Origin of the sequence: Pseudomonas fluorescens, from assembly GCF_902497775.2 — a bacterium.
Lineage (GTDB): Bacteria > Pseudomonadota > Gammaproteobacteria > Pseudomonadales > Pseudomonadaceae > Aquipseudomonas > Aquipseudomonas putida_F.
Genome location: NZ_OZ024668.1, coordinates 3,171,368 through 3,285,623, shown reverse-complemented (window position 1 = coordinate 3,285,623; position 114,256 = coordinate 3,171,368). Strand labels below are relative to the sequence as shown.

Genomic DNA, 114,256 nt, shown 5'->3' with positions numbered 1-114,256 from the left:
CCAGGCCCTGAGCAAACACGTGGCCGAGCGCGTGCAGCAGCCAGCGCCGGTGATCATGCCGGCCCCGGCCAAGGCGCCGGAACCGAGCAAGCGCGTGCAGAAAGAGAAGCAGGCGCCGTTGTTCGTCGACAGCGCCATCGAAGGCACCTTGCCGCCGATCTCGATCCTCGACCCGGCAGAAAAGAAAAAGGTCAATTACTCGCCAGAATCCCTGGCCGGCGTTGGCCACCTGCTGGAAATCAAGCTCAAGGAATTCGGCGTCGAAGTTTCGGTGGACTCGATCCACCCGGGCCCGGTGATTACTCGTTACGAAATCCAGCCGGCCGCTGGCGTCAAGGTCAGCCGCATCGCCAACCTGGCCAAGGACCTGGCCCGTTCCCTGGCGGTGACCAGCGTGCGTGTGGTCGAGGTGATCCCCGGCAAGACCACCGTCGGTATCGAGATCCCCAACGAAGACCGGCAGATCGTGCGCTTCTCCGAAGTGCTGTCGTCGCCGCAATACGACGAAGCCAAGTCGCCGGTCACCATGGCCCTGGGCCACGACATCGGCGGCAAGCCGGTGATCACCGACCTTGCGAAGATGCCGCACCTGCTGGTGGCCGGTACTACCGGTTCCGGTAAGTCGGTGGGGGTCAACGCGATGATCCTGTCGATCCTGTTCAAGTCGGGCCCGGAAGACGCCAAGCTGATCATGATCGACCCGAAAATGCTCGAGCTGTCGATCTACGAAGGCATTCCGCACCTGCTCTGCCCGGTGGTCACCGACATGAAGGACGCTGCCAACGCCTTGCGCTGGAGCGTCGCCGAGATGGAACGTCGCTACAAACTGATGGCGGCCATGGGCGTGCGTAACCTGGCCGGCTTCAACCGCAAGGTCAAGGACGCCGAAGAAGCGGGCGAGCCGATCTACGACCCGATGTTCAAGCGCGAAAGCATGGACGACGTGCCGCCGCTGCTGAAAACCCTGCCGACCATCGTCGTGGTGGTCGATGAATTCGCCGACATGATGATGATCGTCGGCAAGAAGGTCGAAGAGCTGATCGCGCGTATCGCCCAGAAGGCCCGTGCCGCCGGTATCCACTTGATTCTCGCAACCCAGCGGCCGTCGGTGGACGTGATTACCGGCCTGATCAAGGCCAACATCCCGACGCGGATGGCGTTCCAGGTATCGAGCAAGATCGACTCGCGGACCATCATCGACCAGGGCGGCGCCGAGCAGTTGCTTGGCCACGGTGACATGCTCTACATGCCGCCGGGCACCAGCCTGCCGATTCGTGTGCATGGCGCCTTCGTTTCCGATGACGAGGTCCATCGCGTGGTCGAGGCCTGGAAACAGCGTGGCGCCCCGGACTACAACGATGACATCCTCAACGGCGTCGAAGAGGCCGGCAGCGGCTTTGACGGCGGCGGTGGCGGCGGTGACGGCGACGATGCCGAAACCGATGCGCTGTACGATGAAGCCGTGCAGTTCGTGCTGGAAAGCCGCCGTGCGTCCATCTCCGCCGTACAGCGCAAGCTGAAGATCGGCTACAACCGCGCCGCGCGAATGATCGAGGCGATGGAAATGGCCGGTGTGGTCACCGCCATGAACACCAACGGTTCGCGCGAAGTGATTGCCCCCGGGCCGTCCCGCGACTGATGATCCAACCTGCCGCCGGCCAGTGACGGCCGCCGGCCCCTTCATACTGCAACGAGGATTTCCATGCGCCTGATTCGCATGCTGTTGGTTTCCGCTATGGCCCTGTCCAGCGCTTCGGCAATTGCCGCCGAGGCTGATGCGGCGCGCCTGACCCAGTTGCTGGACAAGTCTAAAACCATCACCGCCAGATTTTCTCAACTGACCCTCGATGGCACCGGCACCCAGTTGCAGGAAACCACCGGGCAGATGGCCGTGCAGCGCCCGGGCCTGTTCTACTGGCACACCGATGCACCGGCCGAGCAGGTGGTGGTGTCGGACGGCAAGAACGTCACCCTGTGGGACCCGGACCTGGAACAGGCTACCATCAAGAAACTTGACCAGCGTTTGACCGAAACCCCGGCACTGCTGCTGTCCGGTGACGTCTCGAAGATCAGCCAGAGCTTCGACATCACCTCCAAGGAGCAGGGCGAGGTCATGGATTTCGTGCTCAAGCCGAAAACCAAGGACACCCTGTTCGACTCGCTGCGCCTGTCGTTCCGTCGTGGCCTGGTCAATGACATGCAACTGATCGACAGCGTCGGCCAGCGCACCAACATCCTGTTCACCGGGGTGAAGGCCAACGAGAATATCCCGGCGAGCACGTTCAAATTCGACGTCCCCAAGGGTGCGGATGTCATTTCCGAGTAAGAGGTAGTAGCGCCGTCCATGGATCTGTTTCGTAGCGACCCCGTAGCCCAGCCCCTGGCCGCGCGCCTGCGCCCGGCCAGCCTGGACGAGTACGTCGGCCAGGAGCACCTGCTGGCCCGCGGCAAGCCGCTGCGCGAGGCACTGGAGGCGGGCGCGCTGCACTCGATGATCTTCTGGGGCCCGCCAGGGGTTGGCAAGACCACCCTGGCGCGGCTGCTGGCGCAATTCTGCGACGCCCACTTCGAGACCGTCTCGGCGGTGCTGGCCGGGGTCAAGGAAATCCGCCACGCGGTGGACATCGCCAAGCAGCAGGCCGGCCAGTACGGGCGACGGACGATTCTGTTCGTCGACGAAGTGCACCGCTTCAACAAGTCTCAGCAGGACGCCTTTTTGCCGTATGTGGAAGACGGCACGCTGATCTTCATTGGCGCCACCACCGAGAACCCTTCGTTCGAATTGAACAACGCGCTGCTGTCGCGGGCGCGGGTCTATGTGCTGAAAAGCCTCGACGAAGCTGCGCTGCGCAAGCTGGTCAACCGCGCCCTGAGTGAGGAGCGCGGCCTGGGCAAGCGCCAGTTGCAGGTCGGCGACGAAGCCTTCCAGATGCTCATGGCCGCCGCCGATGGCGACGGCCGGCGCATGCTCAACTTCCTCGAGAACGCCTCGGACCTGGCCGAAGACGGCGGCGAGATCGGCGTCGAGCTGCTGCAGAGCCTGCTCGGTGACAGCCGCCGGCGTTTCGACAAGGGCGGCGAAGCCTTCTACGACCAGATCTCGGCGCTGCACAAGTCGGTACGTGGCTCCAACCCTGACGGCGCCTTGTACTGGTTCGCACGCATGCTCGATGGCGGCTGCGACCCGCTGTACATCGCCCGCCGGGTGGTGCGCATGGCCAGCGAAGACATCGGCAACGCCGACCCGCGCGCCCTGAGCCTGTGCCTGGCGGCCTGGGATGTGCAGGAGCGCCTGGGCAGCCCCGAAGGCGAGCTGGCGGTGGCCCAGGCCATTACCTACCTGGCCTGCGCACCGAAAAGCAACGCCGTGTACATGGGCTTCAAGACCGCCCTGCGCGAAGCCGGCGAGCACGGCTCGCTGGAAGTGCCGCTGCACCTGCGCAACGCCCCGACCAAGCTGATGAAGCAACTGGGCTATGGCGACGAGTACCGCTACGCCCATGACGAGCCGGATGCCTACGCCGCCGGCGAAGACTACTTCCCCGACAACCTCGCGCCGCGCCACTACTACCAACCGGTGCCGCGCGGCCTGGAACTGAAGATCGGCGAGAAGCTCAAGCACCTGGCAGAACTCGACCGCAACAGCCCGCGGCAGCGGAGAAAACCATGATTGCGGTGATTGCCGCGGTCAGTGCCGGGGGGATCGCCGGCACCTTGCTGCGCTTTGCCACCGCCAATTGGGTCAACGCGCACTGGCCACGCCACTTCTATCTCGGTACGCTGGCGGTCAATCTGATTGGCTGCCTGCTGATCGGCTTGCTCTACGGGCTGTTTCTGCATCGCCCGCTGGTGCCGGTCGAGCTGCGCGCGGGCCTGATCGTCGGTTTTCTCGGCGGTCTGACAACCTTTTCATCCTTTTCACTGGATACCGTGCGCCTGCTCGAAAGCGGGCAGGCGCCGCTGGCCTTCGGATATGCCGGAGCCAGCGTATTGGGCGGGCTGCTCGCAACCTGGGCTGGCCTGTCTTTGACCAAATTCTGAACCAACGAGAGAACGATATGCTCGATTCCAAACTGTTACGCGGCCAACTTCAGGAAGTGGCGGATCGCCTGGCCTCCCGTGGCTTCAGCCTGGATGTCGCGCGCATCGAGGCACTGGAAGAACGCCGTAAGGTGGTGCAGACCCGTACCGAACAACTGCAGGCCGAGCGTAACGCCCGTTCCAAATCCATCGGCCAGGCCAAGGCCAAGGGCGAAGACATCGCTCCGCTGATGGCGGACGTCGAGCGCATGGCTGGCGAGCTTGCCAGCGGCAAGGTCGAGCTGGACGGCATCCAGGCTGAACTGGATGGCATCCTGCTGGGTATTCCCAACCTGCCGGACGAAAGCGTGCCGGTTGGCGCCGATGAGGACCACAACGTCGAAGTCCGTCGTTGGGGCACCCCGCGCGCCTTCGACTTCGAGATCAAGGACCACGTGGCACTGGGCGAGCTGACCGGCGGCCTGGACTTCGAAACCGCGGCCAAGCTGTCGGGCGCCCGTTTCGCCCTGCTGCGCGGCCCGATCGCCCGTCTGCACCGCGCGCTGGCGCAGTTCATGATCAACCTGCACACCAGCGAGCACGGCTACGAAGAAGCCTACACCCCGTACCTGGTCCAGGCGCCGGCGCTGCAAGGCACCGGCCAGTTGCCCAAGTTCGAGGAAGACCTGTTCAAGATCAGTCGCGACGGCGAAGCCGACTTCTACCTGATCCCGACCGCCGAAGTGTCGCTGACCAACATCGTTGCCGGCGAGATCCTCGACGCCAAGCAACTGCCGATCAAGTTCGTCGCCCACACCCCGTGCTTCCGTAGCGAAGCCGGTGCATCGGGCCGCGACACCCGCGGCATGATCCGTCAGCACCAGTTCGACAAGGTCGAGATGGTACAGATCGTCGAGCCAGGCAAATCCATGGAAGCCCTCGAAGGCCTGACCGCCAACGCTGAACGCGTCCTGCAAGCCCTGGAGCTGCCGTACCGGGTGCTGGCGCTGTGCACTGGCGACATGGGCTTCAGCGCAGTGAAAACCTACGACCTGGAAGTCTGGGTGCCGAGCCAGGACAAGTACCGCGAAATCTCCTCGTGCTCCAACTGTGGCGACTTCCAGGCCCGCCGCATGCAGGCGCGCTGGCGCAACCCGGAAACCGGCAAACCGGAACTGGTGCACACCCTCAACGGTTCGGGCCTGGCGGTTGGCCGTACCCTGGTGGCGGTGCTGGAGAACTACCAGCAGGCCGACGGTTCGATCCGCGTGCCGCAAGTGCTCAAGCCGTACATGGGTGGCCTGGAGGTCATCGGTTAAATGGAATTCCTGCCGCTGTTCCACAAACTGCGCGGCAGCCGTGTGCTGATCGTCGGCGGAGGCGAGATTGCCCTGCGCAAATCACGTCTGCTGGCCGATGCCGGGGCTGTGCTGCGGGTCGTGGCGCCCGAGATCGAAGCGCAACTGGCCGAGCTTGCCCGGCACAGTGGTGGTGAAATCCTCAGCCGTGGTTACCAGGCTGGCGACCTCGACGGTTGCCAGCTGATCATTGCCGCCACCGACGACCAGGCGCTCAACGCCCAGGTCTCGGCGGATGCCCACCAGCGCTGCGTACCGGTCAACGTGGTCGATGCGCCGGCGCTGTGTTCGGTGATCTTCCCGGCGATTGTCGACCGCTCGCCTTTGGTGGTTGCGGTGTCCAGCGGCGGCGATGCGCCGGTGCTGGCGCGGTTGATCCGGGCCAAGCTTGAAACCTGGATCCCTGCTGCTTATGGCGAACTGGCCGGCCTTGGCGCGCGCTTTCGGCACAAGGTCAAGGCGCTGTACCCGGACGTCAATCAGCGTCGCGGTTTCTGGGAAGATGTTTTCCAGGGCCCGATCGCCGAGCGGCAACTGGCCGGGCAGGGCGCTGAAGCCGAGCGTCTGCTGCAAGCCAAGATCGACGGTGCCACCTACCAGGCGCCGGGTGAGGTGTATCTGGTCGGTGCCGGCCCCGGTGACCCGGACCTGCTGACCTTCCGCGCCTTGCGCCTGATGCAGCAAGCCGATGTGGTGCTTTACGATCGCCTGGTCGCTCCGGCGATCATCGAACTGTGCCGTCGTGATGCCGAGCGCATCTACGTCGGCAAGCGCCGCGCCGATCACGCCGTGCCGCAAGCGCAGATCAACCAGCAACTGGTCGACCTGGCGCGTCAGGGCAAGCGTGTGTTGCGTCTGAAGGGCGGCGATCCGTTCATATTCGGCCGTGGCGGCGAAGAGATCGAAGAACTGGCGGCCCAGGGCATTCCGTTTCAGGTGGTGCCGGGGATTACCGCAGCCAGTGGTTGCTCGGCCTATGCCGGCATCCCGCTGACCCACCGCGACTATGCCCAGTCGGTGCGTTTCGTCACCGGTCACCTCAAGGATGGTACCAGCGACCTGCCCTGGAATGACCTGGTGGCGCCAGCGCAGACCCTGGTGTTCTACATGGGCCTGGTTGGCTTGCCGACCATCTGTGCCGAGCTGATTCGTCACGGGCGGGCGGCCGATACCCCGGCAGCCTTGGTTCAGCAGGGCACCACGCCGAATCAGCGGGTGTTCACTGGCACCTTGGCCGACTTGCCCAAGCTTGTGGCCGAGCATGAAGTGCATGCGCCGACCCTGGTGATCGTCGGTGAAGTGGTGCAGCTTCGCGAGAAGCTGGCCTGGTTCGAAGGCGCCCAGCCGTAACCGCATCGCGGGTCAAGTCGGATCGCCGCACCGCCGCTCCCACAGGTTTTGTGGGAGCGGCGGTGCGACGCCTCGACTTGACCCGCGATGAATCCACCCCTATTCCCCGGCCTTGCGCCAAATTCCCCGCCCCACCAGCCGCTCCCGGTCATGCCCCAGCTCAAAATCCTGCAACGGCCCCTTGGGCACAATCCCGTTCGGGTTGATGGTCTTGTGGCTCATGTAGTAATGCTTCTGGATGTGCTCGAAGTTCACCGTCTCGGCGATCCCCGGCCACTGATACAGCTCCCGTAGCCAGTTCGACAGGTTCGGATAATCGGCAATGCGCCGCAGGTTGCACTTGAAGTGCCCGTGGTACACCGCGTCAAAGCGAATCAGCGTGGTAAACAGCCGCCAGTCGGCCTCGGTCAGGTATTCCCCGGCGAGATAGCGCTGGGTACCGAGCAACCGCTCCAGATGATCCAGTTCGGCAAACACCTCATCAAACGCTTGGTCGTAGGCCGCCTGCGAAGTGGCAAAGCCAGCCTGGTACACGCCATTGTTGATCGCCGGATAAATTCGCTCGTTAAGCGCTTCGATCTGCGCGCGCAGTGGTTCCGGATAGAGGTCCAGGCGATTGCCGGTCAGCCCGTCAAACGCTGAGTTGAAGATACGAATGATCTGCGCCGACTCGTTGTTGACGATGCGCTGCTCGTGCTTGTCCCACAGCACCGGCACCGTGACCCGTCCGCTGTAGTGCGGGTCGTCGCGGGTGTAGCGCTGGTGCAGGCAGTCCAGGTGCTCGAGCTTGTCGCCGGTCGAGCCCTTGCTCTGGTCGAAGGTCCAGCCATGCTCGCCCATCAGCCAGCTGACCACCGACACATCGATCAGGCTCTCAAGGCCTTTGAGCTTGCGAAAGATCAGGGTGCGGTGGGCCCAGGGGCAGGCCAGCGATACGTACAGGTGGTAGCGCCCGGCTTGCGCGGCGGGCAGGGCGTTGCGCCGCTGCGCGCTTTCGCGCTGGAAAGCGCCGTCTTTGCTGCTTTCATACCACTGGTCATGCCAGCGTCCGTCGATCAACAGGCCCATGCGGAGCTCCTTGGCGATTCGTTCTGATATAGAGCCCAGTGTACGGAGCTGGGTTCGAACGAATAGCGCAAAGTCCGGGCCTGTTTGATCGGCTCAGTCGATCAGTTGCGCTGATCCCAGTAGCGTTGAGCCTGGGCGAAGGCTTCTTCGCGGCTTTGGCCGAGACCGCGCAGGGCCAGGGCCATGGTTGCCACCACGGCCAGCTCGCCATAGCTGTTCTGTTCATCACCGCGCCATACGGCCAGCAACTGCTCGGGCTCAAGGCTCGCCGGTTTGACGTGACGCTGGGCGGCCAGGGCCGGCCACTCTTCATCCCAATCAACGCCATTGGCGGTGCCATACAGATGGCTGCTGGTGTCCGGGTTGATCTCGATCTCGCCGCCATCGCCCTTGACCACGATCGCCGTGTCGCTCAGCAAACGGCTGGCTTCACGGTGCACGGCCTGGTAGCCAGGGTGGAAGATGCTCTGCAAGCCGCAGCGGGCATTGAGCGGGTTGAGTACCCGGGCCAGGGAATGAATCGGCGAGCGCAGGCCCAAGGTGTTGCGCAGGTCGATCATCCGTTGCAGGCGCGGGGCCCAGTCCTGCAACGGAATAAAGGCCAGCTTGTGGCCGTCCAGCGCTTCAGACACCGTGTTCCAGTCCCGGCACAGCGGAATCTGCAGCAGTTCCAGCAATTGCTCGGTGTACAGTCGCCCGGCCGTGTGCGCGCCACCGCCGTGCAGCAAGATTCGCACGCCATTGGCCGCCAGGCACTTGGCGGCCAGCAGGTACCAGGGCAGGTGACGCTTCTTGCCGGCGTAGCTCGGCCAGTCCAGGTCGACCTGAATCGGCGGCGCCTGCAAACGCTGGCGCAGGGCCTCGGTGAAGCCGGCCAGCTCTTCGGGGCTCTCTTCCTTGTGGCGCAGCAGCATCAGGAAGGCGCCGAGCTGGGTTTCCTCGACCTTGCCGTCGAGCAGCATGCCCATGGCTTCACGGGCTTCTTCGCGGTTCAGGCCGCGGGCACCGCGCTTGCCCTTGCCAAGGATGCGCACGAACTGGGCAAACGGATGTTCGGCCGGGGTTTCGGTGATCAGCGGGCTATGGTCGGTCATATGCAATTGGTCGGCTTCGGCAGGCCCGCAAGTTTCGCGGCGAGTTTGGCGGGGGTGCCCTTGAACAGGCGGTTCAGGTGCAGGCTGTTGCCTTTGTCCGCGCCCAGCTTGAGCGCGGTGTACTTGATCAGCGGGCGGGTGGCTGGCGACAGCTCGAACTCCTGGTAGAAGCTACGCAACAGGTTCAGTACTTCCCAGTGCTCCGCGGTCAGCTCCAGGTCTTCATGGGCGGCGAGGGCGCTAGCGACCTCCTCGGACCAATCACCCAGCTCCACCAGGTAGCCGTCTTTATCCAGGGCGATGCTGCGCTCGCCGACAGTCAGGGTGCTCATAGCCAGCTGTTGACCTTGTCATAGTGCAGCGACAGCTCGACGAAGGCCGGGTAGTCGATGGCCTTGCCCAGGTCGCTGAGGGCGATAGCGCGGGCTTGCAGGTCTTCGTCCAGGGCGAACAGACGTCCGTCCAGCCGGCTTGCCTGCAGGCTGCGCAGCGGCTCGCTGCCGGGCTGCAGGGCATACACCGCGTCACCGCACAGCAGCAGGCCGTCGGCGCTGCCAAGCAGGCGCAGGCAGCTGCTCAGGCGGCTGTCGCCAAACGGCGAGTGGGAAATCACATGCAAGGTGCTCATCAGAGGGTCACCACCTGGTCGAAACGGTCGATCAACGCCGCCAGCGCAGCGTCATCCAGCACCTGTACCGGCAGGCTCAAAGAGTCGGCAGCAAGGCCGCGCGCCTTCAGGCTGCTGCTGGCGGCGAACAGCTTCTCGACACCGAACATCGGCAGAGCCTGCAGGTTGGCCGCCAGGTTCTTCTGCTGCAGTTGGGCCGGTTGCTGGCCGGGGGCGAGCTGGAACACGCCGTCATCGAGAAACAGCATGCCCAGCGGCAGGTCGAAAGCACCGCCGGCCAGGGCGATATCCAGTGCTTCGCGGGCGGACGGCCCGGCCCACGGCGCCTGGCGGCTGATAATCAGCAAAGACTTGGCCATTTCAATCGCCTCCAAAGCACATCAGCCGATCGGCGCCTTGCGCCGCTTCATGCAACTGGCCAAGCCCGGACAGCTCCCACGGCGCCGGCAGGTTGACTGCCGGGCGCTGATAGCGCTGGGCTTCTTCGGCGTTGAGCACGCCACGGCGCAGGGCGGCGGCGATGCACACCACGGCATCGAGCTGCTGCGCGCTGACGAATGCGCGCCACTCGGCGGGCAGGTCGAGTTCGTCCTGGGGCGTCACGATATTGCCCGAGGCGCTGTGCACACCGTCCTGATAGAAAAACAGCCGGACAATCTCATGCCCGCCGGCAAGCGCCGCCTGGGCAAAACGCAGGGCGCGGCGCGAGGAGGGCGCATGGGCCGGAGAAAAAACCGCAATGGCGAACTTCATGGAAGGCTCTTTCAGCAAATCTGCGGGAATGATAAAGCAAAAAGCCCGCAGCAACATGCCGCGGGCTTTCAGGGCTTACCTAACTCCCTGTGGGAGGTGGCTTGCCAGCGATAGCGTCACCGCCATCTCAGGCCTTGTCTTTAGGCTCCGGCAAGAACCAGTTCAGCACCAGGGCACAAATCCCCCCGGTGGCCACCCCCGACTCCAGCACATTACGCAGCGCCGACGGCATATGCGCGAGGAACTCCGGCACCTGCGCCACGCCCAGGCCCAGCGCCAGCGACACCGCAATAATGAGCAGCGCGCGACGATCCAGGCTGATGCTGGCGAGGATATTGATCCCCGAAGCCGCCACCGCGCCGAACATCACCATCGCCGCGCCACCGAGCACCGGCTCCGGCACCGCCTGGATCACCCCGGCCACGCTCGGGAACAGGCCAAGGATCACCAGCATCGCCGCAATCCACACACCGATATGACGGCTGGCAATGCCGGTCAGCTGAATCACGCCATTATTCTGGGCAAAGATCGAGCTCGGGAAGGTATTGAACACCCCGGCCAGCAGCGAGTTGGCACCGTTGACCAGCACACCGCCCTTGATCCGCTGCATCCACAGCGGGCCTTCCACCGGCTGGCGCGAGACTTTGCTGGTCGCGGTCACATCACCAATGGCCTCCAGCGAAGTCACCAGGTAGATCACCAGCATCGGAATAAACAGCGCCCAGGAGAAGCCCAGACCGAAATGCAGCGGCACCGGTACCTGGAACAGCGCCGCTTCGTGCATGCCGGTGAAGTTCAGGCGGCCCAGGTAGCCGGCCAGGGCGTAGCCCACGGCCAGGGCGATGACGATGGCGCAGCTGCGCATCCACACCACCGGAATACGGTTGAGAATGACGATGATCGCCAGCACCACGCCCGACAGCAGCAGGTTCTCGCCGTTGGCGAAGGTGCCGTTGCTCATCGCCGCAAAGCCGCCGCCCATGCTGATCAGGCCGACCTTGATCAGGGTCAGGCCGATCATCAGTACGACGATACCGGTTACCAGCGGGGTGATCAGGCGTTTGACGAACGGCAGAATGCGCGAAATACCCATCTCCACGAACGAACCGGCAATCACCACACCGAAAATCGCCGCCATCACGCCCTCAACCGGCGTGCCTTGCTTGACCATCAACGCGCCACCGGCGATCAACGGCCCGACAAAGTTGAAGCTGGTGCCCTGCACAATCAACAGCCCGGCGCCAAACGGCCCGAAGCGACGGCACTGCACGAAGGTGGCGATCCCGGAGATCACCAGCGACATCGATACGATCAGGTTGGTATCACGGGCAGAAACGCCCAGTGCCTGGCAGATCAGCAGGCCAGGGGTGACGATCGGCACAATGATCGCCAGCAGATGCTGCAGCGCCGCCAGCATCGCAATCAACGGCCGCGGCCGGTCTTCAAGGCCGAGGACCAGTTCATTGGCCTGTGCGGGTGCGCCAGGTCCTTGCTCGATTGAACTCATGGGAGTGCTGCCCCGGAAGAAAAAAGGAGCGCATTCTACGGGCCCGCACCCGATTTCGGTAGTGCTGTTACCCAGCAACGCCTGTAGAAGCGGGCTTGCCCCGCAATTGCCCACAAAAAAGCCCGCCGAAGCGGGCCTTCTCTCAACTCATTACACCAGCAAGCAATCAGTCATCGCGACCCATCAGGCCGAACAACTGCAGCAGGCTGACGAACAGGTTGTAGATCGATACATACAGGCTGATGGTCGCCATGATGTAGTTACGCTCGCCACCGTGGATGATCGCGCTGGTCTGGAACAGGATGCACACCGACGAGAACAGCACGAAACCGGCGCTGATCGCCAGTTGCAGGCCGCTGATCTGGAAGAAGAAGCTGGCAACCACAGCACCCAGCAGCACGAAGAAGCCTGCGGTGATGAAGCCACTGAGGAAGCTCATGTCCTTGCGGGAGATCAGCACATAGGCCGACAGACCGCCGAACACCAGGGCCGTCATGGCAAATGCCGAGCTGACCACCTCAGCGCCACCGGCCATCCCCAGGTAACGGTTGAGGATAGGGCCGAGCAAGAAGCCCATGAAGCCGGTGAGGGCGAAGGTGGACACCAGGCCCCAGACCGAATCACGCAGCTTGTTGGTGAGGAAGAACAGGCCGTAGAAGCCGATCAGCACCACGAAAATGTTCGGGTAGCCAACGCGCATCTGCTGCGCCACGTAAGCCATGATGCCACTGAAGGCGAGGGTGATAGCCAGCAACCCGTATGTGTTACGCAGGACGCGGCTGACCTCCTGCTGCTCGACCTGCTGGCCGTGATTGACGGCGTAATCCTGTTCGCGCATGGCGACACTCCTGTGGGTTTGAAACGTTCAGATGCAAAGATCATAACAGAGCCGCGCCAAGCGGCCACATAGAGAGTTTGACAGCTTGTTTCATTTCGGTATTATGGCGCCCGCAATACGAGGAAGCGTGGCCGAGTGGTTTAAGGCAACGGTCTTGAAAACCGTCGATGGGCAACTATCCTAGAGTTCTTATCTTAGGTAATCCTCAGATGCATACTTCAAGGCGTCCTAGGTGATGCATCGGGGAATTGGCAGAGTGGTTGAATGCACCGGTCTTGAAAACCGGCGAACGTTAATAGCGTTCCCAGGGTTCGAATCCCTGGTTCCCCGCCAGAATCAGTAAAAACAAGGGCTTAGAGAAAATCTAAGCCCTTTTTTTTGTGCGTGTGAAATTTGAATTTGCAAGGATGGTGGGGGCAATTTGCGCGCTATGCGAAAGCATGCATTTCACTAGATGCCTTCTGCTGCAAACTACTGCACGCTTCTCGGAGAAAGAAAGCCAACTGCATGCTTGATGAGCGTCACTGAGCAGTGCGCCTTCGGCCTCCAGAAGACCTCCCAAGAACGGAAACTTGGGAGGCCTAGGGAGCATCCATTTGCCCTAGAATTTCTTGTTAATGCCTAGGTACTCCAGTCGTGCCGGATCCACGACTCTCACAAGCGAGTCACCTTCGAGGTCTGAAGGCGGGCAGGCGTAAAGGTCATTTTTTTGAAATCTCACGCCTCTTGCCAGTAACGCTGAACCGTAGATTTAGGCAGGCCTAGTGCACGTGCAGTTTCTGCTTGCGTCTTGCCTTGACGCTTGAGGTCAATCACTGCACTGACCCTTTGGGCATTCGCTCGTATGCCTCTCTCGCGCTTCTTCAGAACGCCATCTTGGGTCTGAGCCTCCATGAGTTCCAGGCCGCCTGACTCCATGAAACTCTGGAGCTCAGCTTGCGCATCTAGCAATTCGCGCTCGGGTGTCTTGTGGTCACGGATAGCCAAGCACAATGCCATGATGGTCAAAAGGCTGACATCGAGCGTGTCGGCTATTTTGAGAAGGGTCGGCAACGTCGCCTGGATTTTCCCTTGTTCAAGCAAGCTTAAGTTGCTCTGGCTAAGAGTCTCGGCGAGGGATTCGTAACCCTTTCCTTTCATTTGCCGAATGGCGCGCAGAGTGATAGCTAGCTCTTCCTTCACGGTCAGCTTTCCAAAAGGAAGGATAGAGCCACAGTCCTTGCAGCCCAATAAATATCATGTATTGTTATTAGTGAGTCGTTTTGCTTATGATGTCTCCTCAGAGATCGGCGTGCTGACTCATCAATTTTGCATGTGCCTAGGCTGTGTGACCTCCTGACTGCCAGAGACATGTGCAGCGTTGATCGTTTGCGCTTGGCCGATATAGAGCCGATCTAGGGCTGGGCTAGAGATGGAGTAGGGTTTACCACAGTGTTTGTGACCTATAGCAGCAATTTGCAGGGCCAGTTTAGGGCTCCAGAGAGTGTCCGGATGCTCTGGAATTCAGCTGACATCAGTCAGTGTGAATATTCTTTTCTGGTCGAGGGAGTGGGGTTAGAGGATGGGGCCATAGGCCCGGTTGCGCATGTTGTAAGTGACGTTGCCACTCTTCAGATGATGCGCGCTGGAGAGCAAGGTAATTTCCTGATCGTGAGCAATGTTCACATCATCCTATCTCCAGCCAAAAGCAAAAAAGGCTCTTACGCAATGGAGCTCCTCTCTGAGATTCGCATTCAGGGTGGAACCGAGAGCAGCCCGGTCTACGAGTTCATCACTAAAGCTGGTGAGGTCTACACGAGCACACCAAGTTAACACCGCAAGGTTGAGGGCAAATGGCCGCTGCTTTAGGAACGATCATGCCTCTCTACAATTTGGGCGTTCTGAGAGGGGATCATCTCCGTTCGACTCATGGTCGGTTGCGCGATCAATTTCATACAGAAGGGCAATGAACTCGAGAGCGGGGAGGCGATTGATGCAGCCACGTTTTCTCAGTGCTCCAGCAAAGTCTCCAAGTAATGTTCGATAGCCAGGCTTCCGCTCCTGTGGCGGCTTTGGCCAACGGAGGTTGAGGTATACATGGAAATTAACGAGATCGAGCGCGAACGCCGTCGTGAAGCTGTGGCAGCAGAAATCGCTTGTCTAGCGCTCGACGGAGGGCGGCTTGCAGCTGAGCGCCTGGCACAGTTGCAGCGCTACGTGGATGGTGAAGTTAGCCTCGAAGAGCTTCGAGCAGAGCTAATTGAACGTCTGCGATTAGATAATGAGGGAATCGTAGATGAAGATGAAATGTGTCGAGCCTGGGGTGACGTTGAGTGATTCGAATCTCTCGACCGTAGCCGGCTAAAGCCGAATGAGCGAAGTCTCGGTCTCTTTTTGATTTGCTGCCCCATTTGGACGCATCGGAGACACGATCAGCGTTCAACAGGAACCAACTGATCCGATGAAAATTTTGATCTACTCAGATCTGCACCTGGAGTTCGCGGACTTCCAGCCTCCTGCGACGGAATGCGATTTGGTCGTGCTGGCCGGCGACATCTCGGTAAAGAGTCGCGGGGTGGGGTGGGCCAATGAGACCTTCAGCTGTCCGGTGATCTATGCCTGCGGCAACCATGAGTTCTACAAAGGCCACATCGACCGCACGCTGACCAAGATGCGCGATGCGGCTGCAGAACATGTACACATCCTGGACAACCAGTCCCTGATCATTGGCGACACCAGGTTTTTGGTAGCAACGGCGTGGACAGATTTCACTGCGAGCGGGGACTACAGGGTAGCGATGAGGGTGTGCGCGGAATGGATGAACGACTTCAAGCGCATCCGCATCGGCGAGGGGTATAGCAAGCTTCGTCCTGTCGATCTAATCGCACGAAACATCACTACTCGTGAATTCTTAGCGACTGAGCTAGCTAAGCAATTCGACGGCAAGACGGTGGTGGTTACTCATCACTGCCCAATTCAAGAGGTCGCCGGTGATGGTCACGAAGGTCACCTGGGTGCTGCCTACTTCAATGATTGGCATGATTTGGTTGCCCAGACTGATGTTTGGATTTTCGGCCACACCCATCATGCCGTCGACACAGTCGTCTCGGGCTGCCGAGTCCTTTCGAATCCGAGAGGATATCCAGGTGAGCGTACTGGGTTCGTGCCGAATCTAGTGGTTGAAGTCTGATGAGATGAGTCCAAGCGTCCAGACTTCTGCGCACGCAACTTTCGGTCGATGGCGTCGACGTACTCGACTGCGAAAATGAATACGAGCTAGGCGAATACAAGAGGTTTCAAATGGTCAAACGCAGCGTACCGCTCTCCACACACAAACCCGTCGTTACACCTCCGTCTGCTATTCCCACGAGCGTTACCAAAGCGATGCAGGCCGAGGTAGGTCTCGAGATTACTGGTTACTTATCTTCCGTCGAGTATGGGCCAGGAGAGCGCTTTTTGAGAGGTGTAGTTTTTGGTGATCGAGAGAAACGCTTCGATGATGGTGAGCCGATTCGAACCTCCGTCATCATGACCTCCCAAAAGATTCAAGGATATCTGGTGGTGCAGACACTGAATAGCCTTTACGTGGTTTGTGACTGGGCAGGTGATGGCGCTCGTGGGTGCTCAAAGGCACTGCACTGATACAAAAAATAGTTTTCTAATCGTTGTGGAGTCTCGGCCAGATGCCAGAAGTAATTACTGTTGAGTTTCACGGTAAGGAGGTGAGCGACTTTCAACTGAGTCGTTTAGTGCAAGCAAGCTTTCTCAAATACACGGTGCCCGTCACGGCGTTCATCAGTGATGCACTGATCGCCGAAGACACATGTTTGGGGATTTCTTTCGACCACTCTGAGCGTGACGATGGGTACCACAAAGCGGATGGTTCGATCCTCCGCACAGGTAAAATCCAGGTAGCGAGGAAGGAAGGCCGGTTCTGGCTGCTCGAAACCCAAGACGGCAATTACGTCATAGCTAGCTTCAAGCGAGAACTCGGCAGAGCTAGCTTTCTCAAGCTTCTCAAGTCCGCTGATCGTTTGCAATTGACGGTATGAAAGCTCCACCAGCCTTCAAAAAACAATTGCGATAGCGTTCTTAGGGCCTCATTCGACGTTTTAAAGCGGTGAGGAGCATTACCGCTGCCTATCTCCTTTGATCTGCAGCTAATGGATGTGTTCAAAAGCCACAATTCGTGCAGTAGCCGTAATCGTTCAGCAATTTCTGCAGAAACTCACGCCGCCTTTGAACAATACTTAAAATGAGAAAATCCCGGTCGGTGTCTCTCGTCGATAGGTGTCCAGCATCTACTAAGCCATGGATGTAGCCTTCAGCTTTGCCCCTTGCTTCGACCAATGCTTCGATGGATGTGCTTTTATAGATGTCCTTAGCGAGCTGCCACCGCTTCAATTGACGACGACCTGTCGGCTCCTCCGAAAATTTTGGTGCGTTGATCAATGCGTGTAAATCGTTGGGTAAGCTGTTTGTGCTCAAGATGGATTCTCAGAACAGTGATGTCTGTGCCGAGGCTAGCATGAGCGTACTTAATGGCTTGTTGCTGGTTGGCTTGCTGTTTACCCACTGCTCTGACAGAACGGATACACGATGACAGGCTAGCCGCTTACCTCTAAGGTCACACACTTCGGTTTGCTGATAGCCTGGTGAGTTTGCTGCCGCCACGGAAGCCGCAGCGCTCAGCCGAATCGGTACCCGCTGCTTAGCAAAATAATCGCTAGGACATAATTATTGCTGAGCCATAATTTCAAATAATTCCCCACGTCCATGATCAGTCCCCTGCTATTTGAGTGGTGACCTGATTCTAAAAGGGTTCGCAGGCAATCAACGGAGGAGTGCGGTAGGCGGCGTCCCGCCGAACTTTCGAAGGGATGTTTGTAGACCTCGGGGCCACCTGTCTGTGCCAAAAAGGGAATTGATCTTCGGATTCAAACAGCATTGAGTTGAACTTCCAGTTGCTTGTGGTCAATGCTGTTCAAAAGCTCCACAGCTGCGGCTACCTCATCAGGTGAAAGCCGTTTTATTACCAGGTAGGCCTCACGAGTTATTAGCGTAATCGCTTCTGAGCTGTCGCTCGTTTGGCCGATGAAAGCACCGATTGCTACAAGCGGCTCTGTAAAGTCGGCTAAAACCTAAAACTTGAGATCAGCAGAGGGCGGCTACCCTCCGCTGACTATTTTGCGTGTCACTTGCGAGGTTTGCCCGCATCGCTCCGCTTTTCACGAATTTGACCATCCTGATTGCGAGAGCGAGGCTGTTCACCACCGCCTGGCTTTGGCACGTTGACGTCTTTATTGATTGGGCGTCGATCTGTCATACGGAGTCTCCTTCGTGTAGTTGGGTATGTAACGAAAGGTGCATCAGTAGTCCGCTCCGCATCAGAATGCTAAACCACATTATGTGGTGTGTTCCGAGTCGGTAAAGCACAACATAGTGTCATTTGCTTGCATTCGCAAGACTGTTGGATCCGTTTTTTCACTGTTACATGATCAGGCGCGTCGTAATCCGTCGCGACAAACTCATAAGTAGTTGGGGGCGGTATTACACGCCTCCATCGCAAGCTGTGGACACCTGACTCGTTTAAGCAGCTAGTGACGACCAAAGGCTCATTACGACTGGCGCAGGAAACGCTATCATCCCGCCATCAGCTCAAGAGGGGCCCTCTGGCCGGCTAATTCCGGCACTCCCTTGGGCATCACGACAAGGAAGGTTGCGCATGGACGACATCGTTCAGCCCCTCACGCCACAAGAAGAAGCCCTGCCCAAAGAAGTGAAGATCCTGGCCACCCTGGTAGCGAAGCTCAACCTTGCGGACTTCCAGAACGCCATTCCTGTGATTCGAGAGCTTCGTATCTCAAACGAGACCGATGCCCGCTTCGTCAACGCGACACTGACGTTGAGCTCTGAGCCTGAGGTGTTCAAGTCCAAGGTCTGGCGGATCGATGAGATCGCGGCAGACAGCTTCCGGGTCATTCCAGGGCTTGACCTGGTTTTGGACGGCCCATTGCTGAGTCGCCTAACCGAGGCTGAGCTGTCGACTTTCACTTTTGTCCTCGAGGTTGATGACAGGGAGGCGGAAAGCGGTCGGAAAACGCTTGCTCTTCTGGAACAGGTTGTAGACCTTCTACCGCGAAATCAGTGGGGCGGGTTGCGACATATCCCAGATATGACAGCTGCATTCGTTCAGCCCAATGATCCGGCAGTCGAACGTTTGTTGAAGCAGGCTGCTGAGCTGCTTCGTCTTAGTGATAAGTCCTCATCGCTTGACGGGTACGAAGGTGGTTCTAAGCGGGCCTGGCAGCTTGCTTCGGCAGTCTGGGCGGGCGTGGCGCGAATGAAGCTTGATTACGCGTTGCCGCCGGCAAGCTTCGAACAGTCAGGGCAAAAGGTGCGCAGCCCGAGCCAGATTGCCGATACTGGCTTGGCTACATGTATGGATCTCACCCTGCTGTTCTGTGCCGCCCTGGAGCAGATCGGACTCAACCCGGTGATTGTGTTCACTAGGGGTCATGCCTTCGCGGGGCTCTGGCTGAAGCCGGAAGAGTTCACTACTGCGCTGGTGGACGATGTGACCGCAGTGCGGAAGCGGGTAAAGCTGCAGGAGCTGGTACTTTTCGAAACCACGCTTATTACTCATAACCCGATTCCATCCTTCTCTTACGCTGTCGAGAGAGGGGCGAAGCAGGTTGCCGAAGACGCTGAGAGCGACTTTGAAATGCTGCTGGACATTCGCCGGGCTCGGCTGCAACGAATCAAGCCGCTCGCAAGTGCTGAGGCTCAGATCGCACGAATTGCTGATGAGGTTTCGGAGGGTTCTCCAGCGCTCCTAGTCGAGGACGGGGCTGGAATCCCAGATGAAATCCACGAGGTGGTGGTCGAAGACCTTTCAAAACTCGACCCTGCTGACCGACTGGGCCGTTGGCAGCGCAAGCTTCTCGACCTTTCGCTTCGCAACAATCTACTCAACTTCAAAATGGGCAAGCGCGCGCTGAAGCTCGAATCGCCAGATCCGGGTGCGCTCGAGGATATTCTGGCCAGTGGTCAGTCGTTGAAGCTGCTGACCCGGCCTGACCTCATGGATGGAGCTGATCCCCGGGAGCGCGCTCTGTATGAGCAGCGTGAACGTGAGGATGTTCGCCGTCGCCATGCTGAAGATGCTCTCAAGCGCAGAGAGATCTTCGCTGCATTGACGTCTAACGAGATGGATGTCCGGCTCACCGAACTGTATCGGGGCGCTCGTACAGCGTTACAGGAAGGTGGCTCTAACACGCTGTTCCTGGCTATTGGTTTCCTTAGCTGGACGCGTGAGGACAGGGCAGGACAGAAATACAAAGCACCACTGGTATTGGTTCCGGTCACGTTGGAGCGTAAAAGTGCTCGCTCCGGATTCACCATGGTGTTGCACGATGATGAGCCGCGCTTTAATCCGACGCTGATCGAGATGCTGCGGCAAGACTTCGAACTCAGCCTCGGATCGCTGGAGCAAGAGCTGCCTCGAGACGACTCTGGCCTGGATATTGCGGGCATTTGGAACAAGGTCGGTCACGCCATTAAGGACATCCCTGGCTGGGAGTTGAACGAAGACGTCGTGCTGTCGATGTTTTCGTTTGCCAAGTACCTCATGTGGAAAGATCTGGCCGAAAACGCCGAGCATCTACGGCAGAGTCCAGTAGTTCAGCACCTTCTGGACACTCCACGTGACTCGTTCGTATCGGATACGCCGTTCCCAGAGGCGGGGTCGCTGGATCGTGACTACGGCCCGACAGAGGTCTTCTGCCCATTGCCCTCTGACTCCTCTCAGCTAGCAGCAGTGATGGCGGCAGCCAAAGGCAAAGACTTTGTGCTCATCGGCCCGCCCGGTACCGGTAAGAGCCAGACGATCTCCAACATGATCGCCCAGTCGATTGCCCAAGGGCGTCGAGTGCTGTTCGTGTCGGAGAAGATCGCTGCGCTGGATGTAGTGTATCGACGTCTACGTGAGATTGGCCTAGGCGAATTCTGTCTTGAACTTCACTCGAGCAAGGCCCGAAAAACTGATGTTCTCGCTCAGCTTCAGTCTGCCTGGGAGGCGAAAGGGCAGGTGGATACTGCAGCATGGGAGGTTGAGGCACAGCGCCTTGCCACGCTGCGCGACAGTCTTAACATCTACGTTGAGCGTCTTCACCGCCGGCACCGAAATGGTTACACCATTTACGATGCTATCGGCACAGTCACCTCTGGGGGAGATGAAGCTGTTGCTCCTGTTGCATGGGGATCTCCTGACACGCACGACCAGAAAGCCATGCTTGAGCTTCGTGAGTTGGGCGATCGCCTTGAAGTGAATGCTCAGGCCGTTGGATACATCCAGCTTGCCGGCAATGCGCTGTCCTCTGTTGGTCAGGCCGAATGGTCGCCCCATTGGCAACAACAGTTCGTACAGGCAGCTCGTGATGTGCTGCCGGCAGTGATGGATGTGCAACGTGCGGCTGATCGTTTCGTTGAGCTGTCGGGGCTTCCGGTAACAGAGTACACCCCAACGGCCCTTGAAGGCCTATCAATCCTTTCCCTGGCGCTTCCTGCGGCTGCCGGACAAGATTGGCGATTCGCGCTGCGCCCTGATGCTCGTTCGATTGCCCAGCGGCTGAATGATGGCTGTACATGGGTTGAACAGCACCGCGATCTCAACGCCAAGCTATCTGCCGTATGGTCTTCTCGAGTAGTGACTGATGCCAAGCAAGGTATCGAGCTACTGCAGAAACGTCGCGCCACGTGGGCTGAGCTTGGCCCAGCCTGGCCGGAAAGTGTCACGGTTGTCCTTGCTCAAGCAGTGGAGCTGCTGGGGCAAATTGCTGATCTCAAGCAGCGGCTCAGTACGACCTACAGTGATGCGATCGAGTCGCTCGACATTGATCTCTTGCTGAGTGAGTGGAAGGAGGCAGAAGAGTCGTTCTGGCCCAAGTCCTGGTTCGGTAAGCGCCGTATCTCAGCTCTGTTGGCCTCTGCTCAGATCACAGTGGGCGAAGTCGATCACGGTAAAGATCTGGCCACCTGGGCTGAGATTCGCTCTTTACGTCGCGCTATTGATGAGCTGGAGCCAGGGCACGAGTGCGTTGCGGTTTGGCAAGGCTCGAAATCTGAAGCCGAGCAGCTCTCGACGGCTATCAAGCTTCAAGAGGCTATTCGGCTTCAAAAAGCTGACTCGAACTGGGTCGATGAAGGATTGCATTTGGTCGAGCAGGGCCAGCTCGGAGAAGCGTTAAAGGAAGAGCTGCAGCGGCTTCGCACGTTGACCCGTCTTGATGCCGACATGGCCCTACTGTCCGACCTCAGCTCGAACACTGACCAGCTCTGGAGTGGCCTGCGCACTGACATCGAGCACCTGACTGCGGCGCTGCGTTTCCAGGCTGAGCGTCGGGACATCGAAGAGCGCGGTCGACTTGTGGACGAGCACTCTGAGGTGGAAGAAGGCCGTTGCGGAGCGTCCCTGAAGAGTGATTTTGAGCTGCTCAAGCAACGGACAGTGGTTGAGCGTGATCTGGCCGACCTGGCTGATTTGCGAGAGCTGGTACCTGTTTGGAGCGACCTGAAAACCAAGCTTGAGGTGGCTCGCCAGGCAGTTGCATTCCAAGGTCAGGTAGCGATGGCTGTGGCGAAACTAGCACTGAGCCCGGAGCAGATCGCCGCTTATAAAGCGCCCCTCCAAACGCTTTTGGGGGATGGCAACGCACTACTTGAGTCGGAAGGCGCAATAGCGCTTGCAGGCGTTGCTCTACGTGAAAAGCTTGGGCTGCTTCATGAGCGTTCGTCGCAACTGACTTCGATTGGCCATTTTACCGAAATGGGTATTGATGAAACTGCTCATTTGTCGCTGAATAACCTCAAGAAGAACTGTGAGACAGTGGTTTCTTTTGAATCGCGCCTCAAAGCTTGGTGTGCGTGGCGCAAGGTTCGTGATGAAGCGTTCGCAGTGGGCCTCGCCCCGATTGTCCAGGCTATGGAGACCGGAGCGATCACCTCTGGAAAAGTACGTCGCGTCCTTGAGGTGAATTACGCTCGCTGGTGGCTGAACACCACTGTCGACAGCGAGGAAGTGATCCGGACATTCGTCAGTGTGGAGCACGAACAGCGTATTCGCGACTTCCGTGCGTTGGATGACAAATTCACCGAGCTGACGAAGGACTGGCTCCGTGCTCGGCTGTGCGCCGACTTGCCGAGTCAGGACAGCGTGAGTCGTTCATCTGAGTGGGGCCTACTGCGCCATGAAATGGGCAAGAAGACTAAGCACATTCCGTTGCGGGAACTGATGACGCGAGCACCGGAGGCACTCACAAAGCTGACGCCTTGCTTGCTGATGAGTCCGCTTTCCATCGCTCAATATCTGCCGCCAGCCTCGACCCCGTTCGACCTGGTGATCTTCGATGAGGCCTCTCAAATTCCCGTATGGGATGCAATTGGTGCAATGGCGCGAGGAAAGCAGGTGGTAATGGTGGGAGACCCGAAACAGCTTCCGCCAACCTCGTTCTTCGACCGTGCTGAATCCACTGCCGATGATGAGGATGTTGAAGCTGACCTCGAAAGCATTCTGGATGAGTGCATCAGCGCGAACTTGCCGATGCGTAATCTGAACTGGCACTACCGTAGCCGTCACGAGAGCCTGATCGCATTCTCGAATCAGCGTTACTACCAATCAAAGCTGGTGACCTTCCCATCCCCGTTCACTGCCGACAAGGCTGTGCGTTTGTGCCCGGTAGCGGGCGTCTACGATAAAGGCGGTTCTCGCACCAACCTGATCGAAGCGAGGGCTTTGGTCGCTGATCTCGTAACCCGTCTCCAGTCGCCGGCTTTCCGCGAGAGCAGACGCACTGTCGGTGTTGTCACCTTCAACGGTGAGCAGCAGAAGCTCATCATGGACATGCTGGATGAGGCATGTCGGAAAGATCCGTCGCTCGACTCCTATTTCGCGGAGTCTGAGCTTGAACCTGTGTTCGTAAAGAACTTGGAAAGTGTGCAAGGCGATGAACGAGACATCATCTATTTCTCGACTACCTATGGGAAAGATGCTGCTGGAGTGATGTCCATGAACTTCGGCCCGATGAACCGCCTTGGTGGTGAACGCCGTCTCAACGTGGCGATTACACGAGCGCGTCAGGAGCTGATTCTGTTCTCGACCTTGCGTCCAGAGCACATTGATCTGGCCAGAACGCAAGCCGTCGGGGTGCGTGATCTGAAGCATTTCCTGGAGTTTGCGGAGCGTGGGCCGAGGGCCTTGGCAGAAGCTAATTTTGGTAGCGTAGGTGGATTCGATAGCCCGTTCGAAGAAGCAGTAGCTGCTGCGTTGGCCAAGAAGGGCTGGCAGATCCATACGCAGATTGGCGTGTCTTCCTTCCGGGTTGACCTGGGGGTTGTTCACCCTGACGCTCCTGGGCGATTCCTTGCCGGCGTGGAATGTGATGGTGCTACCTATCACCGCAGTGCGACTGCGCGAGATCGTGACAAGCTTCGGGAGTTTGTACTGCGTGGGCTTGGCTGGGAGATTGTTAGAATCTGGTCAACTGATTGGTGGGTGGATGCGGTGGGAACTGCAGAGAAGGTACATCAGCGCCTGAATGAGATTCTCGTTGAATCTCGGGCCAAGCAGGCCATTCTCGATGCATCCCAAGAAGCAGAGCGACTTAAAATCGATGCCGCTATGGCCGAGTTCGTAGAGGTGGTGGATCAGGTAGCTGTGGTTTCCGCCGCGTCTGATTCCACCGAGGCTAATGACCCTGAAAGAGCGTTGCCAGAGTTGAAGTACGCCAGGGCGGCATCTGCTGCTCAAGTCGACGATGTCGTGGCCTTCGTTACCCAGGTGGATCATGTGGTTTACAAGGAGGCTGATCCTAGCCAGGCGGTAGAGACTGTCAACCCAGATCAGTTCTTTGAGCCGAGCTACACCGCAACCTTGGAGCAAATGATTGCGCATGTGGTGGCAGAGGAGGGGCCGGTACTAGACACCGCGCTCGCAAGGCGTATTGCCAGGGCGCATGGCTGGGTGCGAACTGGCTCAAGGATACGTGATCGTGTTGATCAAATTGCCCGTGCGCGATTTCGGTCGCATGAGGAAGAGCAGACTGGGGCCTTCTTCTGGCCATCTCACATCGAGACGGACAGCACGGTCGTTTTCCGTCGACCTGGTGATGACTCTGTCAGGGGACTTGCTGAGATCTGCCTGCCTGAGCTTCGTGCTCTCGTTGGAGAGATGATTCAGCGTGGTCACGAGGGGGAGAGTCTGATCTACGCAGTTGCTAAGGAAGCTGGTGTTAACAAGCTTGCACATGCAGGACGCCAGCGAATCGAACAAGCGATACGTCGAACAGCTGAGTAGTTTACGAGGGGGTACCATTTTGGGTACCCCTCTTTATTGCCCGCGACGAGTTTATTTTCGGGTTTCCTATCGCTTGAGCTCACGAGGAGGGATCAATAAATCTGGCGATCTGTCATCTACGGTGTCACCGCAGGGAATGCTCGAACCAGTTCCGTATGCCTTGGAGTCGCTTCGCAGTGATGCCTTCCTGAGTGACTACATCCCGAGCGGCCGTACCTTTCACCTACTGTATTGGCTTAAAAGCAATGCAAATCAACCATGTTTGCTTTGTAGAGAACGGTTTCCCTGCACTACGCGGCTTGGAGTGCAAGTGTTCTCTTTTCGTGCTTCCTAGCAATTGGATTCCAGATGCAGAGGTAATTCAGGCCGAGCTCACGGTTATGCTAATGTGCCACCACGTGAACGGTAGGGAGAATCGTGATGGGTTGGAAAGGGACTGTACGTTCGTTGCAAGCATCGGCGCGCCGAGCTGAGCGCAATGCTAATCGCCGGCAGCGTGAGCTCGAAAAGCGACAGAAAGAGTACTCAAAGATGGAAGCGCTGGAGCAAGCAGCGTACGAAGTCGAGGTTTACGAAAACCACATCGAAGTCCTTCTTTCGATGCACAAGGAGTGTGCCGAGCCTGTGAAATGGAAGCGCCTCCTTTCAAATCCGGAACCAAGGCAGCCTCAGAAAAGCGGAGCGCTTGAGCAGGCTGCGGTGCATACATCTGAAATGTATCGCCCGAGTTTCTGGGCTCGGCTGTTCAAGCTAGAAGCTCGTCAACGCGAAGCCCTAATTGTGAACATCTCCGCTGCTCAGGCAGAGGACGAAAGGGACTACCAGGCTCGACTTGATGATTGGAGGACTGCCCATTCTGAGTGGTCAGATGAGCGCGAAATTGCGATCCGCATCCTAGATGGCGATCGCCAGGCCAAGCTCGACGCAATCGAAGCTTTTGAGTCGTTCGCGGAAATCTCGCACCTTGGCTCAGCCATCCAGATGATCGTTCATGAAGGTGGCATCCTGGAAGCCAAGCTCGTTATTCATGGCTCCGATGTAATTCCCACCGAAATCAAATCGCTACTCAAAAGCGGCAAGCTGTCGACCAAGGCCATGCCTACTGGGCGGTTTAATGAGCTTCATCAAGACTATGTGTGCAGTTGCGCTTTGCGAGTAGGCCGAGAACTGTTGGCTATCCTGCCTGATGACCTGGTCATCGTCACCGCTCTGGACAATGTGCTCAACAGTTCGACAGGACATGTTGAAGAGCAGCCTATCTTCAGTGTCGCGCTCTCCAGATCAACTGTCGATGGACTTAACCTCGAGGCGATCGACCCATCTGACGCGATGAAGAATTTCGTCCATAACATGAACTTCAAGAAAGGAGTTGGATTTTCGGCTGTCGCAGCCCTGGATCCTCAGCGCTTCGCCGTAGTCGTTTAAGGCAGCAGTCATGATGAGGACTATGACTTTCACTCTAGTGTCCTGCTTGACCATGGTGTTGGTCGCTGGCGCTCACGCTGAGTGCTATGGGGAAGGTGAGTACATGGTCTGCTCAGACGTCGATACCGACTCTGATGGAGACATTCACGCGAAATCCTGGGACACTCAGGGGAAAAGCTATCAATTGGATACTGAGACCCGCCCATACCGCAACGGTCAACTCGTCGAGTCCACGGACAGTGAAGGTAACAGCTATTCGATCAAATCCTGGACGGACAGCAATGGTTTTCATACCGAGGATAGTGAGGGCAACGTTTGCACCATCACTCCAACCGGCCAGATGATTGGCTGCGGGCAGTAGCGCGACTTGGACTACTTACACACACACACACACATCAGTGAATTTCGACCAAGTCTGAGTGCTAAGTCGGTGGACAGTAGGCTTTATTAGGCCGTCGCAGGCAACCCTTGTAGGCCTTCCGTACGGTAGGTGCATTCATTTCCTGGCGCTCATCTTTACAGCCGGGGGAGGGCATTCTCCCCGGGCTATTCAAACCACTCACCTTCGGTAGCGTGCTGTGTTGCTCTGAAGTCGAAAGGATAGATGGCACCTTCGATTGCGGCGTTAGCTTTGGCGCTATTTGCAGTTTCCAGCCTTTCGATAACCTGCTGACTGAGCCTCCGATTCCGAGGCGAAGGAGACCTGATTTTTTGCAGAAACCTGTGCATAGCCAGGACAGCCGCTCGGAAGATGATAGACGTGGCTTTTCTGGTTCCCGATGATCACACCGACGGCAGTGGATGCGCTTGCCAGGGTGGGCTTTGGAGCTGGTTGTGGGGCTTGCGCAGCGACAGCGCTCACGACGCCATCCCCCACTGGCTTATACCCGCTCTTCCAGCTGCGTTGGCCGGTAACGAATGGGTTGGAGTGGCCCATGATTGCGGAGATGCGGCGATCGCGTTCTTTCTCCCAGGCGGTCACTGGATGCTGCTTGTCCCATGCCATGAGCAGCTTTTGCTGCTGTCGGGACATGTTGAGTTTGTACCGATCAAACATGTAAAACGTAGTCCGGGCAACGAGACCTTTGACCTCATCGCGTGGCTCAGCAGCGCGTTGGTTGAAGTCGACTTTGGTTTTGCACTGTCCGTACTGCGGGGCGACGCCGGATGCCATTCCGTAGTTGAAGTTACTTCGGTCGCCGTTCACTTCACCTACTGCAGGGTAGAGGTTAAAAAGGTTTGCTTCCATGGCCTTGAAGACAGGGTCGTCGTCAGCGCAATGCTCGCGTCCACCGCTCTGCCAGCACTGTCGCTGGTGTAGTGGTCTAATGAATCCGGACACCCATTTAGGCGAGAATGCTCGCCACAGAGAGGTGTCTGATGACCAAGCAACGCCGTACCTTTACGCCCGAGTTCAAGCGCGAAGCCGCCAGCCTGGTGCTCGATCAGGGCTACAGCCATATCGAAGCAGCTCGATCACTAGGGTTGGTTGAGTCTGCCCTGCGCCGCTGGGTCAACCAGCTCCAGCAAGAACGAGGCGGTGTCACTCCGACCAGTAAGGCGCTCACGCCCGAGCAGCAAAAAATCCAGGAGCTGGAAGCTCGGATCAATCGGCTGGAACGGGAAAAATCTATATTAAAAAAGGCCACCGCGCTCTTGATGGCCGAGGAACACGAGCGTTCGCGTTAATCGATCAACTCCGTTCTGAGGAGCCTGTTGATCTGTTGTGCTCGGTATTTGAAGTCACCCGATCTTGCTACTACGCACACTGCCGAAAACGTCGAACTCCCGACGTTGAGCGGCTGGTTTTACGCAGCCGTGTGAACGAATTGTTCACCCAAAGCCGCAGTGCCGCAGGCAGTCGAAGCATCATGTTCATGATGCGCGAGGACGGCATAGAAATCGGGCGTTTCAAGGTGCGCAAGCTGATGAGCGAAATGAAGTTGATCAGCAAGCAACCCGGCTCACATGCCTACAAAAAGGCGACGGTCGAGCGGCCGGATATTCCGAACGTGCTGGATCGAGAGTTCAGCGTATCGGCACCCAATGAGGTCTGGTGTGGTGACATCACGTATGTCTGGGCTCAAGGTCGCTGGCACTATTTGGCGGCTGTGATTGATCTGTTCGCCCGCCGCGTGGTGGGCTGGGCGTTTTCATCGAAGCCCGATGCCGACCTGGTGATCAAGGCCTTGGACATGGCCTATGAGCAGCGTGGTCGACCTCAGAATGTGCTGTTTCACAGCGACCAAGGAAGCCAATACGGCAGCCGAAGCTTCCGTCAGCGACTGTGGCGCTATCGTTTTAAGCAGAGCATGAGCCGGCGTGGAAACTGCCACGACAACGCGCCGATGGAACGGTTGTTTCGCAGTTTGAAAACGGAATGGGTACCGAGCGTGGGCTACATGAGCGCTACGCTGGCACAGCAGGATATCGGCCGGTTTTTGATGCAGCGCTACAACTGGCAACGGCCACATCAATTTAACAGCGGGCTGGCGCCCGCTGTGGCCGAGGAGAAACTTAACGCAGTGTCCGGGATTAGTTGACCACTACACTGGTGACCTAATGTCCACGCGGGCACAATGTGCTCCCACTCGGTGCGTTCCGCTCGACTCTGCTGTTTGCGGGTTTCATAGCCACATGATTCTGGGTCAATGCGGCCTCCTGATTTACCTACCCATGTCCACTTACAGCCACAGTAGAGCTCACCCATGGAGCTGTTGGCTTGGTCGAGGTAGATCTTCTGTTTGGCAATGACCTTCGCTTCAGTAAAGGTCATGGGAGGGCTCGAGAAGGCAGGAGAGACAATAGCTAGGGATAGCGCTACGACGTACAGCAGCTTCTTCATGTGAAAGCATCATCGGTATTTTCAGGGAGTAGGATTATACGCCGCTGAAAAAAGTGGGCTTGGCCGCGGATGCCCAAGTTAGGCCAAAGCGTTCTTAAAAGGCTCTCTTTCACCCTTTCCGAACTCCAAGCGATCCCCCGTTGCTGGACGCCCGTATCCCAGAATTCAAGCGTGAGGCTGCCAGCTTGGTGCTCGATCAAGGCTACAGCCACATCAACGTAGCACATTCGCTAGGACTGGTTTTTATGCAGCACGGCAACTGGCAACTACCGCCCGCTGTGGCCAAGGAAAATCTTAACGCAGTGCCCGGGATTAGTTGATCACTACAATCAGCGTTGATGCTCATGAAGGGGCGAGAGCCAGAACCTGTATCACATGCGGATGACAGGGGGGCTAGGAAGCTCGCAAAGAGCTAAAGTTCTGAGACGTCGCCCTATTTGCCGAATCCTCCGATCAGCTTGGATTTTGGGATGGTGTTTCGCCAGACTCCCGATCGTCCAAGCCTTTGATGCCATCATTCAGGTCAGGCACGCAGAATATGCATTCGTTTGGATCAATCTGCGTTCCTTCAACGTAGCGCATCCTCCTGTTAGCCGACGATCGGTTGATACCGAATCGAAAAGTTGCTCGATTGGGTAGGTTATCGTTTTTGTCCACGTGAATACTCCTCTTGAGCGCTAGAAAATGGATTTTTTTGGGAGGGGATTTAAAAGGCTACTCAGTGGTAGGTTGTTTGTCAATTGGGGTTGTGATGCAGGTGAATTAACGTGACCGGGGCGAGTGGTAAGCTTTTGCGGTGGTGGGGTAAAGGCACTTATGGATTAAGAGTTAAGTTAAAAGCGCAACCTTGCGTTCAGGTTGCGCTTAAGATGTTTTGTGGACTTTACGACCTAAGCGAATTAAATTTGGCAAAACCTGACTCTAAGTCTTCAATGAGATCAGATGGGTTTTCAAGACCAATATGAAGTCGAACAAGGTGTCCTTCAATTTCCCAGGCGGTTGCGCTTCTTACAGGACTGGGGTTCGCTATCATCGCCAAGCTTTCATAGCCACCCCAAGAGTAGCCGATGCAAAACAACGAAAGATTATCTAAAAGCGCATCTGCCGCCGCTTGAGTAGAAGGTTTAAGTATGAATGAAAGCAAGCCTGAGGCGCCTTTGAAGTCCCTTTTCCACAGATGGTGTTGAGGGTGGGACTCTAAGGCTGGGTAATAGACTGCTTCGACGTCGGGGTGACTATCGAGCCACTTAGCCACGACAGTTGCGTTTTTGAAGTGACGTTCAAGCCGGACATCTAATGTTCGCAGTCCTCTGAGCGCAAGGGCCACGTCATCGGGGCTGGCAAATAGTCCCATGTTGAAGTGATAGCGCTTCAGTCTATCCCAAGCTCGCTTGGAAGCCGATACCGTTCCGATGACAGCGTCGGAATGGCCCACAATATACTTCGTCGCCGCCATGATGGACAAGTCAACGCCGAGATCTATTGATGGGAAGTAAAGTGGTGTCCCCCAAGTGTTGTCAGCAATTACGAGTATGTCATGTGCATGAGCGACCTTGGCAATCGCGGGAATGTCTTGGATTTCCAAGGTTAAAGAACCGGGAGACTCTGTATAGATGGCTTTAGTATTTGGTCTCAAGAAATCAATGATGCCTGACCCTACTGTGGGGTCATAAAATGAGACTTCGATTCCCAGGCGCCGACCTTCGGTTTCGCAGAATGTCCTTATAGGGGCATATACATTGTCGGCTACGAGCAAATGATCGCCAGCATCGACCACCGAAAGAATGGCCGTGGTACAGGCCGAGAGACCCGACGGGCATATTACTGTTCCTTCCGCTCCTTCAAGCTGCTGCAGTGCCTGGCTTAAGGCCTCCGTAGTGGGGTTGTTCCAGCGACCGTAGATGTATTTCTGACGTCCCTCGCGCATCGACTCGCAGGTTGGGAATGCCACCGTAGAGCCCCGATAAACCGGCGTGTTGACAAACCCATGGTGTTGCTCAGGTTGGACGGAGGCCTGAGCAAGTAACGTTTGTACGTTTTTGTATTTGTTCATATTACCTTCCAGAAGGTTGGTTTGAGGGGTGAGAGATTCGCAGGGAAGGTTGAAGGTAATTCATCTGAAGCATAAATGTCTACCATGTGGTTGGCATGGCATATTTTTTCTATGAAAAACAATAACTTAAAGTTAGTCATAATTTTTTGTTGAAAGCCAACCATTCGGATGGTAGGTTTTTGTTGTCTCGGTATGGTCGCTGCGGGCGTGGGGCAGAGGTTCATCCATCGCTCCGGTGTCGTGACATTAGAAAAATAATAACGCTCTATTACTGTGTTGGATGCTGCCGCAAGTTTAGGTTTGCAAGAAATAATACAAAAACTGCAAATTCATCGCTTAGGTGACACATGAGAAACCAATTAGAAACATCGCAGTCCGCGCATCAATCCAAAAGTGGCGATCTAAAAAGTCAATCTGAATGGCTAGAATCCCACGAAAGCGGATATTCAAAGCATTTAAAGAAACGGCACGTTCAGATGATGGCCCTGGGAGGGGCAATTGGTACTGGCTTGTTTTTGGGGGCGGGTGCCAGGTTGCAGATCGCAGGGCCCGCACTCGCTGTCGTGTACTTGGTGTGTGGGGTGTTCGCTTTCTTCATACTTAGGGCGCTTGGTGAGTTGGTAATGCACAGGCCGAGTAGTGGGAGCTTTGTTTCTTACACCCGTGAGTTTATGGGCGAGCGTGCTTCGTTCGTCGCAGGTTGGATGTATTTTCTGGTCTGGGCGCTGACAGGTGTTGTAGATATAACTGCGATTGCGATTTACATGAAGTACTGGGGTGTGTTTGCAGATGTTCCTCAGTGGGTATCTGCATTAAGCGCATTGGGTGTCGTCACATTAATGAATATGGTTGGTGTGAAGTGGTTCGGGGAAATGGAATTTTGGTTCGCCGTGATAAAGGTTGCCGCAATTAGCATCTTCTTGATTGTGGGATCGTACTTTTTTGCTACGGGGAATGAGGTGGCTGGAACTATCCCAGGATTGCACCTGATTACGGACAACGGTGGTATATTCCCGCATGGTTTACTGCCTGCAGTCATAATTGTGCAGGGTGTGATATTTGCATATGCTAGTATAGAACTGGTTGGAACTGCGGCTGGGGAGACGGCTGATCCAAGGAGCGTTATTCCCAAAGCGATCAACGGCGTAATTTGGCGGATAAGCTTATTCTACGTGGGCTCTGTATTTTTGTTGGTTACTGTTCTTCCGTGGACTGCTTATAGTGCGAATGTTAGCCCTTTCGTCACTTTTTTTGAAGCGCTCGGAGTTCCAGGTATCGGCTCCATCATGAATATTGTTGTGATGACAGCCGCCCTGTCCAGCTTAAATTCAGGGCTGTATGCAACGGGGCGGGTGTTGAGATCACTCGCAATGGGTGGGTCTGCCCCGAAACTTTTCAAGCGTATGAACTCACAGGGAGTACCTTACATGGGAATCCTAGTGACCATGGGGATTAACGTTTTTGGTGTATTTTTGAATTATTTGATTCCTTCGCAACTGTTTGAGTTGCTGTTGAATATGGTTTCCTTGGGCATTCTTTCTACATGGGCCTTCATTGTGTTATCGCAGTTACGATATCGTCGCGCGGTAAAAAGAGGAGAGGTTGCAATGGTAAACTTCAAAATGCCAGGCGCGCCATTTACCTCCTGGTTGACCCTTGGTTTCCTGCTTGCTGTGCTTGTTCTCTTAGGCTTTGATTACCCTAACGGTACGTACACTGTCCTTTCAATACCTGTGATAGCAGTTGTCCTACTCATTGGTTGGTCAAGGGTCGTTCGAGCAAAAACAGGGTCTGTTGAAGAGGTAAAAGCCGTACAGGCCACATAAAAACATGGTTTTGGGCGATCAGGGGCGTGTTATGGCGTCCTCTCATCGCCCTATGAGTTGAATCACTGCCCTGATACAGTTAATATGGCTTCATCAGAAAATCAAGGTAAAGTCATGAGTACGCGTTCCGATCTCCTCATTACTGCTGAACTACTATTGCGTACCAAGGGTTACGCAGCATTTAGCTATGCAGATTTAGCGGATGAAATTGGTATTAAGAAAGCAAGTATTCATCACCACTTTCCGACGAAAGAAGGGCTCGGGATCGCGGTGATAGAGAGCTATCTATTTAGGTTTGAGAAAAATTTAGCGCTAATTAATGAGCAAAGTCCTGACGCACTTGTTCGTTTGAATGCTTTTGCCTCATTGTTCGTTGATAGCTCGGAAAATGGAATGTTGCCTCTCTGTGGCGCGCTTGCAGCAGAGTTGTCCGCTTTACCAGAAAGTCTAAAAGAACTGACTCGCAAGTTTTTCCAAATTCACCTCTTGTGGTTAGAAAGTAATTTAGCCAAGGGACAAGCTGAAAATCTGATACGCGGCGATCTAAATCCAAAAGAAATCTCAAGAGCGATATTGAATATTCTAGAGGGTGACAGTTTTGTCTCCTGGGCGATGAGCGACAGAGTAGGCTCGCAGTCCGGATTTAGCTTGATTCTGAAAAGCATCGTTGTGTCATAAACGCGATCTACATCCTTCAATGCATCGTAAATCACACCTGACTGCCCACCTGCCAGGGTGGGCGTCACCTATTTAGGTCTTCCTGCGTAAACGCTTCTCCTTCCGCCTTCTTCTCCTTCCCAGCCTGACGGCCGCTTGTTCCGACTGTTCCTTATCACCTGCTGTCCTTTCGGACGAGCGGTGCATAGCCGCGCGCGTCTGTAATCAATGCTCAGAGCCGGGAAGCCATCGTTGAACGGGGTGGATCAGGTGATTTAACAATACCTATTGCATGTCTACCTACTAGTTGGTAGAGTTGTGTCGTCTCACACCCATCCATGCGTAGAAGAGGACTTACCAAATGACTAACAATCTGAACGGCATTGACGTAGGCGCCCTGCAGCAGTTTGCTCAAGGTGTTGCTGAGGATGCGGGCAAGCGCCACGCCAGCTTTAACGTCAAGACCGAGTGGAAAGGCCAGACGCGCTCTGTGGCGAAAGTCAGTCGCTACAGCCTCGCTGGTGAGACCTATTCGCGTGATTTTGAAATCGTCGCCGATGAGCCAAATGAGTTGCTGGGCCAAAACTCGGCACCGAACCCTCAAGAACTGCTAATGGCCGCTCTCAACGCTTGCATGTCGGTGGGCTATGCGGCCAACGCCGCCATGATGGGTATCAAGATCCACAGTCTGGAAATTGAGACGGACGGTACCCTCGACCTGCGTGGTTTCTTGGGCCTCGACGAAAGCGTCAACCCAGGCTACGACGAAGTGAGCTTCGTCGTTCGCCTGCATACCGATGCGCCTCGCGAACGTGTTGAGGAGCTGCATAAAAATGTTCTGAAAACGTCGGTCAACTACGCCAACTTCTCGAAAGCTATTCGCATGGTGCCGACCCTTGAGGTTCGTGAGGGCTGATTTCGCAAGGTTCGAATCTTCCCCTGGAGCGCCAGAACGACCTTTGGCGCTTCACCTTCGGAAATTCAGTTACTGGAGTATGAAATGAGCGATTTTTTCAAAGGTAAGAAGCTGCTTGTAGTCGGTGGTACCAGTGGCATGGGGCTGGAAACTGCTCGCATGGTGCTGAATGCTGGCGGCAGTGTGGTTTTGACCGGCAGTAAGCAAGACAAAGCCGACGCCGTTCGAAGTGAGCTGAGCGCACTGGGCCCTGTTTCGGTGATTGTTGCAAATCTGATGACTGAAGAGGGCATGAATTCAGTTCGGAATGAAATCAATGCCAATCACCGCGATATTAGCTTGATGGTGAACTCTGCAGGTATCTTCATTCCGAAGGCTTTTACCGAGCATGATGAAGCTGAGTACGACATGTATCTATCGCTCAATCGCGCGACTTTTTTCATCACCCAGGCAGTGGTCAAGAATATGCTCGCCGCCAAGCGTGAAGGGGCGATTGTGAATGTGGGCTCCATTGGGGCCCAGGCGGCACTGGCGGGATCTCCTGCTTCGGCTTACTCGATGGCCAAGGCAGGTTTGCATGCATTAACGCGCAACCTGGCAATTGAACTGGCTCACTCTGGGATTCGCGTCAACGCTGTTTCGCCTGGGATCGTCCATACCTCAATCTATGAAGGGTTTATGGATAAAGAGGCAATCCCCGAAGCAATGAAAGCGCTGAACGCCTTTCACCCATTGGGACGAGTAGGCGTTCCGGAGGATGTTGCCAATACAATCCTTTTCCTCTTGTCTGATAAGGCATCGTGGGTGACTGGGGCGATTTGGGACGTTGATGCCGGCATTATGGCTGTGCGCGCCTGATCAGTACGCGATCTGATGAAAGTCGCTGCAGGGCGGCTTTCATACCGTTATCAGGAGATCGGGCGTGTGTTGGTTCAAGTTTCATTCAAAAGCCAGTCGTATGGCGATCGGCGACAGCCTGCCAGTTTCTGGTACAGGGAGGCCGAGAGCTAGTCGCAGGAGTCGTAAATGTCGATCTCGACAAGAGCAGCACTGTTAAAAATCGCAGAAAACCAGATGAGATCAAAAGGATACTCTGCGTTTAGTTACGCTGATCTGGCAGCAAAAATTGGTATTCGAAAGGCCAGCATTCATCACCATTTTCCGACTAAGGAGTGCTTGGGTGAAGAGCTGATCAAGGACTATATTAATCGCTTCGATGAAACCTTGTACTCTATTGAAGAGCTTGACCAAGATCCGATTTTGCGCCTACGAGCGTTCTCGCGTCTATTTTCCTCAAGCGCCAATGAAGGGCTTCTTCCATTGTGTGGCGCCTTAGCGGCAGAAATGGCAGCACTGCCACCATCACTCCAGGGGCTAACAAAACAGTTTTTTGAGGCACAGCTTGAGTGGCTAAAAAAAGCTGTCAGTGAGGCCGCTGTGAAAAATAACTGGTTGCTCGTAAAGCCAGCCGAGTCCTATGCTTTCATGCTGCTGAGTGCACTGGAAGGTGCTAGTCTTATTGACTGGACGATAGGTAGGTCTGCCGACCCCCTTGAGGGATTCAACTATTTACTCGAAGCGTTAGAACAATCAGCTGTAGAGGTTCGAGATTACTGATTAGCCTCAGATTTTAGCTTCGAAAAGCGCTGCTTTATAAGTGCTCTTCGTATAGCTTAGGGTTGGGGGAATCTATCGCAGTGCTGACCATTCGAAACGGTGTAATAGTTAGAGAGATCTCCATGTCTGGATTTTTATTTCAAAATCAAGCGAATTGACTCCGTAGAATTAGAGCACGTCCTACAGTAGCTGTTTCGCTGTCCCTGGCTTGAAATGGTATAGAGAAACTTAGATGAGCTATATAATTGAGTTACAAGCTGGCCAGTTTGCTAGATTCGTGGCGAAAGGCAACAGTGTTGTTCTGTTCGCCGCCTCTTGGTGTAAGCCCTGTCAAGAGATGAAGCCAGTATTTAACGCCCTGGCGGATAAACTTCATGCTCGTGTTAAATTTGGAAAGATTGATATAGCGGCTTCTCCGAAAATCTCCCAAAGATACGGTATTCGATCGGTGCCATCTTTGGCTGTTTTTCACGAAGGCCACTTGTGTTCGATATTGACCGGCTCTCGCTCGGTCGGTGCATTAAAAAAAGCAATCCTTTCTCAGCTTAAGCACAGTTTTTAGAAAATCACTAATTCAATGACGAGGCAAAGCCCGCAGACACGCTTTCGGTTTTTGTCGAAAAACTCTCCAGCACCATTCAATTTACCACTCTTCTGAGTAACAGCCTCCGCGCCTCGGAACAGCCCCTTCAACGGCAATGTCGTAAAGGCTTTCCTGCAACCTCAAGACTTCGTCCTCAGAATCCTACTCAAGCTGGAAGCTCTAGCAGACTTCAGCCGAGGTCGCAAATTACACATTCATACATTCGAATGTGTTAATGTGTCTTGGCATTCATCATCTTAGAGGCACCATGACTGATCTCAGCCTGTTTCAACCCCTTTCCCTTGGAGGCCTTGAGCTTAAGAATCGTATCTCGCTTCCTCCTCTGACTCGTTCCAGAAGCTCCCAACCAGGTGATATTCCCAACGATCTGATGGTTACCTATTACCGGCAACGGGCCACGGCAGGCTTCATGGTTACTGAAGGGGCCCAGATCGAACCGCGTGGTCAGGGCTACGCCTGGACTCCTGGAATATACAGCGATGATCAGGTAGAAGGCTGGCGAAAAGTAACCGATGCAGTCCATGCGGAAGGATCTGTCATTTTTTGCCAGCTTTGGCATGTAGGACGCGTGTCACACACCAGTCTCCAACCTGGTGGAAATCCGCCGATCGCGCCATCTGCTGTTCGTGCCACGGCCGTCAAAGTCTTTATCGAAACCGGCCCACAAACCGGTGCACTTGCTGAACCCAGCGAGCCTGTCGAGTTGACGACTGATCAGGTTAAGGAACTTGTCCAGCTATATCGTAAGGCAGCATTGAACGCCAAAAAAGCTGGCTTCGACGGAGTTGAGCTTCACTGCGCCAATGGCTACCTAGTGAACCAGTTCATCTCCGAGCATACCAACCGCCGGACTGATGAGTACGGTGGATCGTTGGTTAATCGGCTGAGATTCCTTCGTGAAATCTGCGAAGCGGTGATCAGTGTTTTCGGTGGTGGGCGGGTGGGTGTGCGGTTTGCGCCATTGTTCGAGACCACGCAGGAAGAGCGTGTCTACTTAGGCCTTGTGGAGCCCGATCCTCATCATACCTATATCGAAGCCGTTAAAATCCTTGAGGAGTTGGGAGTAGGATATCTTTCGATTGCAGAGGCTGACTGGGAATCTGCTCCAGATCTGCCGGATTCTTTTCGTAGAGCGTTACGCGAGGCGTTTTCAGCGCCAATCATGTATTCCGGACGATACACAGAGGAGAAAGCGAAGGAAATTCTAGCAAAAGGGTATGGAGACCTGTTTGGCTTTGGCCGTACCTTCATTGCTAACCCAGATCTTCCGCTACGCATCAGGAACGGGCTGAGATTAAATCCAGTCAACGCTGCGACGCTGTATGGCGGAGGAGGGGAGGGTTACATCGACTATCCTTTCTACAACGCTTAAGATGATCGGTTTGCGATAGGAGCTCTCCGCTTGCGGAGGAAGCAACCCAGATGATGGATTTGAATGAGACGCTCAAAGTACTCTCCAGCCCTGTGCGCAGAAAGGTGTTGATGTGGCTGAAAGACCCTTTCACGTCATTCCATGACCAGACGCAGATTTATTCCTTTGACGTGTATGGCGTCTGCGCCAGTCTCATTCAGGAAAAGGCCGGGCTTTCGCAGCCGGCTACCTCCCTATGCTTGAAAGCTCTCGCTGATCAAGGCCTGGTTGTTGCGACCAAGGTAGGTAAGTGGACTTACTACAAGCGTCACGAGCAGCAACTGGTCGTAACGTTGAATGAGCTCTTTGCAGATTTAGGGGTGTAGTACCGACGCTATGGTCGCTCAGGACATGCGATGCAGAGAGGGTGGCGGCGTCGACCCTGCAGGGCTAATGAAAGCACGGAACTGTTGGTGTCTGCCACTGTACGCTTCGGCCAAGTCAGTAGCTTCCTGATTCTCGGCCTTGAACTGTACGCAAGTGCTCTTCAATCCTATCAAGATAAAGCGACCTAAGTTCAGCAACCATCGGAGCCAAAACAGGATTGCCCCCGAAGTCTGCAAGGATAGTGTCGATTAATTGACGAACTCGCTTCCTTGCCTCCTGGACACTCTCAGGGATAAGAGGGTCGTATTCGATCTTTTCCATTTCGATATCGAGTTTTTTCAAGGACTCCTCAGCGGCAATCATTTGGGCTCGAAGGTCGTCGAGTGGTGGCATCGCTAACGTCCTAGTATTTCGATGAATGGATTTATTCGGCCCCGACCGCCCATCTTGCACGAAAGACTACGTGCCATGTGGCGCTTTAGGCATCGCCCGCACGGCTGCCAGTGCCTGTACAGCGGCTTTAGGCAAGCCAAGTGTTCGGGTCTTATCCAAGTGCTTAATCCTCAGCTCGATCTTGTTCTGGCCAGTTATTGATTGGGTGAGCTCGATCTTCATTGAAGATCTCCGTCAGCAAAGCGTTAGCTCGCTTATACGTATCATGCCTGAAACTTGCATCATCCATTGGTTGTGTAGACATTTCTTCAAGCATCTGCAGATTCAGGCGTCTGAATCGATCCGCTCTTTCACGTGCCTCATAGCGCCCCACGCCTATGAACTCAAGGGCGGTTCTGCCCAAGGAAAGGGCACTCTCGAAGGTTTCTCGTTCAACCGCTTCGACCCCCAGTTGTCGAAGGGCAATAATGTGCTCCATGTCCCGGGCGCGTACGACGAGCTTCACGTGTGGAAAGTGCTCTTGGGCCAGTCTTGTCAGCTTCAGGTTATCTGCTCGGTCGTCTATCGCGTTGATCAGTACAACCGCCTTCGCTGCACCCGCAGCTTCTAGCAGGTCTAGCCGCGTGGCGTCGCCGTAAAACACCTTCACTCCAAATTTTCGCAGCGTTTCAATATGGTCGGGATCATGATCGAGCACCACGACCTCTACTCCACAGGAAATGAGCAGGCGACCTGCTATTTGGCCGAAGCGTCCGAATCCGGCGATGATCACCAGTGGGTTTTGTTGGTCAATGGTGTCCGGTTCCAGGCCGGATTTTTTAGAGGCAGACTCCAAGCGGTTGAGAAGCAAAATAAGCACGGGTGTTACGCACATCGACAGAGCTACTGCCAGAGTCAAGCTTTTTCCCCACTGGTCTGTAAGCAAACCTGCAATCGTCGCAGCGCCGAACACTACAAAAGCGAATTCGCTACCTTGGCCTAGCAGCACCGCCTGCCACCAGCGTTGACCGGAAGGCACATTCAAGAGTCGGCCTGAGGCTTTGATCACCACCAGTTTGATGGCGATGAACCCGATTGTCAGAGCGATGACTTTGAATGGCGTATTGAATAGCGTACCAAAGTCAATCGACATCCCGACGCCGATAAAGAACAAACCTAGCAGCAGTCCTTTGAAGGGCTCAATATCGCTTTCCAGGGCATGGCGGTATTCTGAGCTTGCCAGCAAAACGCCTGCCAGGAATGCCCCCATCGCCATCGACAAGCCAGCCTCTTCAAGAAGGAGGCCGAATCCGAAAACCAGAAAGAGTGCTACAGCACTGAAAATTTCGCGCAGCCCGGAGCGAGCTACGAAGCGCAGTAAGGGGCGGGAGACATATTGGCCCAGTAACACTACAGTAGCGATTGCACCAACAATTTTAGCGATCGATAGTGCCAGGTCTGCGCCGGAAGGTGTGCCGCCCGTTGCTGCCAAGAGCGGAATCATAGCAACTAGTGGGATAGCGGCTATGTCCTGAAACAGCAACACTGCGAAGGTGCTTCGGCCAACCGAAGTGGGGGTTAGGTTGCGCTCGTTCATGGCTTGCATGGCTATTGCCGTAGAAGAGAGGCTGAGTGTGAGCCCCACGAGCAGTGCCGCAGCCCAATTCAAGCCAAGCACAGCGCAGAATAATGCGATGGCCACACCACACGCGACCATCTGAAGCGTACCTCCACCGAACACCATCCTGCGCATTGCCCAAAGCCGTTTGGGATCAAGCTCAAGGCCGATGATGAATAACATCAGCACTACGCCAATTTCGGCAAATTCTAGAATCGCCTGGACATCCGTGACCAGCTTCAGCCCCCAAGGCCCGATAAGGCACCCGGCGAGCAGATAGCCCAGCACCGGGCCAAGGCCCATTCTCACGGCAATAGGTACGATCAAGGCCGCTGAACCCAAATAAATGAGCATTTCAATCAGGCTGTGAGCTTCCACATCAATCTTCCTTCCAGGAGGCCAAGCGCGCGTAATAGTGCTCGATTTGTGAGTGTAGGGAGTCGGGTGCAGCTGCATACGCGCCGTGTACCACGACCGGGTTCAGCCAGCGCATGTTGCAATAGATTGCCGTTGCGTGGAGGGGTTGAGCCAGCACCGAGAAACCTGGGTGGTCACCTATTTGGAAATGATCGTGCTCGCCACCCGTCGTGACGGCCCACAGCAGACTCTTATCTTTGAGGGCGACAGAGCCTTTGCCGTATGCCCAACCGTGAGTGAATACTTTATCGATCCATAATTTCAAAAGGGGCGGGGAGCTGTACCAATACATCGGATGTTGCAATACGAGCAGCTGTGCTTGATCGACCGCTCTCTGTTCAGCCTCAACGTCGATATTGAAGTCCGGATAAAGGTCGTACAGGGAGCGTATGACTATGTCCGGATTGCTGGATACGCGTTCGAGCATTGCTTGATTAACAAGTGATTTTTCGGGGTAGGGATGAGCGTAAATGATAAGAATCAAGATGACCTCCAGAATGTCCGTTAGGTCGATGAGCGATAGAGCCCACCCCACGTAGAGGATGGTTTTCATTCAAGCACTTTGATGCCAATCTATGTCTTTTGAATGAAAAAGCCCCTCCTAGAAAAGATGCCAAGTCCCAAGGAACGAGATGCACCAAATCCAGAAAAGGCTTGATTATCAGGGCAGCGCTTTATTCGCCAGCTTGTAGCTTAAGCACCTTTTCTGCGGTGATTGCCTCTCCTGCAATACCCCAACTGCCGCTTTTGACTTCCTCGAAAAGAACCCAAGTGAGAGCGCGCATGTTTTCACCCTCGACTGAGACCATGGCCTCGGTAACTTTGTGAATCGCCTCGGCTTTTTGTTCTTCCGTGAAAACGCCTTCGATACCTTTAATAATGACTAACGGCATAGTGTGCTCCATTTCAGTAAGGGCTATAGGTCAGTACCGAAGACGCCCATATCTTCGTGACTTTGGGGCGCGGGTTCTATCCGGTCTTTACAGCAGACATGACTGGTAGCTCCGCATTACGACAGGACTGCCCACGCATAACTCAACGTAGGCTGTGCCTTAAAGCAATTACGCTTCAGCCGAAACCCGCTGAGCAGCGTTAGCGTAAGTCGGATAGTCGGTGTAACCCTTGTCAATCGAATCGCTGACGCCGTAGTAGGTTGCGCGATCGCCTTCCGCCAATGGCCAGCCGTTCTGCATACGCTCTACCAGATCAGGGTTGGCAATGTAGGCGGTGCCGAAAGCGATCAGGTCGAGTTCACCTTTGGCCAGTTCAGACTCTGCGATCTCTTTGGTGAAGCCGCCAGCAGCCATCAAGGTGCCTTTGTAGGCTTCGCGGAAGGCGGCGCCGAAACCCGGAGGTGTTTGCGCGGCGAGGATGGTTGGTTGGTAATTCAGGTGAACGAACGCTAGTTCCCGTTCATTGAGGGCTGCCGCCATGCTCATCCAGGTTTCTTCTTCACCGTCGTACACGCCGAAGTCGTACAGGCGACCAAACGGCGAGAAACGGACACCAATCTGGGAACCACCGATTTCAGCAGCAATTGCGTCAATGGTCTCCAGCAGGAAGCGCTGACGGTTGGCAATGGAGCCACCGTACTGGTCGGTTCGAGTGTTCAGGGCGCTGCTCAGGAACTGATCGAACAGAAAGCCGTTCGCCGCCATGATTTCGATACCATCAAAGCCTGCGTCCATTGCCATTCGCGCAGATTTCACAAAGTCCGCGATAACGCGCTTTACTTCCTCAGTTTCCAGAGCACGTGGTGCGCTGGGTTGAACCGGGCCTGATTTACCAGGCTCGATCCACGCATACACCGTGGTATCAACCGCAGGCACCGTACCCGAGGAGACCGGTACCATGCCATGCACCGAGACATGAGACATACGGCCAACGTGCCAGAGTTGCGCAAAAATCTTCCCACCCTTGGCATGCACGGCTTCAGTGACTTTGCGCCATCCTGGCAAGTGCTCATCTTCGTAAATGCCAGGGGTGTACAGATAGCCGCGAGCCTCGTCGGAGATAGGCAGGCCTTCGGTGATCAGCAAGCCGGCAGAAGCACGTTGCGCGTAATACAGTGCGTTGGATTCATTTGGAATGTTGTTCAGGGTACGGGTGCGGGTCATCGGCGCCATGACAACACGGTTTTTCAGCGCATTGCCTGACAAATCGTAAGGGGTGAATAGCTTATTCATGATTAATCTCGACGTCGTTAAAGAGTTGAAGGGCGGAGAAAGATTTATGACTTGTCGAAGGCGTCGAGCACGTGAGTGCTGTAGACCAGCGCAGCCCCTGCGTTCATGTTGATTGCTACACCCAAAGCCTCTGCCACCTCTTCAGTAGTTACGCCGAGCTTTTTGGCCTCTGCGGCGTGAAAAGCGATGCAGCCATCACAGCGGGTAGTCACCGCTACGGCTAACGAAATCAGTTCGCGTGTTTTGGCGTCCAGCTGGTTTGTTTTCGCGCCAGCACCTCCTAGCGAAGCCATACCTTTCATGGTTTCTGGGGACAGGCCGTTCAGCTCTACCAGGCGGGCGTTGATGTCTTTACGAGTTTGCTTCCAATCTTGCATGGGATACTCACCTGGGCGTGGCGCCCTGTAGGGTTGCTGTAGATTAATTTGAATCTGAGACGAATCTACCATCTAGTTGGTAGGTTGGCAATAGTGAGTGATAGGCGGCTCGATCATATGACTTGATGAGAAATGGAATTCGGAGATGCCTCTGCGGCATTTGCCTGCACACCCTTTGCTCTGGAGTTAGCAGTCATGCTCAGGGGCCGATTGGCATTCAGAGCGAGGGCCTAACCTTCAGAGCTGAAAGCAACCTGCGGTATTAGCGTCATGCCCATGCGGGGGGGGGGGGGGATAGGTGCAACGGCTGCTGATACCTAAGCGCTCAACATGTTGATTGATTTTTCGTGAGCATCGTTGGCCTGGAAACCAGCGGGCTAGTGGTCATGATGAAAGTGCGTGCCTAGCTCCTGTCGTTGCAACAGAGCCAGACGCAACCGCAGCACCTGAAGGGTTAGTCCGCGACCGGTGTACGCATGGTGACGAACTCTTCAGCGGACGTCGGATGCACGGCGATGGTTTCGTCGAAATCGCGCTTGGTTGCACCCGACTTCAGCGCAATCGCCACACCCTGCACGATCTCGCCGGCCTCCGGGCCGACCATATGGCAGCCCAAGACCTTGTCGGTCTTGGTGTCCACCACCAGCTTCATCAAAGTGCGCTCCTGGCATTCGGTCAGCGAAAATTTCATCGGCCGGAAGCGGCTTTCAAAGATCACTACTTCGTGCCCGGCCTCTCGCGCCTCTTCTTCGGTCAACCCGACAGTGCCGATGTTAGGCTGACTGAACACTGCCGTCGGGATCATCTTGTAATCCACCGGACGATACTGCTCAGGCTTGAACAGTCGCCGCGCCACGGCCATGCCTTCGGCCAGTGCGACCGGCGTCAGTTGCACCCGACCAATCACATCGCCCAGGGCCAGGATCGACGGTTCAGCGGTTTGATACAGTTCATCGACCTCGACAAAACCTTTCTTGTCGAGTTTGACTGCAGTGTTTTCCAAGCCCAGGTTGTCGAGCATCGGTCGTCGACCAGTGGCGTAAAACACACAATCTGCCTCCAGTACTCGACCATCCGTGAGGGTTGCTCTCAGGCTGCCATCGGCTTGTTTGTCGATACGCTCGATGTCGGCATTGAATTGCAGATCCATGCCACGCCTGGTCAACTCTTCCTGCAAATGTTTGCGTACCGCACCGTCGAAGCCGCGCAGGAACAGACCACCGCGATACAGCAGCGTGGTCTTGGCACCTAGGCCGTGGAAGATCCCGGCAAACTCCACGGCAATGTAACCACCACCGACCACGAGAACGCGCTTGGGCAGCTCCTTAAGGAAGAATGCCTGATTGGAACTGATCGCGTGCTCATGCCCAGGAATCTGCGGGGACTGCGGCCAACCACCGGTAGTGATCAGGATGTTGTTAGCGGTGTAGCGCTCGCCATTGACCTCGACGGTATGCGGATCGACGATTTTTGCGTGGCCCTCATGCAGTGTTGCACCGCTGTTGACCAGCAGATTGCGATAGATGCCGTTCAGGCGATGGATCTCGCGATCCTTGTTGGCAATCAGCGTCGCCCAGTCGAACTTTGCCTCGCCCGGAGTCCAGCCAAAACCTTGCGACTGCTCGAAGTCTTCGGCGAAGTGTGCTCCGTAGACCAGCAGTTTTTTCGGAACGCAGCCAACGTTCACGCACGTGCCACCCAAGTAGCGACTTTCGGCTACAGCCACTTTCGCGCCAAAACCGGCGGAAAAACGCGCTGCCCGCACGCCTCCGGAACCAGCGCCAATCACATAAAGGTCAAAATCGTAGGCCATTTTCAATCTCCTTGACAGGCAACCAGCATGACGGCGGGGTTGGTTAATAGTGGGCCGGACAGTCGTTGGGAGTCAGCGGATCATCGGGCGCATACCCGTGGGGCTGCCTGGGGATTTCTGGTAGTTGACTTAACGCTACCATTCAGTTGGTAGGTGTGCAATTGCGCGCGCCGAGTGGCTTCATCGTCTGAGGAGTGGAGGGGAAAGTGGTGGGCTGCGAATCTTTTGCGTTTAACTACGGTGTTATTGACTCGTGTGGGAGTGTAAAGGGCTAAGCTGAAACTGAATCATTACCCATGATAAGTACCACTTTCCTGTGCTTTTATTTCTATTTATCAGGTGCCACTGAGCAATGGAGAACACGAAAAAGCCCGGCTTGTCGGGCCGGGCTTATGTGGACAATGCGGAATCTATTCATTTATGCATTGCGGCTTTCGATTAAGCGATCCGAGCCGCCTTCGGCAACGCGACGCTCAAGCAGGCGATCCGAGCCACCTTCGGCAACACGACGCTCAAGCAGGCGATCCGAGCCACCTTCGGCAACACGACGCTCAAGCAGTCGATCCGAGCCGCCTTCGGCAACGCGCCGCTCAAGCAGGCGATCCGAGCCACCTTCGGCAACACGACGCTCAAGCAGGCGATCCGAGCCACCTTCGGCAACACGACGCTCAAGCAGTCGATCCGAGCCGCCTTCGGCAACGCGCCGCTCAAGCAGACGATCCGAGCCACCTTCGGCCACGCGACGCTCAAGCAGGCGATCCGAGCCACCTTCCCGACGCTAACAGACGATCGGCCACCCGGCCACGCGACGCTCAAGCAGGCGATCCGAGCCACCTTCGGCCACGCGACGCTCAAGCAGGCGATCCGAGCCACCTTCGGCAACACGACGCTCAAGCAGACGATCCGAGCCACCTTCGGCCACGCGACGCTCAAGCAGGCGATCCGAGCCACCTTCGGCCACGCGACGCTCAAGCAGGCGATCCGAGCCGCCTTCGGCAACACGACGCTCAAGCAGACGATCCGAGCCACCTTCGGCCACGCGACGCTCAAGCAGGCGATCCGAGCCACCTTCGGCGACAAGTGGTTGGGTAGAGGTCGCGGCGAAAGCGTTAACTGTAAGGGCAGAGAATACGATGCTGAGGATGGTTTGGCGTTTCATGATTCTGTGCTCCAGGGGAGTTGTATGACATGGAGCTGATGTTACGCCGTCGATTTTTTTTGAGAACTTCATTGAGTTGATGGTGACTATCGATGTCAACAATGGATGTGAAAGAGCTTGAAGAGAGCATGGAGGCTTCGCCGACGTCTCTGACGCAGGTGACTTGACCATTCCAGGTTGCTGCGTGGTACCCAGCTTGAGTGATTGGTTGCTGTGCTTGTCTACGGAGCAGGCCACCTGCGTGTTAGCAAATTTAGACAGATCCAGTAAACACGGCTGAGTGGGCGTGATCCGGCTGACGATCTGAGGACGTCCTCACGCGTCTGTCGACGCAGTGGGGGCGTGAAATCTACCAGTTGCTATGCCGCATAAGCTGTAACTGGTTTAGTCGCACAATGGGGGCGGAGGCATATCTATCTTCTCCGTTACCGCTTACTATTAAGGGCAGATAACTTTTGCAGTAAAGTCGCAACGCCGCTTCAGGATTTTTGTTAGTCGCTCTAAGCCATCTGTGGATACAGCCCGTGACTCATACAAATCACCTCGTCAACTACGTCAATGCCATCTTGGGGTTTTCCTCGCCTCGCACCGCGCACCTTGAAAGTTCGAATCAAGAAACTTGGTTCGACCAGGGATACACCGTCACCGCAGAGGAAAAAACCTATGCCTTCGATGACGGCGCACTCATTAAACGGACAGCGGAACAGGATGACTATCCCAGTGATGCGGCCTGCGCCGAATGTTGGATTTTCTACGAAGTCGTTCGCCAGCCGCTCGACAAAGCGGTCAGCCCTTGCCACGTCAGCTTCAACAGTGCATGTCGGGAAGCCTATTGGCAACGGTACTTCTCCGCTTAACAGCAGAATCTCACCAGAGTTTCATTTCGACCTAGCCCGCTCTGCGAAGCCAAGGCATGGGACACATCGTCTTTGGCGTAAGAGTCAGGAAGGTGTGCTGGCCGGACGCAAACCCAAGGTCATCCGCTGGTTTACATGCCCTATCTCGGAATTATTCCATGGTCTATTGCATACTTTACCAATGCAGCAGGTTTGTCTATGTTGAGTTTGCGTCGAATGCTTAGGCGGTGGGTCTCTACAGTCCTAACGCTGATATTAAGTTCACGTGCCATTTCCTTGTTGTTCAGTCCTTGGGCCATTTTATATAAAACTTGGCTTTCACGGGGTGTTAGTTCGTTGCTAGTGCCATCATCAAGAAGGAGTTTTTGCGCGATTTCAGCACTATAGAAGGTACCTCCGTTTGCGATGGCTTCAATCGCAGCGACAATCTCTCGGGAGGGGGCATTTTTTAACACGTAGCCACTTGCACCCGAGCGTAGGGATTCGCTTACGTATTCTTTACTGTCATGCATGCTGAGCACTAGAACCTTCAGCGAGGGATATCTGTCGCGTAATTTTCGTGTGAGGTCAAGACCGTTTATGTCAGGAAGGTTGATGTCAACCAACAAAAGATCCGGTTTGCTGTGCTCAACCATCTCTATAGCAGTCGCGCCATTTTCAGCCTCACCAACCACGGTCACAGTTGGAATGACGGATAGCAGGGCCCTGATCCCATCACGGACTAGGGAGTGATCATCGACTAAGGCTAAACGGATTTGTGTTGATAAGCTCATTGAGGCTGCCTGCTGCTATCGATGTAGAGTGAGTCAGAGTTTTGTACAAGGAATACTCATTGGTATCACGATATCCAGTTCACTCCTGCCAGGTGCTGATGCCATATGAAATCGGCCACCGAAGTGCTCGACGCGTTCGCGTATGTTCCTGAGCCCGATCCCAGCATGGCGACGCTCAACTTTATTGACGTTAAAGCCGATCCCATCGTCGATGATCCTCAACCGAACAGATTGCTCTGATCCAAACAGAGTGATGGATACGTTTTGGGCTTGAGCGTGTCGCTCGATATTGGATAACCCTTCCTGAACGATTCGAAAAAGCGAGACGGGTACCCCTTCGTCCAAGAGGCATTCAAACTCATTGGTCTCGAACGTCACCCTAAGTCCGCTGCGCTGCTCGAATTCCTCAGCGAGTTGCCCGATCGCGGCAGGAAGCCCCAGGGTGTCCAGCAGCGAAGAGCGTAGGTCGTGTGAAATGCTCCGAACCTCCCCAATAGCCTCTCCTAGGCGCTCTGTAGCCTCTTTCAAGATAACTGTACCTCGGGTTTCTCCGCTTTCAAGCAGAAAGCCTGCTAGCTCAAGTTTGTACTTTATGGATACGAGAACCTGGCTGATGCCATCGTGAAGCTCGCGAGAAACGCGCGAACGTTCCTCTTCCTGGAGGCTGACAATTCGCTGGTTTAAGCGCTGAAGCTTGGTGTCCGCTAGCCGATGCTCACTTAGGTTCAATGTCATGCCGCTTGCAAACACAAATAAGACTGCTATTAGGGCAACGACAGCAATCGAAACCATCGTCTTGCGGATGCCATGAGCCACTTCATCACGTGCTTGCTGAGTGGCTCGCTCAACGTCCTCAAGGTAGATCCCGGTTCCGATCATCCAACCCCATCGTTCTAACATTACGACGTAGGCGAGCTTATCGGTCACTTGCCCGGACGAAGGCTTGTTCCATGCGTAGCGTTGAAAGCCCTCGCCAGACTTGGCACTTTTTAGTAACGCTTGAATCACTAGCAGGCCGTGTGGATCCCTCATATCCATGAGGTCTTTGCCTACCAGCTCTGACTGCCGGGCATGCATCAGACTGTGGCCTTGGCGGTCGTAGACGAAAAAGTAACCATTTATACCGAAGCTCAGCTTCCTGAGTTCGTCCAGGACTTTTTGCTTGGCATGCTCGTCACCCTGGCCCTCGTTGTATAGGGGGGCAATCAAGCTCTGCGCCATTGCGACATAGTTTTTTAGCTCTGCACGCTTGCTGACCAGAATGCTGTCTTCGATCAGCTGCGCTTGTTGGTCGCCCAGCTGGTTGTTTAGGGAAATCACAAGCGCGCAAATCGCGGCAATAGCTAACAGGAGGGGTAAGACCCCCAGTGCGACAATTTTGTGTTTGAGCAGCATTTCCACTCCTGTCCAGACCTTACGATCGATCTGCGGTCTTGGAGTCATGAGACCTGAGGTCAGTGAAGGTTTGGCATCTTATGCCAACGCCTGGCGCAACGAGTAGCTGAAACGGTCTTAAACGACTGAGGGATCCTATGGAAGGTGTGCGTCTCAGTAAAACTACGTAGCCGTGGGGACGTAGTTCTGCGGATTTATTTGTAGCGGGCATACGCGGATATTGGCCGCTGCCGCGCAGCGGACACAAATATAAAAATCACGGTCGACAGCCTGTAGGGTGTCGACAGGAGACACGTAATGACCCATCTGGCTAAACACATTGCCTGGTTTGCCGTGGCTATTCTGGGAGCATTCGCGCTGAGCGTCGTGGCCTTGCGCCGTGGCGAAGCTATCAATGCTCTCTGGATCGTAGTCGCAGCAGTCGCCATCTATCTTGTCGCATACCGATACTACAGTCTGTTCATCGCCGAAAGAGTGATGCAGCTAGACCCTCGTCGAGCCACTCCCGCCGTAGTCAACAACGACGGCCTGGATTATGTGCCGACCAACAAGCACGTGCTCTTCGGGCATCACTTCGCTGCCATTGCTGGTGCGGGGCCTTTGGTTGGGCCGGTACTGGCTGCCCAGATGGGCTACCTGCCTGGAACGCTTTGGCTGATAGCCGGCGTGGTGCTTGCCGGCGCGGTACAAGACTTCATGGTGCTATTCCTGTCTACCCGCCGCAACGGTCGCTCTTTGGGGGACATGGTGCGAGAGGAGATGGGAAGAGTTCCAGGAACGATCGCGCTGTTCGGCTGCTTCCTTATCATGATCATCATCCTTGCTGTATTAGCGCTGATTGTGGTCAAGGCACTGGCCGAGAGTCCCTGGGGCATCTTCACCGTAATGGCCACTATTCCGATCGCGATGTTTATGGGCGTTTACATGCGCTATATCCGTCCCGGGCGTATCGGAGAGATCTCGGTAATTGGGGTATTGCTGCTGTTGGGCTCGATCTGGTTAGGGGGGCAGATTGCCGCTGATCCAGTTTGGGCCAAGGCTTTTACCTTTACCGGTATTCAAATCACTTGGATGCTCATCGGCTACGGCTTCGTCGCTGCGGTACTGCCTGTATGGCTGATCTTGGCACCGCGTGACTACCTGTCGACGTTCCTCAAAATCGGCACTATTGTTGCGCTTGCTGTCGGAATTCTGGTCACTATGCCCGAGCTCAAAATGCCGGCGTTGACGCAGTTCACCGATGGCACGGGGCCGGTGTGGAAAGGGGGCTTGTTCCCGTTCCTGTTTATTACCATTGCCTGTGGTGCCGTCTCAGGATTCCACGCGCTGATAGCCTCTGGCACAACACCTAAATTGCTTGCGAGCGAAGGTCATGCCCGGTACATCGGCTACGGCGGTATGTTGATGGAGTCCTTCGTAGCGATCATGGCCATGGTGGCTGCGTCGGTAATTGAGCCTGGTGTTTACTTCGCCATGAACAGTCCTGCCGCTATCGTTGGTGCTGATGCAGTATCAGTAGCGCAGACGGTTAGCAGTTGGGGGTTCACCATCTCCCCGGATCAGCTTGAGTCGGTAGCTAAAGATATCGGTGAAACCACCATCCTCGCTCGCGCAGGGGGGGCGCCGACACTAGCAGTAGGTATTGCCCAAATTTTGCACCATGTCCTGCCGGGTGAGAACACCATGGCGTTCTGGTACCACTTTGCAATCTTGTTCGAGGCGCTATTCATCTTGACCGCTGTCGATGCTGGCACCAGGGCAGGGCGCTTCATGTTGCAGGATTTGTTGGGTTCCTTTGTTCCTGCCTTGCGCCGTACAGAGTCTTGGACTGCGAACCTTATTGCCACCGCTGGCTGTGTGGCATTGTGGGGCTACCTGCTCTATCAAGGCGTGATCGATCCGTTGGGTGGTATCAATACGCTTTGGCCGCTGTTCGGCATCTCCAACCAGATGTTGGCAGGTATCGCTTTAATGCTGGGTACCGTCGTGCTTATCAAAATGAAGCGTCAACGCTACGTTTGGGTGACCCTACTTCCAGCGATCTGGCTGCTGATTTGCACCACGACTGCAGGATTCATCAAGTTGTTCGATGCTAATCCTGCTATGGGTTTCCTGGCGTTGGCCCGTAAGTACAGTGATGCGCAGGCCAATGGTCAGATTTTGGCACCGGCGAAGGACATTTCGCAGATGCAGCATGTGATCTTCAATGCCTATACGAACGCCACACTCACAGCCCTGTTCTTGCTTGTTATGTTTAGCATCTTGTTCTACGCGCTCAAGGTGGGGATTGCAGCGTGGGGTAGCAAGGAACGGACTGATAAAGAGGCGCCTTACCAAGCACTACCTGATGCATAACTGAGGGAAGTAACGTGTTCAATGACCTGAGTCGCTTCGGTAAATACCTGGGTCAGGCAGCGCGTCTGATGGTTGGCATGCCTGACTACGACACCTATGTCGAGCACATGCAGACCAAGCACCCGGACAAACCCATGATGTCATATGAGGATTTCTTTCGAGAGCGACAGGAAGCTCGATATGGTGGTGGCAACGGCCAGCCGCGTTGCTGTTAGGTGCCTTGAAGAATTTATCTGCGTAGTCGATTGCGCCCAATACTATGTATTGGGCGCTTTGCGTCTAGGTCTAGGAAACGCGCAAAAATGAGAGAGGCAAATGGTGGCATTTGCTGACACCAGCACCTTCAAGAGTCCTTGGATCAGCCCAGCGCAGCGCCATGCTTTGGCAATGGCAGTTATCCAGCGCCCGGCCGCCTCAGCCAAGCCAGTTGTCCAGACTGTCGCGTAAATCTTCCAGAGTTCTCCTTTACGGCTTGTTAAATTTTTCGAGATGGTAATTCAACCAAATATGGTGCGTTCCATCGATGTCAATTGTGATCCCTCCTGACCCTGAAATCCCTTTCAAACCATCCGTACCACTGCCTCCGACTATGCAGAAAAACTCATCTGCACGATCAACTCCGGTAGTGGAGGCGGAATGAATGAAGTTAAAGGATCCTTCCACCCCATTCACCGAGCCCTTGAAACTCTCCATCGCGATGTAGCTGCCCCTTCTTGACGCTTGGTCGAACGCTGCAGTAAAGGCTGTTGAAGAAATACCATCGATAGCTCCTGTATAGGACTTTTCCATGGAGCTGATTGACACTGGTATGTAGTGGTCTAATGATTCCGGACACCCATTTAGGCGAGAATGCTCGCCACAGAGAGGTGTCTGATGACCAAGCAACGCCGTACCTTTACGCCCGAGTTCAAGCGCGAAGCCGCCAGCCTGGTGCTCGATCAGGGCTACAGCCATATCGAAGCAGCTCGATCACTTGGGTTGGTTGAGTCGGCCCTGCGCCGCTGGGTCAACCAGCTCCAGCAAGAACGAGGCGGTGTCACTCCGACCAGTAAGGCGCTCACGCCCGAGCAGCAAAAAATCCAGGAGCTGGAAGCTCGGATCAATCGGCTGGAACGGGAAAAATCTATATTAAAAAAGGCCACCGCGCTCTTGATGGCCGAGGAACACGAGCGTTCGCGTTAATCGATCAACTCCGTTCTGAGGAGCCTGTTGATCTGTTGTGCTCGGTATTTGAAGTCACCCGATCTTGCTACTACGCACACTGCCGAAAACGTCGAACTCCCGACGTTGAGCGGCTGGTTTTACGCAGCCGTGTGAACGAATTGTTCACCCAAAGCCGCAGTGCCGCAGGCAGTCGAAGCATCATGTTCATGATGCGCGAGGACGGCATAGAAATCGGGCGTTTCAAGGTGCGCAAGCTGATGAGCGAAATGAAGCTGATCAGCAAGCAACCCGGCTCACATGCCTACAAAAAGGCGACGGTCGAGCGGCCGGATATTCCGAACGTGCTGGATCGAGAGTTCAGCGTATCGGCACCCAATGAGGTCTGGTGTGGTGACATCACGTATGTCTGGGCTCAAGGTCGCTGGCACTATTTGGCGGCTGTGATTGATCTGTTCGCCCGCCGCGTGGTGGGCTGGGCGTTTTCATCGAAGCCCGATGCCGACCTGGTGATCAAGGCCTTGGACATGGCCTATGAGCAGCGTGGTCGACCTCAGAATGTGCTGTTTCACAGCGACCAAGGAAGTCAATACGGCAGCCGAAGCTTCCGTCAGCGACTGTGGCGCTATCGTTTTAAGCAGAGCATGAGCCGACGTGGAAACTGCCACGACAACGCGCCGATGGAACGGTTGTTTCGCAGTTTGAAAACGGAATGGGTACCGACCGTGGGCTACATGAGCGCTTCGCTGGCACAGCAGGATATCGGCCGGTTTTTGATGCAGCGCTACAACTGGCAACGGCCGCATCAATTTAACAGCGGGCTGGCGCCCGCTGTGGCCGAGGAGAAACTTAACGCAGTGTCCGGGATTAGTTGACCACTACACAACGCGGTGTGCTCGTTTGGTGGTGAGAGGTGTAGATAAACGTGTATTCAAGAGAAGTCTTCCACTGGGTAGAGTCAGATTTCCTAAATGAGCATCCGTTGACCTTTCGCGTCAGAGGTGGGAAATCGGTCAACCTAGGTACTTGAGCTCACTCTCCAGCATTCTCTGCAACTCACTGTATGAGTTTGAGCCCATGATTAGCTTTGAGAGCTTTCCCTCTCTAAATACTGCGATTGAAGGAACTCCGTGAATATTCAGTGTTTTCGCAACCATTGGGGACTGAGCGACATCAACATGTACAAATGAAGCGAGCTGAGAGTAGGCGTCAGCGAGCTTTTGAAAGATAGGCTTCATTCCAATACATGGGCCGCACCAAGGGGCAGAGAAATAGACCACAAGTATTCTATTGGGTACGCTGAGCTCTCTATAGAGCTTGTCAGTATCCAAGTCATAAACTTCACTCATAGAAAATATCTCCCAGCTTGTGCTTAGAGTGCTGCTCAAGGCCGCCAGATACAGTTTTGGTGGCCTTTCAGCTATGATGCTGCCAGATCTTATATGATCTTCAAGTGGGGAGATATTTTGATTTCTCTCGCCATATTATGGAAGTTCGGTGAGGTTTTCATTACGTCTGCATGAAGTTCCTCGATTTTTTCCTGAGGTGCGTCTGCGCAAATCCTAACAGTGTAGTGAATTTCATTGACACCAGGGTTGAGGGTGTCATCAAGCCCCAAGAAGCCACGCAGGTCGAGGTTAGTGTCCGTTTCAATCTCAAGGCTTTTAATTTTGATGCCCTTTGCTGCAGCGCTTGTCACGTAGCCGACCGACATGCATGCATTTAAGGCAGCAAGCAGCAGCTCCATTGGGCCGGGCGCTGTATTTTCACCAAGCAGCTCAACAGGCTCGTCCGAGACGATCTTGAAGTCTCGCTCCAGCCGCTTACCGGCAAGGCTACACTGGGTTACATGCGTAACGCTCTTCGTTTGACCCATCCATTGAGTATGAACATTGAAGCGGGCTTCAGCTTTTTGATCATCTGAAGCTACTTCGTGAGCGAAGCTCTCTAGATTAGTAACGTTGATACCATTCACGATGTTGCTCATACACTGACTGCCTACAGCAAGTTTTAGGGTTGTTCGTTGACTTGCGACCGTATTTTCTCAGTTGTCGCAGCCGTTTAGGCCGCAGGTCTGTCCTTGGAAAGATTCGGCTTCGATAGCGTCTAAGTGCATGCGCTGCAGTGCTTGTTTGAAAGCGTCAACGGTTTGGGCTCCCGAGATGTAGAAACCGTTGTTGAAGACAAACAGAGGAACGCCGTTCGCGATCTCATGAGCCTCTTTCTCATCTTTGGCGATCAAGCTAGGCAGCGCTTCATCATTCCAGGCGCGCTGGACGAAGCTTGCCGAAATACCTACTTCTGCCGCAATTTCCGCTAATGAGCTCTCTTCGAAGATAGAGCGACCGTCGGTGGTGCTGGCCTCATATAGGCGTTCGCTGAGAACCATTTTTGTGTAGCTATCGTCGACTGCTTTTACGAGAGCGTGTGCCTTCGTAGTGTCTCCAAATAGCATCGTGTCAAAGTTGTAAACGAGGCCTACTTCTCTGGCGTTCGCAACGACAGCTTGGATCATCCCGTTGGCAGACTGCTCGTTGCCAAACTTCTGTACAAGAACCTGTTTGATCGGTGCAGCTTTTTGACCCGCCGCGAGACGAAACGCCTTGTAGTTCACTTGAACCAAGTCTTTATGTTCGAAATCGGCGAGGGCCATCTCGAAGCGGCGTTTTGCAATCCAGCACCAAGGGCAGACGAAGTCCGACCAAACGTTGATCGTAATTGATTTGGATTCTGCGTTCATTTTATATCACCTTGAGAGGTTCAGCAGTTCGGGTGTTAGTGGGGGGAGCTGACTGGGAAAGGATGGCGACTCGCCAGGGCAAAAGCCCTTTTAGGTCATTCTTTGTCGAAGGCGTCTAGCACGTGGGTGCTATAAACCAGAGCTGCGCCGGCGTTCATGTTGATTGCTACGCCGAGGGCTTCCGAGACCTCCTCAACCGTGACACCAAGCTTCTTAGCTTCAGCGACGTGGAAAGCAATGCAGCCGTCGCAGCGGGTGGTTACTGCCACTGCAAGAGAAATCAGCTCGCGGGTCTTCGCATCAAGGTGGTTGGTTTTCGCGCCGGCCCCGCCCAGTGCCATTACGCCCTTGATGGTTTCTGGTGAAAGCGAGCCCAGCTGCATAACGTGGGCATTAATGTCTTGTCGGGCTTTTTTCCAATCTTGCATGTGATCCTCGCGGCTACGCCGAGGCGTAGAAATGAAAAATTTGAGTGTGGTTCCTTGAATGCAGATTGAGCCTACCATCTAGTAGGTAGATCGTGCAATGCTGTTTTTTGTGACGTGCAGATTCGTCCGGTCAACGGGCGAAAACACATCCGGCGAGGTTGTGCCTGAGGCCTGCACGCGGCTCCACATTTTGATTTCAAGGCACTTCAGTCGCTTAGCTGCACCCCTGGACGTTGAGCTATCTGTGCTCTCAGCGATGTCGGTAGCTCAGGCGACTCCTGCAACGGATGTGAGTTGAGCCGACGTTGCAGGTAAGCGCTTTGACCGGTGCGATTGGTCTGAAGGGGAGTTAGGGGCCAAGCGCTAGACCAGTAGGGTGGCTTCACGATTAGGCTTCGAGGTTGGGCTCATCGTTGATGGGCGCAATATTAGAAACCGGCGAACGCTGAAGAGGAGGGCGCCAGTGTTACCCCGAATACTCGTACCCAAGCTGGCGCAGGAATTAGGAAACATTGATTAAAGCTAACGCGAAAAATGTCACCAGAATTATTAAGAACATCATCGACCAAGAACTGCTTGTGGCAGTCTCTTTCTCTTGTCGCTGCGCCGACTCACTATCGCAGCAAAGGGGAGTTACTTTCCCTTGTTCTCTCGCCTTCTTTAGAGCCAAAATTGAGCAGTATCGCATACAGGTATCCCTTTCAGTGGTGATACTTATACAGCTATAAATACCTTGAGCTCCAGGCGGTAATGCATGAAGCAACATACTCTGCGTCTCGGCTGTTGGTGAGTAGGTGGTCAGCAGAGTCCAGCGAAATGAAACTCTTGGGGTGTTTAGCTGTCTGGTAAATTTTTTGAGCTTGTTCTATCGATACAACATCGTCGGTAGGGGAGTGAAAAATAAGCAGTGCGCGCCGGAGGTTCGCGATACTTTTATCCTGCTGGTGGCTTTCAATATCATCAAGAAACTGTTTTTTTATAGTGAACTCTCTTCCTGCAAGCGTCACTCTATATTCACCAATGTCTCTGATGGCTTCTACTTGACCTTTGAATTGCTTCATAACATGGGCCGCATCAGCAGGAGCGCCGATTGTCACAACACCTTTTGCTTCTGGAATGTGCTTAGCCGCTGCGATGACTGCGGCGCCACCCAAACTGTGGCCAATCAAAAGGGATGGAGCCTGGTATGTATTACGTAAATACTCCGCCGCAGCTACCAAGTCGGCTACGTTGGAAGAAAAATTACTATTGGAGAAGTCACCGTCACTGCCGCCCAGACCTGTGAAATCAAATCGAAGCACAGCGATGTTATTGTCGACCAGCGCCTTGGCAATTCGCGCAGCTGCTTTAATATCTTTTCCACAGGTGAAACAGTGTGCGAACAATGCGTAAGCACTGGGCGACTCAGGTACCTCAAACAGACCTGAAAGGCTTATACCTTTGGGGTTTGGAAACGTGATCTTCTGTTTGCTCATGGTGAATTCCGTGGGAAGCGTTGACTGGCGTAAGGTTCTCGGCTAAGGCGTCATGGCAATGCGAGCTCCGAACCGTGAAGGCAACGAAAGCCTACCATCTAGTAGGTTTGCTGGCAATGAAGGTAGCTCTGCTTGATTTTTCGTGCTGAGTTCATGCGAGGCGGCTAGATCCTCAGCGCGCGCGAGCAAGCCAAAGTCGACACCACCCGCCGACGGAGTAGATTCGAACTACACGTGCGCCTCCAACAAGCTCTTCTGGCCTGGTACTCGGCTAGCTGGGGCAAGTGAAAAGCTAATGGGCGTGCTCGGCGGCGTAGATACCAGGTGGGGTAGGGGCACCTGATACCTTGGTACGCTCAAGCCCACCGCCGTCCAGCCACCAAAGGGTGCTTATAGGCGCGCTGCAATAAGAGCTCGGTCTGCGCGAAGTTAAACACCGATACGTCCACGGGGCACAAGGGTGGAACGATGTGATGGCTGGTGAGCGCACGGAAATGCTCGATGTCGCTTACCAGCTGGCGCATGTTCATCACGCTGACGGTATGCAGGGCCAACGCGTCCAAACCGCCGTCCACCAAATACCGATCAGAGATTTGTACACAGGGAAAACTAGCGGAATGGCCGCGCTGGCCAATAGCGCTTGCTCGAATTCGCCACTGGATAGAACGGTCTCGGCATCGCTGAGCAAATCGGTGGAGCGGGAGCGCCGCGCCCTCAATGCGATGGATGGGCAGTGCCTGTCCTAGCAATCGGTAAAACGCCGCTGGTTGCAACAGAAAACCACGTCGGTTGATTAACCCTTTGCAGGTACCGATCCAGGAGAGGGGGAAGATGTAACTCTTACTCAGCCCGCGCCAGAAGCCTGCCAGCGCTTCGACACCTGCAATATTGGGCCTTGCAGCAAAGTAGACACCGTTGATGGGCCTACAGAAGCGCCTACCACAAAGTCGAATTGAACATTAGCCTCGACCAGGGCTTGCAACATACCCATCTGCACCGCGCCCAGACTGCCTCCGCCAGCGAATACGATTGCATTTTTGCTTGCCATTCTCGAGGTCTCCGAGCAGCAACCTATCGAAGCAGTGTAGCTGACTGACCCACGTTACTTCCGATATTCACTCATGGGAGTGCTTCTGCCAGTCATGACTGCCGGAGCAAAAGTTTCTGAGGCCGTAAGCAATACTCAGCTAGTTCGCCGCTAACACAGACAGTCTGATTTTTATAGCTAAAAATCAGACTGGGCTGGACTATTCTAGGTAGTTTAGATGCACCCATTGGAAGTGAGGGCTGCGATGGATTTTCTGCATGGGCTGGGATGCGTCGACGGATTACTGCTCGAAAAATGGGGAATTGTGAAAGCGTTCCAAATAATCGGGTATGTACTATTCGTTATTGGGCTTCTGGACTATTTTAATAAATTACACATGCTGGAGTCAGCATTGCAGTTCATAATGCAAAACCTATCCAGGCTTGTGGAGTATATAGGGGTGGTTAGGCTGGTCACGTTAAGTATCGACTGGATTCTTCCGGGTCACATGAGAACCCCCAGATGGCGGGTGCGAGCGCTTATTAGCATTGGCCTTCGATCTCCACCTGTAACAATCGGCTCGTTGATTCTTATCTTTGTAATATTTTCCTTGCAGTCTAGAGGAGTGATTTCTGATAAGGGTGCCCCGGACAAAGTATTTTTCGGCGCACTATCTGCAATTAAGCAAAGTATACTGGCAGCACTGGGTGGGCGAGAAGGAGGAGCTCTAGATTACGCAATTATTATTTTAGGCACGTGGATTGTTGTATTAGGAATTTCCGCAACTGCTTACCTTGCTGTGGCAGCGATCTTGATTTCAATTACACTTATATTGAACTTGATCAGCCTAACCCTTGTGATCCTTGCAAAGCCGAAAAAGGGCATAGTCCTGACTTTCGGCGTGATTTTTTCGATCATTTACTTGGCTTATGAGTCACTGCCTTTATGCAGCACCACTCTACCGTAGTCGCCCGACAGATGAAGACTAGTTAAAGGTGTGTAACAATCATACCAGTCGATCTTGGGCGACGGGGTCGCGAAATCCGATAGGAGGTTTATCGGCAGACGGGCATTCCGGTCGGCGTATGCATTGCCTCGACCAAGCCCTTGGCAAAGCTCGCCAATCACCGTAAAGAAATGGCAGGGCCAGCCCGGTACGCTTCGCTATCTGATGCAGCGAGAGCTTGTCGCGGAAGTACATCCGCCGAATTTTTCCCATCATTTCCATGCTGATCACCTGGTGTTCTTTTGCTCGGAAAGTGAGCAGAAGCAGTTGAACACCTGGGTCAGTTTTCAGTCGGCAGAACAGCCTTTAATGGGTCAGTTTTCGGTCAGCGGCAACAGGCCGGCCATTACCCGGACGAGGATGAACGTCTACAGGTCAGCATCCTGGATTACCTGAGATTCCAGAGCGAGTTCGTCACGAAGGACTACATCCCTACAGCCGACATTCTGGCCCATCTGGGTGACAGAGGCTTTGGCGACCTGTCGGAGCAGCGGGTACGGTCAAGTGGTATTGCGAAGCTTCGGGATGCTGATGTCATCATCACAAGTACATCCAAAGGCTACAAAATTCCCCAGACAAGAGCTGACATCAATGACTTTCTGGAGATGGCCTCTGGCGTGGTCGTGCCATTGCTTGAGCGTGTTAAAAAGGCCCGTGAGGTATACAAGCTTAGTAGTCGTGGTGAGTACGACATCATCAAGGTGTCCAGGATTATGGATCTAGAGAAGCTCCTATCTTCACTTGATGCTTTCGCTCCAGACCGATGATTGATAAGGGCAGGAGTTATGTCTTGGCTTTGAGAATTTTCAAAGCTAGTTAAACCGAACGAAGATCCACCACCAACGTCATATTCAAGGACATCATTAGCGGGATGCTTTAGAATGTTCCGCCTGTTTCCCTTAATTTTGAGGATCGAATATGTCCCGTCTGGCAGAATTCCGTCAGCTCGAGCAGCAACTGGCCGCCCAGCTCGCAGAGCTTGAAGCACTCAAAGGCAGCTCCGAGCTGCAAGCTGAAATTCAATTTGAGACCAAACTGCGTGACTTGCTGGCCGAGTACGGCTACAGCCTGCGCGACATCATCAACATCCTGGATCATCAAGCCAGCCGTCGTGCGGCTGCCCCTGTAGCAGCTGAGAAGGCACCGCGTCGTGCGCGCCAGGTTAAGCAGTATAAGAACCCGCACAACGGCGAGATCATTGAGACCAAAGGCGGCAATCACAAGCTGCTGAAGGAATGGAAAGCCCAGTACGGTGCTGATGAGGTTGAAAGCTGGGTCACCCGCTAAGCTCGTCCATGTAACAGTAAGCGAGTCAAGTAAGCCGCCTAAAGGGTAATGCCAGTCAGTTAAGAAAAAACGGCGCTTCCCCGAGATGGGAGAGCGCCGTTTTTCTTGGGCCTCGTCACCGATTCAAGCGAGAAACCTCTCGCTCAACGGCTTAACTGACTGGCATTAGCCTAAAGGGCGGTTTTTTGTACATGCGCTTGGCGGTGGGATTGCCTTGCAGCAAGCCCAGGGCAAGGTCATCGGTGCTGTAGGTATTTCACGCGCAACCGTTGAGGCGGATCAAATCATCGCGGTGGGCGCCGCACGACCATGAATCGCTGTCTCAACTCCGCTGGCGTGCTGGGTGGGCTCGCAGGGGATTGAGTCCCTGCAGCGTCGGTAGCGCCTAAACGACACCTGCCGCGAGAGGTTCATCGTTGCTGGTGTCATGAATCGCTTGTAAGGATGGCCTGAACATTGAAATGGCGCTTGGATAACTGCGCTTTGCCTCTGGAATGCGCACGTCACGCTACTTCACATAGGCATCTGCCACCCAGACTTCACCCATCGGAACCTCGGCTCTTGAACCTTTGGCCCGCCGAAATCTTCACCTTCAATCTCGAAAGACCTGGCCATCAGATCCCGCACCCCGCCCAAACGCTCCATGGCGGTGAGTTCCTTGGTGATGTCCTTGACGACCGTTGTAAACGCCTTGGTCGATTCTGACTTCATGAACTCGGGAGTCGAGAGGGCGAAATCTCGATCAGGTAACGAAACCCCGAATAGACTGGTGATAGAGCTTGCCGTTTTGATGAGAAAGCTACCCTGGATGCCTTGGGCAGAGCGGACACCGTAGCTGCGCTTAAGGTCACCGCAAATCTTGTCAACGTCATCCATGAGCTTGGTGATGCGCTTGTTGCCACTCGCGAGCCCTTGCTCGTCGAAGGCAACTCGAATGGCCTTTAGGGTTTCGCGCATGGTCACGAAATGGTCTTCGCTACGGATCTGTCTGGCCGCCTCGATCGCACCGGAAACGCTGCCGGCGGATTGAGTCAACCACGCTGAGAACAAGGGTAGATCCAAAGCTACGGTCTGGGTTGCTCCATGCGACTGGATTTCCGAAATGCTAGTACGGGTTTTGTCCGAGAGATTTGCCAAAAGGCGGGCGGTGAAGTCATGGCCGAAGACGCCGGCTTTCTTCATCCAGTGCACTTGATAGGCATGCCTGATGGGATGGATGAACGAGTCTGCTTTCAAGTACTTGGCTGCAGTCGTGTAATAGATCGATTTGTACGCGAGCCAATTCAGCGAGGCGACGAACATCTCCAGCTGCTTGGTGGGGCCTCCGTAGGAACCAGAGTACTCTCCAGTGAACTCTGACTTGCTGAATACGTGGCCATCAGAGCCTACTAGCTTGACGTCTTTCGACCAACGCCCGCGCGTTTCACTTGCATCGCTTAACTCCGCGAAGATTGCCGCGCTTAGGGCGCTGTACTTGCCGTAATCGTCAGAAGCACGGTAGCCCAGCATCCTCATGGTTAGGTAATAGACGCTGGAGGCTTGATCCCAGGTGCAGACCATGTTCATTTTCAGCTGCTCCAGGAGGGCGCTGAAATCTTCGTCCACAAACTCGCCGCCGCGAATTTCTGGGCGGATCAACTCTGCTTCCTTTTGAGCAACCGCGTCCACTCCGTCCAGCCCAAACTCGGTAGGTGACAAGAACCGGAGGTAAGGGAATTGTTGCTTGCGGTTTTCTCTGTGATCAGCTTTATAGTTGTCTATGCAGAGGAGGTCGTCGTAGAAGAGGTTTCCTTGCAGGAAATTCTCTAACGCGCACAGGTCTCCATTGATCGTATCTCGAGTCTTGACTGCAACCGCGCCGGTAGCGCGCTGGACGGCGGTGAGGGTGGCGTTGTCTATCAGTGCGTAGGTCATGGATTTATTGCCCATCCTGTGTGGTCGAGACTATAGCCACTCAGATTGGATGCTGGCTATAACCCCGACAACTCCCCGACCGACACTACACCTCGCGGATGTTTTTCCCCAGTGCATGGCAGCCCTATGAAATCGGACGTTTTCTGCCTATCTTTGAGCTGGATCTGCATTTGCCAGGGATTCTCCCATGCTCGAAAAAATCCTGCTTCGCAACGTCTCCAGCTACTCGCCTGATGCTGTGGTGTCCATTGCTCCGCTCAAGCGCGTGAGCCTGTTTTATGGCCAGAACGGTACAGGCAAGACCACCATTGGCAACTTCCTCCAGGCTCCTGGTGAGTCCTGCTACAGCGTGTGCGGGGTGGATCCGGTAAAGGTCGGTCGGGAGGTGCTGGTCTACAACCATTACTTCATGGAGAAGAACTTCCAAGAGGCCACTTCCCAACCCGGGGTGTTTACGCTCAACGAGGGAAATATTGAGGCAAAGGAGGCACTGGCAGCAGCGGAGGCATCCATTGCTGAGCTAACCATCGCCCACGATGCTGAGATGGAGAAGGGGGTTAATAGCAAGAAGGTTCAGGACGCTGCTTACGAGACGTTGTTGGACAGTGTCTGGAAGCCCAAGCGGGAATTCGACAACACGGCATTGGCGTACTGCTTCAAGGCTCTCAACACCAAGGAGCGATTACTGGACGCCGTCCGTAACGTCCCGCTCGTAGCCTCCACCGATACCGCCCAAGGGCTGCTCGCTGAGGCTGCGGTGCTAAAAGAGACCAGTGATCAGGAGCTGCCTAGCATCCCGCCGATTGCGTTTCAAGCGCACAACCTGGAGGACGATCCGGTTCTGCAAGAGGTCATCACAGGGTCGGGTGATTCCTACCTTTCTGCGTTCATTCAACAACTGGGAAATTCGGATTGGGTCAAGCACGCGCTCCGTTATCAGGCAGAGGCACAGGACAAATGCCCGCTATGCCAGCAAACCTTGCCGCAAGATTTCTATGCCGAAATCCATAAGGTCTTCGACAAGACCTATGAGCAGCGCCTGGATGTGTTGCGCCAACTCGAAGGCCGTTACCGAAGTGCGGTCGATCAGTTTCTACGTCGGTGTGAAGCCCCGGATTATCAGGTGCAAGCGATCAAACTGCATGTCACCAAGCTGCAGGCTGCGTTTCAAAAGAACCTGCAAGCCATGGCTGAGAAAATCGCCAGCCCATCCCTGATCATGGCCCTGGAGTCAACCGTTCCATTGGTGGCCCAACTGAATGGCGAGATCGCGGCTGAGCAACTGAAGATCGACGAGATCAATGCGAGGATCAAAAACCGCAAGCAGCATGAAGCGAGCATCAAGCAACGTTTCTGGAGTTGGTACAGAGGGGCGTGCAACGCCGCTTTCGTGACGTTCGACAAAGTCGACAAAGCGCAAGGCCGCATACGCCAAGTGGCCAAGGATGAGGTGCAGGCCCTCAGGGATCGTATCCAAGAGCAGCGCGGGATCGTCACCACGTCCAGAGCCTCCATCACCAACATCGATCAGGCGGTCGAGAACATCAAGTACTGGTTGCGGATGTTGGGGCTGAAGGGCTTCACGCTGATCAAAGAAGAGGGGCCGATACCCCAGTACCGGCTTGAACGTCCAGGCCAGACTGAAGGGGTGTTCAAAACGCTCAGCGAGGGTGAGAAAACACTGATCTCATTCCTCTACTTCCTAGAGGTCTGCAATGGTGAAACGGGCACCACGAGTGGGAAGCTCAAGAGTGACCGGATCATCGTGATCGACGATCCAATATCGAGCCTTTCCCATAACTATGTCTACGACATCGCTTCCCTGATCAGGCGCCAAGTGCTCATCCCGAAGGAGCGATTCAAGCAGGTGATCATCCTGACCCATAACCTGTTTTTCTTCCATGAGATGGTCAAGCTGCTGAAGGAGGACGGCGAGAAGGCTTTTGCCATGTTCCGAATCACCAAGTCCGAGTACAGCTCTGTAGTGGCGATGGAGGAGCGGGAAATCCAGAATGATTACCAAGCGTTCTGGCAGACGATCAAAGACGCCTTGCAGGGGCGGACGTCTCCCAACGTCATGCCGAACATGATGCGCAACATTTTGGAGTACTACTTCAGCTTCGTACATCAGACACCTACGCTGCGGCAGGCGCTGATGAAGCTCAGTGAGGACAAGCCGGAATTCAGGGCGTTGTTCCGCTACATCAACCGCGAGTCCCATACTGATTCGGTCAATATCACAGACTTCGGTGAGATCGATCCAGCTACCTTTATCGATCGTTTCAGGGACGTGTTCGTCGAAACGAAATTCGAAGCTCATTTCGACAAGATGATGGCGTGATGTCGCCCAAGGTAACGAGTCGCAGCTGCACTGGTCTGGGGTGAGAGTGCAAGTATCACCGATGCAAGAGTTAGCCTTCCCAGACCGGCTATGCACTGATAGCATTGCGCCTGCAGCTACCACCAAAGGACTCTCCTTCCTGCCTGGCACTCATCTGCTCGCTTTGCACGTGGCGTGTAAAGGCTGTCAGCGGCCCGCTGAGATCAGATGGAGAATACGCCATGACCGATCATGGAAAAGTTGTCCTGGTTCGCCAGTACAACCGATTCCGGTTTGGGCAGTGGGAGACCGTGTGCATGCACATGCGCTCCCTTCCGCGCCGGTAATTGAACGTACCTGGGTGGTAGCTGCACCCCCTTCCTCTGATCCCCTTCCTGATGCCAGAGCTGGCAGCCATCGACTCGTCCCGATGATCTATCGGAGCGGGCCCTGAACTCACCTAGCACCGCCTGAACCTGGATGTCAGATGCCAATCGTAGCGGCGATTTTTATACACTCGGGACAGTAGGTTTTTAAGCCCGCCTGGTCATACCGCTGTGGGAAGGTAATCAATTGCACTGTGCGGCCATGAATGCGCTGCACATGCCCCTAATCGAAACAGCTACGAGGATTGTTTGCCCAGCCATCGAGCGTAAGCGAGGATCATTTCCCAAGCGTAAGAGCGAGCATGGTTGAATTCCTCAGCGGTAGGTTCTCGCAAGGGGCCCTTGGTCAGCCCGCGATGTCGGCTGACAGTGGAAGGGGCATTGCATACGGCATGAAACTTACCAATTTTGGACTTCTCGATGCCGAGCGCCTCGGTCAATTTCGGCAGCTTGCCAAACCTGGCTTGTAGGGCCTCCAGGATTTCGTAGAGATGAGTGAACTCGTCTCCAGAGTCACGCTTGGATTCGCTTTGGCTCGCCAACAGCCGGCTGAGCAAGTCGTCGCCGGCATGTTTCGATAGCAGCTCCGACTCCACCTGTTGGCGATCACTGAGCTCTTGGGCGCTGTCTTGGATGAGTACCCCATCCCGATAGACCTGGATCTGTATGGAATCGGTGATCCTGATGCTGGCGAAGCTCTCTAGGTAGATTTCACGTGAACGGCCATCGGCGTGTGTAACCGTAAGTATTGGATGATCTTCGACGACGACCGGGTCTTTCCTGTGGAGGCCATAAGGTGCAAGCCGGGCAAAGATCACCCGACGGAGCTTGTCTGTCAACGTGGGGTCTGATTGGTGGAGCGTTGTGTCGGTCTCAGCCCGAGCGACGCCATCTTGAATCACAAGGGTAGCCCCGTGTGACTCGATGGTGTGGGTTTCCTTGAAAAGGTCTATTGGTTGGTAACGCCATTCCAATGTTGCAGTTTTGATTGACATACGCATGCCCTAGGTGAACACGATCCCATCATATCGCGTGATGAGAAGAATGCTGCGCCCCCAGGCGTTGTTACCCCCATAGCGTGCCACTGGCAGTTACGTAACGGTAGCTAAAAACTGCGGAGAGTTTGTCGATCAGTCGATTCGCCGTAGCTGCGACTCAGCCCACTGATTGATACGGTCACGCTGCGAGTCGCTCATCTTGTCGGTGGCAGAGGTGAGCAATTGGAGGATGTAGCATTAATCCTGGTCTTCCGGAAACCAGTCGGATAGCTCGACATTGCAGTGCTTCGATTGGCCGAACGCCCAGGCGAGAACCATATCTGCTGCGGCACGAAAATGATCAGCTATGTAGATCCCGTGATCGATCGCCCAGCCGCGTCGCCTAAGCTTCTGGCTAGCGTCTATGACGCCAAAATCCCCAAAATAGGCTGAGGTGTCGGGGTAATGGATTCCCGCGAGCGAAACCTTGACCTGGCCAGCTTCCCTGTCCCAGTAGGAAAGGTGATGCCAGCCGCCTGTGGTCGCCTCTGGCCATGGAAAATTGATGGCTGCTTTCCCGGTGATGTAGTGCTCAGGAGATACTCGGCATAGGTCAACATCGAAGCGGGGCATGCTCTACCTCCTTGTAACCATCGAAGAGCGGGGTATTTCAGTTTAGATGCATCTACAGCGCCAATTCAGATGGCGAATGAGGGGCGGATAATCAGAGTAAGTCGAAGCTGCCTAGTCGAGAGAAAATGCTGGTGGCCCAACTAGGCAACCTATTGGATAGCTGGGGAAGATTTCGACAGTTGCTCCAAGAATTTCCGGCCATCCTCGATCTCGTGCAGCGCCTCGAGATCGGCAATGAATCCAACGCTGCTGTACAGCCCTGCAATCTTCTCTTTTTCAGTCGGAGAGGACACGACCTTGGTCACCTGCAAAAAATGCTTACGCATCGTGCTGTACACGGCCAAGGTGGTACCTAGGTAAGCCGCCAGTTTTTTAATGGTTTCTTGGGCGTTCGCATCAACTAGAGCGTTCGAGTTATCTCCTGTTCTAATCCCGCTAAGCCTATCCTTCAACAGATTAACCTGAGCCTGGAGACTGGCAATCCGCAACAATGCATCTTCTGAGACAGCCTGCGGCTGCTCCAGAGTCTCCCGCCCGTGATTGAAGGCTATATCCACCATGCGCCGGTAGCTTTCGTTCCGTAGCAAGGTGATGTAACTGAAGCTGCGCACCTTCTTGTTGAAAAAGGGCGTTGTCGGATCGCCGGATTTTGCCTCCCGCACCTCCGAAATGACACCTGCTAACGCTTTACAGTAATCTGTGACATTACCATATTTAGTAGCATCTATAACGCGCAACGCTTGTTTGATAATTTTTTCGATTTCTGCAGACCTGGCTGCCACAAATTTATCGAATGTGGAGGGCTTTCTCCCAGGCTTCGAATCGTTTTGTTTTTTCTTCATTTCGTAAGCCCGAGTTCCTATGCCACCATGTGTGTGAGCTGAAGCGTTTGTTTAGGTGTGGAGATCAATTGCTTAATTGCATCAAGGTCGCCAGAGCTCGCAGCAAACAACTCATACTCATTAATGGCTCCAGACTTAACCATGCCGCTGATTTGAGCCGCAACTTTATTGGCAATCGGTGTGGTTTTGTCGGGATCAACACCCAGTATCTTGGAAAGATCTCCTTCCTTCATGAGCAAGACATGCCGTAGGTGCGCCAGCTTCATGCTAAGATCGTCAGATGATGCATCTGGGAAGTTCTGGACGTCGATCAACCTCTTGAGCAAGCGCGCCTCTTCCGGCAGCGACAGCCGCTCATAATGTCGCAAGACTTCTTGACGATCTTTGACCATAAATTCTTGCTCCAGGCCTTTCTCGTACATTTGGACGAGCTGGATTTCAATGGCTTCGAGCAAGCAGGCTTCGCGAGCAAACCGGTCGTTCTCTGCTTCGAGTTGTTCCAGTTCGGTGCTGATACGTGCCGAAGGCTTACGAGCCAAGTATTGTTGAATCAGTGTAAGCGTACCGGCCATCAGTTCCCGGTACTTATCCTTCTTGGCCGAGATGGCTGGCAGGTGTGCTACGCCACGAATCGCAAAAGGGCACGCAGAGCAACAGTTTGGTTCGCCAAACAGGTCGAGTACTTCTTTGGGACAGGTGTTGTTGAAAGGACAGATATGTGTGGTGTTGAAGGCAAGTTCACTAACTTCTTTGGCGATGATCCGATCCAAACCCGTATCTGATTCCTGCTTGACACTCGACAAACTCATGAGCCGGTGCTTACTGATGGCAGTCACTGGGTCGGCCGCGATATCTTTCTGAATCGTCCGGTTCAGTTTCGAGATTGTTTCTGCCAACTCCGGGAAGTCGCCGGTAGAGAGCTTGTCCTGATTGCTCATGAGGGACATGCAGAGCATCTGCTGGTGAGTCATCCCAAGGTCGCTCTCATCGAAGACCGAGTAATACGACACGAGCGCCTCAGACTGCCCTGTTAACCATTGGCCTACAATGCTTGGAGGAAGGAACTTGATCGCCTCAGAGACGAACCCAGCGCGTAGGCCATGTGGAGTGTAATCGCTAGTCAGAGTGCTAGCAGTTATAGATGAAAGAGCCTCTGTCGAGTTGTCAGTGATATACTGAATTTTGTCTGTGGTGCCTATCGGCGGTTTGCACCAAACGATATCAGGGCAGCGCATGTCCCCCAATTCAGATTTGATGAAATGTTGCAAGCATAGTAGGAGAAGGCGAAAAGGATCATAGTTTGTCCAGCCACCAGGGCTAATCGCAAGCCTGAACAATGGGCGAAGTCTTCCGAATTTTGAATTTTTATTCATGTTGTACCAGATGCTATTTTTGAAGCTCGGATCGGTGCACCGGCCGTACCAATCATTTTGTCTGTCCAGCAGCTCAATTACCCTGTGTGACACGATTGCTGTCCACTCGCCGTGAGCTTTGTCAGAACTGACAAGCAAGGGAGCCAGCGGCCTTCTCGTATTACGCTCCACGTAGTTTGCATATCGGTCAACATCTAGCCACAACAAATGATGTTGGCGAATGCCTGTTTCACACATCAATAACGTTGAGCGAACATCATTCATAATGATGCGCGGCTGTACGGTGCCATTAATGTGCATGTCGGAAATGCGATAGAACTTTGGAATGTATGTAAAAGGACGAGGTTTCCCATTGTGATAGAAAATAGGGGTAAAGTTCAGAGCTTTGAAGTCGACGCCTGCGCAACTCATGGCAGCCGTCCCCCATAGCCCTGCCCAATCTGAGCCGTGGACAAGTTCGCTAAGAGTGGGGTACTTCAGCTCTCCCTCGACTATCCCAGGCTCAGCGCCGTCTGCCATGCCATTAAGGTGTATGGTCAGGTACTCCAATGAGTACAGCATGCTAATGAAGGTGGAGAAGTACATTCTCGGTATTGGCTTTTTGATCGTTCCCCATTTTCTGATAAGTTTTGGATAACAATCCGGTGAAAAGCTATTCCTGACTTTTTCCGCATTAGGGATTGCGGCGGATTGAGAAATAATATAGTCGAAGAAGCCTTCAATAGGGTAAGTTCTCTGGTATTGGGTGTCTGGCGTGTTTTGGTTGATTTCCATAATGATTTTGATCATGGTGAGAAGAGTCTCCGGAAGATCTTTCTCAAAGCCACAAACTTCTTTCAATAGATCTACGTCAGCCGTGATATAGATTGCACAGGTAAAATCATTGAACGTAGTCGGGTAAGAGTCCAGGTTCCCATCACGATCCATGAAGAATTGGTATAGGTAAGGGCCGCAATAGGCGAGCAGATAGTACAGCGACGTTCGATGATTTTTTTGGCTCTCTAACCTTCTGGACTTGAGAAACGCCAAGTAGGTAGTGTTGAGCATTTGACAAAATTTAATCACTTTTTTCGGAAGCAGTTCTAGCCCGCCGGGTAGCGTAGGGGAGTTGTCCATCCTGAACGCACGACTGAGATCCCTGGCATCAGAGAAAATAGTCGCAAAGCGCTCGATGCTGTGGTCGGTGCCCTCTAAGTAAAAACGGGTTTTCTCAACCATCTGCAAATGTTGCTTATTGGCTTTTTTTAGCTGAACAGATTCGTGTGTCAGCTTACGAGCCTGCTTCGCTTGCTCGCGGCTTTCAGCGAGGATGCGGTTGACGGCATCGCGCATCCAAGGGTTGTTAGATGCGTTGGCGAGAAACAGGGAGAAATCGTCCGTGTAAAATCTAGCGAGCTCAGATTTGCACCCAAAGCTTCGTAACTTCAGATCACGAGCGACTTCAGCTGTGAAGTTTTCAGCATCATGTAGATTTGACGCAAGCAACAGCCGCAGCCATCCCGTAGCTCTCAGTTCACGGTTCTTTTTGGTCATTCCCCCTTCGTAACCAAGAGATGAAACGGGGTTGATGGCCCTGATTTTGACAAGGAGAGGGCAGTTCTTAGTATGCTCCTGGATAATTTCATCCAAAATAACGTCATTATTGATGGGACTGCTCCAACCAAGCGGCAGTATTACTTTCTTTTCCATCCAGAGGCGAAGGAAAGCGAATTTAAAAAACGAGATAAGCGGCGCTACCCTGGCCGTTGGAAATTCTGGAATGACAGCCTTGACGATTTCCTCCTTCTGGTTGTTCCCGGCAAAACAACACGTAAGCAGCTGTTCCACCTGAGCGCGCGGCATCGCGAAGAACGGACGGGGGCCGAGATCGTTCAGAGCCAGCAGTACATCACGTTGTCGTCCGCCGTCTACATGGTAGTAGTGATTCCAATAGCGATGCCTTACATCGATCATGGCCATATCGAAAGCCGGGCCAGTTTCCTTGTTCTTAATCAACCAAATAGGATTGACGTGAGATGGATTGATCATGCGGCCTCCAGGGCGAGTTGCTGAAGTTGTTTGATTTCTTGCTGGTGATATTCAATCCGCGCTTCAAGGACGGTCTTAGGCCCCCCGGATAACCGAGCGAAGTTTGATGCTGCTATCTCTGCCTGGAGCAGGTGTACATCTTGGCGTGCGTACCGCTTGGTAGTTTTGATCAACGCGTGCCCCATGAGCTGCTGAACCAAACTCAGCTCAAGGCCATACTTCCTTTGGCTATGTGGATTTGGATTAGGGCAATGATTGACCAGGTAATACCCATACATGTGTCGTAGGGAATGAAACCCATATGAGCGCTGCGTTAGCTTTAGAGCAGCTTTGTGAAAACGTTCGTACAGCGCTTGATAGCTGTTGTGCATTGGCTCTCCATCCACAAGACTTCTAACCAGGAAGTCATGCCTTACGGGAGCCATGAGGCGTTGAGCACGCAGCTCGGTTTTATACTCCTCCAATGCAATCCAAAACATTGAAGCAAAGGGTTCGATCAAAAAGGTCTGCGGATGGGTTCTGCCCTTGTGCGGCAACGCGTTGATTTCTGCCGATGAAATATATTTGATGAGCACGTTATGTCGTTCGGTAGGGTCGACGATTAGCACTCGATTGAAAGCGGGATCAATGTCAATCTTTACGTCTTCATTGAGCATCGTCACTGCTTCAGAGAAGCGTGCGCCTGACGCGGCCAACAAGCTCCATAGCATCTTGTCCCGCGTGCTAGTAGCTGCCTCGATAAGTTCTTTGCACCTATCGATTGGGAAGGCAAGTTTGTCCCCGCCATATAAGTCGGTATGGGCTAGCGTTGATGGTTTTGAAATAGCGGATAGGCCAACACGTTTTACACGCCGAGCGCCACCTGCTAAACATCCGGCCAGCCAGCTATTTTTCTTGATTGCAGCCCGTACGCTCGTAGGGGTCTCCATTTTGACGGTCTGGGCCAAAGAGAATCCAGACAACTGCTGAGACGAGATGTACCCGTTTGCTTCCATCTCCAGCATGCCTAGGCGCAACCGTTCGCTTGCATCGACAAAGCTGTTGAGCGCAGCGATGGCAACACCTACTGAGCTCCCCGAAAGGTTTCGATTGCCCAATATTTGTGCGGCTTGCGCAATAGCTGGATTTTCGCTAGAAGTACCGAATACTAAATAGCTTTCGTAGTTTTCGATTGTCTGACTGAGAAGTAGAGGTGTTAATTCGCCATGCAAGTGTGCAACAAATTGCAGCAGTTCCAAGAAGACTCTGTTGTATCGAGCATAGGCTTTAATTGTTTTGAATTTTCTCTTACGGCTAAGTGTGTAGCACCAGCTTTCAAAGAAATCATCCATCAGCTTGTCGTGTGAGACCAGCGTAAAAATTTTCTTATCATTCTTGGTAATGGGGATCAGGATGGGTGGAGCAAATGAGGCTGCTCCGCCAGTTAGTGCGATAGGGTTCATCTCAAGTTCCGATACTGCTGGGATGAACAAATGGTTACATGTATGACTTGAAGCATGCAACTGCGTACGAATGCATGCTTTCTTAACCTTTTAAGTTAAATCAAGGGTTGGGGAGTTCGGTGTTATATGGCGCTATATAACGCCGTTATTTATTTTTTGGGCGGTAAATATCTTGGTATTGGCTTTTGTTATAGGGTTGGATCTCATGCCGCTGGAGGATCCCAGACTATTCTGCGCTACCAAGTATGGCGCATAAATTGCCCGTTAGCTATGCAAGGTTCGCCAAGAGTTTCCGCTGTCAATGCTATTGAAAAAATAAATATTTTTTCCGAAATGCTTCAATGAATCGTGAGCATTGGGTGAAACGAAGGTAATCAAGAACAAAAGAATCGACGATCAGTAGTGGCGGAGATGCTCTCCCAGGTTTGATCTGTGGGGTCTCGAGCCGCTCTGTGAGGTTGTGAGTCCCGTGAACTGCAGAACTGTTTTCTAAGCTTGCCAAGCATGCAGTTGGCGGAGTGAGGCCTATAGGGAGTGAATCGTCGTGGAGCCTTGATGTGCCTGCGGGTGTGGCTATGGCAGATGTTCCTGCGCGGAGCCTCAGGAAGAGGCTATCCGCTCCAACCATTCTCTCAACAGGTGTGTCTCCGCCATGCTCAGTACTGTTACTTCGCCGAGATTGGCTTTCAGTTCGGACGCAAGATTGGGGGTTTTACGACCTGGATCGGACTTCACGGTGTCTGCCCCCTGCGAAGTACGCATGGCTCCCTTTTTCAGGAGAGGTTTCACTGCCTGTCTTACGAGCCAGCTTACGTGCGTAGGACGGCTTGTCTGATGCAAACAACTGAATATCATCCCAACGCAAAAAGGGTGGATGAACTCAAAGGCCTGTTTTTCGCCGACGTGCAACAGACCCGCTTTGGCTACTTCTCTGATACAGGACTTCAATTCGTCAACCTGAATCCCCCACAGACCTGAGACGTTGGTATCGCGTGGCTTGCTGATGTGGAGGTAGAGGCCAGGGTGGGTCAGGCCGAATACGACCAGTCCCTCGATTACATGGTATAGCCCGCTGATCGGGTCTTCTGGTTCCTCTGCAGGTACAGGCCTGGTTTGCCAAAGGTAGAGCGCTGCCGCGTCATATAGCTCATCGATTTTCCCCACATGACTGTAGATCTGAGGGGGGAGGATCTTGGCCTGCTTGGCGATGTTCCGCATGGTCGCGGCTTCCATACCTTCCTCAGCAATCAGCTGAGCTGTTACTTCGATAATCTTTACGGCCAGGGAGGGATGAGTTGTAGGGAAGGACGTCATGGTATGCGAGGCGGGGGAGGGGCTGTACGGTGTGTGGCCACCGCATTGAAAGGCGGTGATCTTACGTTTAGGAGGGAGGGCGGGCAAATTTAGTTGTCCCCGCTTGAGTTTGGTCTGCGTAGCCGTCAGATACCAAACATCAGCCCAAGCGCAAAAGCCCGTATCAACTAAGAGGTGCAGCACGACTTGCGGGACGAAGCGCCCAGAACCCTGCCGCCGGCGGTCTCTACCGAGGACATCAGCTTCCAGACCAGATCCCGATAGCCCCCTTGAACACGACACTGCTCCATCTGCACCTCCCGGTACGGCTGCCGTGAACCAAGCCCAGTTGAAACTGGGCTTGGCCCTTCGGGCTTCCATTCTCACCTCTTCGGCCATCGTGGCCTGCGCGCTCCGCTTGCTTTTAGCCTTCTACTATCAGTGAGAGTCATCAGTACAGGAAATTATGGTTAGAGTTTCTGGATTAAAACTATTAAAGATCTTGTGTTGAAGTGGTTCAGCATATTTCGCTGAAATCAGAAAATTCAAATGCGTGAAATAGTTGCTGCTCGCTAAAATGCGCTAAATAGTAAGATCTGAGTGCTGTGAACATGTCGTAATCAGGTTCGCTCATGCGCCAGCTCAATGCTAGGTAGTTGTCGTATGTTATGTGGGGCTCTTCTCCGTATTCCATAAGTTTGTGGTTTTTTTCACTCAGATGGCCAAGATCCTTGCTTTTAAGTAGCGTGATAATGTTGTCGAAGGAAGAGCGCTCGTCATCAGAAAGATAAAGCTCTAGCTCCTGCAGGTTTATTTCTATTTTCCAATTCAGCCATCTCGGTGGAGTGGCGCGCTGGATGGTTTTTGCAATTACTCTTCGGGCTATTAGGGGTAGTTGCGAGTAATGTGTAGCGAACTGCTCTATTTGCTTTAGAATCGTTTTGCCGACTATCGTCTGATCACCAAGGCTGTCCCAGAGATTGTGATAGCTGATAAAGACTGATGGTTCTTTTGATGGTGTTGAGTAGGAGTTGTATGCATAGCTGCTGGCTTGTACTGCGTGTATTTGTGGGATCCATGCGCCTAGTTTTAAGTTGACTATTTTGGCGAGATTTGAAATCTCCACGTCCTCCAAAGAAGATATAGTCTTTAATAGGTCAGGAATTGCGATTATTTTAACTGTATATCCGTTGTAGTCGTTTTGCTTCGGAGTGTATCTTGTTGCGGATATAAAGAGAAACCAAATTTCCTTGGCGCTTGGGACTTTATTTCGTATCAGTGTGTCGATTGTGGTGGTGATTTTCTTCCAAGTTCTGGTTGTGGTTACTTGGAGTCCTATACCATTGCTTCCTTCCTGCCAGTCGATGCCTGGAAAGTTTTCGTCAATATGATTTAAGTTTTTGAATTTGTAATTGTAGGCAAGGTTCACTATGTCAAGTAAAGAATCTTCGGCACCTTTTGCTTCATCAAGCAGGTTTCTTTGTGCTTGCAAATTTATATGGTGTGTATAAGAGGATAGAGAACTAGTTATAAGTTCTAGATTGCGACCCCGATTTGTTAGCATTGCGATTGCTCCATTAGTCGGTCGAAGATGGTATCAAAGGTTAAGTTCAAGATAAATGGTGTTGCGCTACTTGGCGTGAGGTTAACGCCCCATGTCTTCGTGCAGGACAGTCTAGGCAAGTGTTCTCGAACCAGAATAGGGGACTTGGAGCATACTGTTCATCTCAGGAATTACCGGGTATCAGTTCCATGCAGTGGGGAAGCCCAATTGATGGAGGGTCAACGCATGTTCTGCTTAGTCGCCTTGCAGATCACCGTACATGTGATGGAGAGAGCTTTGGATTTCTATGTGAAACTGTTCCTCAGAGTCCGAGCGGTGTTGGAGGCGGCATCGGCAGAGGCTCGCAATCTAGTCTACTTATGGGGTTTAAAAACTACAGATATAGATCGCTTGTTTAAATAGTTTTAAGGGGCTAGACGGTGCCCGAGGCGCGTTTATTTTTTGAATCGTGTCTGTTGATAGCCTTGAGACACCGGTATCCTTGGGCAATGCGCCCGATAGCATTCCTCGCATATTTCATGGCGACATAACAATAATCTTGTAAGTTGGAAGAGATGTTATGGCCCATTTATTTAAATGGGTTCAGTGTTTTTCTGGAGTGCTTGAGGTTTTTCGAAATATCTGACTGAGTGTGCCAGGTTAATCGAGCAGATTCAGGGAAAGGTGTAAAGTCTACACGGAAGAAAATATTTCTTTTCTCTGCTGTAAATAGTTGCTCAACAATTGGTATGTATTTTTCATGTGTAAGCTTGTTCTCCTTGTAGTCGTAGTCAGCTAGCGTGCCAGCGAGCAAGTCAGGTATTCTAATGAGTGAGTCGTACCACATTTCTCCTTCCTTTTCAGGAATACCAAATATTAGTTTGCCATGATATTCATTTCCAGTATTTAGAGTTAGGGTGTGGTGAAGGTGTTCAGTGCAAGTGAAAAGGTAGTTTCCGATTTTATCAGATTTGAAGTTTAGCATTGCATCTCTGTCAGAAAACCAGCCGATTACTTCGGTGGTATGCAGTGATGTTGTCTTTGCCATTATATAGGCCGCAAGCGTTGAAATGACTTCGATGTCTCTAAACATTTTAAAGTTAACACCGGCAGAGTTGATGAGTTTCTGTGCGGCTTTAAATTGTTTTATTGATTTCACGTATGTTGATTTTTCCTCTGGGGTGTTGGTGCACCAAAGCTCAAGCTGAGCGATTGTTGCTTTAATTTTTGCATCGTGGTATGCGCGTTCGTCATGATGGAGCTTTCGATTTTTATCAAGCTTAATGCAGATGTTAAAGATTGGCCCATTGCACAAAAAGTCTAAGAATCTACCTCCAACCTCGCGGGTTTTTTTAATGTCGGCGGGCGCCATTCTATCAATTGTTGATTTAATGTCGTCTAGGTCGGAAATGTATGGGATGACTGAAAAAACTACGGTGTCGTTAGGTTTTTTTTGGGCACCGATGACATAGTCCGATGAAATTATCCACTTTGTGACATTAGAGAAGCTTTTTAGATAATCGGTTAATAATCTCTCGCCACTTTGTGAAAATGTTTCATCAAGGTGGAATAAGAAGCAGTTGATGGGGATCCCGGCTTGGTCAGTTTGGGTATCGAGATCTGTGTACTTTTTTTTTAGCTCTTTCAGGTTCATTGAGGCGTGTTCTTGGTTGAAGTTTTTGGCTGATTTAAGGAAGAAGGCTAGGTGCCTTCTTCATAATCTGATTTCATATGTCTACAGCCAGTTTGACGGAATCAGACCATCGCCTTTCTTGCTCCAGGATGCAGCGGAGTGGGTGTGGGGGATCCCGCTCCAGATGTCCTTGCCGGCATGCTCGAGCACGATGATCTGGAGGTTGGCCTTTGTCCGTTTTATGGCTTCGCCAAGAACCTCAAAAATCCGTCGAGTTGCGATCAAGTCCTCAGTCCGATGTTCTCGGAGCGTGGCAATGTCGGAGTCCAACGCGTTGGCGCCTTGATCGCTGCTCGGGAAGTAGACTTGGCTGGGCTGGTCGATCACAAGGAAGCTCAGCGGCGGTAGATGTTGATTCTCTTCTTCCAGCAGGTACTCGTGGATGCCTAGGAATGCGGCAATGTGGTATCCCATCCAGTTGGCGCCGCTTCCTACCTCCCACAGGTAATCGAACTGCTTGAAGTCCTTGTCGAAACGAATGGTCAGTTCCTTGCGATCCAGCTTGAGTACAGAGTTGGTTGCTCCCTCCAGATTGCCAAAGGTGTCGGCATAGTGCTCGATGAGCTCGCCCACCTTCTGATCGACCAGCTGTTCGCGATCTTGGCGATTTGTTCTGCTCATCAACCTGTCGAGATCTTGGATCTTGGCGGTAACGGCCTTCATGCGTTCAGTGATGGCTTCATCCGCAGATGTCTGACCGATTTTTTTGAGGACTTCAGAGATTGTCCCGGCAAGGTAGTAAATTTCGCCAACGGCATTCCGAAGCTTCTCATCCTCTGCCAGGATCGCGTTCTTCTCTGCGCGGATGCCATGCAGCTTCTTTTCTTCTGCAGCAAGCTTTCGCTTTAAGGTCGAGATCTTGTTGTCAAATGCAGGGTTCTGCTCAAGGATATCGGCGACTCGCGTGATCTGGTTGACCTTTTTCTCCAAATTGCTGATCACTAATCCCAAGGATTCTGAAGTGGATCCGCAGGCTACGCACTGACCTTCAGGTTCGAAGCTCTGTTTCAGCCAGTTCAAGCCAACGACGTGGGCCCTTTCCTGGTTTACAGCTTTTACAAACCGTTGGCCGTTCTCCGCGAGGCTGCTGTAACCACTGATTTCTTCGCCGAGATCATCGACAACACGCTGCTGCTCAGTTTCCTTTGCTACTGCAGCGTCGAACCGCTCGTTGATATGCAGGCGCTTTGGTTCGACCAGTGTCTGCTCTAGGCGCCTATCCTTGTAGGCCTGCACCACCGACCTGAGTTTGAGAATCTTTGAGTCAAGGATGTCCGGGATGTCCGCATCGAGCAGCCCTATCTCGATACATTTGTCCAGCGTGCGGTCGACTTCGGTTTTCCAGTGAGCTTTGGATTTCTCAACGACAGTGAGCTCTTTCTTGAGGCTTTCAAGTTCCTTCGACGCCTCATCACGTCGACGCTCATTCATGACGTACTGCGCGTCTACGATGCCCAGTGCATAGGGCATGGCTCGAATGAGCTTTTCACGGTGTGTCCAGGTGTCAGCCTTGAAGAAAAGCGTGTTGGGGTTCGCCACGATGTGTTGTGGGAGAAAGTTGAACGCTGCCAAGTCCCTGAAGGATGTGCGGCCATCAAGGGGGCTCGGTTTCTCGGCGTCTGAATGTGGTAGGTCACTCACCCGGGTAAGGTTGTTGAACTTGTCCTTGAAGATCGCCCTGGTCGTCTTGGTAGGCACGATTTCTGGGAGCATCCCCGTGAATGGCTCAAAGTAATAATCGTTGGATGGGGTGCCGTCTTTAGGCCCTTTCCGAGCGATGAGCCACGTCTCCCCTCGAAGCGTTACCTTGAGGCCGAACCACATGACCTTATCCCTGATAACGCCAATAGGGATCTGGCATTTAGAGGAGCCTAAGGCGTAGTCAATCACGTGCAAGATGGACGATTTACCGGTGCGGCTGAGGCCGTGAATGATGTTGATCTTTGACTTTTCGAATGGGATCTCTTGGATCTCATTGTTCTGGTTTCTGGGCCAGAGAATTACTGAGTCAATGTGAAATTTCATTGGGGATCCCGAAGAAAAGCTTGATGAGGGTTGGCGTGTCGACACCGGCATACCAGTTGGCTAGGCGGTTAATCGTCGACACCATCTCCTTGGGAAGGGCTGACTTGGTGCCTTTGGGCCAGCGGGCGATTAGGTTGTTAAAGACGGGGAGGTCATTTTCACGAGGTGTAACCGCTAGGAGTTTCGTGGAAACGGCCAGGTTCAAGCCCTGGACGGTGACTGCTGCTCGAGAAGCTACACGCTGCACCAAGTCAACCTTCAGCTCGGGTGACTCACGGAGAATGGCGTCCAGTTTCGATCTGGCATTGCGGCTACATAGGGCCACTCGCGAGGCCTCGTCCCAAGCAAGCGGGAGTACGAGCTTCAGCTTCAAGAGATCGAGTGGGTGCTCTGATGCCTCAAGCTCGTACTGCTGTACAAACAGCGTCAGCAAAAAGCATGAGAGCGAACTGTTGTGGACGACGTATCTGTCCAAATAGGGCCGGTTCAAGGCTGCTCACCTGTCGTTGGGTGCCAATGGACTGGATGGTTGGTGCCGTCGTCGTTTACCTGATGGTGGTATGTACCCAGGTACAGGTAACGATGATTCGATTTGAGCCGACCTAGCTCGATTTTGAAACTCTCTGGCGAAATGGTCGCTAGATAGATCTTCTTATGGTCAGCCTTGGAGAAGTCCTCGAATGGGATCTCCGCATAGTTTGAATGGACTTCTCGGAGGTTATCCCAGCGGTCACGCAGCATTTCCTCCAGATCGTCAAAGTGCTCAGGGAGAATCTTCCCTTTGAGCAACAATCTCGAGCGCTCTGCATACCCGCCCCAGTAATGGCCCAGCTCCTTTTCAATGGATCGCTCCATGATTCCGAGCGATTTGAGCTGAGCGATAAATGGCAATTGAAGCTCGCGGTTGAGCTCAACCAGTGCTTGGTAACCAGTGTCCTCGAGCTTCCTTGGAGTCCATGCTTCGCTCAAGAATTTGTCGAACAAAATCTGCTTAAGGTTGAAGTAAGGCTGGGAGGTTGTCCAAAACGGTTGTTTACGCCGCCACGAGTCAAGCGCTGCGTTGAACAGGTGACCTGATAGGCTATCGAGAATGATCTTCTTGTGATCATCCAGACCGTCTGGGAACTGCAGGGCGGTATACATCGCCTCTGTAATAGAGTCTGACTCCAGCCTGTGAATCAACTCGAAACGGGTGATAACGTAAGCTAAGGATTCGTCATCGAACGCCGTCACCTTGGCAGCGATCTCTGCGACAGCACCTGTCATTGTCAGCGCCTGGGCACGCAGGTGAGAGATTGCTGCGGCCACACTTTCTGGGCTCGAGGCGGTTGAAAGTCTATGAGCCAGGCTTCCTTGGCTAACCGAACCATTAGTGACAAGGAGGAACAGGAGCTCTTGATGGTTCCACTGTGACTGCTCAAGCTTGTCAAGCCAGTTCTTGAAGGTGTTCCACAAATTCCGGCTACTGTCCTGCAACGGGTTTTTGGCAGCGAGAGTTAGCTTGTCCTGCTCCTGGATGGAGATTGTCCCCGTCGCAGTGGGGATTACCTCTTCGACATCATCTGCTGTTTCGATTCCGAAGAGTGCGCCCTGATGACTGCTATGGAAGATTCTGTAAAGCGCACGCTCGAACTGATAGCCGAATCCGGCAATGCTTGCGCTGGCTTCTGTGTTGTCCATGATTCCTTCTCTTGGATTGTCGCACTGGGCGTCCTATAGCGCGGTGGCGAAGCCTGAACCAGCGCCAGCGAAGGAATCTACAAGCATTGGCGGCATTGAGCCACCCTTTAGGGCGGATTGAGATGCGTGAGGCTGGACATTTAACGTATAGGATAGGTTTTATGCTGTATCTATATACAGGGCTTATCGCGCCCAAATACTAAATCCACTTCTTCTGCCTCCTGGCCCATTTAAATTTCCTTGATCACTCTGCAGAGGGTGCCGGCACTGGATAGGCAGGGATGTTCAGTTTGTACTGCAAACGTTGCGACAGAAAACCAAAGCTGAGGAGATCATCGTCAATACCGAAGGTCGTTTTCTATCGCTTTTGGAGTCGGCACGTTCACCTGGTCAGGCGGGCGCTGCTGCAGAAGACCCGCTAGCTGCTGCCGCTGTTGCCGACCAAGGGCCGCTCTACGACAGTTTAAAAAAACGGCTATACGAAATTCGCGAGCTGCCTCCCCATGCCCGTGGCTATGCCTTTGGAGGCTTTCTGAAGGACTTATTCGACAGCTCGAGATTACAGGCGCGTGCACCGTTCCGGCTGGTTGGTGAGCAAATAGACGGTAGCTTCCAGCTTGGGAACGAGACCTACCTGGTCGAAGCGAAATGGGTGCGAGATCCCATCGGCGCCGATGAGCTCCATGGGTTTCACGGGAGGGTCGACCAGAAGGCCGCATGGGCCCGTGGCTTGTTCATCAGCTATGGGGGCTTAACCTCTGTAGGCTTACAAGCATTTGGCCGGGGCCGAAAAGTGATCTGCATGTCCGGCGAGGATATCTACAAGGCGCTTGGGCGGCGGATTCCAATTGCTGATGTGATTGAGCGGAAAGTGCGAGCTGCTGCTGAAACAGGAGCTGCGTTTGTAACTGTGGATGAGCTTTTTGGCGAATGAATGCTTTGCCGAAAGATCAAAACAACTCCCGATGGTTTAGGATGTCAGTCTGTTTCCTACTAGACCTAAAAAGGACTAGGGGGCTCTTGACAAGGGAGTTTGATGACATCATGACCAAACGGAGGAATGGGTGTTCATCGCTTAGGGCGCGGCAAAGCCGCCATTGAGCCTTGGTTATCCATCAAGCTGATTTAGCCTTCTGAAAGCGTTCCTTATGAAGCATTGTTTGATAGGTGCTGCTAAAAATCCACTTGCCGGGAATTTCGGGCAAGAGGTTTAGCGTTCCATTCCCCATATAGTCGTACAATCTTTTTAGGAGCAGAAAGTCGGCTCTTTTTGTAAAGTTGTTCAAACTCTCTAATGGTATGAAACCGTAAAGCGCTGCGTCGATATTGTTTTTAGCGCCTCTGGCTGTGACGCCGATTACTTCCATTGAGTCGTTGAACATAGGGCCACCACTGTTACCCTCCATTAGCGTGAAATCTACCAGCCAAAGGTCTAGGTCAACCTGTCGACGCCGTTGAGTAGTATGACCTTTTGCGATGTAGTGTGCTGTACCGTCTCGATGTTTAGGAAAGCCGATAGATAGAACCGGATCGGTGTGGCGAACAATGATCTTGTCACATTTTCGCAGGGCAGGTATGTTTCGAAACTCCTCATTGGGATGGAAAATAGCCAAGTCTGCTTTCTTGTCCGAAAGGATAAGCTCTGCGGAGTATTCCTTCGGGTCGCCGGCACGGTGGAACGAAATGGAGTGACGAGCGATGGTTTTGGATACCCCGGTCACGACGTGTTCGTTGGTCACTATGCCGACCCCCTCCAGAAGGAAGGCTGTTCCTTGGCTTTCGTCAATGATGTTGTTCACGACAAAAATCGAGTTTCCTAAAATCTCTTCTGGTGATTTTTTGAACTCAGTATTTTCTTTGCCTATTGCCACTGTAAACTCGTACGCCAATCGACGGTATATCTTGTCACCTCGCCCTCGAACCATCTGGATGTAGTTCAGTCGACCTTTGACCACCTTGATATAAAAATCGCCAGCATTGTCCTTTGTCCGCAGAATTTGTCGAGGCTGCAGCGGCTGATTCTCGCCCTTGAGGATCTCCAAATATCTGGCTTCTGCTAGCTCAGGCCCGTAGCGCTTGAGGGCGTTGATCATTGAGCTCGTTAAACGGATGAACTCTCTCGTGACGTTCGGCATATCGTTAACGACAAGCCCCGTTACCATCTGTCGCTGCGTTCGGTGCTGAAGACGCGTTTTTTCAGGATTTATGATGAATCCATTGGATTTGATGATTTCTTCCAGCTCGCGCCCAGGTATCGCTCTGCCGTCCTCGGAAATTTCGACAATATCCTTCGGTAGATGTTTTGCGGTGCTGGTAAACGAAAATGTGATGTCGTCAGCATACCTGGTGAAATGACATTTGCCTGACTTTGCTAACGCCTGCAGTTGTGAGTCAAGCTTGCGGCATATCATGTTAGATATCAGCGGTGACGTAGGGGCGCCCTGAGCTAATTTCCCATCGCTGCAACAGATTTGTGCCATGACCGTCGCAACATTATGGGGTGCATTAAATGGATGAGCCATGAATAAGTTTCTGACTCGCCCGAAGTGAATACTTTCAAAAAAATCTTTCAGGTCAATGTTGAATACATATCTCTTTCTGGAGTGAATCTGAGCATTTGTCTTAACGTTCCTGCCCTTGACGAAGCCATGGCTGGAAGATTTTGGGGAATAAAAATTTTCCAGATGCGGCAATAGTGCATGCTGAATTGCTTTCATCACCCGTTTGGGGGCTTTGATGGTGCGATGGGTTTTGTTTTTCTTTAAAATAGAAAAGCTTACGTAATGGCTGCCTTTCCTTTTGTAAAGAAAGTTCAGTAGTTTGTTTTGATCAACCTTTAGTAACTGGCAGAACCCATCAAGGCTGCTAAAACCTGGGCCAAACAAATTCTTGAGAATTTCGTCGATATCCATTCGTAGTACCGGGTCTCGGGGCTATTTTCTCTTCTACCAGCGCCATCGATAACGTCAACGTATAGCGCGATCAGGCAAAGCTACCCTTGCAGTGGCCACCGCATATAGTCAGTGGAAAGTTAAATCGTGCCCCGAGCCCGGTGGTAAACTGATATCACGGCACGCATTGCTGGTCAACGCGTACTGGGAGAAGCTTCAGGCCGGTGTCAGACAATCATGCTGAAAAGCGATATTTTTTTTCTTCTGGATTCAGTCCGTCTGGAGGTTGGGCAGTAGTCTGCGTGTGTGGATCTGCCAATCTCGAAGGTTCTCTCAGGCACCAAATCCATGCTTAATACGCTGAATCAGACTCAGAGCTTGCTCGATGGCGACATCCCTAGGACGTTTCGTTCCCAGGGTGCGCAAGGGCTTCGGTAGCCAGTTCAGCGCGCTTTTCTTGTCGCCGAATACAGCAATGGCTGCTTCAAGCAGCTGGGGGTCAATCGTTTCCGTCGATTCGGGGCTTTCGTGCGTTGGAGTCATCCCGTCGTTGATCGCGGCCACCTGCGAGGCGCCCAGCCTCGACCACACTGAAGCCGCATAGCGCAGCGTCCAGCGCTTGCTGCCCGCACTCATCGTCCGAATTTAGGGCTCTGCGCCGCTATTCGTGCTGTCGTGTAAGCGTTGGCGAACTCGGACTGGTCAATTGTGCCCCTCGTTAGACTCTCATTGAGCTCGGTAAAGATTCGCAAACCTTCGGTAGCCGCTGCGGACTCCAACTGAGCATATTTCGAACCTAGCAACCGGATGGCAACCTTCTCAAGACGCTCGTCCATTTGGTCACCATGGTGAGACTCGACCAACAGCCTGTAAACCGTCCAGAGTCGTTTGGCGCAAGCCCTCGGCAAGTGACCCATGAGCGCGGCGGTGATGATCAAAAGGACTATGGTCTCAAGGGCCTGATCAGGAGCATCATTTTTCATGGCTGCTTTGACATGCCAGTGTCGCATCAGCGCAGCTAGTCCAATCTCAGGAAGCAGAGCCTGCTCCACTAGTACACGCAGCGCCGATGCTGCATGCCCCAGCGCTTTCTCAAAGGGCACGCGGTAGTCCCAGAGCGCCGAGATCATTGAAATGAACTCAGGTTCTGCGTCAAGGATTTCTACGCCTTGACGTACGGTTCGTGCAGTAAAGGCAGCCGAAGGGAGTAACTGCACAATCTCGGATAGCTGTACGATTACCCCAACCCGCCATTCGCACAGCTGCGCAATTTTGCCCGCTTTTTCAAGTAGTGAGAGCTGCCCAACCTCTGTCAGGGCGGCCAGGACGTCAAGCGTGCAGAAGCCATCGACCTCGGAACCTGCGGCACAAAAAGTGCGCAGCGCTTCGTCATCAGAATAGAGCCTGTACCGTTCTGGCTCTTTGGCGCATATCTCCACCATTTCGCTGTTGCTTCGCCCAATTACTTTTGAGGACGATGCTTCGCTTGCTTCCTCTAGAGAGGAGGGTTGGAGGATCGAAGCGAGGTGGGGCTTCAAGGCGTTCTGCAGGCTCAGGCATTTGCTTCGCATTGGGCTTCCGAATAAAGGATTTGTGAACTCGGCAAGCTCCTCCATCGTGGCTCTGGCCACTGCAATTTGGCCGAAGAAAGTGATGACGGCGTCGATGAGCCCCAAGTCATTGAGGACTAGCAGCGCTGTCCAATCCAGCAAAGGCACTCGCTTGCGCAGGTCATCGGCACCGATCGGTTGCCAACCAATATCGTTGACCATCGCCAGGTGATACTGGCGATCATCCCGGCTGGACACCTTGGCAACATCCCACAGATGCACGATATCGGAAATGCAGGACAGCACCAGTCGCGGGCGCCATGAGAAAGGGATGGTGTTTAATCCCTGCTGTAGGGAGCGCTCCAACCGTTTCTGGAACGCTTCTCTGTCGGGCGTCAGTCCAGTCAGTGCTTTCAGGCTTTCAACCAACTCCGTGCCAGAGGCGCCCTCTCGAACTTCGCCTCTCCACAGCATCCGGGAATTCGGGAAATTTCTGAAGAATGCATCAGCGTGTGTTTGGAATTGCTCTCTATCCCTGGCAAGGTCGATGTCACTGCGTCCACCTAGGGTGCCGCTCAGGTGCATCATTAAATAGGTGCCTTCCTGGCTCTCTACGCTCTGATCCACCAGTTCGCCTGCTCGCAGGGCCAGCTCAAATAGCCTGTCGCTCGTTGGGTTGGAAAACTGAATGAGAAAGAACAGTAACTTCAAGAGCCCCAGCTGTTCTCCTTTGGACTTCGCATTTTCGAGAGCCCTTTCCGCCGCCTCTACGGCGTCATCGACGTAACCGCAGCGAGTGGCGATCGTGGCATAGGTGTTCAGAGCCAGTGGGTCGTCGGATCCTGTAGCTACAATTTTCAACAACCGATCGCGGGCTTTTTCCGTTTCGCCTAGATGATCAAGTGCCAATGCCTCAAAGGCCCCCATTCGATCACCCGGCTCAACGCGGACGAATCAGCGAGCTCGCTGACCAGTTGGCCGCCTTGCTGGATCGGCGCGATAGCATCCACAACTACACCGGCTTCAGATCGAATACGCACTACCGCATCCTGGATATCGTGCACGAAGCGTCGGAGCACAATTATCACTACGAGAGTTATGTGAAGGATGATCTGGAACGTCTTCAGTACCAGTTCGACCTGAAGTATTGGCCGGCATTGAGCTAGGTGGTTCAAGCGATCGGTACCGATGCGGATAGGTCTGAGGTCACCGCCACTGACCCGGCTACTGCAGCTGCCACCGAAAGCCGGAAATCAGGACGTTCGGACTTCGTGAAAGCTTTCTTGGCCCGACTTGATGACAACAGAGTGAGGGAGTGTGGCTTCATACCCAATGGCTTTGCGCTCTCTGACAGCGCTATGGCCTCGCTCGTCAATTGTGCCCTGAATCTGACATTTGATGAGCTGGTGGACGCCGAATTCATCAAGCGCTTTCGGCAGCGGCAACGTCAGGCGAATAAAGCCTGAGTGCATTGGGGCCAGCTCAGCGTGTCATGGGGCGGTGCGACCACCGGTCATGAGGGGCACCTTGGTGCGGCTTACTTTAGGCTTACTTTAACCAATGGCATGAACTGGTTGCCCAGGCAGGGCCGGCGTTATTGCATCAATTGGGGCTTCTTCGAAGAAAGGGCGCAACTGCCGCAGTTCTGCGAGGTTGTCTTGTAGTGGTCTAATGATTCCGGACACCCATTTAGGCGAGAATGCTCGCCACAGAGAGGTGTCTGATGACCAAGCAACGCCGTACCTTTACGCCCGAGTTCAAGCGAGAAGCCGCCAGCCTGGTGCTCGATCAGGGCTACAGCCATATCGAAGCAGCTCGCTCACTAGGGTTGGTTGAGTCTGCCCTGCGCCGCTGGGTCAACCAGCTCCAGCAAGAACGAGGCGGTGTCACTCCGACCAGTAAGGCGCTCACGCCCGAGCAGCAAAAAATCCAGGAGCTGGAAGCTCGGATCAATCGGCTGGAACGGGAAAAAACTATATTAAAAAAGGCCACCGCGCTCTTGATGGCCGAGGAACACGAGCGTTCGCGTTAATCGATCAGCTCCGCTCTGAAGAGCCTGTTGATCTGTTGTGCTCGGTATTTGAAGTCACCCGATCTTGCTACTACGCGCACTGCCGAAAACGGCGAACTCCCGACGTTGAGCGGCTGGTTTTACGCAGCCGTGTAAACGAATTGTTCACCCAAAGCCGCAGTGCCGCAGGCAGTCGAAGCATCATGTTCATGATGCGCGAGGACGGCATAGAAATCGGGCGTTTCAAGGTGCGCAAGCTGATGAGCGAAATGAAGTTGATCAGCAAGCAACCCGGCTCACATGCCTACAAAAAGGCGACGGTCGAGCGGCCGGATATTCCGAACGTGCTGGATCGAGCGTTCAGCGTATCGGCACCCAATGAGGTCTGGTGTGGTGACATCACGTATGTCTGGGCTCAAGGTCGCTGGCACTATTTGGCGGCTGTGATTGATCTGTTCGCCCGCCGCGTGGTGGGCTGGGCGTTTTCATCGAAGCCCGATGCCGACTTGGTGATCAAGGCCTTGGACATGGCCTATGAACAGCGTGGTCGGCCACAGAGTGTGCTGTTTCACAGCGATCAAGGCAGCCAATACGGCAGCCGAAGCTTCCGCCAGCGACTGTGGCGTTATCGCTTCACACAGAGCATGAGTCGGCGCGGAAACTGCCACGACAATGCGCCGATGGAAAGGTTGTTTCGCAGTCTGAAAACAGAATGGGTACCGAGCGTGGGCTACATGAGCGCTACGCTGGCACAGCAGGATATCGGCCGGTTTTTGATGCAGCGCTACAACTGGCAACGGCCACATCAATTTAACAGCGGGCTGGCGCCCGCTGTGGCCGAGGAGAAACTTAACGCAGTGTCCGGGATTAGTTGACCACTACATCTTTCTGAGTTCGGGGCGCCTTCTTCGGGATAATGTCCCGCTCATAGCGGTCGAAGATTGCCTTCATGAGCAGCAGATCGCGCGGCTTATCCTTCGCTTCCAGCTCAGCCCATTTCAACCTGGCCACGTTCAGGTCTGGGCCCAGGGCGATCTCCTTGCCCGACTTGTCGAGGTAGTAGTAGCTGATACAGACCTTGCCGCTTTTGCGTTTGCGCTTGCGCTCGTAAAGCCGGGGAGGTGGCGGTTTCCAGATCCGGTAGGCCATGTAGGCGATGGCGATCATAGAAGGTGTCCTCCAGAATCAAGCAGGCTGTCACGATCCTTACGCAAGCTGTCGCGGTCTTTGCGCAGCGCCTCGTTCTCGGTGGCGAGCTTACCCAGCTGGTCAGCAGCACTTGGTCAGGCATGGGGTAGGGAAGGCGCTTACCCGCATTACATCGACACCATACACGGCTTTGTCGTACGGTTCCTGGCTACGCCCTGGCTGCTATCGGCACAATACAAGTTCACCGCGATCGATGATGAACCCGAATAGTTTTATGTCAAGGGAAACCACGATCATTTCTAGGCTGATTGCGAAGGTGATTTTTAATATTAAAACCATTTGGAAATATCGCCCCATCAGTCTTTGCTTTATACAGCTCAACTGACTCAAACTGGGCTTTCGAGAAATTACAGTCGTACAGTATGCTACCTATCAGGCTGCATTCGACGAATCGGCTCGCGCGGTAATCTCCCATGCGCATCATGGCCTTGATAAATTTACAGTCGATGAAGGCAGAATTATCTGCCATAATCTGCAGCATGTCTGCGTTTGATAAATTGCTATTTTTGAACTCTGAGTGGCTTAATTTAGAGCCTTGGAGACTAATACCTTTGAGGTTGCAATGGTCGAATTTTGAGAAGCTGAGATCAAAAAAAGATAGAGAGACATTACGTAAGTCAAGCCTGGACATCTCCAGTCCACGAAGGTCGTCTAGAATTTCTGGATAAGGCGTAGTGGAGCTTGTTGGTGGAAGTAGACTAAGTGACTTGACCCACTCAAATCTTTTCTCCCTCAGTTGGCTTATCATCTCTCTGATGATTTCCTGGCCAATTGTCGAATACCATCTGTCTCGTAGACTTTGAATTTCTACGGGCGAAAGTTCGAGTTCTCTATCCACTGTACTGCCTCCAAAAATTTACGACCCTTAACTACTCTCGATGCGCCTCTAATTCGCTCAGGAGGGATGCGTGACTCAACAGAACACTCTAGTTCACCTTTGACAGGGGAGTCCGTAAATCCTCCAGGTACTGGCACCCGACCCTCCAATAGCTGTTCCACATCCCAGCCCGGCATGCCAACAAGTTCGTATACCCATCCACCTTCAAGTGCCCAGTAAACTGCACCTTGGGCTTGGCGGTGATCGATTACTGGTCTTGCAGTTGTTCCCCGAAATGCACTGTCAACGTGCCCCCTGATATGCTTTAGCAAATCATTACATTGACCTTTAACGGGAATGCCGGTCTTGAATGCTTCCTCAGGCTCAATTCGGTCTGTTCCGTAAACACGTGTCCCAATGCGTGCTGCAGGGACTAAAGTGCCATCCGGAAGTTTTGCCATTAAACTCATCATCGCCCTATAGATTATGTGAATGCAAGATCAATTTGACTTTTCAGTTGAGACTGATATCAAGATTGGGCTGTAGTTCTTCTCCAGTATCCGGTCACTTCATTGAAGGCTCTAATGTTAAACTCCTCTTCGTCGTCGAAGTCAGCCCCACATCCTCTGGCCATCTCGTAGAAGCCCGCACCTGGTCTGCTTCCATATTTATGCACGACTAAAACGGTGAGGAAGCCCCTACCTTCCGTGTACTCATCTCTGGAAATTTCGTCGAGTAGGTAGCTCAGTCGTGGATCGCTGGCCTCGATGGAGAGGGGAAGCTGACAAACCAGGTCACTGTAGCTGATCAGCTGGCTTGCGCGATGTCTCGCACGTTCGATAAGAAGCCGCTTCGCTGCGATCCAGTCTGAAGCTACGAAACCGTGGATATGGCCAATCATCAATCAGCTCCTATTCGTCCTTTGATAAAGCTCGTAGCCGGCCTATGGGGTGGGCGGTGATTATCTAACGCATGATGGCCTAATGGCACTATTCATGCCAGCTCTGTGTGCGGTATCCGCTGCGGCTTAGGGCTCGAAAGGTGACAGTCCTCGGACGAATTTGCGGTCGCTGCTAAGGGTGGTGCATCCAGAATATGGCCAATTGGTAATGATGGCGCGGTGACAGATGTCGTCCGGGGGAATGTTGGTGGCAAACCGTAGGGAGAATATCGGGGTGAATCGACTGCCGTATTGATGACAATTTTTGGTAAATGTCTGTGTGCTGGGAATCCTCGCACCACGGTCTAAACTGACCCTGCTACCGCAATGGGTGCATCTTAGGCTGCATGAGGCTAATCGGGAGCAATAAGTAAAGCGTGCAGTCAGATGCATGCTTAACAGACGATCGAATGTTTGCGATAAAGGCCCGATTTTGTTAGGTTAAACGGGCATAAGCGGTAGGAGATCAAGAACGCCCAGATCTCCGAAAAGGGGGAGGGCCTTGGATAAGGGTTCGAATCTCTACGCTTCCGCCATCTTCAAAGCCCTGATTATTCAGGGCTTTTTGCGTTTCTGAGGGTCGAAAAATAGGGCCCTGGGAACACGCTTGGGAATAACTTAAGGCGATTAGTTTTCGGACGCGTCCTAAAACTATTGATATTTGCTCGGCTTCGCGACCGCTCCGAGCAACCAGGGCAGGGGCAATGGCATCGATCGGCGCATCATTGAAGAGTGGCCGAAGCTGTCGTAGTCCGCCCAGGTTGTCCTTTTGGGTTTTCTCAGCCTTCTTCGGGATGACATCCCGCTCATATCGGTCAAAGATGCCGCCCTCGCCGGGGGGGCGTGACTCGTTGAATAGGAGTGTTATCCTTCGCCGCTTCCCAAACGCGGAGAGTGCTTATGGGGCTGTGGGAATCAGTCAGAGCGTTTGGCTCACGAATAGTGGCGACGAAAACACGAACTGCATCATTCGTAGGGCTCGCGATTTGGATAGTTTTCCTCCAGTACGCAGAGCCATCCGCGTCATTGGTCACGTTTTCCATGCCGCTCGGAATTGCTCTGATTGCCATGGGGCCACTGGAGCTAATTCCAGATCATTGGTACAGGCTAAATTTCTTCGTCAATGCCATGGCCACCGGCTTTTTCTTTGCCAGCATCATGTTCGCGGGGGTGGCAATTGCTTTTGAACTCCCTTTGAGCAAGGGCGAAGGATCGATCTTCTGCCTTGTCTTCTGGGCTATACAGCTGGTTGCTTTCCATAGCGCGCTGCCTTGGATGAAGCGGTCGCCTCTTCGCCGATTAAGCGAGAATCGATTGGCCTACAGTCCTGCGCAGGATACGCAAAAAGCTAAGCGGGATTGAGGTTGGATACAGGCCTATCCCGGGGGAGGGGAAGGCGCAGTTTCAATGCCGCTGCAGACGCTTGGGTAGGTGATGGACAATGGTGACCCTCGCTGGGGTGGGCCCTGATTAATCAGGGCTGTTTGCGTTTCTGAGGGTCGAAAAATAGAGCCTTGAGAACACGCACGCCTTGCATTGCGTCATCGGGACGAGAAATGAGGCTCGCGAGTGCCTGGACGCATTCCGTCGCCCCATCAGAACTTTAGCTCTGATTTTGAATCACATGGCACATCAACCATCGCCTCTGGAGGCGTTCGAATCATGAGAAAAACCTTTGTAGCTGTCTTTGCGTGTGCGTTTGCACTGGGGGCAACTGCGCTGCTGCCTGCTGAGTTTTCGCCCATTGGCTCAGCCTACGCGAAAGACGGTGGCCATGGTGGAGGTAATGGTGGCGGACACGGCGGAGGCCGGGGCGGCCAAGGCGGCAAGGGGGATGGCTTTGGAGGTGATCATGCAGGTAAGGCAACCCGCGATCATGGAGTAAGCGGCAATCGCTACGGCAGCGACCGGAACGACGATAATGGCCATGGTTCCGCTACCTCTGGTATCGCCCACTCCAATGACACTCGTGGCCTGTCAAAGTCGACTGCTATTTCTCGAACTACCCCAGGCGATCATAATTCCAAAGGTCTGAGAAATGCGGTCAGTTCGTCCTCAAAGAATGACCGTTGAGACGTCTTCTTCTATCTGTCCATCGCTAGTAAAGTAGTCCAGCATCAGCCCAGCCCCGCGCTGGGCTTTTTGCATTTGGCTGCCCCCCAGGCTCGCGCTACAGTCACCCATTTCAACGGAGGGATCACATGCGCGTGATAGTCGGCGCTTTGGCAGTGGCGCTATTGGCAGGCTGCGCCTTCAGTGATGCGAAGCAGCCAACCGGCCCAGTGCCTGAAACCGATGCCTGCATGACGTACAGGGCCATGATGACTGCGCCGATGCCGCCCGATGCTCATGAAAGGCTGAGGTTGGCGTGTGAGCGGTCCAGGGCAAAGAGCGTGGAGTAGCGGCGTCTTCAGCGATCAACTAGGGCGTACAGGCATGTGTCCGAAACATGGCATCGTCTGGATCCCAAACCAACTGATACCCCCCACAATTTGGCACATGGTTGGCAATCTCATACTCCCGCCACTCAGTCATTGCCCTACCATCAATGTCTTCTGGCTTGCGCTCAAGCAACCAGGCAACGGCGTTGATGAACTGCCCATGTGAAAACACTGCAATATCCTCGGCGGGATGCGCGGCGAGTCGATCCAGAAAGGCTTTCGCCCGCCATATGAAGTCCAAAAACGACTCCGCTCCCGCTCCATCCCGGAACGCAGGGTCTGACCTGGCCCAATACTCCTCGACCCAGTCCCGCCGTTGCGCAACTGTTGTGTTCGCGCAGCGCGCTGGCTCCAGGTAGGTGAACTCTTGAATCGCCCATGTCTCGAACGGCACAGCAGGGAAGGCCGTTGCTGTTGCCCTGGCGGTTGCCTGGGCCCGGGAGAACGGTGAGGCAACGATCAACTGCGGCGCCTGGGCGAAAGAACGGGCTACCCGTTGCGCTTGTTCGAGTCCCTTCTGGGTAAGGGGAATGCTCGCGTGATCGCGACTGGCTTCGCCTGCGTTTGCAGCGCTTTCGCCGTGGCGAATCAGCCTGGCTTGCTTCATTGTTTACCTGTCTTTTGAAAGTGCATGAGACACTCTGGTTTAACATGGAGTCAGATCAACAAGGAGGATTGATATGAACAACCCAAGCAAAAAGCCTTTCATCCTTGCCGGCGGTCCACTCATTGCCATGGGCGCCGGCTTCATCGCCGTGGGCCTGTCCGGACAACCTGCATTCGCTTACACCGGCCTGGGCCTGCTCATTCCCGGTGTTGTGGTGGTTGCGACCCAGTTCTGGTCAAGACGTCGACCAGCGTGAGTGGCTGGCGACAGTATCACTGTTCAAGATAAGGATATCCGTGCAAAACCCACAACCGGCCGATCCATCTGATTCCCTCGCAACTACGCCCCCCGAAACGTTGATGAACTGGTCGATCAAGGCTCGCCTGATTGCGCCCAAGGACCTGCGCATCAGCATCCTGGTGATTACCCTCGCCGTGCTCGGGGTAGCCGTTATGTTTAGTTGGCTGGGGAGCGACAATTGGCTCTACGCGTTCTGTGCCGGGATGTACGTCCTGGGGTTGCTGTTGGTGAGCGTCAGAACTCACCTCATGTTCCAGCTTACCCGTCACGGCATAACGATCAGCAAGTACGTGCGTTCCGATCGCGCCGCCAGAAACACTATCGTGGTCGTTGTGGTGATCGAGGCGGTGGTCATGCTCTGGCTGGCGGTTGCTACCGGCACCTGGTGGCTGTTGGCGACCCCGCTGTTTATCGCCTACATCCTGCTCACCCGTGAGATGGTGCCGCCGTCACCCGAAGCCTGCATGAAGCATGAGTACGGCCCGGGTTGGGAGCAATATCGCTACCTGACCATTGACCGCAAGCGTTGCATCCTGGTCCCGCATATCAGCGACCTGGCCATCGGTTTCGAGTTGCGCCTGCCCGACAAGGCGATGTTCGAGCAGTGCCTGGCCCTGCTGCGTGAGCTGTTGCCCGCCGAGGTTGAGTATCTGGAACGGGACTGGGAGTATGCGTGATCTGCACCGGGTCGGTTCAATCAACCAGTTACTCTCATTAAGGAGCAAGCATGCAAAGATCTGAAACCGTTGCGAAGACGATCCTTGAGCTGATTATCAAGCACGATGGCGATGGCACGGGGGTTTTCCGTTCCGACTTGTATTCCTTCGCCGAGCGCGAGTTGCCTCGCTCATTGGTCCAGGGTGACATGGCGGCGACCGTCGACTATCACCTTTACCTGCTTGAAGACGCAGGCTTCGTGAATATGGTCATGGGTGAAACGGAAGCCGAGGATGAAAGCGAAGATGAAGATGCAATGGACAGCGACTACTTCATGCTCACCTGGGCAGGGCATGACTACCTCGATAACAAGTGACAGCTGATCACTGAAGCCCTTAAAAAATAATCCCCGAAACCGGGGACTATTTTTAGGTGGCGTCAACCCAGGGCTTATTGCTTGCCAGCACCCTCCGGCAACGCATAAGCAATGATGTAATCGCCAACATCAGGCGAATGACTCATGCCCCCCGCCGAGATCACCACATACTGCTTGCCGGTCGCCGGCGACTGGTAGATCAATGGTGCCGCCACGGCGCCTACCGGCAGGCGGGCTTTCCACACTTCTTTACCCGTGGCCGAGTCGAGCGCGCGCAGGTAGTAGTCCTGGGTGCCGGCAAAGAACACCAGCCCGGAGGCCGTCGAGGTCGGGCCGCCCAGCGTTGGCATGCCCAGCGGGATCGGCAGGTGGGTTTTGATCCCCAGTGGGCCGGTGTCCTGGACAGTGCCCAGCGGTACCTGCCAGACCAGTTTCTGCGTGTTCAGGTCGATGGCGCTCATGCTGCCGAAAGGCGGAGTGTTGCACGGCACGCCCAGTGGCGACTGCAGAATGTCGATTTTCACGCCGCCATAGATGCCGGCAACCTGTGGGCGAATGGTGCCCATGAAGCCCGGCACTTCATCGGTCGAGACTTTGAACTTGCTGGTGTTTTCCTTGGTAACCAGCGCCATGCGCAGCGGTACGCGCATGTCGTTGACGAACATCATGCCGGTGTTTTCGTCGATGGAGATGCCACCCCAGTTCATGCCGCCCAGCAAGCCCGGCCATTCGATGTAGGGTTTTTCGGTCGGCGGCGTGAAGGGGCCTACGTAAACGGAGTCCTTGAACATGATCCGGCAGTAGAGTTGGTCGAAGGTGCTCACGCCCCACATGGACTTTTCAGTCAGTGGTTCGGCACCAATCACCGGCATGCCAACCGAGTGCGGTTGAGTCGGCGCCAGGTGCTCGCCTTCTGCCGCTGGCGAAGTGGGAACCGGGCGCTCCTGAACTTCAGTGACCGGCTGGCCGGTGCGGCGATCGAGTACGAAGATGTTGCCGGTTTTGGTGGTCTGGATCAGCACCGGGGTTTTTTCGCCCTGGGCATTGTTGATGTCATACAGCACAGGCTGCGATGGCAGGTCGTAGTCCCACACATCGTGGTGAACGGTCTGGTAAACCCATTTGGCTTTACCGGTCGAGGCATCGACAGCGACGACGGCAGAGCCGTACTTTTCCTTGGCCTGGTTACGGTCGCCACCCCAATAGTCAGGCGGGCCGTTGCCGGTGGGCAGGTAGACCAGGTTCAGTTCTTTGTCGTAGGTCGGAATGGTCCAGACGTTGGGGGTTTCCAGGGTGAACTGATGGTCACTGGCGCTTGTATCCTGGCTCTCAGGCGCACCGATGTCCCAGGCCCACACCAGCGCACCGCTCAGCACGTCGAAGGCACGCACTGCGCCAGACGGCTCTTTGGCGACGATGTCGCGCACCCAGCCGCCGACCACGGTGAGGTGGCCCATGACCACAGGCAGGGAGGTCGGGTGATAGCGCTTGCTGTTCTCGGTCGGGCCCATGCCTTTTTTCAGGTCGACGTAGCCGTTGTCGCCAAAGTTCGGACACAGGTTGCCGGTGTGCGCATCCAGGGCAAACAAGCGGGCATCGACAGACGACACCAGAATACGCTGACGGCATTGTTGCTGATCGCCGTACGACGCTTTGACTTCAGCGCTCAGGCTGTCGTCCTTATCGATGTCGTAATAACCCACGCCGCGGCACGTCACGTGCTCTGCGCTACTGGCGTGCGGATCGAACTTCCAGATCGGCTTGCCGCTATCGCCATCCAGGGCGGTGATCAGGTTTTCCGGCGTGCACGAATACAGCACGTTGCCGATCTGCAGCGGGGTGTTTTCGTCTACACCGGCGCCGGCACCGGTGGTCCTGCGGCCGGTTCGGTAGATCCAGGCAACTTGCAGGTCCTTGACGTTTGCCGGGGTGATCTGGCTGAACGGCGCAAAGCGGGTGCCGGAGGCGTTGCGGCCAAAGAATTCCCAGTTTTCCGGTGCGCAGCAGGGCTCCTTGGGCTCAGGCACAGCCGATGCGGCGACTGGGTGGGAGATTGCACCGTGCGGATAGAACGCCGCAACGAAGGTGGCGATCAGCGCCGCAAACACGGCAAAACCGAAGCGGTTGGCCAGGCGTCGGGTGCTTGATGAGGTGGATGGGAACGTCGCGCCGACCCACAGGCTGAGGGTCAGGATAATCGCCGGAACCACCAGGCGCGGCAGCAGTTCCCAGTAACTGAACTGACCGACTTCGTAAAACGCCCAGGCGCAGGTTGCCAGGGCGATGATCGCCGAAAGGGCAATGCCACTACCTTTGCGCAAATACATCAGCGCCGCCAGCAGCAAGTACGCCAGGCCCGCGATCAAGTAGTAACTTGAGCCACCCAGGGCAACCAGTTTGAATCCGCCGTAAATCATTGCCAGCGCTATGAACAGCACAAGCAGGGAAAACAGCACCCTCGCGGTCGTGCTCAGGGCAAACTTCCGAGTTTGCGGTTGATGGTCATCCGTCATTTTTTAATACGTTCCGTTAGTCAATGGAAAGTGCACGCAAAGGTTGCGCAGGGATCAAGGCATTCAGTTGTCAGCGGTAACTATCGTGACCAGCGAGTCATGCTGATAAGCGCTGGCGGGGAAGGGAGTGATCAGTCGGCGTGGGGGCGCCGAAGGCTCTAGAACAAAGGGTTGGCCTTTGCGGGTGTGGCGCGTTAGGGCTGTCTGGAAACTGAGCCCAGTTTATGCGGAGGTTTTTTTCGGATAAATGCTCAAGGCAGAAAAGCATTATTGGTGAAACAGTAACAATGGGCCTCTGCGCGCGGGTCTGGATTACTTTCCACGGGACTCATTCGGTCCAGGTTGCACATCGCGCAACCACGCAATGGACCTTTGCAGATAACGCAGCCGACAAGCTGGAAATGTTCTTCTAAGGTGTATCCATCAGCAGCGCTGAAAGGATTCATACATGCAGGTGTGCGCAAATTCAAGCGCGCGGCGCACGTGCGCAAGGGCGACGCTCGCAGGCGAGATGGGCCTGCGAGCGACAGCCCCGCGACGACAATCACGGCTCAGTTATGCGGGGGCCTCAACGCGCCGCGTAGGCCTTCTTGAAGTCTGGCGCGGTCCAGCCATTGAGGTCGTACTCGGCCATGCACTGCTCGGCCAGGGCGCGCATTTGATCGGTACGCCCGGAATGGCTGGCAATGTGCAGGGTGTCGAGGCGGCTCTTCTCGTAGCTGCCGGAGTAGTTGACCTCGTACAGTTCGTGGCGCGAACCGAACTCGGTACCGATCGCGTCCCAGAGCAGTTTGAGGGTCTTGGCCCGTTCTTCGGCGCCGATGCCGTTGGAGCCGCGGGCGTATTGGTCGAGGAAGGGGCGCACCTCGGGGTTGAGGAAGTCCTTGGCGTGGGATGGCAGGTAGATCAGGCCGCTGGCCACGGTCTTGCGGATCAGGTTGATCACCCGGCTGTAGGCATCACCGGCGGTGGCGCGGTAGGCCAATGCCGATTCGAGGTTGGGCAGCAGGAATTCCTCGTTCCAGTTTTCGGTGCGATAGGCCATGGAGTCAGACAGGCCCCAGAGCATGTGGCGCAAGGCAATGGCTTCGCCCACCGCGCCCTGCACACCCTGGAAGTCGCGGGTACCGCAGATTTCCACGGCCTTGAGGAACAGCCCGCAGATGAAGTCCATCTTCACCGCCAGGCGAGTGCAGCCGTGCATCAGGGTACGGCCGAAGAAGCCGGACTTCTGGATGAAGCTGTTGGACATCTCTACGCCATACATGAACACGTCCTGCCATGGCACGAAGGCGCGGTCGAAAATCAGGATGCAGTCGTTCTCGTCCATGCGGCTCGACAGCGGGTAGTCGAACGGGCTGCCGTTCTTGCTCGCCGCCTGCTCGTAAGAGGTCCGGCAGATCAACTTCACGCCCTTTGCGCCGGTGGGGATCATGAAGATCGGCGAGTACTTCTTGTCCTGGTACATCACGTTGTAGTGAGCAACGAAGGTGTACTGGGTCAGTGCCGCGCCGGTGGCTACCACTTTGGCGCCGCTGATGTAGAGACCGTCCGCGGTTTCTTCGTCGACACGCACGAACACGTTGGAGGTGTTCGGGTCCTGGTTGCGGTCTACCGGAGGGTTGACCACGGCGTGGTTGATGAACGGCAGGCGTTCACGGCTGAAGTTATACCAGCGGGTGGCGTTTTCGGCGTACTCGCCATAGAGGTCGCGGTTAGGCCCGAAGGTGCCGATCCAGGCGCCCTTGAAGTCCGGGGTGCGGCCCATCCAGCCATAGCTCAGGCGCGCGGTCTCGGCGATCGCGTCGCGGGCTGCAACCTGTTCTTCGACCGTGCGTGGCGCCTGAAAGAAGCGGTGGCAGCGCAGGCCAGGGGCACCGTCGATCTCGATGGTGAGCTTGTCGCGCAGTTTGGGGTCATGCAGCGCATCGTAGAAGCGTGCGTTCATCAGCGCCGCATTGCGAAACGCCGGATGTTCGGTGACATCCTCGACGCGCTCGCCATTGATCCAGACTTCCCTGCCATCCCTCAAGCTTGCCAGGTACTCCTGCGAGGTTTGAAGGCCCCGACGATCAAGAGAGAAGCCATTACGATCCATCATTAGTCTACTCCGGTATCAGTAAAACCACGCGCACTGGTTGCCCATTGGTGGCGCGCCGTTGTTATGGGGTTAATGCTGGGTTGCACGGAGCACAACTTAGAGAGGAGTGTGACCAAATGTAAATTTCTAAACGTGCAATCTACGATTGCCTGGAGGGGGGGTTGTGGGCGCTTTTCGTCGCTGGCTACTGTGGGCGGTTTTATTGAGTGCAGGGGCGGCTGCGGGGCGCTCGCATTTTGCGCCCGCCGCAAACTGGCCGATTTAGCTAGAGGAGCATTCCTGCACCAGCTGCCGCAACCAACGATGTACCTGATCGTTGTTCACGCGGGGGTGCCAGGCCTGGCAGAACTCGCCGCCGGGGGTCTCTACCGGTAGCGCGAAGATATGCAGCGGCAGCAGCGGTAGCGACCACTCGACGAAGCGCCTGGGGATCACCGCGATCATGTCCGAGGAGCTGGCCAGTTGCATGGCCGCCTGAAAGCCCGGGACCACCAGTTGCACCTTGCGTTGCAAGCCGAGTTTCTCCAGCTCCAGGTCCAGCGGCCCGCGGGTGCGGCCGCGGCGCGATACCGAGAGGTGCGGGAAGGCCACCAGGTCCTCGGCGCTGACGCTGCTCTGGCGCGCAAGCGGATGCTGGTTGTTGACCACGCCAACGAAGGTATCGATGTACAGGCGCTGCTTGTACACCTCCGGCCCCAGCGGCCCGGCGATGCCGATGTCGAGGTCGATCAGGCCGTCGCGCAGGGCGGCGACATCCTCGTTGCCCTGGGACATGAAGCTCAAGGTCACATGCGGCGCCTGTTGCGCGACGCGCTGGCTCAGGCGCAGGGCCCAGGCACCGGTGAATCCGTCCTCGGTGCGCAGGGTGAATACTCGCTTTACCGTGCCCAGGTTGAGCTTCTGTTTAGTGCCCAGCACATTGCGCGCCTCTTCGAGCAGGTTGTGCACCTGGGGTGCCAGCTCCAGGGCCAGGGGGGTGGGCACCAGGCGGCGTCCGGCCAGCACGAACAGCGGGTCGCCCATGGCTTCGCGCAGGTTCGACAAGCGCCGGCTCATGGCTGGAATGCTCAGGTTCATGCGCTCGGCGGCGCCGGTGACGCTGCCTTCGCGCAACATCGAATCGAAGGTCAGCAGCAGGTTCAGATCAGGCAGGTTCATCTCGCAGTCCTTTGCAAAAAACGCAAGTCTAGTCTCGGTTTATTGCAATTTTCAATATGTCAGGGGCTACCTATCATCCCGTTGCAACCCAACCCTCCAAGGATGTTGTGATGGAATCCTCTTATTCGCTTCAGCATTGGCTGGCGATCTGTCTGCTGCTGGCCTTGCCAGGCTGCGTCAGCCCCGGGCATAGCCCTGAACCGCCAAAACCCTTGTCACCCGAACAGCTCGAGGCCGGTCTGGACATCGAGCACGCCGCAACCCAGCCCTCGTCTCCGGCGGATGATCGCTGGTGGCTGAGCTTCAACGACGCCGACCTCAATCGCCTGCTGGCTGCCGGCCTGGACACCTCGCCAAGCCTGGCGATTGCCAGTGCGCGCATCGAGCGGGCGCAAGCCGATGCCGGCATCAGTCTGGCCAACACCCGGCCGAGCCTGTCGGCCATGACCCAGATCCTGCGCAGCCAGGATTCGCAGCACTACAAGACCGGCGCCGATGAAGCCGGGGTGTGGCACACCGACGGCCAGGCACTGCTGCAAGGGCGTTACAACCTCGACCTGTGGGGCCTCAATCGTTCCTTGAACGAAGCGGCGGTGGGCAGCCTGCGCGCCGCCGAGGCCGATCAGGCGGTTGCCCGTCTGGCGCTCAGTGGCAGCCTGGTGGAAACCTGGTTCGCCTTGGGCGGTGTACTCGAGCAGCAGGCCATCGTCAACCAGACCCTGGAACAACGCCGCAGCATCCTGCAACTGAGTGAGAACCGGCTGAAGTCTGGCCTGGGCACTCAGGTTGACGTGGTACGGGCACGCGGGCCGATCCCTCTGCTCGAAGCCGAGCAGGCGCGCCTGCAAGGCGCCGCCCGTGGCTACCAGTTGCGCCTGGCGGCCCTGGCCGGCAAGGGCCCGGGTTGGGGTGAGCAATGGCAGCCGAGGGTCGCCGATCCGCGCCATAGCGTGGCCTTGCCCGGGCATCTGCCGGCCGAGCTGATCGGTGGCCGGCCCGATGTGGTCGCCCAGCGCTGGCGCGTCGAAGCGCAAGGCAAGCGTATCGGCGCAGCCCGGGCGGCGTTCTATCCGAACATCGACCTGCTCGCGTTCGCAGGTTTCCAGAGCTTCAGCTTCCAGAACCTCTTCCACCACGACAGCCGCACCTATGGCGTGGGCCCGGCGGTGACCTTGCCGATCTTCGACGCCGGGCGTTTGCGTGGTCAATACCAGGCCCAGCAGGCCAGTTATGCCGAAGCCGTGGCCGGCTACAACCAGACCCTGGTCAACGCCCTGAGTGAAGTGGCCGGGCATGTCTCGCAACTGCGTGCCATCGAGGGCCAGCGCCTGAAAACCGTGCAGGGGCTGGATGAGGCCGAACAGGTCTACGACCTGGAAAACCTGCGCTACCGGCAAAGCCTCACGGATTTTCTGCATGTGCTCGACGCCCAGACCCGGGTACTCGACACGCGCATGCAACTGGTCCAGTTGAAGACCTCGGCGCTGCAAAACCATGCCGGCTTGCTGCGCGCGCTCGGCGGCGGCTGGAAAGAAGCTGATCAGAACTCCACTACGCTTGCAGGAACCTCCCATGACTGACGCCACCCAAACCCCAGCCCCGGCTCCGGCCAAGTCGCGCCGCGGCCCGATTTTCCTGCTCATTACCCTGGTTGCCCTGGCCGCGGCCGTGGCCGCCGGCCTGTGGTACTGGGTGTATGGCCGCCTCTATGAAAGCACCGACAACGCCTATGTACGGGGCGACGTGGTGTTGATTTCCGCCCAGGTGCGGGGTACCGCCACGGCGGTAAACATCCAGAACACCGACACGGTCAAGGCCGGCGACACCCTGGTCGAGATCGACCCGGCCGATGCGCGCCTGAGCCTGGACGCCGCCACTCACCAGTTGGCCCTGACCGTGCGCACGGTCAACAGCCTGTTCGCCGAAGAGAACGACCTGCTCGCCCAGGTCAAGCTGCGCCAGGCCGAAGCCAACCGGGCCAACCAGGACCTGCAACGGCGTCGTTCGGTGATCGCCCAGGGCGGTGTCTCCGGCGAAGACCTGCACCATGCCGAAGAAGCTGCGCAGATCGCCCAGTCGGGCCTGCGTGCGGCCGAGGCCAAGCTGGTCGGGCTGCAGGCCCGTATCCAGGGCACCACGGTGGAAAACCATCCGCAGGTGGCCGCCGCCGCCGAGCGTGTGCGCGAAGCCTACCTGGCGTTGGCGCGGACCAAGGTGCCGGCGCCGGTTGACGGCCTGATCACCAAGCGTGCGGTGCAAGTGGGCCAGCACATTGAACCGGGCACCGTGCTGATGGGCCTGGTGCCGCTGGACAAGGTCTGGGTCGAAGCCAACTTCAAAGAGTCGCAACTGGGCCAGATCAAGGTCGGCCAGCGGGTCGAACTGTTTGCCGACCTGTATGGCGACAACGTGGTTTACCACGGCCGTATCCAGGGCATTGAAGCCGGCAGCGGCGCGGCGTTCGCCACCATCCCGGCGCAGAACGCCACCGGTAACTGGATCAAGGTGGTGCAACGGGTACCGGTGCGCATCGCCCTGGACCGCGAAGAAGTGCTGCGCCACCCGCTGCGCATCGGCTTGTCGATGACTGCCAAGGCCACCCTTGGTGAGCCGGACGAGCAGGCGCCGACCAGCGTCCAGGACAACACCGAGGTCTACGGCAACATTGGTAGCGGCAGCGAAGCGTTGGTCAACCGGATCATTGCCGAGAACCTGCAAGGCTCGAAACTGAGCGTATCGAGGAACGATCGATGAGCAGCGCCAAGCGTCCCATCGAGCCATTGAGCGGTGGCACGCTGGTCCTCGGCGCGCTGGCGATCGGCATGGCCAACTTCATGATGGTGCTCGACACCACCATCGCCAACGTCGCGGTGCCGACCATTTCCGGCAACCTCGGCGTGGCCCCTGACCAGGGCACCTGGGTGCTGACTTCGTTCAGCATCTCCCTGGCCATCGGCCTGCCGCTCACCGGCTGGCTGGCCCAGCGCTTTGGCCAGGTCAAGCTGTTCCTCAGTGCCGTGGTGTTGTTCGTGCTGGCCTCGGTGTGCTGCGGCCTGGCGCCGAACCTGACCTCGTTGCTGGTATTCCGGGTGTTCCAGGGTGCCGTTTGCGGCCCCCTGGCGCCGTTGTCGCAGGCGCTGCTGGTGGCGATCTTTCCGCCCGCGCGGCGCACCACGGCGCTGGTGGTGTGGTCGATGACCACCTTCCTGGGACCGGTGTGCGGGCCGATCCTCGGTGGCTATCTGACCGACAACATCAGTTGGCCGTGGATCTTCTATATCAACGTGCCGGTTGGCATCTTCATTCTGCTGAGCCTCGGCCAGGTGCTTCGCGGGCGCGACAACCCCACGCGCAAATTGCCGGTGGATGTGGTCGGCCTGCTGCTGTTGATGGTCGCCGTCGGTTCGCTGCAGATCCTGCTCGACAAGGGCCAGGACCTGGACTGGTTCTCCGCCACGCCGATTCGCGTGCTGGCGGTCATTACCGTGCTGGGATTCGCCTCGCTGATTACCTGGGAGCTGACCGCGCAGCATCCGATTCTCGACCTGCGCCTGTTCAAGGAACGCAACTACGCCATCGGTACCCTGAGCGTGAGCCTGGGCTTTGCCCTGTACTTCGCCTCGCTGGTGCTGGTGCCGCTGTGGCTGCAAACCGAAATGGGCTACACCGCGACCTGGGCCGGTATCGCCACCGCGCCGCTGGGCATCGCCGGGGTGGTGCTGGCGCCCTTCATTGGCAGGCTGATGCAGCATACCGATGCGCGGGTGCTGGCGAGCATGGCGTTCATTTGCTGGATCGGCGCGTCGCTGTGGCGCATGTATTTCGAGACCAACCTGGACATTCAGTTCATCGGCTGGAACTCGGTGCTGATGGGCGCTGGCACAGCGTTCCTGTTCACCCCGCTGGTAGCGATTTCGCTGTCGCGCCTGCCACCGGAGAAGATTCCGGCAGCCCTCGGCCTGCAGAACGCCTTGCGCATGACCGGCGCCAGCTTCGCGGTGTCGCTCGGCCCGGCCTTCTGGGATCACCGCGCGCGTCAGCACCAGGTTGACCTGGCCGAGCGCATGACCCCGTTCGACCACTGGAGCGCCCAGGCCCAGGACAACCTTAACAACCTCGGGCTGTCGGCCCAGGGCGCGCTGGAGTCGCTGGCGCGAACCATCGACCGTCAGGCCCACATGCTGGCCCTGAACGATTTCTCCCTCGCCAGCGCGTGGCTGTTTTGCGCTGTCCTGGCCATTGTCTGGCTGGCCCGTTCACCCAAGGCGAAAGCCAAGTAAATCTGGAGTATTCATGTTCGAGTTTCGCAAGAAGTTGAAGTACAACCTCGATGTGATCGATATCCGCGATGTCACGCCGCTGGTGCGGCGTGTCACCTTCAAGAGCGACCTGTTCGCCACCGCGCAAGCGTGCCAGCCGTCGCAATGGCTGAAGCTGTTCCTGCCCGCCGGTGGCAGCCAGGTCAGCCGCGCCTACACCATCCGCCGCCACTACCCGCAGTCGGGTAACGTCGATATCGACTTCGTCCGCCATGACCATGGCCCGGCGGGGCGCTGGGTCGAGCAGGCGCAGTTCGGCGATCAGATCGGTTGTTCGGCGTTGCGCGGTGGTTTTCAGCCCCAGGAAGATGCCGAGTGGATGCTGCTGGCCGCAGACGAAACCGGCACTCCGGCGGTGATGAGCATCCTTGAGAGCCTGGCGCCGGGCGACCGCGCCCTGGTGGTGCTGGAGGCTGCGAGCATGACCGAGTTGCAAGCGCTGGATTCGCTGGCCGCAGTCAATTGCGAGTGGTACTTTCGCGATGAGCATCCGGCCGGTAGCAACCTGTTGCTCAAGGGTATCGACAACCTGCAGTTGCCATCGGGGGTCGGGCAGTTCTGGATCGCCGGCGAAGCGCAGAGTGTCAATGAGGTGCGTGATTACCTGACTGAGGCCTGTTCGATTCAACGTCGACTGGTGCGTAGCAAGGGCTACTGGATGCGCGGCGTCGCCGACCATCGCGACCGCGATTGAGTGCACGTTCGCCTTGCGCTGCCTGGCAGCGCAAGGCCCGCGCGGTTCAGGAGGGCAGTGCCTCGCGCAGCGGTTGAGGCTCGGCAAAACGTTCGAAATGCAGGCGCTCGGCTGCCAGGCCGTAATCCTTCAGCGCCCCACCCACCGTTTCGACCATGGCCTGTGGGCCACAGATGAACGCCGCATCGAGCAGGCTGACATCAACCCATTCACGAAACAGCGCGTCACAGGTGGCGATGTCCAGGCGCCCGGACGGCAAGCCGTTGTGGTTGGCTTCACGGCTGAACAGCAGGATCAACTGCAGACGCTCTGCATACACACCCTTGAGTGCATCGAGGCGCTCGGCAAACAACATGCTGGCGCGGTCGCGGTTGCCGTAGACCAGGGTAAAGCGGCTGCGCTCATCGTTTTCCAGGGTGGTCTTGATGATCGGCAGCAGCGCGGTGATGCCACTGCCTGAAGCCATGCCCAGGCAATGATGGACCGCCGCTTGCGTCTGCGGCCGGTAGGACGAGCCTGCCGGTGGCATCACCAGCAACGCGTCGCCCACCGCCAGTTGGGTGTTGGCATAGCTTGAGAAACGGCCCTGCGGCACATGCTTGATTGCTACCCGCAGTTCACCGTCGGTAGGGGCGCTGAAAATCGAATAAGAGCGTCGTACCGCTTCACCTTGCAATTGCGCCTCCAGTTGCAGGTATTGGCCTTGCTGGAACTGGTAGGTCGCGGCCAGGTGCGCTGGTACGTCAAAGGCGATAGAGACGGTGTCGGCGGTTTCACGGCGGATATCGGCGACTTTCAACAAGTGCATGGTAGTCATTGACCGGGTCCTGTTCAGGCGCTCTGGCGCAAGGTGTTGGCGCTGTTGCCGGTGAGGCGTTCAAGGCGGCGCATACTGCGGGTAGTGCCAGGCAGCAGGCGGCCGATATCGCCGGTGCGGTAACGGATCATCGGCAGCGCCTCGCGGCTCAGGCTGGTCAGCACCACCTCGCCGAAGCTGCCGTCGGGCAGGGGTGTGCCGCTGTCCGGGTCGATGATTTCCGGATAGAAATGGTCTTCCCACAGGGTCACGCCGTCGCGGGTTTCCAGGCACTCCATGCCGATCCCCGGGTCCATCAGTGCCGGTACGCCGTACAGCGCCAGGGTCTGGATGCCCAGGCGCTGCTCCAGCTCCTGGCGCAGGGTCGTGCTGCACGGTTGCGGACCAAGCAGGGCCATGCGCAGGGACAGCGCTGGCGCGGCGATGTGCTGGCGCTCCAGTTCATTGGCCAGGGTCAGCAGCTGCGCAGGCGTGGCCACCAGCATCTGTGGCTGGAAGTCGCACAGCAGGCGCACCTGCTGGCTGGCCTGGCGCGCCGTCAGGGGGATCAGCGCGCAGTTCAGGCGCTCGGCGCCCAACTGAAGGCCGCCGCTGGCGTTTAAGCCGTCCTGCTCGCCGAGTACGTACAGGCGGTCGCCGGCGTGGGCACCAGCGGCGCGCAGCGAACGCGCGACCAGTGCCGCCCAGACTTCCTGGTCATTGCGTGTGTAGCCAATCACCGGCGAGCGGGCGCTGCCGTCATTGCAGGCCTGCAGGCGCACGACCTGGTGGGCGGGCACGGCGAACAGTTCGAAAGGGTAGTGATGGTGCAACTCGGCATCGCCGATAAACGGAAAGCGGGCGAGGTCGTCAAGCTGCTGGAGATCCTCCGGGTGCAGTCCCAGGGCTTCGAACTGATGCTGGTACCAGGGCACGTTGCGCCAGGCATGCTTGAGCGACCAGCGCAGGCGGCGTAGTTGCACGTCGCGCAGTTGCTCGATGCTGCAGGTTTCCAGAGTATCGCGGTGGGCCAGGGCACGCAGGCGTTGTTCGTTCAGGCCCAGGGTGCTGGCGTCGAGTTGTGTGTTGGCGTTCATCTTCCAAGTCCGTTTGGCGTGTCGACCGATAGGCAAGCATGCTATGACGGGAGGGGGAGGATGGCTACTCGCATTGGCCGGGCCGCCGCCGGGGTGAATCGACAGGCGCCGTGGTGGTGCAGACTCGCGTTGTCGCCAGCCGGGCATCGGCAAAGTGATAGGCTCTTCACGTAATCCTGGGGGATATGATTCCTGGATTGGGAGGTTGAGGCTGCTGCTGCGGTTGCGGTTGCGAGCTTATCCATTCCATGTGGTGCCGCTGGCGGCCCCTTCCGCCTTTACGGCGGCCTACTTTTCTCTTGGGAAGAAGTAGGCAAAACCGCTTGCTCCTGCATACGGCCCTACGCTGCGCTTCGGGTCCCCTCGCTACGGCACCCTCCGGGGCATCGCGGCCTACGACTGGCTACGCCAAGTCTACGTCTCGCGTCTTCGGCTGCCGCCGAATGCCCCTTCAGGCACCTACGCTCAGCCTCCTGAAGTCGCCTTTGGCGGCGCCTGGAAGTGCGTGCATGAACATCAAGATCAAGATCAAGCAAGTCGGCCGTAGCTTCGGCGTCAGTATGGCTTCGCCATACTTTGATTTCGCAGATACGCCCGTGTAGGCGCCGCCCGTAACTTCGCGACTTCAGGAGGCTGAGCGTAGGTGTCTGGAGGGGGGTGGTGCGCAGTACCCTTCGGCGGCAGGCGCCACATCGAATGGATAAGCTCGCAGCCTCCCCAAACCAACCCAAGGATCATATTCCCCAAGATTCCGTGAAAAACCAAATGATAACCGTCACTGGCGCAATGACGGTTATCATCCACGCCCTGGCCCGGACCTGCGTCCGGCATTGAGCCGATAATCAGTATCAAGGAGCAGGCGGGTAATGAGTCAAAGCGCGGCATGGAAGCTGATGGTCGGGCTGGGTGTTGGGTTGTGTGTGCTGCTCGCTGTGGCGCTGTTCAAGGAACCCAGGGTGGTGCTGGCTGAGCTGCAATTCCAGGGCGGTGCCCATCCTCGATATGACGCTACACAACTGCATGAGGTGTATCTGCAGGCTGTTGAGCAGTTGTTGGCAGCGCAGCAAATCGATACCCAGCGGCTGCAGGTCGAGCTGGCGCCCCAGCGCAGTGACACAGTGGTGCTGCGTGGTGCTGAAAGCGCTTTGAGCCCCGCCCAGCGCCAGGGCTTGAGCAGTCAGCTCGAGGCCATCCTGCAAGCGCGCAAGGCCGTGGTCTCCAGTGTGCAACTGACGCTTGATTACAGCCAGGCCAAGCGCCTGAACAAAGCGGGCCGGGAAGTCGGCCCGGCCCCCGCCAGCGTTGCGGCCATAGGGCGCAAGTCGTTGACCCTGTGGTTAGATTTGCCGTACGAAGTGAGCCTCAACACGCTGGTCAGCGACCGCGAGCGGCGCCATGCCTTTGGCGGTAACCGTACGGTCAGTGGCGAGGTCATTTGTCAGGTCGACAGCTTCGTGCAGACGGCATTGCCGTTCATCATTACCCGCTTCAAGGCCGACAGCGCACAGCTGGTAGGCGACATGGACATTCTCACCCACGAGCAATTGACCTTGCGTGTGCCGGCGAGCCTGTACTTTGACGACCGTGACCTGCGCGAGCGCCTTGAAGCCGGTGGGCTCAAGGTCAGCGTGGGAAGTGAAATGTCCTATGGCAAGTTTCGATCGTCCTGGCTGTCGATTGAATTCGGATCGCTCGGCGAGCACCCGTATCAGCCCTTCGACATGGCCGATGCCGGGCGCCAGGGCGTGCGTGAGCTGTGCAGCAACTTCGCCTATCAGGCCGGGCGACCGTTTTCGTTCTTCTACGGCGTGGGGCTGGACCGCCTGGAAAAATTCCGTATCGCGCCGCAGGGCTGAAGCTTGCGCTAATCGCGAAACTTCACCACCTGGTTGCACGCAGGGCACTCGATCAGCTTCTGGGTGAAGATCTCGTGGGGCATTAATCCTCGGTGCATCAACAGTCCATCGCCCGGCTTGTAGAGATGCTGCATGGACTTGTTGCATTCCGGGCAGCGCACAAACAGCGCGGTAAAGAAGAACAAACACAGGCCGGTGATGGCAAAGACCACGTAGGTTTCGAAGTACCGCGTTGCATCACGGTCGAACATAACCCAGATCATGTAGACGCCGCCGGTCCAGATCGTAATGTTGAGATCGACCTGCATGAGGATGGCGAGAAAACGGTGCTTGAGGGGTTTCAACAGGATCATCCATTGATCATTCAAAGGCGGGGTTGCGCAAGGGATGCAGGTGATCCCTTGCGCGCTAGAGCGGCGATTCTACTCTTTCGATAACCTCTGGATCATTGCCACCGTCAAATAAAGCCGCGGCGCGATACTGGCAAGCTCGATGTATTCATCGTCAGCGTGCAACCCGGCGCCAACCACCCCCATGGTTTCCAGCACCGCCGGCTTGGCGCTGCCTGGTACATAGGCATAGCCGGCATCGGTGCCAAAGCGCATGGCGATCGGTTCGATCTTCATGCCGATCTCGCCGTACAACTGCTGGGCGGTTGTGGCCAGGGCTTCAGAGGCTTCGTTTTTCGCCAGTGGTGGCCGGCCTTTTTGCAGGGTGACGCGGGTTTCGGTCTCGGCGATCAACGGGGTGCGGGCGATGCGCTGGGCATCGGCAAGCACGCGGTCAGGCTCGCTGAGGTCGGAGTAGCGCATGTCGGCTTCAGCCGTCGCCAGGGCCGGGATGATGTTGGCTTTCTCACCCGCCTTGGCCAGGGTCCAGTTGACGGTAGTGCCTTTGCTGGCGTCGCCCAGGTCCTTGAGCTGAACGATCTGGTGGGCAAGTTCAGTCAAGGCATTGCGGCCTTGTTCCGGTGCGGAGCCGGCATGGGAAGAGCGGCCTTTGACTTCCAGGCTCAGGCGGTTGATGCCGTTGGTGGCGACGGAGACGGCGTCCTTGTCCGGTGGCTCATAAGAGAAGACGTAGTCATGTTTGCGCGCCAGTTCGGCAATGCTCTGTTTTGAGCCGGCCGAACCCATTTCTTCATCGGGGTTGAACAGCACGGTGAGGGTGCCGTAGCCCTTGAACTCCTGCTCCTGGAGCAGTTTGATTGCGTGCAGGATCATCGCCACGCCGCCCTTGGCATCGGCAACGCCGGGGCCGTAGGCGCGCTCGCCTTCGCTGCGAAACGGGCGCTTGGCGACAGTGCCGGGGCCGAACACGGTGTCGTAGTGCACCATCAGCAAGAAGTTTTTGTTGCCGTTGCCCTTGAAGGTACCCACGATGTTGTCGCCTGCCGACGGCGTGGCTGGGTGGGTTTCGACCTTGGCGCCGAGTGCTTGCAGGCGCTTGACCAGCAGGGCGCTGACTTGCTTGAGGCCGTCCGCGGTACCGGTACCGGTATCGACCGATACCAGGGTCTTGAGGGTTTCCAGGTAGGCCGGGCGTTCGGCCTCGGCCTGTTTGAGCAAGTCTTTGGGCGCGGGCTCGGCAGCGTTGGCAAGGGTGCAGGCAAGCGACAGCCCAAGGGCAACGGTGAAGGGCAGGCGTGACAACGGCATAGGTGAGGCCTCTATCCGTGATGGGGAGAGGTTCAGCCTAGACGTTTTTGCCCAGCGCCCCCGATCAGTCCAGGTCTTGCGCCGAATGCCGCTCCGTCACCTGGCTGCCTTCATCGCCCCAGGTGCGGTTGACCCGCAGGCCACGGATCACTGCCGGGCGCTCGGCAATCGCTTGTGCCCAGCGTTGCACGTGGGTGTAGTCCTGCACGCCGAGGAACTCGCCCGCCGAATACAGCCTGCCCAGGGCCAGCTGGCCATACCAGGACCAGACGGCGATATCGGCGATGGTATAGCGGTCGCCGGCCAGGTACGTGTTGTGTGCCAGGCGCTGATCAAGCACGTCCAACTGGCGTTTGGTTTCCATGGTGAAGCGGTTGATCGGGTATTCGAACTTCTCTGGCGCGTAGGCATAGAAGTGGCCGAAGCCGCCGCCCAGGTAGGGCGCGGCACCCATCTGCCAGAACAACCAGTTAAGGGTCTCGGTACGCGCGGCCAGGTCGGTGGGCAGGAACTCGGCGAATTTTTCCGCAAGGTAGAGCAGGATCGAACCCGACTCGAACACCCGGATAGGTGGTTGCACGCTGTGGTCGAGCAGGGCGGGGATCTTCGAGTTGGGGTTGATCTCGACGAAGCCGCTGGAGAACTGCTCACCTTCGCTGATGCGAATCAGCCAGGCGTCGTATTCGGCGCCGGTATGTCCGAGCGCCAGCAACTCTTCGAGGAGGATGGTGACTTTCACGCCATTGGGCGTAGCCAGGGAATACAGTTGCAGGGGCTGTTTGCCCACGGGCAGGGCCTTGTCGTGGGTCGGTCCGGCCACCGGGCGGTTGATGTTGGCGAACTCGCCGCCCGACGGCGCGTCGTGCTGCCAGACCCGAGGCGGGACATAGGGTGCCTTGCTCATGGGATGAACCTCCTGGTGAGTGCTGGAAGGGGCTCATGTTCCGGTCTGGCGCGCGCGGTTGTCAAACAGCGCTGTCGAGGCTGCCCGGGGCGCCTGCAATGCAGGCCCCAGGGCGCAAGGGCGTTCTAGAAGCTGTACTCGAGCACGCTGGCGATGGAGGTTTGTACCCGCCGCTCGACGATCGGGCTGTCACTCACATGCCCGGAAAGGTTCTGTACATCCAGCAGGGTATGCAGGCTGGTATTTTCGCCCAGTGGCAGGCTCCAGGTCAGGTTGACGCCCTGGCTGACCAGGCCGCCGTGGGTCTTGTGCGCGGCAAAACGGCTGTTGGCGGCTTGCTGCTGGCTGACGCCATACCAGGTGCGGACGTAGTCGGCGTCACCAAACAGCGCATTGACGTTGCCGGTCAGGCTGCCGAAATCACCCTCGTACAACGAGGTGCCGATACTCAGTTCGAGGGTCTGGTAGGCGGAGCCGGTGTCTTTGTTGCTGTCTTTTTTCAGCGCATTTTCGAAGGTCGCGCCGAAGGTGACCGGCCCCCAGGTATAGGACCCTTCCACGCCCACCAGGGCGCGGGATTTGATCGAACCCATGCCACGCAGACGGTCGGAGCCGCGATAGCCTTTCTTGCGGTCCTTGCGTTCGTCGCTGGTGCCGATGTAGGTGCTGAAACTGGCATCGTCCCAATCCTGTTTCCAGCCCAGGCCTTTGTCCCGCAGAAAGAAACCATAAGGGCTTTCGATCTCGAAGCCGAGCAGCGGTGTCGTTGAGCGCTCACTGCTGCCGCTGTAACGGGGGGCATTGGCAGCGCCGCCTTGCAGGGTGAATTGCCAATCCTCAGCCAATAACTGCGCTGAAACGGTCACCAGGCAAATGCCGGTCAATGCAGTGTAAATCCTTGTCGTCTTCATGGTGGCTTAGCGTGTTCTCGTGGTTTTAAGTTTGATCAGAGTACTGGGCTTCGTTGTTATCATCCGTGTGCAGAATGTAAAACTCTGTTAGTGCCGTAGTTATTCAAAAGCTTTACAGTTTTGTCGCGCGCACGGCGAAGCCCGAAGAGCAACTTCGAGAGCAATAAGAGCAGGCCATGGAGCCGGCAATTGGCCGGCGTAGAGCGGGCGCCTTAAGATAATCAGTGACTCCCGGGCTGTTCGCTATCGGCAGTCGCTGTAACGTTATTTCAGGCAAATTCAATTGGCGTTATATCTGCTGTTTGCGGGTGCTCATGTTGTAGTCTGAAAGTTAATCTGTCGATTCATGGGGGGGCACAACCCGGTGTTCGCTAATACTGCACGCTGACGCGGTTTTTATAGGCCGGTAGCATCAGTTCTGTGCGTTACTTCACCGGGGCTGATCATTGTTTGCCTTGGTGAGTTGCTGTTGCGCCGCAATACGGTCTTGCGCGGTCACGGAAGTGAGTTTCGCCAGGCGCGGGGCCAACCAGTTGTTCACGTCGTCCATATAACTGAACACCACCGGTACGAAGACCAGGCTGAGCAAGGTTGATGTCACCAGCCCGCCGATGACGGCAATCGCCATGGGCGCGCGAAAGCCGGCATCGGCGCCGCTGCTGAGGACTGCCGGAATCATGCCGGCCACCATGGCGATGGTGGTCATCACGATTGGCCTGGCCCGTTCAGCGCCCGATTGCATCAGTGCCAGGTGCCGGGGCATGCCGGCGCGGCGTTTTTCGATGATGAATTCCACCAGCAGAATCGAGTTCTTGGTGACGATACCCATCAGCATCAGCAAACCGATCACCACCGGCAGGTCGATGGCGGCGCCATACAACAGCAGGCCGCCGATCGCACCACCGACCGCCAGGGGTAGGGAGACGAGGATGGTCAGCGGTTGCAGGAAGTCGCGAAACAGCAGGACCAGCACGGCAAACACCATGAGGATGCCGAAGGTCATGGCCGTGGCGAATTTCTCGAACATTTCATTCATGTACTCGGCGTCGCCGTATTCCACCTCGCGCACACCGGGGGGCAGGTGTTGCAAGGTGGGGGTGGCCTGGATCGCTTGCAGCGCCGCGCCGAGGGTTACCCCGGCGAGGTCGGCGTCCACCGAGATTCGCCGCAGCCGGTCGAAGCGTTCGATCCTTGTCGGGCCACTGCCGTAGTCGATGTCGGCGACAC

The 114,256-nt window shown here is 55.3% G+C and carries 100 protein-coding genes, 1 tRNA gene and 6 pseudogenes (2 of these 107 cut by a window edge); 45 read left to right on the top strand and 62 right to left on the bottom strand.

Annotated elements, in window-relative coordinates; translation table 11 throughout:
• The 6 genes from ftsK to cysG all read left to right on the top strand — a co-directional run.
• Nucleotides 1–1,639, top strand: partial view of a DNA translocase FtsK gene (gene ftsK / locus F8N82_RS15095; RefSeq protein WP_038996029.1) — the 3' portion only. It extends 773 nt beyond the left edge of the window; only the last 1,639 of its 2,412 coding nucleotides appear in the window; its start codon lies beyond the left edge, outside the window; it ends in the stop codon at nucleotides 1,637–1,639.
• A 63-nt stretch (nucleotides 1,640–1,702) separates the two neighbouring features.
• Nucleotides 1,703–2,326: an outer membrane lipoprotein chaperone LolA gene (lolA, locus tag F8N82_RS15090; protein ID WP_038996028.1), complete on the top strand. Its 624-nt coding sequence runs from the start codon at nucleotides 1,703–1,705 to the stop codon at nucleotides 2,324–2,326.
• An 18-nt stretch (nucleotides 2,327–2,344) separates the two neighbouring features.
• On the top strand, nucleotides 2,345–3,670 hold the full coding sequence (locus tag F8N82_RS15085; protein ID WP_038996027.1) for a replication-associated recombination protein A: 1,326 nt from the start codon (nucleotides 2,345–2,347) through the stop codon (nucleotides 3,668–3,670).
• Nucleotides 3,667–4,041, top strand: a complete 375-nt coding sequence (gene crcB / locus F8N82_RS15080) for a fluoride efflux transporter CrcB (RefSeq protein WP_038996026.1) — start codon at nucleotides 3,667–3,669, stop codon at nucleotides 4,039–4,041. The genes F8N82_RS15085 and crcB overlap by 4 nt, the downstream gene beginning before the upstream one ends.
• A 17-nt stretch (nucleotides 4,042–4,058) precedes the next feature.
• Nucleotides 4,059–5,339, top strand: a complete 1,281-nt coding sequence (serS, locus tag F8N82_RS15075; RefSeq protein ID WP_038996025.1) for a serine--tRNA ligase — start codon at nucleotides 4,059–4,061, stop codon at nucleotides 5,337–5,339.
• On the top strand, nucleotides 5,340–6,728 hold the full coding sequence (cysG, locus tag F8N82_RS15070; RefSeq protein ID WP_038996024.1) for a siroheme synthase CysG: 1,389 nt from the start codon (nucleotides 5,340–5,342) through the stop codon (nucleotides 6,726–6,728).
• A gap of 99 nt (nucleotides 6,729–6,827) precedes the next feature.
• On the opposite strand, the gene F8N82_RS15065 is transcribed toward cysG, so the two are convergent.
• From F8N82_RS15065 to F8N82_RS15030, 8 genes are all read right to left on the bottom strand, one after another.
• On the bottom strand, nucleotides 6,828–7,796 hold the full coding sequence (locus F8N82_RS15065; RefSeq protein ID WP_038996023.1) for a glutathione S-transferase family protein: 969 nt from the start codon (nucleotides 7,794–7,796) through the stop codon (nucleotides 6,828–6,830).
• 101 nt (nucleotides 7,797–7,897) lie between these two features.
• Nucleotides 7,898–8,890: a glycosyl transferase family protein gene (locus F8N82_RS15060; RefSeq protein WP_038996022.1), complete on the bottom strand. Its 993-nt coding sequence runs from the start codon at nucleotides 8,888–8,890 to the stop codon at nucleotides 7,898–7,900.
• On the bottom strand, nucleotides 8,887–9,222 hold the full coding sequence (locus F8N82_RS15055; RefSeq protein ID WP_038996021.1) for a TusE/DsrC/DsvC family sulfur relay protein: 336 nt from the start codon (nucleotides 9,220–9,222) through the stop codon (nucleotides 8,887–8,889). The genes F8N82_RS15060 and F8N82_RS15055 overlap by 4 nt, the downstream gene beginning before the upstream one ends.
• The gene (tusB, locus tag F8N82_RS15050) at nucleotides 9,219–9,518 is read right to left on the bottom strand and encodes a sulfurtransferase complex subunit TusB (RefSeq protein ID WP_038996020.1); all 300 of its coding nucleotides are present in this window, start codon (nucleotides 9,516–9,518) and stop codon (nucleotides 9,219–9,221) included. Before tusB ends, F8N82_RS15055 begins: the two co-directional genes overlap by 4 nt.
• On the bottom strand, nucleotides 9,518–9,877 hold the full coding sequence (tusC, locus tag F8N82_RS15045) for a sulfurtransferase complex subunit TusC (protein ID WP_038996019.1): 360 nt from the start codon (nucleotides 9,875–9,877) through the stop codon (nucleotides 9,518–9,520). Before tusC ends, tusB begins: the two co-directional genes overlap by 1 nt.
• 1 nt (nucleotide 9,878) lies before the next feature.
• A complete protein-coding gene (gene tusD / locus F8N82_RS15040; protein ID WP_038996018.1) occupies nucleotides 9,879–10,271 on the bottom strand; it encodes a sulfurtransferase complex subunit TusD in 393 nt (130 codons plus the stop codon).
• 127 nt (nucleotides 10,272–10,398) lie between these two features.
• Nucleotides 10,399–11,778, bottom strand: a complete 1,380-nt coding sequence (locus tag F8N82_RS15035; RefSeq protein WP_038996017.1) for a nucleobase:cation symporter-2 family protein — start codon at nucleotides 11,776–11,778, stop codon at nucleotides 10,399–10,401.
• 166 nt (nucleotides 11,779–11,944) lie between these two features.
• On the bottom strand, nucleotides 11,945–12,616 hold the full coding sequence (locus tag F8N82_RS15030; protein WP_038996015.1) for a Bax inhibitor-1/YccA family protein: 672 nt from the start codon (nucleotides 12,614–12,616) through the stop codon (nucleotides 11,945–11,947).
• A 242-nt stretch (nucleotides 12,617–12,858) separates the two neighbouring features.
• Here F8N82_RS15030 and F8N82_RS15025 point away from each other — a divergent pair.
• A tRNA-Ser gene (locus F8N82_RS15025) sits at nucleotides 12,859–12,949 on the top strand.
• Nucleotides 12,950–13,333: 384 nt separating this feature from the next.
• Here the strand turns inward: F8N82_RS15025 and F8N82_RS15020 are convergent.
• Complete coding sequence (locus F8N82_RS15020) at nucleotides 13,334–13,798, bottom strand: helix-turn-helix transcriptional regulator (RefSeq protein ID WP_224793809.1); 465 nt, start codon at nucleotides 13,796–13,798, stop codon at nucleotides 13,334–13,336.
• A gap of 309 nt (nucleotides 13,799–14,107) precedes the next feature.
• Between F8N82_RS15020 and F8N82_RS15015 the strand changes: the two genes are divergently transcribed.
• From F8N82_RS15015 to F8N82_RS14995, 5 genes are all read left to right on the top strand, one after another.
• Complete coding sequence (locus F8N82_RS15015) at nucleotides 14,108–14,428, top strand: hypothetical protein (protein WP_100782366.1); 321 nt, start codon at nucleotides 14,108–14,110, stop codon at nucleotides 14,426–14,428.
• A gap of 264 nt (nucleotides 14,429–14,692) precedes the next feature.
• The gene (locus F8N82_RS15010; protein ID WP_100782350.1) at nucleotides 14,693–14,932 is read left to right on the top strand and encodes a hypothetical protein; all 240 of its coding nucleotides are present in this window, start codon (nucleotides 14,693–14,695) and stop codon (nucleotides 14,930–14,932) included.
• Nucleotides 14,933–15,056: 124 nt separating this feature from the next.
• Nucleotides 15,057–15,785 (top strand): metallophosphoesterase, encoded by a 729-nt coding sequence (locus tag F8N82_RS15005; RefSeq protein ID WP_100782349.1) that lies wholly within the window; start codon nucleotides 15,057–15,059, stop codon nucleotides 15,783–15,785.
• Nucleotides 15,786–15,895: 110 nt separating this feature from the next.
• Entirely contained in the window at nucleotides 15,896–16,237 is a 342-nt protein-coding gene (locus tag F8N82_RS15000) for a hypothetical protein (RefSeq protein WP_223253841.1), read from the top strand.
• Nucleotides 16,238–16,278: 41 nt separating this feature from the next.
• Nucleotides 16,279–16,647: a hypothetical protein gene (locus tag F8N82_RS14995; protein WP_100782348.1), complete on the top strand. Its 369-nt coding sequence runs from the start codon at nucleotides 16,279–16,281 to the stop codon at nucleotides 16,645–16,647.
• A 121-nt stretch (nucleotides 16,648–16,768) separates the two neighbouring features.
• Here the strand turns inward: F8N82_RS14995 and F8N82_RS14990 are convergent, their stop codons facing one another.
• The gene (locus tag F8N82_RS14990) at nucleotides 16,769–17,083 is read right to left on the bottom strand and encodes a hypothetical protein (protein WP_150776960.1); all 315 of its coding nucleotides are present in this window, start codon (nucleotides 17,081–17,083) and stop codon (nucleotides 16,769–16,771) included.
• A gap of 1,237 nt (nucleotides 17,084–18,320) precedes the next feature.
• Here F8N82_RS14990 and F8N82_RS14985 point away from each other — a divergent pair.
• The gene (locus tag F8N82_RS14985) at nucleotides 18,321–24,947 is read left to right on the top strand and encodes a DUF3320 domain-containing protein (RefSeq protein WP_150776961.1); all 6,627 of its coding nucleotides are present in this window, start codon (nucleotides 18,321–18,323) and stop codon (nucleotides 24,945–24,947) included.
• Nucleotides 24,948–25,478: 531 nt separating this feature from the next.
• Nucleotides 25,479–26,372, top strand: coding sequence for a hypothetical protein (locus tag F8N82_RS14980; RefSeq protein ID WP_318196219.1), 894 nt, complete (start codon nucleotides 25,479–25,481; stop codon nucleotides 26,370–26,372).
• A 637-nt stretch (nucleotides 26,373–27,009) separates the two neighbouring features.
• Here F8N82_RS14980 and F8N82_RS14975 read toward each other — a convergent pair.
• A pseudogene (locus F8N82_RS14975) lies at nucleotides 27,010–27,690 on the bottom strand (endonuclease); the annotation flags it as partial.
• Nucleotides 27,691–27,752: 62 nt separating this feature from the next.
• Between F8N82_RS14975 and F8N82_RS14970 the strand changes: the two are divergent.
• Nucleotides 27,753–28,915, top strand: a protein-coding gene (locus F8N82_RS14970; RefSeq protein WP_338918762.1) for an IS3 family transposase whose coding sequence is annotated in 2 segments (ribosomal slippage) — nucleotides 27,753–28,008 and nucleotides 28,008–28,915 — 1,164 coding nt in all. Because the reading frame shifts where the segments join, the coding sequence is not laid out codon by codon here.
• Nucleotides 28,916–28,923: 8 nt separating this feature from the next.
• Here F8N82_RS14970 and F8N82_RS14965 read toward each other — a convergent pair.
• Together F8N82_RS14965 and metC are read right to left on the bottom strand one after the other, a co-directional pair.
• Nucleotides 28,924–29,217, bottom strand: a pseudogene (locus F8N82_RS14965) (endonuclease); the annotation flags it as partial.
• A gap of 883 nt (nucleotides 29,218–30,100) precedes the next feature.
• Nucleotides 30,101–31,270, bottom strand: a complete 1,170-nt coding sequence (metC, locus tag F8N82_RS14960; protein ID WP_136477144.1) for a cystathionine beta-lyase — start codon at nucleotides 31,268–31,270, stop codon at nucleotides 30,101–30,103.
• Between the two features lie 347 nt (nucleotides 31,271–31,617).
• Here metC and F8N82_RS14955 point away from each other — a divergent pair, with 347 nt between their 5' ends.
• The 8 genes from F8N82_RS14955 (at nucleotide 31,618) to F8N82_RS14920 (ending at nucleotide 38,627) form a co-directional block, all read left to right on the top strand.
• Nucleotides 31,618–33,096 carry an amino acid permease gene (locus tag F8N82_RS14955; protein WP_100782341.1) on the top strand — a complete coding sequence of 493 codons (1,479 nt, stop codon included), beginning with the start codon at nucleotides 31,618–31,620 and terminating at the stop codon, nucleotides 33,094–33,096.
• Between the two features lie 114 nt (nucleotides 33,097–33,210).
• Nucleotides 33,211–33,774, top strand: coding sequence for a TetR/AcrR family transcriptional regulator (locus F8N82_RS14950; RefSeq protein ID WP_150777091.1), 564 nt, complete (start codon nucleotides 33,211–33,213; stop codon nucleotides 33,772–33,774).
• 340 nt (nucleotides 33,775–34,114) lie between these two features.
• Nucleotides 34,115–34,669 (top strand): OsmC family protein, encoded by a 555-nt coding sequence (locus F8N82_RS14945; protein WP_100782339.1) that lies wholly within the window; start codon nucleotides 34,115–34,117, stop codon nucleotides 34,667–34,669.
• 84 nt (nucleotides 34,670–34,753) lie between these two features.
• The gene (locus F8N82_RS14940; RefSeq protein ID WP_338918761.1) at nucleotides 34,754–35,527 is read left to right on the top strand and encodes an SDR family NAD(P)-dependent oxidoreductase; all 774 of its coding nucleotides are present in this window, start codon (nucleotides 34,754–34,756) and stop codon (nucleotides 35,525–35,527) included.
• Nucleotides 35,528–35,695: 168 nt separating this feature from the next.
• Nucleotides 35,696–36,286, top strand: a complete 591-nt coding sequence (locus F8N82_RS14935; RefSeq protein WP_100782337.1) for a TetR/AcrR family transcriptional regulator — start codon at nucleotides 35,696–35,698, stop codon at nucleotides 36,284–36,286.
• A gap of 232 nt (nucleotides 36,287–36,518) precedes the next feature.
• Complete coding sequence (locus F8N82_RS14930; protein WP_150777090.1) at nucleotides 36,519–36,848, top strand: thioredoxin family protein; 330 nt, start codon at nucleotides 36,519–36,521, stop codon at nucleotides 36,846–36,848.
• Nucleotides 36,849–37,137: 289 nt separating this feature from the next.
• Nucleotides 37,138–38,262: an alkene reductase gene (locus F8N82_RS14925; protein WP_150777089.1), complete on the top strand. Its 1,125-nt coding sequence runs from the start codon at nucleotides 37,138–37,140 to the stop codon at nucleotides 38,260–38,262.
• A gap of 50 nt (nucleotides 38,263–38,312) precedes the next feature.
• Nucleotides 38,313–38,627 (top strand): ArsR/SmtB family transcription factor, encoded by a 315-nt coding sequence (locus F8N82_RS14920; protein WP_100782334.1) that lies wholly within the window; start codon nucleotides 38,313–38,315, stop codon nucleotides 38,625–38,627.
• A gap of 115 nt (nucleotides 38,628–38,742) precedes the next feature.
• Here the strand turns inward: F8N82_RS14920 and F8N82_RS14915 are convergent, their stop codons facing one another.
• The 8 genes and pseudogenes from F8N82_RS14915 to F8N82_RS14880 all read right to left on the bottom strand — a co-directional run.
• Nucleotides 38,743–39,021, bottom strand: a complete 279-nt coding sequence (locus F8N82_RS14915; RefSeq protein ID WP_150777088.1) for a hypothetical protein — start codon at nucleotides 39,019–39,021, stop codon at nucleotides 38,743–38,745.
• Between the two features lie 163 nt (nucleotides 39,022–39,184).
• A complete protein-coding gene (kefC, locus tag F8N82_RS14910) occupies nucleotides 39,185–40,996 on the bottom strand; it encodes a glutathione-regulated potassium-efflux system protein KefC (protein ID WP_150777087.1) in 1,812 nt (603 codons plus the stop codon).
• 1 nt (nucleotide 40,997) lies between these two features.
• A complete protein-coding gene (kefF, locus tag F8N82_RS14905; protein ID WP_100782364.1) occupies nucleotides 40,998–41,519 on the bottom strand; it encodes a glutathione-regulated potassium-efflux system oxidoreductase KefF in 522 nt (173 codons plus the stop codon).
• 190 nt (nucleotides 41,520–41,709) lie between these two features.
• A complete protein-coding gene (locus F8N82_RS14900) occupies nucleotides 41,710–41,928 on the bottom strand; it encodes a tautomerase family protein (protein WP_100782331.1) in 219 nt (72 codons plus the stop codon).
• Between the two features lie 168 nt (nucleotides 41,929–42,096).
• Nucleotides 42,097–43,221 carry an alkene reductase gene (locus tag F8N82_RS14895; protein WP_150777086.1) on the bottom strand — a complete coding sequence of 375 codons (1,125 nt, stop codon included), beginning with the start codon at nucleotides 43,219–43,221 and terminating at the stop codon, nucleotides 42,097–42,099.
• Nucleotides 43,222–43,265: 44 nt separating this feature from the next.
• Complete coding sequence (locus F8N82_RS14890) at nucleotides 43,266–43,598, bottom strand: carboxymuconolactone decarboxylase family protein (RefSeq protein WP_073656864.1); 333 nt, start codon at nucleotides 43,596–43,598, stop codon at nucleotides 43,266–43,268.
• 454 nt (nucleotides 43,599–44,052) lie between these two features.
• Nucleotides 44,053–45,411, bottom strand: coding sequence for a glutathione-disulfide reductase (gorA, locus tag F8N82_RS14885; protein WP_150777085.1), 1,359 nt, complete (start codon nucleotides 45,409–45,411; stop codon nucleotides 44,053–44,055).
• A 694-nt stretch (nucleotides 45,412–46,105) separates the two neighbouring features.
• A pseudogene (locus F8N82_RS14880) lies at nucleotides 46,106–46,570 on the bottom strand (phage infection protein); the annotation flags it as partial.
• Between the two features lie 524 nt (nucleotides 46,571–47,094).
• Here F8N82_RS14880 and F8N82_RS14875 point away from each other — a divergent pair.
• A complete protein-coding gene (locus F8N82_RS14875) occupies nucleotides 47,095–47,427 on the top strand; it encodes a hypothetical protein (protein WP_136477141.1) in 333 nt (110 codons plus the stop codon).
• Nucleotides 47,428–47,567: 140 nt separating this feature from the next.
• On the opposite strand, the gene F8N82_RS14870 is transcribed toward F8N82_RS14875, so the two are convergent.
• On the bottom strand, nucleotides 47,568–48,200 hold the full coding sequence (locus F8N82_RS14870) for a response regulator (RefSeq protein ID WP_150777084.1): 633 nt from the start codon (nucleotides 48,198–48,200) through the stop codon (nucleotides 47,568–47,570).
• A 33-nt stretch (nucleotides 48,201–48,233) separates the two neighbouring features.
• Nucleotides 48,234–49,595: a cache domain-containing protein gene (locus tag F8N82_RS14865; protein WP_150777083.1), complete on the bottom strand. Its 1,362-nt coding sequence runs from the start codon at nucleotides 49,593–49,595 to the stop codon at nucleotides 48,234–48,236.
• A gap of 297 nt (nucleotides 49,596–49,892) precedes the next feature.
• Between F8N82_RS14865 and F8N82_RS14860 the strand changes: the two genes are divergently transcribed.
• Together F8N82_RS14860 and F8N82_RS14855 are read left to right on the top strand one after the other, a co-directional pair.
• On the top strand, nucleotides 49,893–51,950 hold the full coding sequence (locus F8N82_RS14860; protein ID WP_150777082.1) for a carbon starvation CstA family protein: 2,058 nt from the start codon (nucleotides 49,893–49,895) through the stop codon (nucleotides 51,948–51,950).
• A 14-nt stretch (nucleotides 51,951–51,964) separates the two neighbouring features.
• Nucleotides 51,965–52,165: a YbdD/YjiX family protein gene (locus tag F8N82_RS14855; RefSeq protein WP_150777081.1), complete on the top strand. Its 201-nt coding sequence runs from the start codon at nucleotides 51,965–51,967 to the stop codon at nucleotides 52,163–52,165.
• Between the two features lie 250 nt (nucleotides 52,166–52,415).
• On the opposite strand, the gene F8N82_RS14850 is transcribed toward F8N82_RS14855, so the two are convergent.
• Nucleotides 52,416–52,904 (bottom strand): DUF3224 domain-containing protein, encoded by a 489-nt coding sequence (locus tag F8N82_RS14850; RefSeq protein WP_224793871.1) that lies wholly within the window; start codon nucleotides 52,902–52,904, stop codon nucleotides 52,416–52,418.
• Here F8N82_RS14850 and F8N82_RS14845 point away from each other — a divergent pair.
• A protein-coding gene (locus tag F8N82_RS14845) for an IS3 family transposase (RefSeq protein WP_338918759.1) occupies nucleotides 52,824–53,986 on the top strand; the annotation gives its coding sequence in 2 pieces (ribosomal slippage) (nucleotides 52,824–53,079 and nucleotides 53,079–53,986; 1,164 coding nt in all). The two genes, F8N82_RS14850 and F8N82_RS14845, sit on opposite strands and share 81 nt — an antisense overlap.
• 138 nt (nucleotides 53,987–54,124) lie before the next feature.
• On the opposite strand, the gene F8N82_RS14840 is transcribed toward F8N82_RS14845, so the two are convergent.
• From F8N82_RS14840 to F8N82_RS27620, 7 genes are all read right to left on the bottom strand, one after another.
• Nucleotides 54,125–54,460, bottom strand: a complete 336-nt coding sequence (locus F8N82_RS14840; protein WP_100782323.1) for a thioredoxin family protein — start codon at nucleotides 54,458–54,460, stop codon at nucleotides 54,125–54,127.
• 89 nt (nucleotides 54,461–54,549) lie between these two features.
• The gene (locus F8N82_RS14835) at nucleotides 54,550–55,098 is read right to left on the bottom strand and encodes an OsmC family protein (protein ID WP_100782322.1); all 549 of its coding nucleotides are present in this window, start codon (nucleotides 55,096–55,098) and stop codon (nucleotides 54,550–54,552) included.
• Between the two features lie 57 nt (nucleotides 55,099–55,155).
• Nucleotides 55,156–55,851, bottom strand: a complete 696-nt coding sequence (locus F8N82_RS14830) for a DsbA family oxidoreductase (RefSeq protein ID WP_150777049.1) — start codon at nucleotides 55,849–55,851, stop codon at nucleotides 55,156–55,158.
• 95 nt (nucleotides 55,852–55,946) lie between these two features.
• Nucleotides 55,947–56,279, bottom strand: a complete 333-nt coding sequence (locus tag F8N82_RS14825) for a carboxymuconolactone decarboxylase family protein (protein ID WP_150777050.1) — start codon at nucleotides 56,277–56,279, stop codon at nucleotides 55,947–55,949.
• A 722-nt stretch (nucleotides 56,280–57,001) separates the two neighbouring features.
• The gene (locus F8N82_RS14820) at nucleotides 57,002–57,754 is read right to left on the bottom strand and encodes an alpha/beta hydrolase family protein (protein WP_150777051.1); all 753 of its coding nucleotides are present in this window, start codon (nucleotides 57,752–57,754) and stop codon (nucleotides 57,002–57,004) included.
• 356 nt (nucleotides 57,755–58,110) lie between these two features.
• Nucleotides 58,111–58,317: a hypothetical protein gene (locus tag F8N82_RS27625; protein ID WP_425328537.1), complete on the bottom strand. Its 207-nt coding sequence runs from the start codon at nucleotides 58,315–58,317 to the stop codon at nucleotides 58,111–58,113.
• A gap of 281 nt (nucleotides 58,318–58,598) precedes the next feature.
• Entirely contained in the window at nucleotides 58,599–58,802 is a 204-nt protein-coding gene (locus F8N82_RS27620; RefSeq protein WP_425328536.1) for a patatin-like phospholipase family protein, read from the bottom strand.
• Between the two features lie 217 nt (nucleotides 58,803–59,019).
• Here F8N82_RS27620 and F8N82_RS14810 point away from each other — a divergent pair, with 217 nt between their 5' ends.
• The 3 genes and pseudogenes from F8N82_RS14810 to F8N82_RS14795 all read left to right on the top strand — a co-directional run.
• Nucleotides 59,020–59,748: a hypothetical protein gene (locus tag F8N82_RS14810; RefSeq protein WP_150777052.1), complete on the top strand. Its 729-nt coding sequence runs from the start codon at nucleotides 59,020–59,022 to the stop codon at nucleotides 59,746–59,748.
• Nucleotides 59,749–60,705: 957 nt separating this feature from the next.
• The gene (locus F8N82_RS14800) at nucleotides 60,706–61,074 is read left to right on the top strand and encodes a histone-like nucleoid-structuring protein, MvaT/MvaU family (RefSeq protein WP_150777053.1); all 369 of its coding nucleotides are present in this window, start codon (nucleotides 60,706–60,708) and stop codon (nucleotides 61,072–61,074) included.
• A gap of 202 nt (nucleotides 61,075–61,276) precedes the next feature.
• A pseudogene (locus F8N82_RS14795) lies at nucleotides 61,277–61,387 on the top strand (heme-binding protein); the annotation flags it as partial.
• Nucleotides 61,388–61,587: 200 nt separating this feature from the next.
• Here F8N82_RS14795 and F8N82_RS14790 read toward each other — a convergent pair.
• Nucleotides 61,588–62,988, bottom strand: coding sequence for a hypothetical protein (locus tag F8N82_RS14790; RefSeq protein ID WP_150777054.1), 1,401 nt, complete (start codon nucleotides 62,986–62,988; stop codon nucleotides 61,588–61,590).
• A gap of 187 nt (nucleotides 62,989–63,175) precedes the next feature.
• Between F8N82_RS14790 and F8N82_RS14785 the strand changes: the two genes are divergently transcribed.
• Entirely contained in the window at nucleotides 63,176–65,329 is a 2,154-nt protein-coding gene (locus F8N82_RS14785) for an AAA family ATPase (RefSeq protein ID WP_150777055.1), read from the top strand.
• A gap of 601 nt (nucleotides 65,330–65,930) precedes the next feature.
• On the opposite strand, the gene F8N82_RS14780 is transcribed toward F8N82_RS14785, so the two are convergent.
• The 11 genes from F8N82_RS14780 to F8N82_RS14730 all read right to left on the bottom strand — a co-directional run bounded on the left by F8N82_RS14780 (nucleotide 65,931) and on the right by F8N82_RS14730 (nucleotide 81,223).
• Nucleotides 65,931–66,689, bottom strand: a complete 759-nt coding sequence (locus tag F8N82_RS14780; RefSeq protein WP_150777056.1) for a hypothetical protein — start codon at nucleotides 66,687–66,689, stop codon at nucleotides 65,931–65,933.
• A gap of 240 nt (nucleotides 66,690–66,929) precedes the next feature.
• Nucleotides 66,930–67,304: a hypothetical protein gene (locus tag F8N82_RS14775; protein WP_224793857.1), complete on the bottom strand. Its 375-nt coding sequence runs from the start codon at nucleotides 67,302–67,304 to the stop codon at nucleotides 66,930–66,932.
• 149 nt (nucleotides 67,305–67,453) lie between these two features.
• Entirely contained in the window at nucleotides 67,454–68,146 is a 693-nt protein-coding gene (locus F8N82_RS14770; RefSeq protein WP_338918757.1) for a hypothetical protein, read from the bottom strand.
• Between the two features lie 17 nt (nucleotides 68,147–68,163).
• Nucleotides 68,164–71,547: a hypothetical protein gene (locus F8N82_RS14765; protein WP_338918756.1), complete on the bottom strand. Its 3,384-nt coding sequence runs from the start codon at nucleotides 71,545–71,547 to the stop codon at nucleotides 68,164–68,166.
• On the bottom strand, nucleotides 71,544–72,989 hold the full coding sequence (locus tag F8N82_RS14760; RefSeq protein WP_150777060.1) for a site-specific integrase: 1,446 nt from the start codon (nucleotides 72,987–72,989) through the stop codon (nucleotides 71,544–71,546). Before F8N82_RS14760 ends, F8N82_RS14765 begins: the two co-directional genes overlap by 4 nt.
• A gap of 600 nt (nucleotides 72,990–73,589) precedes the next feature.
• Entirely contained in the window at nucleotides 73,590–74,303 is a 714-nt protein-coding gene (locus F8N82_RS14755) for a TetR/AcrR family transcriptional regulator (RefSeq protein WP_224793858.1), read from the bottom strand.
• Between the two features lie 496 nt (nucleotides 74,304–74,799).
• Nucleotides 74,800–75,846 (bottom strand): SMEK domain-containing protein, encoded by a 1,047-nt coding sequence (locus tag F8N82_RS14750; RefSeq protein WP_150777062.1) that lies wholly within the window; start codon nucleotides 75,844–75,846, stop codon nucleotides 74,800–74,802.
• Between the two features lie 568 nt (nucleotides 75,847–76,414).
• Nucleotides 76,415–77,479, bottom strand: a complete 1,065-nt coding sequence (locus tag F8N82_RS14745) for a hypothetical protein (protein ID WP_150777063.1) — start codon at nucleotides 77,477–77,479, stop codon at nucleotides 76,415–76,417.
• 81 nt (nucleotides 77,480–77,560) lie between these two features.
• Entirely contained in the window at nucleotides 77,561–79,543 is a 1,983-nt protein-coding gene (locus F8N82_RS14740) for a DUF3732 domain-containing protein (protein WP_338918755.1), read from the bottom strand.
• Nucleotides 79,527–80,033, bottom strand: a complete 507-nt coding sequence (locus tag F8N82_RS14735) for a three component ABC system middle component (protein WP_150777065.1) — start codon at nucleotides 80,031–80,033, stop codon at nucleotides 79,527–79,529. Before F8N82_RS14735 ends, F8N82_RS14740 begins: the two co-directional genes overlap by 17 nt.
• Complete coding sequence (locus F8N82_RS14730) at nucleotides 80,030–81,223, bottom strand: ABC-three component system protein (protein WP_338918754.1); 1,194 nt, start codon at nucleotides 81,221–81,223, stop codon at nucleotides 80,030–80,032. Before F8N82_RS14730 ends, F8N82_RS14735 begins: the two co-directional genes overlap by 4 nt.
• Before the next feature lie 304 nt (nucleotides 81,224–81,527).
• On the opposite strand from F8N82_RS14730, the gene F8N82_RS14725 reads away from it, so the two are divergent.
• Nucleotides 81,528–82,157, top strand: coding sequence for a restriction endonuclease (locus F8N82_RS14725; protein WP_224793861.1), 630 nt, complete (start codon nucleotides 81,528–81,530; stop codon nucleotides 82,155–82,157).
• 181 nt (nucleotides 82,158–82,338) lie between these two features.
• Here F8N82_RS14725 and F8N82_RS14720 read toward each other — a convergent pair whose 3' ends face one another.
• The 3 genes from F8N82_RS14720 to F8N82_RS14710 form a co-directional block, all read right to left on the bottom strand.
• Nucleotides 82,339–84,135 (bottom strand): reverse transcriptase domain-containing protein, encoded by a 1,797-nt coding sequence (locus F8N82_RS14720; RefSeq protein WP_150777068.1) that lies wholly within the window; start codon nucleotides 84,133–84,135, stop codon nucleotides 82,339–82,341.
• Nucleotides 84,136–84,447: 312 nt separating this feature from the next.
• Nucleotides 84,448–84,750 carry an antitoxin Xre/MbcA/ParS toxin-binding domain-containing protein gene (locus tag F8N82_RS14715; RefSeq protein ID WP_150777069.1) on the bottom strand — a complete coding sequence of 101 codons (303 nt, stop codon included), beginning with the start codon at nucleotides 84,748–84,750 and terminating at the stop codon, nucleotides 84,448–84,450.
• Nucleotides 84,747–86,591, bottom strand: a complete 1,845-nt coding sequence (locus tag F8N82_RS14710; protein WP_224793862.1) for a hypothetical protein — start codon at nucleotides 86,589–86,591, stop codon at nucleotides 84,747–84,749. The genes F8N82_RS14715 and F8N82_RS14710 overlap by 4 nt, the downstream gene beginning before the upstream one ends.
• On the opposite strand from F8N82_RS14710, the gene F8N82_RS14705 reads away from it, so the two are divergent.
• The 3 genes from F8N82_RS14705 to F8N82_RS14695 all read left to right on the top strand — a co-directional run bounded on the left by F8N82_RS14705 (nucleotide 86,573) and on the right by F8N82_RS14695 (nucleotide 88,550).
• The gene (locus tag F8N82_RS14705) at nucleotides 86,573–86,830 is read left to right on the top strand and encodes a hypothetical protein (RefSeq protein ID WP_224793863.1); all 258 of its coding nucleotides are present in this window, start codon (nucleotides 86,573–86,575) and stop codon (nucleotides 86,828–86,830) included. The genes F8N82_RS14710 and F8N82_RS14705 overlap by 19 nt on opposite strands.
• A 105-nt stretch (nucleotides 86,831–86,935) precedes the next feature.
• On the top strand, nucleotides 86,936–87,130 hold the full coding sequence (locus F8N82_RS14700) for a hypothetical protein (RefSeq protein ID WP_224793864.1): 195 nt from the start codon (nucleotides 86,936–86,938) through the stop codon (nucleotides 87,128–87,130).
• Nucleotides 87,131–87,387: 257 nt separating this feature from the next.
• Nucleotides 87,388–88,550, top strand: a protein-coding gene (locus tag F8N82_RS14695) for an IS3 family transposase (protein WP_338918746.1) whose coding sequence is annotated in 2 segments (ribosomal slippage) — nucleotides 87,388–87,643 and nucleotides 87,643–88,550 — 1,164 coding nt in all. Because the reading frame shifts where the segments join, the coding sequence is not laid out codon by codon here.
• On the opposite strand, the gene F8N82_RS14690 is transcribed toward F8N82_RS14695, so the two are convergent.
• The 4 genes and pseudogenes from F8N82_RS14690 to F8N82_RS14675 all read right to left on the bottom strand — a co-directional run.
• Complete coding sequence (locus tag F8N82_RS14690; RefSeq protein ID WP_425328535.1) at nucleotides 88,543–88,842, bottom strand: hypothetical protein; 300 nt, start codon at nucleotides 88,840–88,842, stop codon at nucleotides 88,543–88,545. The genes F8N82_RS14695 and F8N82_RS14690 overlap by 8 nt on opposite strands.
• Before the next feature lie 259 nt (nucleotides 88,843–89,101).
• Entirely contained in the window at nucleotides 89,102–89,722 is a 621-nt protein-coding gene (locus F8N82_RS14685) for a pentapeptide repeat-containing protein (RefSeq protein ID WP_150776995.1), read from the bottom strand.
• Between the two features lie 508 nt (nucleotides 89,723–90,230).
• Nucleotides 90,231–90,602: a hypothetical protein gene (locus F8N82_RS14680; RefSeq protein WP_150776996.1), complete on the bottom strand. Its 372-nt coding sequence runs from the start codon at nucleotides 90,600–90,602 to the stop codon at nucleotides 90,231–90,233.
• 724 nt (nucleotides 90,603–91,326) lie between these two features.
• A pseudogene (locus F8N82_RS14675) lies at nucleotides 91,327–91,464 on the bottom strand (integrase); the annotation flags it as partial.
• A gap of 218 nt (nucleotides 91,465–91,682) precedes the next feature.
• Between F8N82_RS14675 and F8N82_RS14670 the strand changes: the two are divergent.
• Together F8N82_RS14670 and F8N82_RS27615 are read left to right on the top strand one after the other, a co-directional pair.
• Nucleotides 91,683–92,003, top strand: coding sequence for a hypothetical protein (locus tag F8N82_RS14670; RefSeq protein WP_224793834.1), 321 nt, complete (start codon nucleotides 91,683–91,685; stop codon nucleotides 92,001–92,003).
• Nucleotides 92,004–92,303: 300 nt separating this feature from the next.
• Nucleotides 92,304–92,441 (top strand): annotated as a pseudogene (locus tag F8N82_RS27615) (hypothetical protein); the annotation flags it as partial.
• Here F8N82_RS27615 and F8N82_RS27610 read toward each other — a convergent pair.
• Both F8N82_RS27610 and F8N82_RS14660 read right to left on the bottom strand, forming a co-directional pair.
• Nucleotides 92,391–92,570: a hypothetical protein gene (locus F8N82_RS27610; protein ID WP_157771867.1), complete on the bottom strand. Its 180-nt coding sequence runs from the start codon at nucleotides 92,568–92,570 to the stop codon at nucleotides 92,391–92,393. The pseudogene F8N82_RS27615 and the gene F8N82_RS27610 overlap by 51 nt on opposite strands.
• Nucleotides 92,571–93,062: 492 nt before the next feature.
• A complete protein-coding gene (locus tag F8N82_RS14660) occupies nucleotides 93,063–93,689 on the bottom strand; it encodes a histidine phosphatase family protein (protein WP_038996011.1) in 627 nt (208 codons plus the stop codon).
• A gap of 73 nt (nucleotides 93,690–93,762) precedes the next feature.
• On the opposite strand from F8N82_RS14660, the gene F8N82_RS14655 reads away from it, so the two are divergent.
• The 3 genes from F8N82_RS14655 (at nucleotide 93,763) to F8N82_RS14645 (ending at nucleotide 95,022) form a co-directional block, all read left to right on the top strand.
• The gene (locus F8N82_RS14655; RefSeq protein ID WP_038996010.1) at nucleotides 93,763–93,945 is read left to right on the top strand and encodes a hypothetical protein; all 183 of its coding nucleotides are present in this window, start codon (nucleotides 93,763–93,765) and stop codon (nucleotides 93,943–93,945) included.
• Between the two features lie 103 nt (nucleotides 93,946–94,048).
• A complete protein-coding gene (locus tag F8N82_RS14650) occupies nucleotides 94,049–94,666 on the top strand; it encodes a hypothetical protein (protein ID WP_038996008.1) in 618 nt (205 codons plus the stop codon).
• Nucleotides 94,667–94,716: 50 nt separating this feature from the next.
• Nucleotides 94,717–95,022 (top strand): DUF2513 domain-containing protein, encoded by a 306-nt coding sequence (locus tag F8N82_RS14645; RefSeq protein ID WP_038996007.1) that lies wholly within the window; start codon nucleotides 94,717–94,719, stop codon nucleotides 95,020–95,022.
• Between the two features lie 74 nt (nucleotides 95,023–95,096).
• On the opposite strand, the gene F8N82_RS14640 is transcribed toward F8N82_RS14645, so the two are convergent.
• The 3 genes from F8N82_RS14640 to F8N82_RS14630 form a co-directional block, all read right to left on the bottom strand.
• Nucleotides 95,097–97,535, bottom strand: a complete 2,439-nt coding sequence (locus F8N82_RS14640) for a membrane-bound PQQ-dependent dehydrogenase, glucose/quinate/shikimate family (RefSeq protein WP_080764773.1) — start codon at nucleotides 97,533–97,535, stop codon at nucleotides 95,097–95,099.
• Nucleotides 97,536–98,103: 568 nt separating this feature from the next.
• Nucleotides 98,104–99,636 (bottom strand): 4-hydroxyphenylacetate 3-hydroxylase family protein, encoded by a 1,533-nt coding sequence (locus tag F8N82_RS14635; protein ID WP_038996006.1) that lies wholly within the window; start codon nucleotides 99,634–99,636, stop codon nucleotides 98,104–98,106.
• A 261-nt stretch (nucleotides 99,637–99,897) separates the two neighbouring features.
• The gene (locus F8N82_RS14630) at nucleotides 99,898–100,794 is read right to left on the bottom strand and encodes a LysR family transcriptional regulator (protein ID WP_038996005.1); all 897 of its coding nucleotides are present in this window, start codon (nucleotides 100,792–100,794) and stop codon (nucleotides 99,898–99,900) included.
• A gap of 110 nt (nucleotides 100,795–100,904) precedes the next feature.
• On the opposite strand from F8N82_RS14630, the gene F8N82_RS14625 reads away from it, so the two are divergent.
• From F8N82_RS14625 to F8N82_RS14610, 4 genes are read left to right on the top strand one after another with little or no spacing between them, the layout of a single operon-like run.
• Complete coding sequence (locus F8N82_RS14625; RefSeq protein ID WP_052251541.1) at nucleotides 100,905–102,374, top strand: efflux transporter outer membrane subunit; 1,470 nt, start codon at nucleotides 100,905–100,907, stop codon at nucleotides 102,372–102,374.
• Entirely contained in the window at nucleotides 102,367–103,548 is a 1,182-nt protein-coding gene (locus F8N82_RS14620) for an HlyD family efflux transporter periplasmic adaptor subunit (RefSeq protein ID WP_038996004.1), read from the top strand. The genes F8N82_RS14625 and F8N82_RS14620 overlap by 8 nt, the downstream gene beginning before the upstream one ends.
• Nucleotides 103,545–105,074, top strand: coding sequence for a DHA2 family efflux MFS transporter permease subunit (locus F8N82_RS14615; protein WP_038996003.1), 1,530 nt, complete (start codon nucleotides 103,545–103,547; stop codon nucleotides 105,072–105,074). Before F8N82_RS14620 ends, F8N82_RS14615 begins: the two co-directional genes overlap by 4 nt.
• Before the next feature lie 13 nt (nucleotides 105,075–105,087).
• Nucleotides 105,088–105,807, top strand: coding sequence for a siderophore-interacting protein (locus F8N82_RS14610; protein ID WP_052251540.1), 720 nt, complete (start codon nucleotides 105,088–105,090; stop codon nucleotides 105,805–105,807).
• Between the two features lie 46 nt (nucleotides 105,808–105,853).
• Here the strand turns inward: F8N82_RS14610 and F8N82_RS14605 are convergent, their stop codons facing one another.
• Nucleotides 105,854–106,624, bottom strand: a complete 771-nt coding sequence (locus tag F8N82_RS14605) for an FAD-binding oxidoreductase (RefSeq protein WP_052251539.1) — start codon at nucleotides 106,622–106,624, stop codon at nucleotides 105,854–105,856.
• Between the two features lie 14 nt (nucleotides 106,625–106,638).
• Nucleotides 106,639–107,700, bottom strand: a complete 1,062-nt coding sequence (locus F8N82_RS14600) for a hypothetical protein (protein ID WP_052251538.1) — start codon at nucleotides 107,698–107,700, stop codon at nucleotides 106,639–106,641.
• Between the two features lie 866 nt (nucleotides 107,701–108,566).
• Here F8N82_RS14600 and F8N82_RS14595 point away from each other — a divergent pair.
• The gene (locus F8N82_RS14595) at nucleotides 108,567–109,556 is read left to right on the top strand and encodes a hypothetical protein (protein WP_038996002.1); all 990 of its coding nucleotides are present in this window, start codon (nucleotides 108,567–108,569) and stop codon (nucleotides 109,554–109,556) included.
• 8 nt (nucleotides 109,557–109,564) lie between these two features.
• Here F8N82_RS14595 and F8N82_RS14590 read toward each other — a convergent pair whose 3' ends face one another.
• The 5 genes from F8N82_RS14590 to F8N82_RS14570 form a co-directional block, all read right to left on the bottom strand.
• On the bottom strand, nucleotides 109,565–109,909 hold the full coding sequence (locus tag F8N82_RS14590; RefSeq protein ID WP_038996000.1) for a hypothetical protein: 345 nt from the start codon (nucleotides 109,907–109,909) through the stop codon (nucleotides 109,565–109,567).
• A 69-nt stretch (nucleotides 109,910–109,978) separates the two neighbouring features.
• Nucleotides 109,979–111,214, bottom strand: a complete 1,236-nt coding sequence (locus tag F8N82_RS14585; protein WP_038995998.1) for a M20/M25/M40 family metallo-hydrolase — start codon at nucleotides 111,212–111,214, stop codon at nucleotides 109,979–109,981.
• A 64-nt stretch (nucleotides 111,215–111,278) separates the two neighbouring features.
• Nucleotides 111,279–112,118, bottom strand: a complete 840-nt coding sequence (gene yghU, locus F8N82_RS14580; protein WP_038995996.1) for a glutathione-dependent disulfide-bond oxidoreductase — start codon at nucleotides 112,116–112,118, stop codon at nucleotides 111,279–111,281.
• A gap of 125 nt (nucleotides 112,119–112,243) precedes the next feature.
• Nucleotides 112,244–113,029 carry a MipA/OmpV family protein gene (locus tag F8N82_RS14575; protein ID WP_038995995.1) on the bottom strand — a complete coding sequence of 262 codons (786 nt, stop codon included), beginning with the start codon at nucleotides 113,027–113,029 and terminating at the stop codon, nucleotides 112,244–112,246.
• Nucleotides 113,030–113,459: 430 nt separating this feature from the next.
• Nucleotides 113,460–114,256 carry the 3' end of an efflux RND transporter permease subunit gene (locus F8N82_RS14570; RefSeq protein ID WP_038995994.1) on the bottom strand. Its footprint extends 2,332 nt past the window's final position, so 797 of the gene's 3,129 nt are visible here — the last part of the coding sequence; the start codon falls outside the window, past its right edge — the gene reads right to left on this strand; its stop codon occupies nucleotides 113,460–113,462.

What these genes read in the sequence shown, in the direction of transcription:
- lolA (WP_038996028.1), top strand. Translation starts at nt 1,703, where the DNA reads ATGCGCCTGATTCGCATGCTGTTGGTTTCCGCTATGGCCCTGTCCAGC.
- F8N82_RS15085 (WP_038996027.1), top strand. Translation starts at nt 2,345, where the DNA reads ATGGATCTGTTTCGTAGCGACCCCGTAGCCCAGCCCCTGGCCGCGCGC.
- crcB (WP_038996026.1), top strand. Translation starts at nt 3,667, where the DNA reads ATGATTGCGGTGATTGCCGCGGTCAGTGCCGGGGGGATCGCCGGCACC.
- serS (WP_038996025.1), top strand. Translation starts at nt 4,059, where the DNA reads ATGCTCGATTCCAAACTGTTACGCGGCCAACTTCAGGAAGTGGCGGAT.
- cysG (WP_038996024.1), top strand. Translation starts at nt 5,340, where the DNA reads ATGGAATTCCTGCCGCTGTTCCACAAACTGCGCGGCAGCCGTGTGCTG.
- F8N82_RS15065 (WP_038996023.1), bottom strand. Translation starts at nt 7,796, where the DNA reads ATGGGCCTGTTGATCGACGGACGCTGGCATGACCAGTGGTATGAAAGC.
- F8N82_RS15060 (WP_038996022.1), bottom strand. Translation starts at nt 8,890, where the DNA reads ATGACCGACCATAGCCCGCTGATCACCGAAACCCCGGCCGAACATCCG.
- F8N82_RS15055 (WP_038996021.1), bottom strand. Translation starts at nt 9,222, where the DNA reads ATGAGCACCCTGACTGTCGGCGAGCGCAGCATCGCCCTGGATAAAGAC.
- tusB (WP_038996020.1), bottom strand. Translation starts at nt 9,518, where the DNA reads ATGAGCACCTTGCATGTGATTTCCCACTCGCCGTTTGGCGACAGCCGC.
- tusC (WP_038996019.1), bottom strand. Translation starts at nt 9,877, where the DNA reads ATGGCCAAGTCTTTGCTGATTATCAGCCGCCAGGCGCCGTGGGCCGGG.
- tusD (WP_038996018.1), bottom strand. Translation starts at nt 10,271, where the DNA reads ATGAAGTTCGCCATTGCGGTTTTTTCTCCGGCCCATGCGCCCTCCTCG.
- F8N82_RS15035 (WP_038996017.1), bottom strand. Translation starts at nt 11,778, where the DNA reads ATGAGTTCAATCGAGCAAGGACCTGGCGCACCCGCACAGGCCAATGAA.
- F8N82_RS15030 (WP_038996015.1), bottom strand. Translation starts at nt 12,616, where the DNA reads ATGCGCGAACAGGATTACGCCGTCAATCACGGCCAGCAGGTCGAGCAG.
- F8N82_RS15015 (WP_100782366.1), top strand. Translation starts at nt 14,108, where the DNA reads ATGCTCTGGAATTCAGCTGACATCAGTCAGTGTGAATATTCTTTTCTG.
- F8N82_RS15010 (WP_100782350.1), top strand. Translation starts at nt 14,693, where the DNA reads ATGGAAATTAACGAGATCGAGCGCGAACGCCGTCGTGAAGCTGTGGCA.
- F8N82_RS15005 (WP_100782349.1), top strand. Translation starts at nt 15,057, where the DNA reads ATGAAAATTTTGATCTACTCAGATCTGCACCTGGAGTTCGCGGACTTC.
- F8N82_RS15000 (WP_223253841.1), top strand. Translation starts at nt 15,896, where the DNA reads ATGGTCAAACGCAGCGTACCGCTCTCCACACACAAACCCGTCGTTACA.
- F8N82_RS14995 (WP_100782348.1), top strand. Translation starts at nt 16,279, where the DNA reads ATGCCAGAAGTAATTACTGTTGAGTTTCACGGTAAGGAGGTGAGCGAC.
- F8N82_RS14985 (WP_150776961.1), top strand. Translation starts at nt 18,321, where the DNA reads ATGGACGACATCGTTCAGCCCCTCACGCCACAAGAAGAAGCCCTGCCC.
- F8N82_RS14980 (WP_318196219.1), top strand. Translation starts at nt 25,479, where the DNA reads ATGGAAGCGCTGGAGCAAGCAGCGTACGAAGTCGAGGTTTACGAAAAC.
- metC (WP_136477144.1), bottom strand. Translation starts at nt 31,270, where the DNA reads ATGAACAAATACAAAAACGTACAAACGTTACTTGCTCAGGCCTCCGTC.
- F8N82_RS14955 (WP_100782341.1), top strand. Translation starts at nt 31,618, where the DNA reads ATGAGAAACCAATTAGAAACATCGCAGTCCGCGCATCAATCCAAAAGT.
- F8N82_RS14950 (WP_150777091.1), top strand. Translation starts at nt 33,211, where the DNA reads ATGAGTACGCGTTCCGATCTCCTCATTACTGCTGAACTACTATTGCGT.
- F8N82_RS14945 (WP_100782339.1), top strand. Translation starts at nt 34,115, where the DNA reads ATGACTAACAATCTGAACGGCATTGACGTAGGCGCCCTGCAGCAGTTT.
- F8N82_RS14940 (WP_338918761.1), top strand. Translation starts at nt 34,754, where the DNA reads ATGAGCGATTTTTTCAAAGGTAAGAAGCTGCTTGTAGTCGGTGGTACC.
- F8N82_RS14935 (WP_100782337.1), top strand. Translation starts at nt 35,696, where the DNA reads ATGTCGATCTCGACAAGAGCAGCACTGTTAAAAATCGCAGAAAACCAG.
- F8N82_RS14930 (WP_150777090.1), top strand. Translation starts at nt 36,519, where the DNA reads ATGAGCTATATAATTGAGTTACAAGCTGGCCAGTTTGCTAGATTCGTG.
- F8N82_RS14925 (WP_150777089.1), top strand. Translation starts at nt 37,138, where the DNA reads ATGACTGATCTCAGCCTGTTTCAACCCCTTTCCCTTGGAGGCCTTGAG.
- F8N82_RS14920 (WP_100782334.1), top strand. Translation starts at nt 38,313, where the DNA reads ATGATGGATTTGAATGAGACGCTCAAAGTACTCTCCAGCCCTGTGCGC.
- F8N82_RS14915 (WP_150777088.1), bottom strand. Translation starts at nt 39,021, where the DNA reads ATGCCACCACTCGACGACCTTCGAGCCCAAATGATTGCCGCTGAGGAG.
- F8N82_RS14900 (WP_100782331.1), bottom strand. Translation starts at nt 41,928, where the DNA reads ATGCCGTTAGTCATTATTAAAGGTATCGAAGGCGTTTTCACGGAAGAA.
- F8N82_RS14895 (WP_150777086.1), bottom strand. Translation starts at nt 43,221, where the DNA reads ATGAATAAGCTATTCACCCCTTACGATTTGTCAGGCAATGCGCTGAAA.
- F8N82_RS14890 (WP_073656864.1), bottom strand. Translation starts at nt 43,598, where the DNA reads ATGCAAGATTGGAAGCAAACTCGTAAAGACATCAACGCCCGCCTGGTA.
- gorA (WP_150777085.1), bottom strand. Translation starts at nt 45,411, where the DNA reads ATGGCCTACGATTTTGACCTTTATGTGATTGGCGCTGGTTCCGGAGGC.
- F8N82_RS14870 (WP_150777084.1), bottom strand. Translation starts at nt 48,200, where the DNA reads ATGAGCTTATCAACACAAATCCGTTTAGCCTTAGTCGATGATCACTCC.
- F8N82_RS14865 (WP_150777083.1), bottom strand. Translation starts at nt 49,595, where the DNA reads ATGCTGCTCAAACACAAAATTGTCGCACTGGGGGTCTTACCCCTCCTG.
- F8N82_RS14860 (WP_150777082.1), top strand. Translation starts at nt 49,893, where the DNA reads ATGACCCATCTGGCTAAACACATTGCCTGGTTTGCCGTGGCTATTCTG.
- F8N82_RS14850 (WP_224793871.1), bottom strand. Translation starts at nt 52,904, where the DNA reads ATGGCTGTAGCCCTGATCGAGCACCAGGCTGGCGGCTTCGCGCTTGAA.
- F8N82_RS14840 (WP_100782323.1), bottom strand. Translation starts at nt 54,460, where the DNA reads ATGAGTGAAGTTTATGACTTGGATACTGACAAGCTCTATAGAGAGCTC.
- F8N82_RS14835 (WP_100782322.1), bottom strand. Translation starts at nt 55,098, where the DNA reads ATGAGCAACATCGTGAATGGTATCAACGTTACTAATCTAGAGAGCTTC.
- F8N82_RS14830 (WP_150777049.1), bottom strand. Translation starts at nt 55,851, where the DNA reads ATGAACGCAGAATCCAAATCAATTACGATCAACGTTTGGTCGGACTTC.
- F8N82_RS14825 (WP_150777050.1), bottom strand. Translation starts at nt 56,279, where the DNA reads ATGCAAGATTGGAAAAAAGCCCGACAAGACATTAATGCCCACGTTATG.
- F8N82_RS14820 (WP_150777051.1), bottom strand. Translation starts at nt 57,754, where the DNA reads ATGAGCAAACAGAAGATCACGTTTCCAAACCCCAAAGGTATAAGCCTT.
- F8N82_RS27620 (WP_425328536.1), bottom strand. Translation starts at nt 58,802, where the DNA reads ATGGCAAGCAAAAATGCAATCGTATTCGCTGGCGGAGGCAGTCTGGGC.
- F8N82_RS14810 (WP_150777052.1), top strand. Translation starts at nt 59,020, where the DNA reads ATGCACCCATTGGAAGTGAGGGCTGCGATGGATTTTCTGCATGGGCTG.
- F8N82_RS14800 (WP_150777053.1), top strand. Translation starts at nt 60,706, where the DNA reads ATGTCCCGTCTGGCAGAATTCCGTCAGCTCGAGCAGCAACTGGCCGCC.
- F8N82_RS14790 (WP_150777054.1), bottom strand. Translation starts at nt 62,988, where the DNA reads ATGACCTACGCACTGATAGACAACGCCACCCTCACCGCCGTCCAGCGC.
- F8N82_RS14785 (WP_150777055.1), top strand. Translation starts at nt 63,176, where the DNA reads ATGCTCGAAAAAATCCTGCTTCGCAACGTCTCCAGCTACTCGCCTGAT.
- F8N82_RS14780 (WP_150777056.1), bottom strand. Translation starts at nt 66,689, where the DNA reads ATGTCAATCAAAACTGCAACATTGGAATGGCGTTACCAACCAATAGAC.
- F8N82_RS14775 (WP_224793857.1), bottom strand. Translation starts at nt 67,304, where the DNA reads ATGCCCCGCTTCGATGTTGACCTATGCCGAGTATCTCCTGAGCACTAC.
- F8N82_RS14770 (WP_338918757.1), bottom strand. Translation starts at nt 68,146, where the DNA reads ATGAAGAAAAAACAAAACGATTCGAAGCCTGGGAGAAAGCCCTCCACA.
- F8N82_RS14765 (WP_338918756.1), bottom strand. Translation starts at nt 71,547, where the DNA reads ATGATCAATCCATCTCACGTCAATCCTATTTGGTTGATTAAGAACAAG.
- F8N82_RS14760 (WP_150777060.1), bottom strand. Translation starts at nt 72,989, where the DNA reads ATGAACCCTATCGCACTAACTGGCGGAGCAGCCTCATTTGCTCCACCC.
- F8N82_RS14755 (WP_224793858.1), bottom strand. Translation starts at nt 74,303, where the DNA reads ATGACGTCCTTCCCTACAACTCATCCCTCCCTGGCCGTAAAGATTATC.
- F8N82_RS14750 (WP_150777062.1), bottom strand. Translation starts at nt 75,846, where the DNA reads ATGCTAACAAATCGGGGTCGCAATCTAGAACTTATAACTAGTTCTCTA.
- F8N82_RS14745 (WP_150777063.1), bottom strand. Translation starts at nt 77,479, where the DNA reads ATGAACCTGAAAGAGCTAAAAAAAAAGTACACAGATCTCGATACCCAA.
- F8N82_RS14740 (WP_338918755.1), bottom strand. Translation starts at nt 79,543, where the DNA reads ATGAAATTTCACATTGACTCAGTAATTCTCTGGCCCAGAAACCAGAAC.
- F8N82_RS14730 (WP_338918754.1), bottom strand. Translation starts at nt 81,223, where the DNA reads ATGGACAACACAGAAGCCAGCGCAAGCATTGCCGGATTCGGCTATCAG.
- F8N82_RS14720 (WP_150777068.1), bottom strand. Translation starts at nt 84,135, where the DNA reads ATGGATATCGACGAAATTCTCAAGAATTTGTTTGGCCCAGGTTTTAGC.
- F8N82_RS14715 (WP_150777069.1), bottom strand. Translation starts at nt 84,750, where the DNA reads ATGAGTGCGGGCAGCAAGCGCTGGACGCTGCGCTATGCGGCTTCAGTG.
- F8N82_RS14705 (WP_224793863.1), top strand. Translation starts at nt 86,573, where the DNA reads ATGCCTCAAAGGCCCCCATTCGATCACCCGGCTCAACGCGGACGAATC.
- F8N82_RS14710 (WP_224793862.1), bottom strand. Translation starts at nt 86,591, where the DNA reads ATGGGGGCCTTTGAGGCATTGGCACTTGATCATCTAGGCGAAACGGAA.
- F8N82_RS14690 (WP_425328535.1), bottom strand. Translation starts at nt 88,842, where the DNA reads ATGATCGCCATCGCCTACATGGCCTACCGGATCTGGAAACCGCCACCT.
- F8N82_RS14680 (WP_150776996.1), bottom strand. Translation starts at nt 90,602, where the DNA reads ATGATTGGCCATATCCACGGTTTCGTAGCTTCAGACTGGATCGCAGCG.
- F8N82_RS14670 (WP_224793834.1), top strand. Translation starts at nt 91,683, where the DNA reads ATGCCGCTCGGAATTGCTCTGATTGCCATGGGGCCACTGGAGCTAATT.
- F8N82_RS27610 (WP_157771867.1), bottom strand. Translation starts at nt 92,570, where the DNA reads ATGGCCATTATCGTCGTTCCGGTCGCTGCCGTAGCGATTGCCGCTTAC.
- F8N82_RS14660 (WP_038996011.1), bottom strand. Translation starts at nt 93,689, where the DNA reads ATGAAGCAAGCCAGGCTGATTCGCCACGGCGAAAGCGCTGCAAACGCA.
- F8N82_RS14655 (WP_038996010.1), top strand. Translation starts at nt 93,763, where the DNA reads ATGAACAACCCAAGCAAAAAGCCTTTCATCCTTGCCGGCGGTCCACTC.
- F8N82_RS14650 (WP_038996008.1), top strand. Translation starts at nt 94,049, where the DNA reads ATGAACTGGTCGATCAAGGCTCGCCTGATTGCGCCCAAGGACCTGCGC.
- F8N82_RS14645 (WP_038996007.1), top strand. Translation starts at nt 94,717, where the DNA reads ATGCAAAGATCTGAAACCGTTGCGAAGACGATCCTTGAGCTGATTATC.
- F8N82_RS14640 (WP_080764773.1), bottom strand. Translation starts at nt 97,535, where the DNA reads ATGACGGATGACCATCAACCGCAAACTCGGAAGTTTGCCCTGAGCACG.
- F8N82_RS14635 (WP_038996006.1), bottom strand. Translation starts at nt 99,636, where the DNA reads ATGATGGATCGTAATGGCTTCTCTCTTGATCGTCGGGGCCTTCAAACC.
- F8N82_RS14630 (WP_038996005.1), bottom strand. Translation starts at nt 100,794, where the DNA reads ATGAACCTGCCTGATCTGAACCTGCTGCTGACCTTCGATTCGATGTTG.
- F8N82_RS14625 (WP_052251541.1), top strand. Translation starts at nt 100,905, where the DNA reads ATGGAATCCTCTTATTCGCTTCAGCATTGGCTGGCGATCTGTCTGCTG.
- F8N82_RS14620 (WP_038996004.1), top strand. Translation starts at nt 102,367, where the DNA reads ATGACTGACGCCACCCAAACCCCAGCCCCGGCTCCGGCCAAGTCGCGC.
- F8N82_RS14615 (WP_038996003.1), top strand. Translation starts at nt 103,545, where the DNA reads ATGAGCAGCGCCAAGCGTCCCATCGAGCCATTGAGCGGTGGCACGCTG.
- F8N82_RS14610 (WP_052251540.1), top strand. Translation starts at nt 105,088, where the DNA reads ATGTTCGAGTTTCGCAAGAAGTTGAAGTACAACCTCGATGTGATCGAT.
- F8N82_RS14605 (WP_052251539.1), bottom strand. Translation starts at nt 106,624, where the DNA reads ATGACTACCATGCACTTGTTGAAAGTCGCCGATATCCGCCGTGAAACC.
- F8N82_RS14600 (WP_052251538.1), bottom strand. Translation starts at nt 107,700, where the DNA reads ATGAACGCCAACACACAACTCGACGCCAGCACCCTGGGCCTGAACGAA.
- F8N82_RS14595 (WP_038996002.1), top strand. Translation starts at nt 108,567, where the DNA reads ATGAGTCAAAGCGCGGCATGGAAGCTGATGGTCGGGCTGGGTGTTGGG.
- F8N82_RS14590 (WP_038996000.1), bottom strand. Translation starts at nt 109,909, where the DNA reads ATGATCCTGTTGAAACCCCTCAAGCACCGTTTTCTCGCCATCCTCATG.
- F8N82_RS14585 (WP_038995998.1), bottom strand. Translation starts at nt 111,214, where the DNA reads ATGCCGTTGTCACGCCTGCCCTTCACCGTTGCCCTTGGGCTGTCGCTT.
- yghU (WP_038995996.1), bottom strand. Translation starts at nt 112,118, where the DNA reads ATGAGCAAGGCACCCTATGTCCCGCCTCGGGTCTGGCAGCACGACGCG.
- F8N82_RS14575 (WP_038995995.1), bottom strand. Translation starts at nt 113,029, where the DNA reads ATGAAGACGACAAGGATTTACACTGCATTGACCGGCATTTGCCTGGTG.